85 protein-coding genes and 1 tRNA gene (2 of these 86 running past the window's edge) are annotated in these 115343 nt (G+C 71.6%); 37 read left to right on the forward strand and 49 right to left on the reverse strand.

Features of this window, described 5'->3' with window-relative positions; all coding sequences use genetic code 11:
• Positions 1–456, forward strand: the 3' end of a protein-coding gene (locus tag IF28_RS0115215; protein ID WP_106982059.1) for a helix-turn-helix transcriptional regulator. 540 nt of this gene lie to the left of the window's left edge; 456 of the gene's 996 nt are visible here — the last part of the coding sequence; its start codon lies beyond the left edge, outside the window; its stop codon occupies positions 454–456.
• Between the two features lie 51 nt (positions 457–507).
• Here the strand turns inward: IF28_RS0115215 and IF28_RS0115220 are convergent, their stop codons facing one another.
• On the reverse strand, positions 508–708 hold the full coding sequence (locus IF28_RS0115220; protein WP_030219526.1) for a hypothetical protein: 201 nt from the start codon (positions 706–708) through the stop codon (positions 508–510).
• 483 nt (positions 709–1191) lie between these two features.
• Here IF28_RS0115220 and IF28_RS39845 point away from each other — a divergent pair, with 483 nt between their 5' ends.
• Positions 1192–1644, forward strand: coding sequence for a peptidoglycan-binding domain-containing protein (locus IF28_RS39845; protein ID WP_030219528.1), 453 nt, complete (start codon positions 1192–1194; stop codon positions 1642–1644).
• Positions 1645–1653: 9 nt separating this feature from the next.
• On the opposite strand, the gene IF28_RS0115230 is transcribed toward IF28_RS39845, so the two are convergent.
• Both IF28_RS0115230 and IF28_RS0115235 read right to left on the reverse strand, forming a co-directional pair.
• A complete protein-coding gene (locus tag IF28_RS0115230; RefSeq protein WP_030219532.1) occupies positions 1654–2961 on the reverse strand; it encodes an ABC transporter substrate-binding protein in 1308 nt (435 codons plus the stop codon).
• Positions 2962–3123: 162 nt separating this feature from the next.
• Positions 3124–3861: a D-Ala-D-Ala carboxypeptidase family metallohydrolase gene (locus IF28_RS0115235; RefSeq protein WP_030219539.1), complete on the reverse strand. Its 738-nt coding sequence runs from the start codon at positions 3859–3861 to the stop codon at positions 3124–3126.
• 286 nt (positions 3862–4147) lie between these two features.
• On the opposite strand from IF28_RS0115235, the gene IF28_RS0115240 reads away from it, so the two are divergent.
• A complete protein-coding gene (locus tag IF28_RS0115240) occupies positions 4148–4669 on the forward strand; it encodes a peptidoglycan-binding domain-containing protein (RefSeq protein WP_030219542.1) in 522 nt (173 codons plus the stop codon).
• A gap of 90 nt (positions 4670–4759) precedes the next feature.
• Here IF28_RS0115240 and IF28_RS36385 read toward each other — a convergent pair whose 3' ends face one another.
• Positions 4760–5707 (reverse strand): ParB/RepB/Spo0J family partition protein, encoded by a 948-nt coding sequence (locus IF28_RS36385; protein ID WP_051713756.1) that lies wholly within the window; start codon positions 5705–5707, stop codon positions 4760–4762.
• 241 nt (positions 5708–5948) lie between these two features.
• Here IF28_RS36385 and IF28_RS0115250 point away from each other — a divergent pair, with 241 nt between their 5' ends.
• From IF28_RS0115250 to IF28_RS0115275, 6 genes are all read left to right on the forward strand, one after another.
• Positions 5949–7367, forward strand: a complete 1419-nt coding sequence (locus tag IF28_RS0115250; protein ID WP_037893277.1) for an MFS transporter — start codon at positions 5949–5951, stop codon at positions 7365–7367.
• Between the two features lie 328 nt (positions 7368–7695).
• Positions 7696–10131, forward strand: a complete 2436-nt coding sequence (locus IF28_RS39195; RefSeq protein ID WP_267883061.1) for a protein kinase domain-containing protein — start codon at positions 7696–7698, stop codon at positions 10129–10131.
• Positions 10128–12428, forward strand: a complete 2301-nt coding sequence (locus IF28_RS37795; RefSeq protein WP_078621180.1) for a protein kinase domain-containing protein — start codon at positions 10128–10130, stop codon at positions 12426–12428. Before IF28_RS39195 ends, IF28_RS37795 begins: the two co-directional genes overlap by 4 nt.
• Positions 12429–12712: 284 nt before the next feature.
• The gene (locus tag IF28_RS0115265; protein ID WP_030219558.1) at positions 12713–13987 is read left to right on the forward strand and encodes a serine/threonine-protein kinase; all 1275 of its coding nucleotides are present in this window, start codon (positions 12713–12715) and stop codon (positions 13985–13987) included.
• Between the two features lie 127 nt (positions 13988–14114).
• Positions 14115–16988 (forward strand): DEAD/DEAH box helicase, encoded by a 2874-nt coding sequence (locus IF28_RS0115270; protein ID WP_030219559.1) that lies wholly within the window; start codon positions 14115–14117, stop codon positions 16986–16988.
• Positions 16989–17013: 25 nt separating this feature from the next.
• The gene (locus IF28_RS0115275; protein ID WP_030219560.1) at positions 17014–22080 is read left to right on the forward strand and encodes a hypothetical protein; all 5067 of its coding nucleotides are present in this window, start codon (positions 17014–17016) and stop codon (positions 22078–22080) included.
• A gap of 81 nt (positions 22081–22161) precedes the next feature.
• Here IF28_RS0115275 and IF28_RS0115280 read toward each other — a convergent pair whose 3' ends face one another.
• Both IF28_RS0115280 and IF28_RS0115285 read right to left on the reverse strand, forming a co-directional pair.
• Positions 22162–22368 (reverse strand): DUF397 domain-containing protein, encoded by a 207-nt coding sequence (locus IF28_RS0115280; RefSeq protein WP_030219561.1) that lies wholly within the window; start codon positions 22366–22368, stop codon positions 22162–22164.
• Positions 22365–23129 (reverse strand): helix-turn-helix domain-containing protein, encoded by a 765-nt coding sequence (locus tag IF28_RS0115285; RefSeq protein WP_234325195.1) that lies wholly within the window; start codon positions 23127–23129, stop codon positions 22365–22367. The genes IF28_RS0115280 and IF28_RS0115285 overlap by 4 nt, the downstream gene beginning before the upstream one ends.
• A 350-nt stretch (positions 23130–23479) precedes the next feature.
• On the opposite strand from IF28_RS0115285, the gene IF28_RS0115290 reads away from it, so the two are divergent.
• On the forward strand, positions 23480–23995 hold the full coding sequence (locus tag IF28_RS0115290) for a hypothetical protein (protein ID WP_234325180.1): 516 nt from the start codon (positions 23480–23482) through the stop codon (positions 23993–23995).
• Positions 23996–24282: 287 nt separating this feature from the next.
• On the opposite strand, the gene IF28_RS39200 is transcribed toward IF28_RS0115290, so the two are convergent.
• Complete coding sequence (locus IF28_RS39200) at positions 24283–24702, reverse strand: hypothetical protein (RefSeq protein ID WP_158713687.1); 420 nt, start codon at positions 24700–24702, stop codon at positions 24283–24285.
• Positions 24703–24937: 235 nt separating this feature from the next.
• Between IF28_RS39200 and IF28_RS0115295 the strand changes: the two genes are divergently transcribed.
• From IF28_RS0115295 to IF28_RS0115330, 8 genes are all read left to right on the forward strand, one after another.
• Entirely contained in the window at positions 24938–25699 is a 762-nt protein-coding gene (locus IF28_RS0115295) for a hypothetical protein (RefSeq protein WP_030219564.1), read from the forward strand.
• Between the two features lie 223 nt (positions 25700–25922).
• Entirely contained in the window at positions 25923–26543 is a 621-nt protein-coding gene (locus IF28_RS0115300; RefSeq protein ID WP_030219567.1) for a DUF1707 SHOCT-like domain-containing protein, read from the forward strand.
• Between the two features lie 116 nt (positions 26544–26659).
• Positions 26660–27043, forward strand: a complete 384-nt coding sequence (locus IF28_RS39850; RefSeq protein WP_234325186.1) for a hypothetical protein — start codon at positions 26660–26662, stop codon at positions 27041–27043.
• Positions 27044–27121: 78 nt separating this feature from the next.
• The gene (locus IF28_RS0115310) at positions 27122–28360 is read left to right on the forward strand and encodes an AAA family ATPase (RefSeq protein ID WP_030219573.1); all 1239 of its coding nucleotides are present in this window, start codon (positions 27122–27124) and stop codon (positions 28358–28360) included.
• Positions 28357–29004: a hypothetical protein gene (locus IF28_RS0115315; RefSeq protein WP_234325188.1), complete on the forward strand. Its 648-nt coding sequence runs from the start codon at positions 28357–28359 to the stop codon at positions 29002–29004. Before IF28_RS0115310 ends, IF28_RS0115315 begins: the two co-directional genes overlap by 4 nt.
• A gap of 125 nt (positions 29005–29129) precedes the next feature.
• Positions 29130–29615, forward strand: coding sequence for an ATP-binding protein (locus IF28_RS36400; protein ID WP_078621182.1), 486 nt, complete (start codon positions 29130–29132; stop codon positions 29613–29615).
• A gap of 215 nt (positions 29616–29830) precedes the next feature.
• Entirely contained in the window at positions 29831–36700 is a 6870-nt protein-coding gene (locus IF28_RS0115325) for a DEAD/DEAH box helicase (protein ID WP_030219583.1), read from the forward strand.
• Positions 36697–38922, forward strand: a complete 2226-nt coding sequence (locus IF28_RS0115330) for a UvrD-helicase domain-containing protein (protein ID WP_030219584.1) — start codon at positions 36697–36699, stop codon at positions 38920–38922. The genes IF28_RS0115325 and IF28_RS0115330 overlap by 4 nt, the downstream gene beginning before the upstream one ends.
• 21 nt (positions 38923–38943) lie before the next feature.
• On the opposite strand, the gene IF28_RS0115335 is transcribed toward IF28_RS0115330, so the two are convergent.
• From IF28_RS0115335 to sucC, 5 genes are all read right to left on the reverse strand, one after another.
• Positions 38944–39888: a serine/threonine-protein kinase gene (locus IF28_RS0115335; RefSeq protein ID WP_030219585.1), complete on the reverse strand. Its 945-nt coding sequence runs from the start codon at positions 39886–39888 to the stop codon at positions 38944–38946.
• A gap of 65 nt (positions 39889–39953) precedes the next feature.
• Positions 39954–40038, reverse strand: a tRNA-Leu gene (locus IF28_RS0115340).
• Positions 40039–40184: 146 nt separating this feature from the next.
• On the reverse strand, positions 40185–41726 hold the full coding sequence (locus IF28_RS0115345; protein WP_030219586.1) for an aldehyde dehydrogenase family protein: 1542 nt from the start codon (positions 41724–41726) through the stop codon (positions 40185–40187).
• A gap of 76 nt (positions 41727–41802) precedes the next feature.
• The gene (gene sucD, locus IF28_RS0115350) at positions 41803–42687 is read right to left on the reverse strand and encodes a succinate--CoA ligase subunit alpha (RefSeq protein WP_030219587.1); all 885 of its coding nucleotides are present in this window, start codon (positions 42685–42687) and stop codon (positions 41803–41805) included.
• A 14-nt stretch (positions 42688–42701) separates the two neighbouring features.
• Positions 42702–43832 (reverse strand): ADP-forming succinate--CoA ligase subunit beta, encoded by a 1131-nt coding sequence (gene sucC, locus IF28_RS0115355; RefSeq protein ID WP_030219589.1) that lies wholly within the window; start codon positions 43830–43832, stop codon positions 42702–42704.
• Positions 43833–44023: 191 nt separating this feature from the next.
• On the opposite strand from sucC, the gene IF28_RS0115360 reads away from it, so the two are divergent.
• From IF28_RS0115360 to IF28_RS0115375, 4 genes are all read left to right on the forward strand, one after another.
• The gene (locus IF28_RS0115360) at positions 44024–45706 is read left to right on the forward strand and encodes a thiamine pyrophosphate-binding protein (RefSeq protein WP_030219590.1); all 1683 of its coding nucleotides are present in this window, start codon (positions 44024–44026) and stop codon (positions 45704–45706) included.
• A gap of 11 nt (positions 45707–45717) precedes the next feature.
• Positions 45718–46950, forward strand: coding sequence for a formyl-CoA transferase (frc, locus tag IF28_RS0115365; protein ID WP_030219591.1), 1233 nt, complete (start codon positions 45718–45720; stop codon positions 46948–46950).
• Position 46951: 1 nt separating this feature from the next.
• Entirely contained in the window at positions 46952–49099 is a 2148-nt protein-coding gene (locus IF28_RS0115370; protein ID WP_030219592.1) for an acetate--CoA ligase family protein, read from the forward strand.
• A 123-nt stretch (positions 49100–49222) separates the two neighbouring features.
• Complete coding sequence (locus IF28_RS0115375) at positions 49223–50602, forward strand: OFA family MFS transporter (protein WP_030219593.1); 1380 nt, start codon at positions 49223–49225, stop codon at positions 50600–50602.
• Between the two features lie 81 nt (positions 50603–50683).
• Here the strand turns inward: IF28_RS0115375 and IF28_RS0115380 are convergent, their stop codons facing one another.
• The 19 genes from IF28_RS0115380 to IF28_RS0115470 form a co-directional block, all read right to left on the reverse strand.
• A complete protein-coding gene (locus tag IF28_RS0115380; RefSeq protein ID WP_030219594.1) occupies positions 50684–51871 on the reverse strand; it encodes a sugar phosphate isomerase/epimerase family protein in 1188 nt (395 codons plus the stop codon).
• Positions 51872–51985: 114 nt separating this feature from the next.
• Positions 51986–53365: a nucleotide pyrophosphatase/phosphodiesterase family protein gene (locus IF28_RS0115385; protein WP_030219597.1), complete on the reverse strand. Its 1380-nt coding sequence runs from the start codon at positions 53363–53365 to the stop codon at positions 51986–51988.
• Complete coding sequence (gene eboE, locus IF28_RS0115390; RefSeq protein ID WP_030219599.1) at positions 53362–54531, reverse strand: metabolite traffic protein EboE; 1170 nt, start codon at positions 54529–54531, stop codon at positions 53362–53364. The genes IF28_RS0115385 and eboE overlap by 4 nt, the downstream gene beginning before the upstream one ends.
• 3 nt (positions 54532–54534) lie before the next feature.
• Positions 54535–55383 carry a TatD family hydrolase gene (locus tag IF28_RS0115395; RefSeq protein WP_030219602.1) on the reverse strand — a complete coding sequence of 283 codons (849 nt, stop codon included), beginning with the start codon at positions 55381–55383 and terminating at the stop codon, positions 54535–54537.
• The gene (locus IF28_RS0115400; RefSeq protein ID WP_030219604.1) at positions 55383–56093 is read right to left on the reverse strand and encodes an EboA domain-containing protein; all 711 of its coding nucleotides are present in this window, start codon (positions 56091–56093) and stop codon (positions 55383–55385) included. Before IF28_RS0115400 ends, IF28_RS0115395 begins: the two co-directional genes overlap by 1 nt.
• A 14-nt stretch (positions 56094–56107) precedes the next feature.
• Complete coding sequence (locus IF28_RS0115405; RefSeq protein ID WP_030219606.1) at positions 56108–57010, reverse strand: sugar phosphate isomerase/epimerase family protein; 903 nt, start codon at positions 57008–57010, stop codon at positions 56108–56110.
• Positions 57007–58005: an SCO3242 family prenyltransferase gene (locus IF28_RS0115410; RefSeq protein WP_106982056.1), complete on the reverse strand. Its 999-nt coding sequence runs from the start codon at positions 58003–58005 to the stop codon at positions 57007–57009. The genes IF28_RS0115405 and IF28_RS0115410 overlap by 4 nt, the downstream gene beginning before the upstream one ends.
• Before the next feature lie 98 nt (positions 58006–58103).
• The gene (locus IF28_RS0115415; protein WP_030219610.1) at positions 58104–59267 is read right to left on the reverse strand and encodes an inositol-3-phosphate synthase; all 1164 of its coding nucleotides are present in this window, start codon (positions 59265–59267) and stop codon (positions 58104–58106) included.
• Between the two features lie 155 nt (positions 59268–59422).
• A complete protein-coding gene (locus tag IF28_RS0115420; protein ID WP_030219612.1) occupies positions 59423–63136 on the reverse strand; it encodes a ThuA domain-containing protein in 3714 nt (1237 codons plus the stop codon).
• 268 nt (positions 63137–63404) lie between these two features.
• Entirely contained in the window at positions 63405–64403 is a 999-nt protein-coding gene (locus tag IF28_RS0115425; RefSeq protein ID WP_030219614.1) for a sugar phosphate isomerase/epimerase family protein, read from the reverse strand.
• A 15-nt stretch (positions 64404–64418) separates the two neighbouring features.
• Positions 64419–65627, reverse strand: a complete 1209-nt coding sequence (locus IF28_RS0115430; protein ID WP_030219616.1) for a Gfo/Idh/MocA family protein — start codon at positions 65625–65627, stop codon at positions 64419–64421.
• Between the two features lie 80 nt (positions 65628–65707).
• On the reverse strand, positions 65708–66751 hold the full coding sequence (locus IF28_RS0115435) for a substrate-binding domain-containing protein (protein ID WP_030219619.1): 1044 nt from the start codon (positions 66749–66751) through the stop codon (positions 65708–65710).
• 17 nt (positions 66752–66768) lie between these two features.
• A complete protein-coding gene (locus IF28_RS0115440; protein ID WP_030219623.1) occupies positions 66769–67788 on the reverse strand; it encodes an ABC transporter permease in 1020 nt (339 codons plus the stop codon).
• Positions 67785–69302 carry a sugar ABC transporter ATP-binding protein gene (locus tag IF28_RS0115445; protein ID WP_030219626.1) on the reverse strand — a complete coding sequence of 506 codons (1518 nt, stop codon included), beginning with the start codon at positions 69300–69302 and terminating at the stop codon, positions 67785–67787. Before IF28_RS0115445 ends, IF28_RS0115440 begins: the two co-directional genes overlap by 4 nt.
• 344 nt (positions 69303–69646) lie before the next feature.
• Positions 69647–70828 (reverse strand): ROK family protein, encoded by a 1182-nt coding sequence (locus IF28_RS0115450; protein WP_030219628.1) that lies wholly within the window; start codon positions 70826–70828, stop codon positions 69647–69649.
• 218 nt (positions 70829–71046) lie between these two features.
• Positions 71047–71724 carry a GntR family transcriptional regulator gene (locus IF28_RS0115455; RefSeq protein ID WP_030219631.1) on the reverse strand — a complete coding sequence of 226 codons (678 nt, stop codon included), beginning with the start codon at positions 71722–71724 and terminating at the stop codon, positions 71047–71049.
• Positions 71725–71911: 187 nt separating this feature from the next.
• The gene (locus IF28_RS0115460) at positions 71912–72859 is read right to left on the reverse strand and encodes a beta-ketoacyl-ACP synthase III (protein ID WP_030219635.1); all 948 of its coding nucleotides are present in this window, start codon (positions 72857–72859) and stop codon (positions 71912–71914) included.
• Positions 72860–73013: 154 nt separating this feature from the next.
• Entirely contained in the window at positions 73014–73154 is a 141-nt protein-coding gene (locus tag IF28_RS39440; RefSeq protein WP_199808994.1) for an MFS transporter small subunit, read from the reverse strand.
• Positions 73123–74463, reverse strand: a complete 1341-nt coding sequence (locus IF28_RS0115470; protein WP_030219638.1) for an OFA family MFS transporter — start codon at positions 74461–74463, stop codon at positions 73123–73125. The genes IF28_RS39440 and IF28_RS0115470 overlap by 32 nt, the downstream gene beginning before the upstream one ends.
• A gap of 192 nt (positions 74464–74655) precedes the next feature.
• Between IF28_RS0115470 and IF28_RS0115475 the strand changes: the two genes are divergently transcribed.
• From IF28_RS0115475 to fdhD, 5 genes are read left to right on the forward strand one after another with little or no spacing between them, the layout of a single operon-like run.
• Entirely contained in the window at positions 74656–75627 is a 972-nt protein-coding gene (locus IF28_RS0115475) for a 2-dehydropantoate 2-reductase (protein ID WP_030219643.1), read from the forward strand.
• Complete coding sequence (locus tag IF28_RS0115480; protein ID WP_030219646.1) at positions 75624–77582, forward strand: molybdopterin oxidoreductase family protein; 1959 nt, start codon at positions 75624–75626, stop codon at positions 77580–77582. Before IF28_RS0115475 ends, IF28_RS0115480 begins: the two co-directional genes overlap by 4 nt.
• A complete protein-coding gene (locus tag IF28_RS0115485) occupies positions 77563–79530 on the forward strand; it encodes an NAD(P)H-dependent oxidoreductase subunit E (RefSeq protein WP_030219649.1) in 1968 nt (655 codons plus the stop codon). Before IF28_RS0115480 ends, IF28_RS0115485 begins: the two co-directional genes overlap by 20 nt.
• Positions 79527–80387: a 2Fe-2S iron-sulfur cluster-binding protein gene (locus tag IF28_RS0115490; protein ID WP_030219652.1), complete on the forward strand. Its 861-nt coding sequence runs from the start codon at positions 79527–79529 to the stop codon at positions 80385–80387. Before IF28_RS0115485 ends, IF28_RS0115490 begins: the two co-directional genes overlap by 4 nt.
• A gap of 17 nt (positions 80388–80404) precedes the next feature.
• Positions 80405–81253 carry a formate dehydrogenase accessory sulfurtransferase FdhD gene (gene fdhD, locus IF28_RS0115495; protein WP_030219656.1) on the forward strand — a complete coding sequence of 283 codons (849 nt, stop codon included), beginning with the start codon at positions 80405–80407 and terminating at the stop codon, positions 81251–81253.
• A 178-nt stretch (positions 81254–81431) separates the two neighbouring features.
• Here the strand turns inward: fdhD and IF28_RS0115500 are convergent, their stop codons facing one another.
• Positions 81432–82433: a bile acid:sodium symporter family protein gene (locus tag IF28_RS0115500; protein ID WP_078621192.1), complete on the reverse strand. Its 1002-nt coding sequence runs from the start codon at positions 82431–82433 to the stop codon at positions 81432–81434.
• A gap of 166 nt (positions 82434–82599) precedes the next feature.
• Between IF28_RS0115500 and IF28_RS0115505 the strand changes: the two genes are divergently transcribed.
• The 3 genes from IF28_RS0115505 to IF28_RS0115515 all read left to right on the forward strand — a co-directional run bounded on the left by IF28_RS0115505 (position 82600) and on the right by IF28_RS0115515 (position 86474).
• On the forward strand, positions 82600–83472 hold the full coding sequence (locus IF28_RS0115505; RefSeq protein WP_030219663.1) for a LysR family transcriptional regulator: 873 nt from the start codon (positions 82600–82602) through the stop codon (positions 83470–83472).
• A 260-nt stretch (positions 83473–83732) separates the two neighbouring features.
• Positions 83733–85559, forward strand: coding sequence for an AMP-dependent synthetase/ligase (locus IF28_RS0115510; RefSeq protein ID WP_030219666.1), 1827 nt, complete (start codon positions 83733–83735; stop codon positions 85557–85559).
• A gap of 42 nt (positions 85560–85601) precedes the next feature.
• Positions 85602–86474, forward strand: a complete 873-nt coding sequence (locus IF28_RS0115515) for an aldo/keto reductase (RefSeq protein ID WP_051713758.1) — start codon at positions 85602–85604, stop codon at positions 86472–86474.
• Between the two features lie 56 nt (positions 86475–86530).
• Here IF28_RS0115515 and IF28_RS0115520 read toward each other — a convergent pair whose 3' ends face one another.
• The 3 genes from IF28_RS0115520 to IF28_RS0115530 all read right to left on the reverse strand — a co-directional run bounded on the left by IF28_RS0115520 (position 86531) and on the right by IF28_RS0115530 (position 90110).
• Complete coding sequence (locus IF28_RS0115520) at positions 86531–87232, reverse strand: SDR family oxidoreductase (protein WP_030219672.1); 702 nt, start codon at positions 87230–87232, stop codon at positions 86531–86533.
• Between the two features lie 68 nt (positions 87233–87300).
• Positions 87301–88245: a class I SAM-dependent methyltransferase gene (locus IF28_RS0115525; RefSeq protein WP_030219675.1), complete on the reverse strand. Its 945-nt coding sequence runs from the start codon at positions 88243–88245 to the stop codon at positions 87301–87303.
• Positions 88246–88391: 146 nt separating this feature from the next.
• Positions 88392–90110, reverse strand: a complete 1719-nt coding sequence (locus IF28_RS0115530; RefSeq protein ID WP_030219678.1) for a glycoside hydrolase family 6 protein — start codon at positions 90108–90110, stop codon at positions 88392–88394.
• Positions 90111–90602: 492 nt separating this feature from the next.
• Here IF28_RS0115530 and IF28_RS0115535 point away from each other — a divergent pair, with 492 nt between their 5' ends.
• From IF28_RS0115535 to IF28_RS0115545, 3 genes are all read left to right on the forward strand, one after another.
• Positions 90603–93518 carry a glycoside hydrolase family 48 protein gene (locus IF28_RS0115535; protein WP_030219681.1) on the forward strand — a complete coding sequence of 972 codons (2916 nt, stop codon included), beginning with the start codon at positions 90603–90605 and terminating at the stop codon, positions 93516–93518.
• Between the two features lie 190 nt (positions 93519–93708).
• A complete protein-coding gene (locus tag IF28_RS0115540) occupies positions 93709–96387 on the forward strand; it encodes a cellulose binding domain-containing protein (RefSeq protein WP_030219684.1) in 2679 nt (892 codons plus the stop codon).
• Between the two features lie 91 nt (positions 96388–96478).
• Positions 96479–96835 (forward strand): hypothetical protein, encoded by a 357-nt coding sequence (locus IF28_RS0115545; protein WP_030219686.1) that lies wholly within the window; start codon positions 96479–96481, stop codon positions 96833–96835.
• A gap of 82 nt (positions 96836–96917) precedes the next feature.
• Here the strand turns inward: IF28_RS0115545 and IF28_RS0115550 are convergent, their stop codons facing one another.
• From IF28_RS0115550 to IF28_RS0115565, 4 genes are all read right to left on the reverse strand, one after another.
• On the reverse strand, positions 96918–97319 hold the full coding sequence (locus IF28_RS0115550; RefSeq protein ID WP_051713759.1) for a hypothetical protein: 402 nt from the start codon (positions 97317–97319) through the stop codon (positions 96918–96920).
• 112 nt (positions 97320–97431) lie between these two features.
• The gene (locus IF28_RS0115555) at positions 97432–99303 is read right to left on the reverse strand and encodes a rhamnogalacturonan lyase (protein ID WP_030219691.1); all 1872 of its coding nucleotides are present in this window, start codon (positions 99301–99303) and stop codon (positions 97432–97434) included.
• 38 nt (positions 99304–99341) lie between these two features.
• Entirely contained in the window at positions 99342–100115 is a 774-nt protein-coding gene (locus IF28_RS0115560; protein WP_030219694.1) for a class I SAM-dependent methyltransferase, read from the reverse strand.
• A 5-nt stretch (positions 100116–100120) separates the two neighbouring features.
• Entirely contained in the window at positions 100121–100426 is a 306-nt protein-coding gene (locus tag IF28_RS0115565; protein WP_030219697.1) for a 4a-hydroxytetrahydrobiopterin dehydratase, read from the reverse strand.
• 100 nt (positions 100427–100526) lie between these two features.
• Here IF28_RS0115565 and IF28_RS0115570 point away from each other — a divergent pair, with 100 nt between their 5' ends.
• Both IF28_RS0115570 and IF28_RS0115575 read left to right on the forward strand, forming a co-directional pair.
• Positions 100527–101342: a helix-turn-helix domain-containing protein gene (locus tag IF28_RS0115570; protein WP_030219700.1), complete on the forward strand. Its 816-nt coding sequence runs from the start codon at positions 100527–100529 to the stop codon at positions 101340–101342.
• 102 nt (positions 101343–101444) lie between these two features.
• On the forward strand, positions 101445–102308 hold the full coding sequence (locus tag IF28_RS0115575) for a helix-turn-helix domain-containing protein (protein WP_030219702.1): 864 nt from the start codon (positions 101445–101447) through the stop codon (positions 102306–102308).
• A gap of 456 nt (positions 102309–102764) precedes the next feature.
• On the opposite strand, the gene dnaK is transcribed toward IF28_RS0115575, so the two are convergent.
• The 7 genes from dnaK to IF28_RS0115610 form a co-directional block, all read right to left on the reverse strand.
• On the reverse strand, positions 102765–104609 hold the full coding sequence (gene dnaK, locus IF28_RS0115580; protein WP_030219705.1) for a molecular chaperone DnaK: 1845 nt from the start codon (positions 104607–104609) through the stop codon (positions 102765–102767).
• A gap of 80 nt (positions 104610–104689) precedes the next feature.
• Positions 104690–105424, reverse strand: coding sequence for a glycerophosphodiester phosphodiesterase family protein (locus IF28_RS0115585; protein ID WP_030219708.1), 735 nt, complete (start codon positions 105422–105424; stop codon positions 104690–104692).
• Between the two features lie 81 nt (positions 105425–105505).
• Positions 105506–105934 (reverse strand): OsmC family protein, encoded by a 429-nt coding sequence (locus IF28_RS0115590; RefSeq protein ID WP_030219711.1) that lies wholly within the window; start codon positions 105932–105934, stop codon positions 105506–105508.
• Between the two features lie 97 nt (positions 105935–106031).
• Positions 106032–107831: a DUF2201 family putative metallopeptidase gene (locus tag IF28_RS0115595; RefSeq protein ID WP_030219713.1), complete on the reverse strand. Its 1800-nt coding sequence runs from the start codon at positions 107829–107831 to the stop codon at positions 106032–106034.
• Complete coding sequence (locus tag IF28_RS0115600) at positions 107828–108889, reverse strand: ATP-binding protein (RefSeq protein ID WP_030219716.1); 1062 nt, start codon at positions 108887–108889, stop codon at positions 107828–107830. The genes IF28_RS0115595 and IF28_RS0115600 overlap by 4 nt, the downstream gene beginning before the upstream one ends.
• A 95-nt stretch (positions 108890–108984) precedes the next feature.
• Complete coding sequence (locus tag IF28_RS0115605; RefSeq protein ID WP_078621184.1) at positions 108985–111069, reverse strand: phage holin family protein; 2085 nt, start codon at positions 111067–111069, stop codon at positions 108985–108987.
• Positions 111070–111152: 83 nt separating this feature from the next.
• Entirely contained in the window at positions 111153–111554 is a 402-nt protein-coding gene (locus IF28_RS0115610; RefSeq protein ID WP_030219722.1) for a hypothetical protein, read from the reverse strand.
• A gap of 82 nt (positions 111555–111636) precedes the next feature.
• Between IF28_RS0115610 and IF28_RS0115615 the strand changes: the two genes are divergently transcribed.
• Together IF28_RS0115615 and IF28_RS0115620 are read left to right on the forward strand one after the other, a co-directional pair.
• Positions 111637–112410 carry an MBL fold metallo-hydrolase gene (locus IF28_RS0115615; RefSeq protein ID WP_030219724.1) on the forward strand — a complete coding sequence of 258 codons (774 nt, stop codon included), beginning with the start codon at positions 111637–111639 and terminating at the stop codon, positions 112408–112410.
• Between the two features lie 35 nt (positions 112411–112445).
• Entirely contained in the window at positions 112446–113069 is a 624-nt protein-coding gene (locus tag IF28_RS0115620; protein ID WP_037893340.1) for a DedA family protein, read from the forward strand.
• A gap of 62 nt (positions 113070–113131) precedes the next feature.
• Here IF28_RS0115620 and IF28_RS0115625 read toward each other — a convergent pair whose 3' ends face one another.
• The 3 genes from IF28_RS0115625 to IF28_RS0115635 all read right to left on the reverse strand — a co-directional run.
• Positions 113132–114364: an aminotransferase class I/II-fold pyridoxal phosphate-dependent enzyme gene (locus IF28_RS0115625; RefSeq protein WP_030219729.1), complete on the reverse strand. Its 1233-nt coding sequence runs from the start codon at positions 114362–114364 to the stop codon at positions 113132–113134.
• Positions 114365–114437: 73 nt separating this feature from the next.
• On the reverse strand, positions 114438–115079 hold the full coding sequence (locus IF28_RS0115630) for a hypothetical protein (protein ID WP_030219731.1): 642 nt from the start codon (positions 115077–115079) through the stop codon (positions 114438–114440).
• Between the two features lie 141 nt (positions 115080–115220).
• Positions 115221–115343 carry the 3' end of an RNA polymerase sigma factor SigF gene (locus tag IF28_RS0115635; RefSeq protein WP_030219733.1) on the reverse strand. 681 nt of this gene lie beyond the right edge of the window, so the window shows 123 of its 804 coding nt (coding positions 682–804); its start codon lies beyond the right edge, outside the window; its stop codon occupies positions 115221–115223.

A 115343-nucleotide genomic window follows, 5' to 3' on the forward strand; every position in this document is an offset into this window, starting at 1 on the left:
CTGGAGGACCCGCCGACCGTCGCGTATCTGACGGAGCTCGCCGTGGCCGGTGCCCAGATCCGGGTCTCGGGTGAGCTCACCGAGCTGATGCTGGTGTACGACCAGCACACCGCGCTGGTGCCGATCGATCCGCAGGACACGTCGAAGGGCGCGCTGTGCGCCCGGGAGTCCGGGATCGTCACCAACATCATCCGGCACTTCGAGCGGCTGTGGGACTCCGCCGACGTGTTCAGTCCCCTGACCGGTCTCGTGGAGTCCGCGGGCACCGAACCGTCGGAGGCCCAGCGGACGGTACTCGCGGCCATGTGCTCGGTCGGTACGGACGAGGCCGGCGCCCGTGCCAGCGGGATGGCCCTGCGCACCTACCGGCGTCACATCTCCGCCCTGATGCAGCTCCTGGGCGCGGAGAACCGGGCGCACGCCGCCCTGCTCGCACGCGAGCGCGGCTGGATATGACACCCCCGCGCCGCTGGGCCCGCGCCGTTCGGGCGCGGGCTGGCGTGTCGCCTACTCCTTGCACTCCTCCGGGTCGGCCGGCCACTGCATACCGCCCTGCCAGCCGTTCGCCGGGCCCCGGCAGGTCTCCTTCGGCGGGCCGTCGGCGGTGAGCGGTGTCCGGGCCGGACCGTCCGACTGCCCCGCTCCCACGGCCACTCCGGTCACGGCCAGGGCGGCCACGGCCGCTCCCGCGAGTGCCGAGCGCACCACTACGGCTCTGTTCCTCACAACGTCCCCCTCGTCGTCCGAACCGCTGCTCACTCCGGTCATGTCATGGTCCGGCCGGCCGGTCGGGCCGCAGCGGCATCAGGGAGTCTGGCACGCGGCGGGCCGGGCGGACTCCGTCGCACCGGGCAGCCTCCTGCCAGCAGCGCGGCAGCATCCTGCCGGTCCGGCCGGGAGACCGCTCGGTGGCTCGGCGGTGGACCCACGCGTCCTCGGCGAAGCGCTCGAACGCGGACTCGGTCCCGTCCCCGGTATCCCGTCGGTCGGGGGAGCGGGCCGGCTGCCGCTCCGGCCGGGACGGGGCCATCGGTCCGCCGGAACGCGGATGCCGTTCAACCGCCGACGGGCAGCGGTCGGACGGCCGGCGTGGCCCTGGACACCTTTGACACGCACGAGGGGCCGGAAGCACGCTGCCGCCCCGGCTCACCTGCCGAGCCCGGCCGGATCCACGCCTCGGAAAGGATCGTCATGCAGTCGATGGGACGTCTCAGGGCATGTGTCGTCACCGGAGCCCTCACCACGGCTCTCCTCGGAACGGGGGCCGCCGTCGCGCCGTCCGCCTCCGCCGCGCTCTACACCTGCGTCAAGGCAGGCAACATCGTCTACCCCTCGTACTACATCCGGATGCCCGTCAACTCCGGCGGAACCGGTGAGGTGGACTGCCTGCTTCCCGTGGGCAGCACCGGATCGGCGGTGACGGCACTGCAGCGCACGCTCAACCGGTGCTACGCCGCCGGCCTGGAGCCGGACGGTGTGTACGGGGAACTGACCGAGGCGGCCGTCCGGGAAGCGCAGCGCGCGGCGGGGGTGACCGCGGACGGGGTGTACGGGCCGCGCACCGCGGCGGCCGTCCGGCACGCCACATGGTCGAGGGAGGTGCCGGACCGCTTCCTCGGCTGCCGCCGGTACAGCCCGAGTTGACCCCGCCCGTCACCCGGGCTGCGCGGCCGCCACACGCCGTTCCCGCAGGTTACGGACGAACCCGCGGGGTGTGGACCGGCCCGCGAAGAGGTCCGCGACCTCGCCGCGCAGGGCCGCGCGCCAGACCGGGTGGACGGCCTGCTCCCAGTTCAGTGTGAACACCGGGGCGTCGCGGACCAGTTCGTACTGGAACCGGGTGAACTCCGGGTGGGGTGAGGCGCCGAGCCGACGGGCGGCGGCGACCGTGACGGGGACCTCACCGGCCGCCAGCAGGGCGTCGGTGTGCTCCGGGGTGGAGAACTCCTCGAGGAAGTCCAGGACTTCACCCCGGCCGCTGGTGAGGTCGCCGGCCGACAGATAGCCGGCCGGGGTGCCGATCAGGTTCTTCGGGTCGCCCTTGCCGCCCTCGACGGCCGGGAAGGGGAGCCAGCCCAACTGTCCGCGGGCGAAGGCGGGGAAGCGGTCGACGAGGGCCGCGTGCTCGCGGGAGTCCATCAGGTGCATGGCCGCCCGCCCCCGGGCGAACCGGGCGGTGGCCGATCCCGCGGTGGCGGAGGCGTCCGCGAAGTCGTCGCCGAAGGCGCCGTCTTCGGCCAGGGACCTCACCTCCCGCGCGGCCCGCAGCACCGCCGGGTGGTCCCATTGGGTGTAGTCACCCGCCTGGATGCGGCCGAACACCTCGGGGCCGCCGTGGCGTTCCACCAGATACGCCAGCCACATCAGCTCCGCCGACGGATCCGCGCCGGCCAGCGCGAACGGCGTGACACCCGCCTTCGTGAGGCGTGCGGCGGCCCGGCGGAGCGTGGTCCAGTCGGCGGGCGGGCGCAGCCCGAGGCCGGCGAAGAGCGTCTTGTCGTAGAAGAGCAGCACGGGCCGGGTTCCGCGCACGGGGACGCCGTAGGGACGCTCGTTGACGTGACCGCCCGTCAGCGCCGCGGGGAGGTAGCTCCGCCCGAGTTCCGGACGGTCCAGCATGAGGTCGTGGAGGTCGGTCACCCGGTACTCCTCCGCGGCGGTGCGGATGGATCCGCTCCCCCAGTGGAAGACGAGGTCGGGGCCGCCGGCGTCACCGTCCAGCGCGGCGCCCAGTTCGGCCTCGTAGGCGTCGGGCGGCACCCGGCGCAGCCGCACCGAGGTGCCGGAGGAGCGGCTGTAGCGCTCGGCAGCCGCCTCGATGACCCTGACACCGCCGTCGTCGGGGACGAGGGCGGTGAGCGTCCGCCGGCGGGGCGACGGCTCGTTCGCGCCGCAGCCGGTGAGACCGGCGGAGATCAGGGCGCCGGCGCCGAGGAACCACCGTCTGGTGGGAGACAGCATGGGTCGAGTGCCTTTCCGTGGAGAGCTGTTGGCCGTACCGCCGGGTTCGTCCAGGCGGACGCGACACGGGACGGGACGGGCCCGGCAGGCGGGTGCGCGCACGGGACGGACCGGGCCCGGCGCCGTCACCGCGACGCCGGGCCCGGGGTTCGGCGGGAACCGTCAGAAGTTGGAGCAGCCCGGGGCGCTCCAGAACGGTGACGGGTCGTGGGCCAGGTGCGTGTGGTCGTTGTGACCGGCGTAGCCCTGGCCGAGGATCTCCGAGAAGCCGGCGCTCTTGCCCTGCACCGCGTAGGAGCAGCGCCGGGCGAGGGTGCCGGTGAGGTCGGCGGCGTCACCGTAGCGGTGGCGGCTGGACGGCGCGCTGTCCGGCGGCTGGCAGGCGTCGGACCGGAAGCCGCTGGAGACGGTCATGGAGGTGTCGCCCAGCTTGTGCCGGATGGCCTCCAGCTTCCACATGGTCTTCAGCGCGTTGGCCTTGGCGGTGGCCGCGCTGACGGCCCCGCCCGCCCAGGTGGAGTTGCACCGGTTGAGCTCGGCGTAGGAGAAGTGGATGGGCGTGCAGTCGCTGTCCGACAGCTGGTTGATCTTGGTGATCGTCTGGGTTCCGGCGACGCCGTCCACGTCCAGGTTGTAGGCCGCCTGGAACTTGCGGACGGCCGCTTCCGTGCGGTCCCCGTAGACGCCGTCGTACGACAGGCGTTCGCCGGAGGTCACCCAGCCGGCGACGCGGATCTGCAGCTGTCTGACGTCCTCGTTGGACTCGCCCGGCTCCAGGGGCAGGTTGGACCAGGTCCGGCAGGCGACCGCGTGCGCGGTGCCGGCGGTGACGCCGGTGCCCACCATTCCTATCATGAGCATGACACAAGCAAGCAGGGAGTACAGAGCTCTCCTGACCATGCCGATCTCCTCGGTCGTTGGATTCCGTACGGGCCCGGGGCCCGAAGGGCGGGCTCACCATAGGCGTGGGCGGCCCGACGGCAAACCGGTGCGCTGAACACCGCCGGACGGCGTGTGAACTGGCAGGATGCGGCCACCGGCCTGCACCCTCCTGCCGCGGACGAGCGGCCTCACGACGGCCGCGAGGGAGCAGACTCCTGGAGGCGGCCCGCCGGCCGACGCACCGTCACCGGAGTGCTCGCCGCGAGCAGTCACCCGTCCCTTCTTCTCTGCACCGGGAGAACCCATGTTCCTCAACCGCGCCCTGCGCAAGACCCTCCCCGTGGCCCTGGCCGCCGTGACGGCCCTCGGCCTCGACATCTGCGTGGCCACGTCCGCCTCGGCCAACATCAACGACGGATACGTCTCGGGCTCCGGCGCCTTCGCGGACGACTGGGACGACGAAGGCACCCTGGCCCAGGGCTACCCGGGGACGTACTCCAACGCCACCTGCCTGTGGCAGAAGGTCCTGTACGCCGACGGCTACCTGTCCACCTCCGAGGTCGACGGGGTCTTCGGCAGCACCACCCACGCGGCCACCTACACCTGGCAGTACGACCATGGCCTGGGGGCCGACGGTATCGTCGGGAAGAAGACGTTCAGCAGGGCGGGCGACAAGCTGCGCGACCAGACCGGGGACGGCCAGGTGGACACCTACCTCGGGAAGACGCACCACATCACGATGGTCCGCAACTCCGCCGGACGGTACGCGTTCTCGGAGGGCGCCGCGACCCGCGTCGCCTCCTACACCAGCCGGACCTGCTCCTGATCCGCACCCGACATCGCGCCGCCGGGCCACCCGGCGGCGCGTCGCCGTGCGTGGACGTGGCGCCCAGGGCGTAGCGCCCGCTCCCGCCCGTCACACGGCGACGCCCGGACCGTCCTGACCGGGCTCGCCGTCGGCGACCTGCGCGCCGAAGCGCTGCCAGCCCTCCGCGCAGGCACGGGCCACCAACTGGAGCGCCTCCCGGGACTGGCTCGCGGCCGCCTGCGCGGCGGAGTCGGGCCGTTCCATGAAGGCCAGGGTCGACGTCACCAGACGCAGCAGGGTGCGCCCCTGGTCGTTGTACCGCAGCGACGGATCCCGCAACAGCTGTTCCAGCCGGGGCCGCAGGAAGTCGGCCGGCGCGGCGGCCGGAGTCTCCTCGGGCTCCGCCGCGAGCCGGCGGCGCACGTCGAGGGCCGTCCCGACGGAGATCCCCGCGCGGCGGGCCACGGCCCGCAGGCTCGCCTGCGGCTCCTGCGTCATGATCTCCCGCGCCCGCTCCCGTCCCTCCCGGGCGGAGAGCGGACGACGCCGCCCGTCCCGGCCGACGCGGTGGCCGGCGGTCTCCCCCTCCGGCGCGCTGCGCGCGCGCAGTGCGGCGACGGTGCGCGGCGCGACCCCGCACACCGAGGCCACCCACCGGTCGGACCGCTCCGGACACGAGTCGAGCAGACGGCGCGCGGCGGCGGCGCGCTCGTGCGGCGCCAGGGGCAGTCCGTGCGAGGAGTTCAGACGTACGGCGGCCACGAACGCCTCGTCGTCGGAACCCTCGAACCACCGCACGGGCACCCGGTCCAGGCCGCGCGACCGTGCCGCGGCCAGCCGGTGGTGCCCGTCGATCACCCGCATGCCCGCCCTGCGGACCAGCAGGGGCGGCATCGCGTCCACGCGGTCGGCGAGCGACCGGACATGGACCATGTCCAGGCCGCCCAGCCGAGGCGAGTCCCCTTCGGCCAGCGCGGCGATCGCGACGCTCGCCGCCGGGGCTTCGCCGTCGTCCACGGTGTCCCGGTGCGGCTCACGGATGTCGCGCGTCGTCATCGGGCCCCCCGGGAAACCTCGGCCGCTCACCGGCGCGCCCACGCGTCGCCGCCGTCCGAAGCCTGCCAGCCGCCGGCACCCGGCCGGACCGGCGGAGGTGGCAACTTGCGGTCACCCGCCGACACCCTCTTGCCACGCCGGCCCGCGGGACACCCCGACGTCTCACACTCTGGTACGCCATTCCTGATAAATGAGATGTCTGGGATCGTTGGGCAACCGTTCTACCTGGAAAGACCGTGAAATGCCCGCATCATCCACCAGCCCGGCCCTCGTCAACTCCCGGTCCCGCGTCCTCGTCGCGAGCCTCATCGGCACGACGATCGAGTTCTACGACTTCTACATCTACGCGACCGCCGCCGTCCTGGTCTTCCCCTCCCTCTTCTTCCCGAACAGCGACCCGACGACGGCGCTGCTCTCCTCGTTCGCGGTGTTCGGGGCCGCGATGGTCGCCCGCCCGATCGGCGCCGTGGTCTTCGGACACCTCGGCGACCGGCTCGGCCGCAAGGGCACCCTGGTGGCCTCGCTCCTCACGATGGGCATCGCCACCTTCCTCATCGGCGTACTGCCCACGTACGCGCAGGCCGGCTGGGTCGCCACCGCGCTGCTGGTGCTGATGCGGCTCGCGCAGGGCTTCGCGCTCGGCGGCGAGTGGAGCGGCGCGGCCCTGGTCGCGACCGAGAACGCCCCGAAGGGCAAACGCGCCCTCTACGGCACGTTCCCGCAGCTGGGTGCCCCGCTCGGCTTCATCATCGGCAACGGGCTGTTCCTGATCATCGGCGCGCTGCTGCCGTCGTCGGCGGGCGCCGACCCGTCCCAGCCCTCGGACGCCTTCCTGAGCTGGGGCTGGCGGGTGCCGTTCCTGTTCTCCGCCGTGATGGTCGCGATCGGCCTGTGGGTGCGGATGCGCCTGGTGGAGGCGCCGGTGTTCGCCCGGACCCGGGAGGCCGGCCTGGTGCGGAAGCTGCCGCTCGCCACCGTTCTGCGCGGTCACTGGAAGCAACTGGTCCTCGGCACGTTCTTCATGCTGGCGACGTATGTCCTCTTCTACCTGATGACCACGTTCTCGCTGAGCTACGGCCGTACGGCCGAGGACGCCGCCGTGCCCGGCCTGGGGTACGACTACACGACCTTCGTCCTGATGATGATCTTCGGTGTGCTGTTCTTCGCCGTGTTCACGCTGGTCTCCGGCCCGCTCGCCGACAGGTACGGCCGGCGCCTCACGCTGATCCTGGTCACCGCGGGCATCCTGGTGTTCGGGCTGGTGTGGGTGCCGTTGATCGGCCTGGGCACGCTGGGTGTGGTGCTGTGGCTGATGCTCGGCTTCACGCTGATGGGCATGACGTTCGGGCCGATGGGCGCGCTGCTCCCGGAGCTCTTCCCGACGAGCGTGCGGTACACGGGCTCCGGGATCTCGTACAACGTCAGCTCGATCCTCGGCGCGGCCGTCGCCCCGTTCATAGCGGTGGCCCTGTGGGAGGCCGGCGACGGCTCCCCGTGGCTGGTCGGCGTCTACCTCTCCTCGATGGCCCTGCTGACCCTGGTCGCACTGCTGCTGGGCAAGGAGACGAAGGACGTCGGGCTCGACGAGGGCGAGGGTGAGGGCGAGGCCGTCACCGGCCCCGAGCACGACGAGGTGCCCGCCACCAACGCGGCCCCCTGAGCCGTCCGGCGGGCCCGCCGAGGCCCTCCGTGTCCGTGCACCGGGCGCGGAGGGCCTCGGTGTGTCCGGCCGCCCGCGGGCGGAGAGGGGCAGGGTCCGGCGCCGGTCGGCCACGCGGTTCTGCCCGCGAGCGCGTCGTCGGCCACGCGACGGGCGACCGTGGCCCCGTGCGGTCCTGAGACCCCGACAGGCCCGCGGAACCGGCGGTCGCGGCGGTCGCGGCGGTCGCGGCGCCGTACGCCCCGTACCGGCGGGATTCCGCACCTCCCCGGACGACGCGGAAGCGACTACGATCACCCGTCGACGAGCGACGGGGGGAGCCTGAGCCGTGCGTGAGGGAGAGAGGGAGCGGCGTAGCGGGGACGACGCCACGCCACGCCGTGTCGGGCCGTACGTCCTGGAACGGCCGCTCGGTGAAGGAGGGATGGGGGAGGTCCACCTCGCCCGGAGGACGGACCCGGGCGACGGCCCCCCGGTGGCGTTGAAGGTCGTACGCGCCAGGTACGCCCACGACCCCGGCTTCCGGGCGCGGTTCCGGCGCGAGGTGGCGGCCGCCCGCAAGGTCGACAGCCCCTTCGTCGTGTCCCTGGTCGACGCCGACACCGAGGCCCCCCGGCCCTGGCTGGCGACGGTCTTCGTACCCGGTCCGACACTCGCCGACGAGATCCGCTCCCGCGGCCCGCTGCCGGAGGACCGGCTGCGGGAGCTCGGCCGTGCGCTGGCCGGCGCGCTGACGGACATCCACTCCGCGGGCCTGGTGCACCGTGATCTGAAGCCGTCCAACGTGCTGCTGCACCCTGACCGGGGTGCCCAGGTGATCGACCTGGGCATCGCGCGTGCCGTGGACGGGACGCGGCTGACGGCGACCGGTCTCATGGTCGGCTCGGCCGGCTTCATGGCACCCGAACAGCTGACGGGTGACGGCGCGGGTCCGGCCGCCGACGTGTTCGCGCTGGGCGCGGTGCTCGCGTACGCGGCGACCGGCAGACCCCCGTTCGGCGGCGGGCCCGCGCACCGGATCGGCCACCGGACGCTGACCGGGGAGGCGGACCTCGACGGGGTGCCCGCCGCGCTGCTGCCGCTGCTGGTCTCCTGCCTCGCCAAGGATCCGGCGCGGCGGCCCGCTCCGCACCGGATCAGGGGCGCGCTCGACGGCTCCGCCTCGTTACCGGGGCCCGGTCCGGCCCCGACGGTGCCGCTGGGCCCGGGACCGTCGCCGTCCTCGCCGGCACCGGCACCGGAACCGGTCCGGCCGCCCCGTCCCTCTCCCGTTTCCGCGCCCGCGTCCCCCCGTGCCCGTCGGCGCCTCGGCGGCCGCCGGCTCCCGCTCGCCGCCGGCGTCCTGGCCGTACTTCTCGCGGGCACCCTGGCCGCGGGCCTCCTGGCGCTGCGCGGCGAGGACAGCCCGTCCGACGGCGGCGGTGCCAACGACCGGGCGTCGGCCCGGCCGTCGCCCTCGGTCCCGGCGCTCGCCGAACCGGTCAGCGCCCTCGGCCCGGCCGTTCCCCGGGGCGTCTGGTCGCGGACCTGGCAGGACACGATCATCCGCTACGACGCGAACGAGGCGGAGTACGAGAAGGCGACGGAGCGGGGCAACGACTACGCCGTCGAGGCGTGGCTCACCGACCGTGTACTCGCCCGTGTCGGACACCGCTCCGTCCAGGGACTGTCCCCCGACACGGGCCGGGTCCTGTGGACGCTGAAGCCGCCGGCTCCGGGGATGGTCCCCTGCGCCGCGTCCCGCACCGCACCGGGCGGCATCGGCGCGGTGCTCTTCGGCGCGTCGGACGAGGACGGCGAGCGGAACGGAACCGTCGGCTGCGACCGCGTCGTCGCGGTGGACCTGGCCTCCGGTACCACCCTGTGGGAGCACCGCCGGCCGGGCGACCCGTACGCGACCTCCGGCATCGACTCGGACGTCCTGGACATCGGCGGAGACCGCGTGGTGGTCATGACCGGCGACCTGGTGACCGCGTGGCGCCTGCGCGACGGCGCCCCCGCCTGGTCGCACGAGGGCAGCCGCGACAAGTGCGCGGTCAACGGGATGGCGGTCGGGCAGTCCAGCGTCGTCGAGGCGCTGACCTGTCCCGTCACAGAGGACTCCCGGCTCGACGCCCGTCCCACGACGGTCCGTTCGGTGAACATCGCCGACGGCCGGGTCCGCTGGACCTCCGCCGTCCCGGACGACGTCCCCGTGGCGCGCGTCGAGACGGCCGAACCCCCGGTCGTCAGCCTGCCGGGACCGATCGGCGACACCGAGGGCCCCATGATGGTGTTCGGCGACGAGGGGGAGCCGGGTCCGCAGCTCCGCGAGACCCAGCCCCAGGGCACCCTCGGCGCCTGGACCCGCAACCGTTTCCAGCTCACCCCGGCCTTCTTCGGGTGGCGCGACACCGTCGTCACCCTCACCCAGCAGGACGGCCTCCGGCATACCGGCATGGACGGGGTCGCGGCCCTCGACTCCCGGACCGGGAAGATCCGCTGGCACCGTCAGGCACCCGACGGTTCCTCCCCGGTGATCGCGGGCGTCGACGACCGGGGAGTCCTGGTGGTCCACGTGACGGAGCCGGGAACCACCGCGCTGGTCCGGTACGCGCTGGACGACGGCACGCCGACGGCGGCCGGGGAACTCCCCCGGCTGCCGGACCGCGCGGAGTTCGACGGCGTCCGCCTGTACGGGGACCGGCTCGCGCTGATGACCGGTGAACACAACCTGCTGACCAAGGGGATCATGATGTTCAAGGCCTCGGGGAGCGGGTCGTGAGCGAGGGGACGACGACCCCGCCGGCGCCGGAGGACCCGGAGCGGATGGGCGGTTACCGGATCCTCGGCCTGCTCGGACAGGGCGGCATGGGCCGGGTGTTCCTCGCCGAGGACGCCGAGGGCCACCGGGTCGCGCTCAAACTGGTCCACGAGGAGTTCACGGCCGACCCGGAGTTCCGCAGGCGCTTCAGCCGCGAGGTGGAGGCGGCGGGGAAGGTGCTGAGCTTCTTCACCGTGCCGCTGGTGGACTCCGGCGCCGACGCGGAGACACCGTGGCTCGCCACGCAGTACGTCCCCGGCCCCTCGCTGAGCGCCGCCGTGCGCCGCGACGGACCGCTGCCCGTGGAGCGGTTGTGCTCGCTCGCCGCCGCGCTCGGCGAGGCGCTCATCGTCATCCACGCGGCGGGCATCGTGCACCGCGACCTCAAACCGTCCAACGTCCTGCTGGCCGACGACGGTCCCCGCGTGATCGACTTCGGCATCGCCAGGGCGGTGGACTCGGAGGAGCTGACGGGCACGGGTCACGCGCTGGGCACCTTCGGCTACGCGCCGCCGGAGCAGATCGTCGCGGAGGAGCCGGTCGGTCCTGCGGGTGACGTCTTCGCCCTCGGCGGCGTACTGCTGTTCGCGGCGACCGGGCGTGATCCCTTCGGCGAGGGCCCGCCGGCCGTGCTGGCGTACCGGACCGTGTACGAGGAACCCGAACTCGACGGCCTGCCCGAGGAGCTGACCGCGCTCGTACGGCGCTGCCTGGCCAAGGATCCCGCGCTGCGGCCCACCCCGCGCGAGGTGATCGGCGCCGCCCGTGCCGCGCAGTCGCGGGTACCCGTCGGCACCGCTCCGGTTTCCGCCCGTACGGCCGAGGAGCCCACGTCGTACCGCATCGCGCCGCCCGCGCTCCCGGCCCCGGCCGTCGCCGGCTCCCGCCCGGATCCGGGGACGGCCGCGGGGGCGCGGTCACGTGCGCGGCGCCGTTACCGGGCGCTCACCGCCGCGGCGGCCGTCGTCGCGCTGGCCGTCGCGGGCGTCGTCTACCTGCCGGACCTGGCCGGGGAGAAGCGGGACACGGACGGCTCGACCGGCAAGGGACCCGGCATCGCTCCCGCCGCCGACGGTGCCGACCCGCTCCCCGACGTCACCGCGAAGGGCGACCGCCGGGTCGCGTGGACCGCGCAGCCGGGGGTCTTTGAGGTCGACTCGGAGGTCATGGGCGCCTGGCTGACACCCAAGGCACTGGTACGCGTCGACGGCTCCGGCGTCCGGGGCTTCGCCCCGCGCACCGGAACCTCCGAGTGGACCGTCCCGCCGCCGGCCAAGGGCCTCGTTCCCTGCGGGGCCTCGGACGCCGGGACGGCGACCAGCGGCGGCGTGGGACTCGTCCGGTACGGCAGGGCCTACACCTCGCCCGCCGCCTGTGACGTCGCCGCGGCCCTGGACTCCGGCACCGGCAGACTGCTGTGGCACCGGCGGGTCGGTGAGGCCCCGCGGCACGTCGCCTCGGTCTCCGGCGACGTGATGGTGGTGTCCGGCGAGAGGGGTGTCCTCGGGCTCGACCGGGCCACCGGCAGGACGGTCTGGACGTACCCCTGGACCCGGGGGGACTGCGAAGTGGACGACGTGGTCCCCGGCGTGCGCACGATCGCCGTGTCCGACACGTGCGACCGGGAGGACATCGACACCAGACGCGTCGTCGAACTCGACATCGCCACCGGCAGGGCCCGAGCCACCCACGAGGTCGAACGGAGCGGGGCCTCGCCCGTGGAGGTCGTGGCGGCCGAGCCCCTCGTGGCCCGCTACGCCGACCCTTCCGGTGACGTGTACCTGAGCATCCTCGGATCCGCGGGCGGGAAGCCGCTCGACCTGCCGGTCGAGCAGTCCTTCGGCACCCTGCGGCGCTCCGGGACCCTCGTCGGGCGGAACGTGCTGGTGATGGAGGCGCAGTCGGGCCCGGGCGGTACCGCCCGGGGGCTGGCGGCGATCGACCTCGGCACGGGAAAGGTCCGCTGGCACACCGCCCCGCGGGAGGAGGTCCTCGAACTCGACCCGCTGCGCATCCAGGGCGACTCGCTGTACGCCGTGGAGGGCGAGGACACCGAGGAACTCGGCGACTGGCTGTTCACCGTACGGCGCCGCTCGCTGGCCGACGGCACCGTGACCGAGACCAGCAGGCTTCCCACCGCCTACCAGAAGAACCACCCCGACCGGCTGCTCGCCTCCGGTGGCCTCGTCGTCCAGGTCAACTCCTCCGACGACCACGGCCTCGCGGCCTTCGACACCGCGCCGGACAGCGGACGGTGAGCACCGCGGCCCGCGGCCGGCACCACCGGAGCGGTCCTCCCGGTGCACTCCCCCGCCGTCGCCCCCTGAGTTGCTGCCGCGCACGACATGACGACGCACGCCCCTCGCGCGCACCGTCATCGCGCGCCGTCATCGCGCGCACCCTCCACACCCTCTTCACGCATAGAGGTTGATATCTCCATTCCGCAACCCCCGTACCTGACCGCGCCCCCATCCACTACCGTGTCTCCAGGTGCGCATCGCGGCTGATCAGGCGCGCGCCAGGACCGAATGCCGAGGACACCGTGCAGATCACGCCCCTGAACCCCGAGGACCCTCTCGCGCTGGGCGACTTCGAGCTCCTCGGCCGGATCGGTCAAGGCGGCATGGGCCAGGTCTACCTGGGTGAGTCGCTCGGTGGTGAGCCCGCGGCGGTGAAGGTGATCAAGCCGTCGGTCGTGGACTCGGAGTCCCGGCAGCGGTTCGCGCAGGAGATCGAGGCGCTCAAGACGATCTGGGGCGCCCGCATCGCGGCCTTCCTGGGCGCCGACGCGGAGGCGGAGCGACCGTGGCTGGCCACGGAGTACGTGGACGGCCCCGACCTCGCCGGGCACGTCAAGACGCACGGACCGCTCCCGTCCGTCCTCACGGCGGCGCTCGGCGCGATCCTCGCCGAGGCGCTGTCCGGGGTGCACGCCCAGGGCCTGCTGCACCGTGACCTCAAGCCGGCCAACGTCCTGCTGGGCCCGAACGGCCCGAAGATCATCGACTTCGGCCTGGCCGCGTTCACCGAGTCCACGATCTCCCTCACCCTTCCCCACCAGGTCGTCGGCACCCCGATCTGCATGGCCCCGGAGCAGGCCGCGGGCGTGAAGCCGCTGACGGCGGCGGTGGACGTGTACGCGCTGGGTGCGCTGCTGCTGTTCGCGGTGACGGGTCACTACCCGCATGACGCGGCCACACCGTACATGGTGTTCCACCTGGTCACGGACCCCGATACGGCTCCGGACCTGTCCGGCGTCCCGCAGGAACTGCTGCCGCTGCTGACCGGCATGCTCGCCCACGACGCCGGGGCCCGGCCGTCGCTGACCGAGGTGGTGCAGCGGTGCCGGTCGGTGATCGAGGCACAGGGCATGAAGATCGCCCAGGCCCGCCGCAAGCTCACCGCGCACACGGCCGAGCAGCGCCGGCACCGGCCCGCCGCCCCCGCCGACAGCGTCCCCACCGTGACCTGGCCCGCCCCCGCGCCCGACGCCCGGGGCACGGAGATCAGCCCGGCCGAGCTGGAGACACCGGCCGACGCCCCGCCGCCGCACCCGGCGACGCCGGCCGGGACCGGCCCGGCCCCCACGGGCCCCACGCCGGACGACTCCCCCGCCCCCCAGGCTCCCGGCCTCGCGCCCGCCGATCCGCGAACTCGTCCCGACGGCTCCCGCGGTGAACAGCCGGCGCCCGGCCGCCGCCCGCCCACGGACGCCGGGCGGCGCCGGGAGGGGACGCCGACGCTGCGGCACTCCGTCCAGGCCCGCAGGACGGCGGAGCGCCTGCGGTCCGTGTACGCGGCGAAGGCCCCGTTCTGACACCGGCCGCCGCCCGGCCGGGACGGACCCCGCGTCCGCTCCCCCCGGCCTCATGCCCCGCCGTTCGGGCTGTGCCCACCGGCACAGCCACCCGCCCCAACAACTTGATCGCCCAGGAGGCACCCGCGTGACCGCCGATGTGAGCACCGCGCCCGCGACGAGCGGCGAGGACGCCCAGTACCCGCCGGGCGCCCAGATCCTCGTACGGGACGAGGTGTGGCTCGTGCGCAACGCCACGCGGACGGAGCACGACGGGGCCCGGATCGAGGCGGTCGGCGCGTCGGACTTCGTGCGGGACCAGGAGGCGGTGTTCTTCACCGGCCTGGACCGGATCGAACTGCTCGACCCGAAGCTGACCCGCCTGGTACGGGACGACTCCCCCAACTTCCGCCGCTCGCGCCTGTTCCTGGAGGCGGTGCTGCGCAAGACGCCGCTGCCGCAGGCTGAGCGGGGCCTGGCGCTCGCGGACTCCTTCCTCCTGGACGCCCTTCCCTACCAGCAGCGCCCCGCCCAACTCGCCCTGTCGGGTCGCAACCTGCGCCCGCGCCTGCTCATCGCGGACGTGGTCGGGCTCGGCAAGACCCTGGAGATCGGCCTCACGCTGGCCGAGCTGATCCGCCGGGGCCGGGGCGAGCGGATCCTCGTCGTCACCCCGCAGCACGTCCTGGAGCAGTTCCAGCACGAGTTGTGGACGCGGTTCGCGATCCCGCTGGTGCGGCTGGACTCGGTGGGCATCGAGCGGATCCAGCGGGAGATCCCGGCGGGCCGCAACCCGTTCACGTACTTCAAGCGGGTCATCGTCTCCATCGACACGCTGAAGAACACCGACCAGTACAAGCATCATCTGGAGCGCATCAACTGGGACGCGGTCGTCATCGACGAGTCGCACAATCTCATCAACAAGGGTTCCCTGCGCAACCAGTTGGCCCGCACGCTGGCCCCGCACACCGACGCCCTGCTGCTGGCGTCGGCGACCCCGCACAACGGTGACGCGCGTTCCTTCGCCGAGCTGATCTCCCTGCTCGACCCGGCCGCGATCCGCGACCCGGAGCACTACCGCGCGGACGACATCAAGCACCTGTTCATCCGCCGTACGAAGGTCAGTCCCGAGGTGCGGGAGCAGATGAAGGGGCAGTGGGCGGACCGGGGCCCGTCGCAGTCGGTGCGGGTGACGGCGACTCCGGCCGAGGAGAAGGTCTTCGAGGAACTGGCGGCGGTGTGGCTGCCGTCCGACGGGTCGAAGTCGGTCAGCGACGTGCCGCTGTTCCCGTACACACTGCTGAAGTCCTTCCTCTCCTCGCACACGGCGCTGAAGGCCACGGTCACCACGCGCATCAAGACACTGGAGAAGAAGGACGACCCGGAGGCGACGGCCGCCGAGCGGGCGGCCCTGCACCGGCTGCTCGAGCTGGCGTCGGGGATGACGGAGGCGGACTCGGGCAAGTTCGGGGCACTGGTCGAGCAGTTGCGGGAGATCGGGGTGGGGCCGAAGTCGGACACCCGGGTCGTGGTGTTCTCCGAGCGGGTGCAGACGCTGGAGTGGCTGACGCGGACGGTGCCGGCGGCGCTCGGCTTCAAGGGGAAGGCCGCCGAGCAGGCCGCCCGGGTCATGCACGGCGGGCTGTCGGACGAGCAGCAGATGCAGTGCGTGGAGGACTTCGGCCTCCAGGACACCCCGGTACGCATCCTGTTCACCGGCGATGTGGCGTCCGAGGGCGTCAACCTGCACCGCCAGTGCCACCAGTTGGTCCACTACGACGTGCCCTGGTCGCTGATCCGCATCGAGCAGCGCAACGGCCGCATCGACCGCTACGGGCAGCCGCACCAGCCGCAGTTCCGCGCGCTGATCCTCACGAGTGCGGTCGACGGCGCCAAGGACGACACCCTGGTCTCCGAGCGCCTGCTGGAGCGGGAGGCCGAGGCGCACAGGTCGCTGGGTACGGCGGAGGCGGTGTCCGGGCTGTACCGGGCGGAGGCGGAGGAGAAGTCCCTCATCCAGGATCTGTTGCGGGGCCGTGATGTCGACGAGTCCCTGGACGCCGACCGTAGTTCCGGTGGTGGCGACGAAGCGGTGGGCGACTTCCTCGCCGACTTCTTCAACCCCGTGAACGAGGAGCTGGAGGAGGACGCCGACAGCGGGGACGGCTCCGGGGCGGTGCCGCGCGCGGACGTGCCCCGGCTGTTCGGCTCCACGCGCGAGTTCCTCGACGAGGCGCTGCGCGAGGTCTACCCGGACGCCCACGAACGCCTCGACCTGTCCATCGACGCCGAGAACGGACTGCTCTCCTTCGAGCCGCCCTCCGACCTGGTGCACCGGCTCAAGGCGCTGCCGCCCGAGTACGTCCGTGAGCAGGGCCTGCGCGACCGGCTGAAGGTCACCTTCAACCGGCGTCTCGCCGACAGCAGCCTGACGCGCGCCCGCGCCTCGGCGACGTCGAGCTGGCCGGACATCTCCCTGCTGACCGATCTGCACCCGGTCATGGAGTGGCTCACGGACAAGGTCCTGGTCCGCCTCGACCGGCAGGAGGCACCGGTGCTGACGGCGGACGTCTCCCGGCCCACCTATCTCGTACAGGGCATCTACTCCAACGCGCTCGGCCGGCCGACCGTCGTGAAGTGGATGGCGGTCACCACGGACGGCGAGGTCGACGACGACATGGTGGCGGTGCTGCGCCGCGCCCAGGTCGGCCCGACGATGGCGAACCCGGACGCCGACCACGACACGGGCCGTCTCGCCGAGGCGATCCCCGGCGTGCTGGACCGGGCGGAGGCGTTCCTGGAGCAGCACCGCGAGGCGTGGGACGAGCCGCTGCGGGCGCCCATCGAGGAGTACAAGACCCGGTTGGGCGCGTGGGAGCAGCCGACGCCGGCGGCGGGCGGCGGTTCCGCGCCCACCGCCACGCGCGACCGGCTCACCTCGCTGGCGGACTCCCTCCTCACCACCGGCCGGCCGATGCTCCGCGTCCTCGCCGTCCTCGCCCCGGCCCACACCGCCGCCTGACCGACACACCCAGAGGTTGCTCACGATGACGTTCGACTCCCTGGTCAACCGCGGCGACTACTTCTCCGCGCACTACCTCGCCGAGGTCCTGCCCAAGGACCTCAAGTCCGGTCTGCTCGCCGAGTGGAAGCAGCGCGAGGAGGACGCCGCCGGTGCCGAGCGACCCGAGGGCGCCCTTCCGGTCACCCCGCGCGCGGGCCTGCGGGCGCTGCGCCGCACGTACTTCGCCGCTCGGTCGTACTTCACGATGGACGAGGAGCGGGCGGCGACGGGTGAGGACGCCGTGACGTACGACGCGCCCGAGTGGCGTGATCGCGTGCGCGCGCTCAACGGGGAGGTGCTGCGGGCGCTCGGCTTCGACGCGAAGCCGGGCACGCTCACCGTCGTGCGTGCGGATCAGTCGTACGAGGTGACAGTCGCGCACGCGGAGAAGGATCTGGTCGCGCTGGACTGCGGGTGGTCGGCCGAGCCCGATGACGCGCTGGACCCGGACGGGGCCGGGCGGTTGCTGGACGAGCTGCGCCTGGACGGTCAGCACACGGTGGCCACCGGGTCCAAGCTCGCCTCGTTCCTATTCGCGTGCGAGGACGCGCCGCGCTATGTGCTGCTGCTGGTCGGCGGTGTCGTGGTGCTCGCGGACCGGGCGGCGTGGGGCGAGGGCCGGTACCTCGCGGTGTCGCTGGACGCGTCCCTGGAGCGCAACGACACCAAGGCGGGCGGCGAACTCGACACCGTGGCCGCGCTGTTCGGCGCGGACTCGCTGCGTACGCCGGAGGAGGGCGGCGAGAACCCGCTCGCCACGCTGGTCGACAAGTCGACGAAGCATGCGGTGGGTGTGTCGAGCGAGCTGCGGGACGGGCTGCGGCTGAGCGTCGAGCTGATCGCCAACGAGGTCCTTGACCGGGTGCGAGAGGGCGGTGTCCGGCCGGAAGAGGTCAAGGAACTGCCCGAACTGGGACGGCAGTTGACGCGGGAGTCGCTGCGGTACCTGTACCGGATTCTGTTCCTGCTGTACGCGGAGGCCCGCCCGGAGCTGGGCATCCTGCCGTCGGACTACCCCGAGTACCAGCTGGGGTACGGCCTCGGCCGGTTGGGCGAGTTGATCGCCGAGCGGGATCTCGTCGACGAGAAGTCCCGCAAGGGGTTCTACCTGTACGAGTCGCTGGATCTGCTGTTCAGCAAGGTGCAGGAGGGGTACCGGCCGCGCCGTACGCACGGGATGGTGGACGAGAAGGCGTCGGAGGACGTGGGGCTGCGGTTCGAGCCGTTGCACTCCAAGCTGTTCGAGCCGGAGGCGATCCGGCTGATCGGGGCGCGTGCGGTGCCGGACCCGCGGGTCGAGGGTGAGACCGGTCTCGAGGGCGGGGAGCGGTTCATCGACACCCGGCTGCGCAACGAGACGCTGTACCGGGTGCTGCGACTGCTGATGCTCACGCGCGGCAAGAAGCGGGAGCGCGGCGGCTTCATCTCGTACGCGCAGCTCGGGATCAACCAGCTCGGGGCCGTGTACGAGGGACTGATGTCGTACTCCGGTTTCGTCGCCGGTGAGGAGCTGTACGAGGTCGCCAAGCACGGGGACCCGAAGGACGGTTCGTGGCTCGTCCCGGCGGCCAAGGCCGACGAGTACCCGGACGAGGTGTTCGTCCGGCAGAAGGACGAGGACACGGGTGAGGAGCGGCGGGTTCGACATGCGGCGGGCTCGTTCGTGTACCGGCTATCCGGGCGTGACCGGCAGACGTCGGCCTCGTACTACACGCCGGAGTCGCTGACGCGGGTCACCGTGCAGCTGGCGTTGCAGCACCGGCTCGACCAGGACGACACGGTGACCGAGGCCCGTGAACTCCTTGAGTGGAAGATCTGCGAGCCGGCGCTCGGCTCGGGTGCGTTCTTGAACGAGGCGATCAATCAGGTCGCGGCGGAGTATCTGCGGCGGCGGCAGGACGAGTTGGGTGTCGCCATCGACACCGAGAAGTACGCGGTCGAGTTGCAGAAGGCCAAGGCGTACATCGCGCTGCACAACTCCTACGGCGTCGACCTCAACAACACGGCGGTGGAGCTGGCGGAGGTGTCGCTGTGGCTCAACACGATGCATCCGGGGATGGAAGCGCCGTGGTTCGGGCTGCACCTGCGGCGGGGCAACTCGTTGATCGGTGGGCGTCGGGAGGTGTACTCGGCTGAGCGGTTGAAGAAGGGCGGCTGGCTGGGGGCGACCCCGGAGCGGTTCCCGTTGTCGGAGGCGGTGGCGGGGGTGGCGCTGCCTGAGGGGGCGGTGCATCACTTCTTGCTTCCGGCGAAGGAGTGGGGCGCGGTCGCGGCCGAGAAGGAGGCGAAGGCGCTGGCGCCGGCGGAGGCGAAGACGCTGGGGGCTTGGCGGAAGGCGATCACGAAGTCGCCGAGCGCTGCGCAGACGAAGCGGTTGCAGGGGCTGGCTCGGCGGGCTGAGTATCTGTGGGGGCTGGTCGTGCGGCGGCTGGAGATCTCCGAGCGGGAGATTTCGCGGCGGGTGGATGTGTGGGGCGCGGAGGAGGGGTGGCTGCGGTCGCCCGAGGTGGCGGTGCCGCGGGAGAAGGTCAAGGCGGACCTGGAGGCCGTTGATACGCCGTACTGGCGGCTGAAGACGCTGATGGATGCGTGGTGTGCGCTGTGGTTCTGGCCCGTGCAGGAGGCTGCGCTGCTGGACGGGTCGCATGAGGCGTACGTGCGGGCGGCGGAGGTGGCTGCGCAGTCGGCGGGGTGGACTGTGTCGGCGGCTGCGGCTTCGGTTCCGGGGCAGGCGGGGGCGCCTGCGCGGGAGACGTATGAGCGGGAGGACCTGCTCGGCACAGTTGAGGTCGTCGAGATCAAGTCGAAGGGCACGCGGGGCGGCAGCCGTAAGGAGCAGATCCGAGGCGAGCGACGCCCGGTGATTGCGCTGGCCTCGCTGGAGGACTGGCTGGACTTCGCCGAGTCGCTGCTGGGCACGCAGGATGTGGCTGCGGATTCCTTGGGGGCCCACTTCAACACGCTCGACGAAATCGAGCGGCACGAGGACGAGTTGCCCGAGTGGATGGGCATGGAGCGCTTCACGTCGCTGGAGTCACGGTATCCGTGGGCGGGGGTTGCGCGGGATGTGGCTGAGCGGCAGGGGTTCTTTCATTGGGAGTTGGAGTTCGGACAAGTCTTCGCCGCGGGTGGATATGACTTGCAGGTGGGAAATCCGCCCTGGGTAAGGCCTGATTGGCATGAGGATGCCGTCCTTGCAGAAGTTGATCCCTGGTTCGCGCTTACGGTGAAGCCGCCATCCGAAGAGCGGAAGCTTCGCAAGACTCAGATGCTGGATGGCGAGGCAGATTACTACCTTGGCGAACTGGCAGAAAATACCGGAATCGGCACCTTCGTTAGCTCCGCAGTCACATATCCTCTCTCAAACGGAACCCGACCGAATCTCTATCGCGTCTTCATGTGCACAGTTTGGAAGAATCAGAACCTACCAGGAATTTCTGCACTCATCCACCAGGACAGTCACTTTGATGGTGGATCAGAAGGCCCCATTCGCGAGGAGTCATACCGGAGACTCCTCCTTCATGCAGGATTCGTGAATGCTGGAAACTGGGCATTCGAAGCAGGTCGGACGCTTGAGTTCGGCATTCACGTGTACGGACAAAAGGGAGTCATCGACTTCGTAAATATCAGTCAGCTCTACGGCGCTCAAGTCCTTCCAGCCTCCTTGAAACATGACGGATCCGGCCCAATTCCAGGACAAAAATACGAGGGAGCCTGGGATCTACGCCCACACGCAGCTCGAAAAGTCCGCGTCACAGAAGCGCAACTTTCAGACTGGAGAGACCTGGACGGGCGCAACGATATCCCAATCGCACAAACTCCCATGCGGTACCCAATCACAACTGCCGAGCAAGGGGCCATTTCAGCGCTCTCTGCGGCACCGGCCAGAATCAAAGCTACCGCGCCGTGGTTCAGTCGTGGCCATGACGCGAACGCAGCGAAACAGAAAGGCATCCTCCACGACCTCTTGCATCACCCCACGCAGTGGCAAGATGCAATCCTGCAGGGGTCACATATCTCAACCTCAACACCTTTCGCCAAGCAACCTAATATGCCGATGCGCAACTCCAAGGATTGGTCACCATGGGAACTTGACACTCTCGACGAGAACGCTATCCCGAACACGCTGTTCGCACGAAGCGGTAAGCATGAAGACTTCGTCCAAGAGCAAGAAACATGGGTGGCAGCTAGCTGTCATACCCACCCCACGGACCATTTCCGACTAGCTTGGAGGAGGATGATCGACGCAAAGAGCACCGAAAGGAGTCTCTTTGCGACACTAATTCCACCCGGCCCAACGCACAACGACAGCATCTTCTGTGTTGCATGGCCGGAAAATCGTCGAACTGTCGCACAAGCGGGACTATGGGCATCGCTACCCATGGACTATCTTCTGCGACTTGCCGGACGTTCTAATTTCCAGACCACTGATGCCGAAAAGATGCCGACAGTACATCTTGAGCATCCTCTAATTCAAGCTCTCACTCTCCGCACACTGCGCCTCAACTGCCTGACGCGACCCTACGCCCCTCTCTGGAACGAGCTATATAGTTCGAATTGGCAAGAAAGGGAAGAGTGGGCTTACGCAGACTGGGCTAACATCCAACCTCTCGCAAGCACCATCAGCGAGGAGTGGAGTCCGAGCACCCCTCTCCGCAACGAATGTGAAAGACGTGCTGCTCTCGTCGAGCTAGACAGCCTTACTGCCGTCATGTTCGGAATTTCTGCTGACGAACTCGTTGCCATTTACCGGTCCCGCTATCCGATCCTCTCAGACCGAGAGAAGCAAATGTACTTCGACAATAGCGGAAGAAGGATCGCAGCAGATCCGTACGCCTTCGGGCATCGTCAAACCAAACAGGACTACATCAACCTGTTGGCTCACCTAGAAGCCCCGGAGACCATCACACCTCCGGCTGGCTACACCGCCCCCTTCTACAAAGCCGATCGCGAGACCGAAATGCGTGCCGCGCACGCGCACTTCCAAGCTCGATTGGACAAGGAGATCGCCGCTGGGCGCTGGACTCCGACTGGGAGCCGTAAGGGCTGAGTACCGCTCGCGATAGCGCAGGTCGGCGCTTCGCAGGAGAAGCGCCGACCTCACGAGGCACGCGACCGTGGAGCGACCAACTCACATCGCGTCGAGCAGGGCCGACCAAGCCCCAGAGCTCACCTTCAGCTCAGGCCCGCCTTGGGTCGCCCGCTTCGAGTCACGCACGTGCACAGCAGCGGCCTCCACAGCAACCTCAACGCACTCGCCGCCAGCGCCGCTGCTGTAGCTACTCGTGAACCAGCTCAGTTCCGGGCGAGACTGGAGGCTTGTGTCTTCCGTGTTCATAGATCTCCCAACAGCTTCTGAACGAAGGCCAGCGACTCCGAGGGCGTGAGCCCCTGCGCTCGCAGGATGCCGTACCGCTCCTCGTACCCCCGGACCACCGGCCGCTCACTGTAGAGGTGACTGTGCTCGTTCACCTCGACATAGGCGATCCTCTGCCCCTTGCTCGTCTCCATCAAGGTGAACGGCCCACCCATCCCCGCATGTTGGAGTCGATTGGTCGGCATGACCTGGATCTCGACGTTGCGCTGTTGACCGTAGAGGTAGATCTGCTCCAGCTGCGCCCGCATCACCGCGCTCCCTCCCAGCGGCCGACGCAGGGTGCTCTCCTCGATGACGAAGCTGATCGTCGGCATGGGCCTGCGGGAGAACATCTCCTGACGAGCGAGCCGGGCGGCAACGCGCTGGTTCACGGTCTCCTCGTCCAGAAGAGGACGCCACATCTCGAACACCACCCGCGCGTATTCCTCGACCTGCAACAGGCCCGGAACGGCCTGGTTGGCGTACACGTGCAGCTCTACGGCCTCCGCCTCCAACTGCGCCGCATCCCGGAAAAATGCCGGGTACCGAGCCCGAGCCACCTCCTCCTTCAACACCGTAAGCAGCCCGCCGGCCTCCAGCACCGCATCCGCCCGCTCGATGAACTCCGGCTTGGGAATGCGCCGCCCCAACTCCACCGAGGTGACCATGTCCTCGCCGTAACTCAGCCTCGCACCCAACTCCGCCCGAGTCAGCCCCCTGCTGGTCCGCAGCAGCCTCAACATCTGCCCGAAACACCGCAGAATCCCCGTCTCGCCATCACCATGAGTCGTAGTCACCGGCGCCCTCACCTCACCCGCACACACCCGGCCGTCACTCACAGCTCACTCTAAAGACACGCACCGTAGCTTTCGCGCCAGTTCGGCCCGCTTCCCCCGTACCGGGGACGCGCCCTCGCCCTCTCCCGTACGACACCCGGCTGTACATCAAGCAGCGCGTGACGCTCGCCGCTGAACGTCGTTCCGGCCGCCCGGTAATACACAGGCGCCCGACCCCATGCTCGTCCTACTCTGACCGCTGCTGCCGTCCATGCCGGGACGGACGATCCCGACGGAGGGGCGACAGAGTGCCGGACGTGTACCAGATCATGCTGGACGCCGAGCTGAGCAAGGCGTTCGACGTCTGGTCCGGCTATCTGAACGCACGGACAGGCGAGGACCCCGAGGTCCGCGCACGACTGCGCTCCACCTTGGACGCGGCCCGCGAGGCAGCCGCCGCAGACGATCCCGCGTTCGCACGCGCCCTGGTGGCGGAGATGTACGACGACACGCAGGAAGCCGGCCTCCCCTGGGCTCCGCTCCCGCCCGACCCCTGTACGGCGGACCGGCAGGCACGCGACTACGCCAAGGACGACCTGCGCGGGGTACTCCCCGTACACCTGCGTGAGGAACTCGACAGCATCGCGATCTACCTGAGCGTCACGGGCCGTCGCCTCCGTGCCGCCCCCGACCTGGACACCGCCACCCGCCGGGACATCCTCTACATCACGGCCCGCGCCGGCATGGCCCTCGACCTCGCCCACCCCACGGCAGCGCGACGAGAACTCGAACGCCTCAAGGCGATCGCTCATTGCTGCGGCGTCGAGCCCTGAGCAGCGAGCGACACCGGCCGCGAGCTGCCCCCGGCTGAACATCCGAGGCCACTCGGACACCACGCGCACCGGGACAGCCCTTGAGCAGCAGGACCAGCATCGCAGGACACCGACTGCGATCACATACGTAGGGCCGACGCATACGACGATGCGCAGGTGTCGTCCTGGTGGGGCCGACGAGCCGGACGCGAGGAACGGGCCGTGTGGGGCGACCGGAAAGGCCGTGCACGCCCTGCGCCTGCCTCGCACCAGGACCCCCGCTGCACAGTCCGGTCGGTGGCGAGGGGTCAGCGCCGCCGTGGGCCCCGGCGGGCCGGGTCCCGTGCGGGTGAGCGGCCTTCGGACTGGGACGCGTGAAGGCGACGACGTTCTCGGCGAAGACGGCGCCGTAATCGGTGTCTGCCGCTTCGCTTGACGCACTCGGTTCCCGCGTCCAGGAGCAGCAGCGACGTGAGAAGTGCGGCCACAACCGCCTGAGAGACGCAGGCCATCGGCAGATCGGCCCGGAAGAAGCCGTAGCCGACCAGCGCCGAAAGGGTCGACCCCACGCTCAGCACCACGAGGAACCGGCTCGTCGCACCAGGAACCGGCCCTCCCTTGGCTACCCATTTCTTCATGCCTTCGACGAGGCAGAAGGCAACCAGCGCTGCCGCTTCCAACCCTGCCAACAGGATGGCCAGGCCGAGGTCCAGGGCACCCTTCACCATGTGCACCATGCTGAAGGGAACGGACGGCTGCACGCCTGAGTACGGCTACTCAGAGGGCGACGAGGGGTGTGTGCTTCGCCCGCCTCACCGCACCGTCTCTCCGCCTCGCGGAAGGCAGGACTGGTCCGATGCCCCATCGTGATCAACGGGCGTACAACCAGGTGTGGTTGTCGGCTGTCTTCAAGGCGCTGGAGGGATGAGCCTCCGGTGTCCTTCCGTGCGGATTGGGGATCAGGTGGGGAACCAGGTCTGGAGAATCGTCGTGGCCAGTGGTGCGGCGGCGGCGTTCACGGCCGTGGCGGCGGTGCCGGCCGGGGCGGCCGAGGGCGGGGTGTCGTTCTCCCGCGTCCAGGTGAACGGCGGCAAGTCGATCGTGATCGGGGTGTCGGCGGAGATCGCGGTGCCCGCCTCGTTCCGGATGACGACCACGAAGAAGTACAAGTTTCCTGCGGTGTTCCTGTACCGCAAGGGGGGCGACCGGCTGTGGCACGCCATCGAGACGAGTGACTGCGTCAAGGTGAAGTCGGGTGTCTGCGACTTCAACGAGACGATGTTCTTCGACCCGAGCGTGTGGGACATGCGCAACAGCGAGGCCGGGGCCTGGAAGGTCGGGGCGGAGGTGCACTTCAGGGGCGGCGGCGGGGACGTCGACGACAAGGGCCTCACGGTCAACGTCAAGCGCAACTCCCGCCTCACCGTGAACGCCTCGCCCGAACCCGTGGTCAAGGGGAAGACCCTCACGGTGACCGGCAAGGTCACGCGGGCCAACTGGGAGACCAGGAAGTACGGCACCTACGGAGGCCGCCTGGTGAACCTGCAGTTCAAGCCCGCCGGGGCCACCTCCTACACCACGGTGAAGACGGTGTACGCGAACGGCTCGGGCAGCCTCAAGACGACCGTGAAGGCGTCCAAGTCGGGCACGTGGCGCTGGGCGTACAACGGCAACAGCACCACCGGACCGTCGAAGTCGTCCGGGGACTACGTCGCAGTGAAGTGATGTCCGCGGTGCCGCAGGGCCGTTGGACGCCGCGCCGGCGGTAACGGCTGCGACGGTCCGGGCGTCGGGTCCGCCACGACCGGGCGGCCCCGACGCCTCGCGTCCCGGCCGGCCGGGACGGGCTCGGTCTCGCCGCGGAGCCGGGGGAACACGGGCACGTCGGTCATGGAATTCAACTCACCCACGATGACGCCCGATCCGCCGGCTGCTTATCCTTGTGGCCATGACGGCCCAGCCTCCGAATCCCTCTCCGCTCCCTGTTCCGCCGGGAGAGCTCCGCGCCTCCCACGACGACCGGGAAGCGGTGGTGGAGCAGCTGCGCGATGCGGCGGCCGAAGGGCGAATTGACCTCGATGAGCTGGATGCGCGCCTGGAGCAGGCGTGGAAGTCCAAGACCTACGCCGAGTTGGCCGTCCTGACCGCCGACCTGCCCAGGGCGAGTTCCGCCGGGGAGGAACTACCGCCGCTGGTGCTCAAGGGCGGCATGCACGGCGCCTCCCGGGGCCCCGGACGCTGGGAGGTTCCCGGGCGCGTGATCGCTCACGGAGGCCTGGCCGGAGTGAAGGTCGACTTCACCCGGGTCGAGTGCCGCCTCACGGAGGTCGCGGTCGAGGCGTACGGGGAGGCAGCCGGCGTCACGATCGTCATCCCCGAGGGCTGGGCCGCGGACACCAGTGGCATGGACCCCGGCATCGGCGGCCTCAAGGACAAGACCACCCCCGACCGGCTTCCGGGAACCCCGCTGATCCGGCTCACCGGGTCCGGCGGCATGGCGGGAGTGGTCATCCGCCATCCCAACCGCTGGGAGCGGCGCAAGCTGGACAACAACCCGACGCGGGACTAGGGGCCACGTCCGCCACACCGGGCGGTTGGCCGCGTGGCTGTCGCGCCGCTCGTCGCAGCGACGCGCGGAGAGGGCAGCCGGGGCCACTCTCCCGGCAACTCGGCCGACCGCCGAACGTGGTCGACGAGAAGCTGGCGCAGGTCGTCGACATCGACCCGGCCGACGTGTGGAAGCGCGTGGATGCCGAGCCGGGCGATCTCAGTGACATCCTCGACGCGGCGGAGCGGGTGGCCACCGTGGACGGTGACGTCAACTCCCGTGAGAAGGCGATCCTTGCGGAACTTCGGGCGCGGTGCCGCCGAGCACGACTGTCGCGTCAACGGGACGCCGAGGCCGGCCGCGGTCTCCTCCTCGTCACCGCCCTCGCCGACGAATGGGGCGTCACAGACCGCCGCAGCGGTCACGGCACAACGGGGTGGACGTCCCTGAGCCTGGGACGGCCTTCGGCCGAACGGCCACGCCGAACAGGCAAAGGTTGTCTGCGCTCCCGGATACGCTGACGCACGATGTTGCGTCCGCGGTGGGTGCGTACCGACCGCGGACGGAAGCCGCCCTTCGCACCTCCCGTTAGGTTGTCCATGCCCGGTCGTCTCCTCGAACTGCACGTCGAGAACTTCCGCAGTCTGCGCGATGTGACCGTGCCGCTGGGTCCGCTCACGGTGTTAGTGGGCCCCAACGGTGCGGGCAAGTCGAATGTGCTGAAGGTTTTCGACTTCCTCGCCGACATCATCCGCTCCGACCTCCAGCCGGCGCTCGACGCACGCGGCGGGTTCGACGAGGTGGCCTTCTGGGGCGGTACCAAGCCACCGACCACCATGCGCGTCCACCTCAAGGCGACCTGGACGACGAACTCCACCCTCACAGCTCCGGACGAGTACGGCCTCACGATCCGGCGCCGCTCCCTTCGCACGAAACCGAACGACGAACGGCCGGCCTACTACACCCTCTCCCGTGAGGAGAGCTTCGCGTTCAAACGCAGACAGGGACGCGGCCGGCGCATCACCATCTCGGGTGAGGAGGCACGCATCCTCGATGTGCGTGCGGGTGAAAGCAGGGACAGCGGCAGCTTCGGTATCCGTCGGCTGAGCAGTGGCCTGTCCACCCTTCCCCGGCTGGGTCCCGCCGACGGCGGCGACGAGGTGACCCGGGTCGCCGACCGGCTGTCGTCGTTCCGGGTCTTCGACGTCGACGTGGCCGCGGCCCGGCAGCCGACCCGCCTGCGCGGCGCGCGCTTCGCCTCCCTCTCGCCGCACGCCGAGAACCTGGCCGCCTTCCTGATCCACCTGAGCGGCCGTGAGGACATCTGGGACGATCTGGTCGCCGACGCCCGCACGGTCCTGCCGCAGCTGGAGAACATCGAGTTCGAAGAGGTCGGCGGGGCCACCGACCAGCTGACCGTCGTGCTGCGCGAGCACGGCTTGCGCCGCTTGACCCCGCTCGCCGACGCCTCCTACGGGACCGTCCGGCTGCTGGGGCTTCTCGCCCTGCTCTACGACCCCAATCCTCCGGCGTTCACCTGTATCGAGGAGATCGACCACGGGCTGCACCCGCAGGCGCTGGAACTCGTCGTGCAGCGGCTGCGCGAGGCAGCCGAGCGCACACAGTTCATCGTCGCCACCCACTCGCCCGCGCTCGTGAACCGGCTGCGCCCGGAAGAGTTCGTCGTGTGCGACCGCGACGAGGACGGCGCGTCGGTCATCCCGGCGCTCACGGTCGACGAGGTGAAGGCCATCGTCGAGGAATCGGGTGAACAGCCCCTCGGGGAGCTGTGGTTCTCCGGAGTTCTCGGCGGCGACCTCACTGGTGGTGAGCTGTGACCCCGAAGAACCGAGGGCGGGAGCGGCGCGTCATCGTGCTGGCCGGCGAGGACCAGAACGACTGCGAGATCCTTGCCTCCCTGATACGCGCGCACCGGCCCGATCTGACCGCGGACGCCAAGCTGGTCCGCATCAACGATCCGGTGCGGCTGCGCAGGAAGTCCGGTCCCGACCTCGCCGCCGCCGTGCGGACCCTGGCCGGCAAGGCCCGGGCCAAGGCGCTCCAGCAGCGCGCCGACCTGCTCGGGTTCGTCGTCCACGAGGACCTGGACGGCTACACCGACTCCCAGTACGACCGGATCCGCAAAGCACTGTCCGAGGAGTTCGGGCGCCAGTGCCAGGAGTTCCGGACGGCGGTCGCGCTCGCCGCATGGGAGAGCGAGAGCTGGCTGCTGCTCTTCCCGGACGCCTTCCCTCACGTCCGTCCGCGCTGGAAGGTCCCCGACCGTCTGCTCGGCAAGGACACCGGCCGCCTCAAGGACGCGAAGGAGGAGCTCAAGCGAGGACTCGGCCTGCCGGTGTTCCGGGAGAGCGACGGCCCCGCGATCGCCCGCGAGGCGCTGAAGCACCGGCTGATCCCCTCCCCGCGCGGCAGTAACCGCTCGTACGCGGACTTCGTCGGAGACCTCACGCGCTGGACCTGACGACGCCGACGGGCGAGTGATTCCGCAGGCCGCCGTCCCCGCCCCGTGCCCGGCTCATGTACAGCACACTCCCGTACAGGCGTCGCCGCTGGTGACACGCCCGTCGCAGCCACCACGCTGGCGTCATGCACAGTCCCTCCCCGCAGCGGCCGCCCCGGCTGCTCACCCTGCTGCCCATGCCCTCGGACGAGTTCGCCATGGGCTTCACCTCGACCCCGCGAGGGGCCCGGCTGGCGCGGCTGTTCGTCGCCCACTGCCTGAACACCTGGGGCCATCCCTACGACAGTCAGGTCAACGAGACGCTGACGCTGATCACCGCCGAGCTGAGCGCGAACGCCGTACAGCACGGGCGTGTGCCCGGCCGGGACTTCCACGTACGGCTGGCCACCGAGGCGAGCGGTGACCTCCGGCTGGAGGTGTCGGACACCCGCGGCGAGGACCGGCCCGTCGTCGCCGCGCCGGCGGACCACGCCGAGTCGGGCCGCGGCCTGCTGCTCGTGACGGCGCTGGCCGACGACTGGGGCGTCATGGACCGCCGTGGCGGCCCCGGCAAGACCGTGTGGGCGACGGTGAGCGCCGCCCCGGACGGCCGGCCCGGAGGGGGCCGATGACGGCGCGGGCACGGAACACCCGCGGATCGACGGGAACGTGTACGCGGTGTACCGGTGTCGCCCGTTCCCGGGGCCGGGGTCCGGGATGCGACCGGGTGGGTACCGATGTCCGAGGTGGGCGGTATCTTCGACGCTGATCGTCATGGTGCCCGCGGTGGCTGTCACGGCGCCGCGTGCCCGGCGGTCGCGGTAACCGTCCTGCCCGAAAGGTCCTCGTGAAGCCCACCCTGGCCGCCGCGCAGCTCCGCGGCAGTCTGACGCAGTACCTCACGACGACGTACGCGCTGGCCGACGAGGACACGCGGCTCGCGCTGGAGCGGTTCCTGGGGGATCCGGAGACGGGGATCTTCCGGGGGCCGTATCTGCGGATCAGGACGCCGTTCCATCCGGCCGGGGACGGGTGGCAGTCGGCGCTGGAGTGGCAGCCCGCGTTCACGCCGTGGCGGCATCAGGCGAAGGCGTGGGAGCGGCTGAGCACGTACCGGGGGACGGCCGAGCCGACGCTCGTGACGACCGGCACCGGGTCGGGAAAGACCGAGTCGTTCCTGATCCCCGTACTCGACCACTGCCGGCGGCAGAAGGCGCTGGGCCGGCGCGGGGTCAAGGCCGTCCTGCTGTATCCGATGAACGCGCTCGCCACCGACCAGGCGGGGCGTATCGGCGAGTACCTGGCGCAGCCGGAGCTGGCGCAGGTGACGGCGGGCCTCTACATCGGGGACAAGCCGGACACCGATTTCCGACGGGTGATGACACGGCGCGAGGAGATGCGGCAGGCGCCGCCGGACGTGCTGATCACCAACTACAAGATGCTGGACCTGCTGCTCCAGCGCGCCGAGGACCGGCCGCTGTGGGAGGGCGCGGACCCGGCGTACGTCGTGCTGGACGAGTTCCACACCTACGACGGCGCGCAGGGCACGGACGTGGCGATGCTGCTGCGCCGGCTGGCGTCGGCCGTGGGCGCGTCGAAGCCGGAGCGGCCGCTCGGGTCGATCTGCCCGGTGGCGACCTCGGCGACCCTCGGTGAGGGCGGGGGCGACGGCAGTGGCATCCTCGCCGTCACCGAGCAGGTGTTCGGAGTGCCGTTCGGTGCGGACGCGGTGATCGGCGAGGAGCGGCTGAGCGCCGACGACTTCGTCGGCGACATCGACTACGAACTGCCCGAGCCGCCCGACCCGAAGGAGGTCATCGACGTCTCGGGCGGGCCCGGCGTCGAGTCCGACCCGGACCGGCTCGACCTGGACGGGCTCGCCGAACGGCTGCTGGGGCGGCGCGGCATGGACGCCTTCCAGATCGGACGGCTGCTCAAGAAGCACGACTTCACCCACGGGGTGCTCGCGCTGCTGAACGGCGAGCCGCTCGACGAGTGGGGACTGCGGGACCGCATGGCCCGCTTCGGGTACGCGTGGGCGCGCACCGCGCGGGAGAACCCGCGGCTCGCGCTGGAGGCGCTGTCGCGGTTCGTCGCGCTGCTGTCGTCCGCGCGGGACCCCGAGTCCGACGAGCGCCGGCCGCGTCCGCTGCTGCACATCGAGGCGCACCTGTGGGTGCGGCCGGTGGGGCGGGTGCTGAGCGGGGTGGGCGGCAGACCGGAGTTCCGCTGGTACGAGGACGAGCGGACCCTCGCCCGGCGCTCCGCGCTCACCGCGGCGTCCGCGTCCGAGGAGTCGGCGGAGAGCGACGAGTGGCCGTCGGCGGACTCGCGGCGGCCCGAGGCGCTGCCCGGTTCGGACACCGTGCAGCGGCCCGCCCAGGCACATCTGCCGGCGGTCTACTGCCGGGTGTGCGGGCGTTCGGGATGGGCGGCGCTGTCCCCGGAGGCCGATCCGCAGAAGCTGGAGACGAGCCCGCCGAAGATCTGGCAGGCCTCCGTGGGACGCGACAAGCGGCGGCTGCGGTACTTCATCTCCGCGACCCCGGCCGAGGCCCGGGACGCCCTCGACGCGCTCACCGGCGGCGCGCCGAAGCAGGCGGGCGGCGCGGACCCGCAGTCCGTGGTGGTGCTGGACGGCGCGCAGGGCACGTACCGGATGCCCGTCGCCGAGGACGGGGAAGGGCTCCAGGACGCCTGGTTCGCGCGGGCCGTGCTGGACAGGAAGACCGCCGACCAGGCCGCCAAGGACGACACCTGCCCGGCGTGCGACACCGACAACGGCATCCGGTTCCTCGGCACCGCGCTCGCCGCCCTGGCCTCCGCCACCGTCACCCAGCTGTTCACCGGCGGCCACGAGATCGCGCTCGCCCCGGAGGAACGCAAGACGCTGCTGTTCAACGACTCCACACAGGACGCGGCGCACCGCGCCGGATACGTCGCCAACGCCTCGTACAAGTTCTCGCTGCGCTCGCTGCTGGCGCACCGGCTGGACGACTCGGGAGCGCCGCTCCCGCTGAACGACCTGATCGGCGACGTCCTGGACGCCGTGGACGACCCGGGGACCCTCGCCGCGGTCGTCCCGCCGGACCTGCACGACGAACCGGGCGTGGACCGGCTGCTGTCCGGGCGCGGCACCGGGGACGCGCGGACCTGGAAACTCATCGGGGAACGGCTCGCGTTCGCCACCGTCATGGAGTTCGGGCTGCGCTCGCGGCTCGGGCGCACCCTGGAGCTCACCCGGACCACGGCCGCGGAGGTGGTGATCGACGAACCGGACCGGATCGTGGCGCTCGCCCGCGACCTGCACCTCACGCTCCCGGGACAGCTGGGCTTCGACGGCGGACTGCCCACGCCGGACCGCTATCTGGCCTACGTGCGGGGGCTGTTGGAGCGGATGCGGCTGCGCGGGGGCGTCCGGCACCGGTGGCTGGACACCTGGATCAAGGAAGCCGGCGTCAACCAGTACCTCATCTCCGGACAGCGCCCGGAGGGCATGCCCGCCTTCCCCGAGGGATATGTGGCACCGCCGAGGTTCCTGCTCGCCGGGCCCAAGGAGAAGACCAAGTTCGACACGATCGGCGGGAAGGGCAACTGGTACCAGGACTGGACGCGCCGCTGCCTCGGCCTGGACGCCGCCCAGGCGACCGAGTACCTGCGCCGGCTGCTGCCCGTCCTCGCCGACGTGGGCGTGCTGTCGGCACGCACCGCCAAGGACCGCACCACCCGCGTGTACGGGCTCCAGCCGGGCCACATCCAGGTACGGCTGCTCGCGGACGACCTGGTCAACAAGGCGTTCGTGAGCTGCGAGGAGTGCGGCTGGCAGCAGGTCGTACCGCCCGAGCGGCGCACCCGCTGGTACGGGCACCCCTGCCCGCGCTGGCGCTGCACCGGCGTCCTCACCCCTCCCCAGTACGGCATGTCGTCGACCGGGTCGGGCAGCGGCGGCTTCAGCGGGAAACTGGAGCGGGACTACCGGGCCGACTACTACCGCCGGCTGTATCTGACCGGCGGCACCTACCGGGTCGTCACCGCGGAGCACACCGGCATGCTGACCCGGCCCGAACGCGAGGGCGTGGAGCGGACGTTCCGGCAGGGCACCCACTACACCGACCCCAACGTGCTGTCCTGCACGCCCACGCTGGAGCTCGGCATCGACATCGGCGACCTGTCGGCGGTGCTGCTCGGCTCGCTGCCGGGCGGCCCGGCGAACTACGTGCAGCGGGCCGGGCGCGCCGGACGCCGGACCGGCAACGCGCTGGTGGTCGCCTTCGGCGGGCGGCGGGCCCGCGACCGGTACTACCTGGACGACCCGACCGAGATGATCGCCGGTGACATCGTGCCGCCGGGCTGCTATCTGTCCGCTGTCGAGATCCTGCGCCGCCAGTACACGGCACACCTGCTGGACCGGGCGGCGCGCGGCGAACTCACCACGTCGGACGGCGAACCGCTGATGCCAGTGCCGCGCCTCTCGTCGGCGCTGTTCGGCACCACCGGCTGGTGCCAGGACCTGTCGGACGCGGCACTCACCCACGGGGCGCGGCTGGTGGAGGAGTTCCTCGCCCTGTTTCCGGCGGGCAGCGGCCCCGACGACGACCGGGGCGTGTCCGCGCACGCCGCCGACGAGCTGCGCGCCTACGCCACCGGCGGCATCGCACGCACGCTGTCGGAGGCCGAGGAGGAGTGGACGGCGCGCCGCGAGGAACTGCGCCGCAGGATCGCCGCCATCGACACCGCCGTCGACGGACTGCTCGCCGAGGACCGTGAACAGGGCGCCGAGCGCCGCGAGTTGCTCGCGGAGCGGCGCGCCACGGGTGAACTGCTGCGCCAGCTCAGCCAGACCGGCGCCCACGGCGCCCTCGTCGAACTCGGCCTGCTGCCCAACTACAGCCTCACCGACACCACGACGTCCCTGGAGGCCACCCTCTACTGGAAGGAGGCCGCCGGGAGCGACGACGGCACGGACACCGCCACGGCGGGGGACGAGGACCGCCGCGAGTGGGTGTACCGCAGCGAGACCCGCGACTACGAGCGGTCCCGCAAACTGGCGCTGACCGAACTCGCGCCCGGCAACAGCTTCTACGTCAACGGCTACCGGCACGTCGTGCGCGCCCTCGACATCGGCAGCCCGGAGCGGCGCGCCTGGTCGGTGTGGCGGCTGTGCCCGGCGTGCGGGTACGCGCGCACGCACGGCGACCCGAAGAACGACACCTCCCCGTGCCCGCGCTGCGGCTCCCGGGAGATCTCCGACGCGGGCTGCGTGCACCACGTCCTCACGCCCCGGCGCGTCACCTCCCGGGACAAGCGGGACGACGCCCGGGTGCGGGACGACCGCGACGAACGCGACCGCAGGCGGTACGCGGTGCTCACCACCGTCGACATCGACCCCGCCCACCTGGCGGCCGGATCGTGGCGGCACGACAGCGCCGTCTTCGGCGCCGACTTCACCCGCAGGGCCGTCGTACGCACCCTGAACCTGGGCATCGACCGGCAGGACGGCAGCAGCACGGTCCCGCTGGCCGGGGACGACGTGCGGCTCAACCCGTTCTACGTGTGCACGAGTTGCGGCGGTGCGACGGCCGACGGACGGCCGGTCGTCGACCAGTCGCAGCACGCCCTCACCGCGTCCCTCGCCCACTCCACCCGCGCCAGCGCCCACCACCAGCTGTGGTGCCCGCGCAGGCGGCTGCGCGGCAGCGGCGAGGCGCAGGGCGCGGGCACGGACGTACCGCTGCTGCTGGCGCACGAGCTGACCACGGAAGCCGTCCGCATCCTGCTGCCCGCGTCCGTGGCACGCGCCAGGGAACGGCTCGCCTCGTTCACCGCCGCCCTGTTCGCGGGCATAGCGGCCCGCTACGGCGGCGATCCCGACCACATCGACATCACCGCCGCGTCCATGCCGGACGGCGAGGACCGCGACTGGCCGCGCCGGTTCCTCGTGGTCTACGACCGGCTGCCCGGCGGCACCGGCTATCTGCACCGGCTGGCCACCTCCGACGGCTTCCGCGAGGTACTGCTGAAGGCCCGTGAGGTCATCGAGGACTGCGACTGCCTGAGGAAGGGCCTCGACGGCTGTCACCGCTGCCTGCTGCGCCGCGTCCCCCCGGCCGACTACGACAAGGTCAGCCGCAACGAGGTCCGGCAGATGCTGGACGAACTGCTCGGCGCGGACGGCGAACGCTGGTCCACCTCGCCCGTCACCACCACCCAGCACATCCCGATGCACCAGCAGGCCGAGAGCGACCTCGAGGTCCTGTTCATCGACACGCTGCGGGAGTGGGCCGCGCTCCCCGAGAGCCGTGCCAGCGCCGATGCCTACATCACCCCGGCCGGCACCCACGCGCTGGACCTGCGGCTGACCGCGGCCGACGGCACCACGCTGAGCTGGCGGGTGTCCCAGCAGCGGGTCCTCGACGGCACCCGTCCCGACGTCCTCTTCGAACGTGTCGACGCACCCGGCCCGCGGCTGGCGCTCTACCTGGACGGCTACGAGTTCCACGCCGGCCGGGAGCACGACCGGACGGGCGACGACGCCGACAAGCGCACCCGGCTGCGCGCGGAGGGACTGCGGGTCTTCCAGCTCACCTACGGCGATGTGAGCGACTGGCGGCGCCGCGTGCGGGACACCGGCCAGGGCGCCGCGGGACCCGCCGACCCGGTGTGGGAGCCGTACGGGGAGAAGGCCCGCGACACGGCGCGCGGCTATTACGCGGCGGTGCGGGGCGGGCTGCCCGGGGAGCTGGCGGACACGGTGTGGGTCAACCCCGCCGTGCAGCTCGTGGAGTATCTGCGCCGGCCGGACGCGGAGCGCTGGCGGTGGCGTGCGGAGGCGGCGCTGGCCGGGTTCATGGGCGCCGGAGCGCGCCCGTCCGCGCTCACGCCGGAAGCACTGGGCGGGCAGATCACGGCGGCGCTGCGCGGGGAGACGCCAGCCGGACCGCGCGGCCCGGTGCAGCTGTTCTCGGTGACCGACCGCTCGGAACTGCCGTTGGTGCTGGCCGCCGACGGCCGGGAGAAGCCCCCGGCGTGGACCGGCGTCGTCCTGCTCGACGACACGCCCGGCGTCCACGCCCGGGAGGAGGCGCACAAGCGCCGCTGGCGGGCCTGGCTGTACTGGTCCAACGTGCTGCAGTTCCTCGACACCGGCGGCGGCGACGCCGTCCAGCTCACGACCGGACGCCTCGACGGGTTCCCCGTGGAGACCCTGGCCGTCACGGGTGGCGGCGGCGTCCTGGAGAGCGTCCGCCTCACGCTCGCCGGCGGCACGCCGGCACCGGCCGGGACCGCGCCGGCCGCGCCGGCCGCGCCGCAGGCTCCCCCGGCCGTCGGGGTGACCGCCCCACCCGTCCGGGACCCGGCCTGGGACAAGGTCATCGAACTCCTCGACCCGGACGAGCACGGCCTGCCCGAGCTCGCCGAGGCCCTCGCCGTACGGGGCGTCCCGGTGCCCCGGGACGGCTACGAGCTCGACGCGAACACCGGCTGGCAGGCCGAACTGGCCTGGCCGGACGCACGCGTCGGAGTCGTCCGTACCCCGAGGCCGCCGGAGGGCGAGGACATCGACCCGGAGGCCGCCGACCGGGACCGCGACTTCGCCGCGGCCGGCTGGGAGGTGCGGACCGCCGCCGCCTGGACGGCCGACGGCCTCGCCGAGCGGATCGGCCCTCATCCGTCAGACGACACCACCAAGGACAACGGGGGGAACGAACAGCCGTGACCGGCAAGAACGTGACGCTGCGCCTGCTCGACAAGGCGGACCGGGAGATCCTCAAACTCCCCCGCCCGGTCAAGGGGGCGATCTACGACTTCCAGCACAAGTTCAAGACCAACCCCGACTCCGCCGGCCTGCGCCTCAAGCAGTTGCAGGGGCACGACAAGCTGCACTCCGCGCGCGTCAACGACGAGTACCGCGCGCTGCTGCTGCGGCTGGCCGACGACGACTGGCTGATCGTCTCGGTCAAGCACCGCAAGGACGTGTACGCGCACCTGGACCGGCTGACCTACTCGGTGAACCGGGTGACCGGCGGCATCGAGTACGTGGACCTCCAGGTCGTGCAGGAGGAGGTCCTCGCCCCCGCGCCGGCTCCCGAACCGGCAGCTCCTCAGCCGCTGTTCGCCGCCTGGTCGGAGCAGCAGCTCACCGACCTGGGCGTGGCGCCGTCCCTCGTCCCGGTCGTCGCCGCGCTGACCACCGAGGACCAGCTCCTCGGACTCGTCGAGTACGCGCCGCAGCTCACCGGCGAGGTGCTGCTCGCGCTGTACGACGGCAAGGCGTACGACGACGTCCTGGAGCAGGTCACGGCCCCCGTCGCGGTGCCCGACCCGGTGGACCCCGAGGACTACCGGGCCGCCGCCGACCGTCCCGCGACCATCGTCACCACGACCGACGACGCGCTGCGCGAGGCGCTGGAGGGCGAGGACTTCGGCCGCTGGAAGGTGTTCCTGCACCCCACGCAGGCCAAGCTGGTCACCCGGGACTACAGCGGTCCGGCGCGCGTGGGCGGCGGACCCGGCACCGGGAAGACGATCGTGGCGCTGCACCGGGTCAGGCACCTGGTCGAGCGGCTCCCGGCCGGCCGCACCAAGCCGGTCCTGCTGACCACGTACAACAAGAACCTCGCGGCGGACCTGCGTTCACGGCTGCTCGCGCTGGGCGGCGAGGCGCTGCTGTCGCGCGTCGAGATCAGCCACGTCGACCAGCTCGCGCTGCGCACCGTGCGGGAGGCGGAACCGGGCAACCGCAAGCGCATCGTCGACGAGGCGCAGGCGGTCCGCGAATGGCGCTCACTCCTCGACGAACTCGGCGAGGACGGCTGGGACGCGGAGTTCCTGCACGACGAGTGGACGCAGGTGATCCTCGGCCAGGCGGTGACCTCCCGCACGGACTACTTCCGCGCCCGCCGCGCCGGACGCGGACGCACGGTCAGCCGTGCCGAGCGCGCCGAGATCTGGCAGCTCGCCGAGCGGTTCGCCCAGCGCCTGGACCGGCTCGGGGTCCAGACCTGGGACCAGATCGCGGAGCGCGCGGCGCAGTTGGAGGCGGGACGCGCCCGGCGCATCCAGGACATCGAACGGCGGCGGGAGGAGGCCGGCGGGCTCGACAACGTCCACGTGGCCGACGGTTCGGGCGGCTGGCTGCGCTACCGGTACCGGCACATCGTCGTCGACGAGGCCCAGGACCTGCGGCCCGCGCACTGGAAGATGCTGCGCGCGATGACCGCCCCCGACCGCAATGACCTGTTCCTGGTCGGCGACACCCACCAGCGCATCTACAAGAACCAGGTGACCCTCGGCAGCCTCGGTATCAACATCCGCGGCCGGGCGTCGAAGCTGTCGCTGAGCTACCGCACCACCCGGCAGATCCTGCGCTCCGCGCTGAACGTGCTGGGCGAGGAGACGTACGACGACCTCGACGGCAGCGCCGAGACGCTGGCCGGCTACCGGTCCGTGCTCAGCGGCGCCGTCCCGAACCTGCACCGGCTGGCCGACTGGGCGGACGAGCGCGAGGCGATCGCCGCGCTGATCGAGTCCTGGGGGGAGGTGCGGCACGAGCAGATCGCCATCGCCGTGCCGACCAACGACATGGCGCGCGAGGTGGCGTACGCGCTGCGGGAGCACGGCATCATGGCGCTGGAGATCGGTCCGGACGGGCCCCTCGGCGACAGCGGCGTGCACATCGGCACGATGTTCCGGTTCAAGGGGCTCGAGTACCAGCGCATGATCATCGCCGGGGTGACCGACGGGCTGGTGCCGCGCGCGGGCGTCCGGCAGCGGCGCGCCACGGACCCGGCGCGCTACCGCACGGAGATGCAGCGCGCCCGGTCCCTGCTGTTCGTGGCGGCCACGCGCGCACGGGACAGTCTCGACGTCTTCTGGCACGGGGAGCCGAGCCCGTTCCTGAAGGAGCTGATCGAGGTACGGCCGCCGGCCGCGGCGTGATCCGGTCCGCGGCGGGTCCGGCTAACCGGGCATGACCGGCCCCTGCGGCACGAGGAACGGCCGCCGGGGATCCTCCGGCGGCATTCGGCGGTTCGCGTACGCCGGGTCGGCGCCCGGCAGGTAGGGGGCGAGGGCCGCGTACACCTCCGCCGCGCCTCCGGGACGGTCCTCGGGGCGCTTGGCGAGCAGTGCGTGCGCGAGGTCCTGGAGCGCGGCCGGGGCCTCGGCACCGTGGTCGGCGAACGAGGGCGGGGGCACGGTGAGATGCTGGGTCGCCAGTTCGGCGGGCCCCACGCCGTCGAAGGGCGGCCGGCCGGTGAGCATGTGGTGCAGCAGGCACCCCACCGCGTACAGGTCGCTGCGGCCGTCCAGCGTCCTGTCGCCGGCGAGGAGTTCGGGGGAGGCGCAGGCGACGTTGCCGAGCGTCTCCCCGGTCATGGTCAGCTGTGGGTCGGTGTCCGAGAGGACCTTCACCAGACCGAAGTCGAGGATCTTCACCAGACCGCTGGTGCGGACCATGATGTTCTGCGGTTTGAGGTCGCGGTGGACGAGACCGGCGGCGTGCGCGGCGGACAGTCCCGCGCACAGCTGCGCGGCCACGGAGACCGCGGCGGGCACCGGCAGGCGCCGGTCGTCGGCCCCGTCGACCACGTTGTCGAGGGTCGTCCCGTCGACGAGCTGCATCACCAGGCAGCAGACGTCCTGTGTCAGGGCCGCGTCGTACACGGTGGTGATGTTGGGGTGGTCGAGGCGGGCGGCGGCCTTCGCCTCCCGCTCGAAACGGGCCAGGGCGGTGCGGCGGCCTTCCGGCAGCGCCAGCAGGTCGGCGGCCACGGTCTTGACCGCCACGGGCCGCTCCAGATACACGTCCGTCCCCTGCCAGACGTGTCCCATCGCCCCTCTGCCCAGGATCCGGTCCAGCCGGTACCTGCCGCGCAGTACCTTGCCCGCAGCGAACTGCTCCACGTGCACTTCCTCCAAAACGACCGATGGCCCCGACCGAAACGATCGGGGCCATCCATTGCGTTATGTGTCCGAGGGGGGACTTGAACCCCCACGCCCGATAAAGGGCACTAGCACCTCAAGCTAGCGCGTCTGCCATTCCGCCACCCGGACCAGGTGCCTGTCGCCTCGGCGGGTGTTCCCCCCGTGGCGACATGGACAACCATACCAAGGTTTCGCAGTGCCTTTCACCTGCGTTTTCCGTGCCTGGGGGCGGTGGTGGGCGGGGTGCACGGTGGGTGTCCGGGCGGTCACACGGGTCAGGGCATGAGCTGGTACTCCGGGAAGTTGCCGGGCAGGCGTTCTCCCGCCGGGCCCCGGGTCACGGCGCGGACCAGGAGGTCGCCGCCGACGAAGGCGCCGCGCCAGGACGCGCCGAAGCCGCCGAACAGTTCGTCGCGGTCGCCGCGGGAGCGCGGGACGCCGTGGCCGACCTTGAACGCGCGGATGTGCGGGGCCAGCCGGTCGTAGGTGGACCGGTCGTCCGTGGACAGGGTGGCCACCAGCGCGCCGTTGGACGCGTTCATGGCGGCCAGCAGTTCCGCCTCCGTGTCGACCAGGACGATGGTGTCGACCGGGCCGAACGGCTCCGCGTGGTGCAGCGGCGACGAGGGAGGCGGGTTCAGCAGCGTGACGGGCTGGACGTACGCCGAGGTGTCCTGGCCGGGCAGGAACCGGGACTCGGACGGCGTGCCCCGGTGCAGCGGGACGGCGCCGCGGTCGACGGCCTCGGCGACCTGGTCGTGCAGCTCCTTCGCCTTGGCCGCGTTGATCACCGGTCCGAAGTCCAGCCGGGGGTACGGGTCGGTGGGGTGTTCCACGGCGAGCGGGTGGCCGACCTCGAGCGTGCGGACCGCGGGGAGGTAGGCGGCCAGGAAGTCGTCGAAGAGCCGGCGCTGGACGACGAAGCGCGGGTAGGCCGTGCAGCGCTGCTTGCCGTAGTCGAAGAGCCGGGGGATCACCGCGCTCAGGGTGTCCCAGTCCGAGTGATTCCAGATGCCCCAGGTGTTGAGTCCCTCCTGTTCGAGGATGTGCCGCTTGCCGAGGTCGGCCACGGCCGTGGCGACGGCGGCGCCGGTGTCGCGGCCGCCGACGAAGGAGACGCAGCCGACCTCGGGCGCCCGCACCAGCACCTCGGACAGCTCGCCCCCGCTGCCGCTGACGAGGGTGACGGGTATCCCCTCGCGGGCGGCGAGTGCCGAGGCCAGGGTGAGGCAGGCGACGCCGCCGTCGGTCGGGGTCTTGGCGATGACCGCGTTGCCGGCCAGTGCCTGGACCAGCAACGCGTGGACGAGCACGCTCATCGGGTAGTTCCAGCTCGCGATGTTGGAGACGGGCCCGTCCAGCGGAACCCGGCCGTCGAGCATCCCGTCGACGCCGTCGACGTACCAGCGCACGCCGTCGATGGCGCGGTCGACGTCCGCCTGGGCGAGCCGCCAGGGCTTGCCGATCTCCCAGACGAGCAGCAGCGCCAGCAGTTCGCGGTGCTGGGTGAGGGCGTCGAGGGTGGCGGCGACGCGGGCCCGGCGTTCCGGCAGCGGGACGTGCCGCCAGGCGCGGTGCTGGTCGAGCGAGGCGCGCACGGCCTGCCGGGCGATGACCCGGTCCAGGCGCGGCGGGCCCGCGACGGGACTGCCGTCGACGGGGCTGACGGCGGGCAGTGCCCGGCCGTCCGGCTGCCAGGCGGAGTTCCAGAGGTTGAGGACGCGGTCGTCCCGGAAGGCCTCGGGGGCGACGGCCCGGCAGCGCTGCCAGGCGTCGGTCCAGGAGGTGCCGGATTTGAGGGTGAGGGTGGGTGGCATGCGGTTGGCTCCGCTCTCGGTGCACGGTCGAGAGAAACGAGAGAAAAACGAGAGAAAGGGGACTCGGCGAAGGGGCTCAGCCCTCGCCGTTCAGGACGGCCAGCACCTGCCGGGCCGTCTCCGTGGGGGTGGCGCCGACCCTGACCCCGGCCGCCTCCAGGGCCTCCTGCTTCGCCCGCGCCGTACCGGACGAGCCGGAGACGATCGCGCCGGCGTGGCCCATGGTGCGGCCCTCGGGGGCGGTGAAGCCGGCGATGTAGCCGACGACGGGTTTGGTGACGTGGTCGCGGACGTAGGCCGCCGCGCGTTCCTCCGCGTCGCCGCCGATCTCGCCGATGAGGACGATCAGGTCGGTGTCGGGGTCGTCCTGGAAGGCGGCGAGGCAGTCGATGTGGGTCGTGCCCACGACGGGGTCGCCGCCGATGCCGACGCAGGTGGAGAAGCCGATGTCCCGCAGCTCGTACATGAGCTGGTAGGTGAGCGTGCCCGACTTGGAGACGAGTCCGATACGGCCCGGCTTGGTGATGTCGGCGGGGATGATGCCGGCGTTGGACTGGCCGGGGGTGATCAGGCCGGGGCAGTTGGGGCCGATGACGCGGGTGCCCTTGCGCCGGGCGTGGTCGGTGAAGGCGACGGAGTCGTGGACGGGGATGCCCTCGGTGATGACGACCGCGAGGCCGATGCCGGCGTCGGCGGCCTCGACGACCGCGTACCTGGCGAACGCGGGCGGTACGAAGACGACGGTGACGTCGGCGCCGGTCGCGTCCATGCCCTCGGCGACGGAGCCGAAGACGGGGACGGCACGCTCGTCGAAGTCGACGGTGCGGCCGGCCTTGCGGGGGTTGACGCCGCCGACGACGTTCGTGCCGGCGGCGAGCATCCGCCGGGTGTGCTTCATGCCCTCGCCGCCGGTCATGCCCTGGACGAGGATTTTGCTCTCCTTGGTGAGGTGGATCGCCATGTCGTCCGGTCTCCTCAGGGTGTGGTGGCGAGGCGGGCGGCCCGGCTCGCGGCGCCGTCCATGGTGCTGACCTGTTCGACGAGCGGGTGCCGGTGCTCGTCGAGGATGGCCCGTCCGCGGGCCGCGTTGTTGCCGTCGAGCCGTACGACGAGCGGTTTGGTGAGCCGTACGGTGTCCAGGGCGCGGACGATGCCGTCGGCGACCGCGTCGCAGGCGGTGATGCCGCCGAAGACGTTGACGAAGACGGACTTCACGGACGGGTCGGAGAGGATGACCGACAGCCCGTCCGCCATGATCTGGGCGGAGGCGCCGCCGCCGATGTCGAGGAAGTTGGCGGGCCTGGCTCCGCAGCCCGCCACCACGTCGAGGGTGGACATGACGAGTCCGGCGCCGTTGCCGATGATGCCGACCTCGCCGTCGAGCTTGACGTAGTTGAGGCCCTTCGCGGCCGCCGCGGCCTCCAGCGGGTCGTCGTGCTCCGCGTCGTCGGCGCCCCAGCGGGCCTGTCGGAAGACGGCGTTGCCGTCGAGGGTGACCTTGCCGTCGAGGGCCATGATCCGGCCGTCGCGGGTGCGCACGAGCGGGTTGACCTCGACGAGCAGGGCGTCCTCGCGGACGAGGACGTCCCACAGCCGGACGAGCACGTCGACCGTCTGCGGCGGCAGTCCGGCCGCCTCGGCGATACGGGACGCCGTCGCCGACGTGACCCCCTCGGCCGGGTCGACGGGGACACGCGCGACCGCCTCGGGGCGGGTCGCCGCGACCTCCTCGATGTCCATGCCGCCCTCGGCGGAGGCGATCGCGAGGAAGCGGCCGGCGGCGCGGTCGAGGACGTAGGAGACGTAGAACTCCTCGGCGATGTCGACGGGCTGGGCCAGCATCACCGTGCCGACCGTGTGGCCCTTGATGTCCATGCCGAGGATCTGACGTGCCGTGAGCTCGGCGGCGGCCGGGTCGGCGGCGATCTTGACGCCGCCCGCCTTGCCCCGTCCGCCGGTCTTGACCTGCGCCTTGACGACGACGCGGCCGCCGAGCCCGCGGGCGATCTCGCGTGCCTGTTTGGGCGAGTCGGTGACCTCGGCCCGCGGCACCACGATGCCGTGTTCTGCGAAGAGTTCCCTTGCCTGGTGTTCGTACAGGTCCATCTCGGCTCCTGTCTGGGACGTCGCCGGAAGGTCCGGGGAGGGGCTGGAGACCGGCGACCGAAAAGTGCCGCGCACCCCCTGGACACCACCCATCGGATGCGGGATAACAAGCTTCATACAGTATTCGTCGACTGTATGCAATGTACCGCGAGAGCGTTCCCCACCCCCTAGGAAGGGACAAGGACTTCGCCATGCCCGACGACACCCAGGACGTCATCTCAGGCGGTCATCTCGTCGCCAAGGCCCTCAAGGCCGAAGGCGTCGACCGCATCTACACGCTGTGCGGCGGCCACATCATCGACATCTACGACGGCTGCGTCGACGAGGGCATCGAGGTCGTCGACGTACGGCACGAACAGGTGGCCGCCCATGCCGCCGACGGCTACGCGCGCATCACCGGCAAGCCCGGCTGCGCGGTCGTCACGGCCGGACCGGGGACGACCGACGCCGTCACCGGGGTCGCCAACGCCTTCCGCGCGGAGTCCCCGATGCTGCTGATCGGCGGTCAGGGGGCGCACACCCAGCACAAGATGGGGTCACTGCAGGACCTGCCGCACGTCGACATGATGACTCCCATCACCAAGTTCGCGGCGACCGTGCCGGACACCGCGCGGGCGGCGGACATGGTGTCCATGGCCTTCCGCGAGTGCTACCACGGCGCCCCCGGCCCCTCCTTCCTGGAGATCCCGCGCGATGTGCTGGACGCCAAGGTGGCGGTGTCCAAGGCGCGGGTGCCGCGGCAGGGCGCCTACCGCGCGTCGACCCGCTCGGCCGGCGACCCCGAGGCCATCGAGAAACTGGCCGATCTGCTGGTGCACGCCGAGAAGCCGGCGATCCTGCTCGGCAGCCAGGTGTGGACCACCCGGGGCACCGAGGCGGCCATCGAGCTGGTGCGCACGCTGAACATCCCGGCGTACATGAACGGCGCGGGGCGCGGCACGCTCCCGCCCGGCGACCCGCACCACTTCCAGCTGTCGCGGCGGTACGCCTTCTCCAATGCCGACGTCATCGTGATCGTCGGTACGCCCTTCGACTTCCGCATGGGATACGGCAAGCGCCTCTCCCCCGACGCGACCGTGGTGCAGATCGACCTCGACTACCGCACGGTCGGCAAGAACCGCGACATCGACCTCGGCATCGTGGGCGACGCGGGGCTGGTGCTGAAATCGGTGACCGAGGCGGCCTCCGGACGGGTGAACGGGGGCGCGTCCCGTCGCAAGGAGTGGATGGACGAGCTGCGGGCGGCCGAGCAGACCGCGCTGGAGAAGCGGCTGCCGCAACTGCGCTCGGACGCCTCCCCCATCCACCCGTACCGGCTGGTCAGCGAGATCAACGACTTCCTCACCGAGGACTCGATCTACATCGGCGACGGCGGCGACATCGTCACGTTCTCCGGACAGGTCGTGCAGCCCAAGTCACCCGGGCACTGGATGGACCCGGGACCCCTGGGCACCCTCGGCGTCGGCGTCCCCTTCGTGCTCGCCGCCAAGCAGGCGCGGCCCGACAAGGAGGTCGTCGCGCTCTTCGGCGACGGCGCCTTCTCCCTCACCGGCTGGGACTTCGAGACCCTCGTCCGCTACGACCTCCCCTTCGTCGGCGTCGTCGGCAACAACTCCTCGATGAACCAGATCCGCTACGGCCAGGCCGCCAAGTACGGCAAGGAGCGCGAGCGGGTCGGCAACACCCTCGGCGACGTCCGGTACGACGAGTTCGCGCGGATGCTGGGCGGCTACGGCGAGGAGGTCCGCGACCCCGCCGACATCGGCCCCGCCCTGCGCCGGGCCCGTGAGTCCGGCAAGCCGTCGCTGATCAACGTCTGGGTGGACCCCGACGCGTACGCCCCCGGAACCATGAACCAGACCATGTACAAGTGAGGTGCACGCCCATGACCCCCAAGGCACTTGAGGGCATCCGCGTCCTCGACATGACGCATGTCCAGTCCGGCCCCTCCGCGACCCAGCTGCTGGCCTGGCTCGGCGCGGACGTCGTCAAACTGGAGGCTCCCACCGGCGACATCACCCGCAAGCAGCTGCGCGATCTGCCGGACGTCGACTCCCTCTACTTCACGATGCTCAACTGCAACAAGCGGAGCATCACCCTCAACACCAAGACCGAACGCGGCAAGGACATCCTCACCGAGCTGATCCGGCGCTCCGACGTCATGGTCGAGAACTTCGGGCCGGGCGCGGTCGACCGGATGGGGTTCACCTGGGACCGCATCAAGGAGATCAATCCACGGATCGTCTACGCCTCCGTCAAGGGGTTCGGGGACGGCCCGTACACCAACTTCAAGGCGTACGAGGTCGTCGCCCAGGCCATGGGCGGGTCGATGTCGACCACCGGTTTCGAGGACGGGCCGCCACTGGCGACGGGGGCCCAGATCGGGGACTCGGGCACGGGTGTGCACGTGGTGGCCGGCATTCTCGCCGCCCTCTTCCAGCGGGAGCGCACCGGGCGCGGGCAGCGGGTGAACGTGGCCATGCAGCACGCGGTGCTCAACCTCTGCCGGGTGAAGCTGCGCGACCAGCAGCGCCTGGCCCATGGCCCACTCGCCGAATATCCCAACGACGACTTCGGCGACGAGGTTCCCCGGTCCGGGAACGCGTCCGGCGGCGGCCAGCCCGGCTGGGCGGTGAAGTGCGCGCCGGGCGGCCCGAACGACTATGTGTACGTCATCGTGCAGCCCGTCGGCTGGAGGCCGCTCAGTGAGCTCATCGGCCGGCCCGAGCTGGCCGACGACCCCGAGTGGGCGACACCGGAGGCCCGGCTGCCCCAGCTGAACAAGATGTTCCAGCTGATCGAGGAGTGGTCCTCGACGCTGCCCAAGTGGGAGGTGCTGGAGCGGCTGAACGCGCACAACATCCCGTGCGGGCCGATCCTGTCCACCAAGGAGATCATCGAGGACCGTTCGCTGGTCGCGAACGAGATGGTCGTCACCGTCCCGCACCCCCAGCGCGGCGAGTTCGTCACCGTCGGCAGCCCGCTGAAGCTCTCCGACTCCCCCGTGGACGTACGCACCTCCCCGCTGCTCGGCGAGCACAACGAAGAGGTCTACGTGGGCGAACTCGGCCTCGGGGACGAGGAACTGCGCCTGCTCAAGTCGAACGGGGTGATCTGAGGTGACGGCCGAGGAAGGGACACCGAAGGTGCGCGCGCTGCTCGACGCCGTGCGCGCCGAGGGGCGCACCGCGCTCACCGCGCCCGAGGGCAAGGTGATCGCCGACGCGTACGGCATCGCCGTGCCCGGTGAGGAACTGGCGGCGGACGTCGACGAGGCCGTGGCGTACGCGGCGCGGTTCGGCGGGCCCGTGGTGATGAAGATCGTGTCGCCGGACATCCTGCACAAGACCGACGCCGGCGGTGTGATCGTCGGAGTGGAGGGGGCGGCGGACGTCCGCGCGGCGTTCTGCCGGATCGTGGAGAACGCCCGCGCGTACGCTCCCGGCGCCCGGATCGAGGGCGTGCAGGTGCAGGAACTGCTGCCGAAGGGGCAGGAGGTCATCGTCGGCGCGGTCACCGATCCGACGTTCGGGAAGGTGGTGGCGTTCGGGCTCGGCGGGGTGCTCGTCGAGGTGCTGAAGGACGTCACGTTCCGGCTGGCTCCGGTGGACGCCGACGAGGCGCTGTCGATGCTGGACTCGATCCGCTCGGCGGAGATCCTGCGGGGGGTGCGCGGCCGGGCGGGCGTGGACCGGTGGGCGGTCGCCGAGCAGATCCGGCGGGTGTCGCGACTCGTCGCGGACTTCCCGGAGATCGCCGAGGTCGACCTCAACCCGGTGATCGCGACGGCGGACGGCGCGGTCGCCGCCGACATCCGTGTGATCCTCTCCACCGAGACGCCGAAGGAGCGCCGCCGTTACACGCGCGAGGAGATCCTCACCTCGATGCGGCGGCTGATGCAGCCGCGTTCGGTGGCGGTGATCGGGGCCTCCGGCGAGTCCGGCAAGATCGGCAACTCGGTGATGCGCAATCTCGTCGACGGCGGCTTCGCCGGGGAGATCCATCCGGTGAACCCCCGGGCCGATGACATTCTCGGCCGCAAGGCGTACAAGAGTGTCACCGACGTTCCCGGCGAGGTGGATGTGGCGGTCTTCGCGATCCCCGCCCGGTTCGTGGCCGCGGCGCTGGAGGAGGTGGGGCGCAAGCGGATCCCGAACGCCGTCCTGATCCCCTCGGGGTTCGCGGAGACGGGTGAGCACGAGCTCCAGGACGAGATCGTGGCGATCGCCGAGCGGCTCGGCATCCGGCTGCTCGGGCCGAACATCTACGGCTACTACTCGACCTGGCAGGACCTGTGCGCCACGTTCTGCACGCCCTACGACGTCAAGGGCGGGGTGGCGCTGACCAGTCAGTCGGGCGGCATCGGGATGGCCATCCTGGGCTTCGCGCGGACGACGAAGACCGGCGTGTCGGCGATCGTCGGGCTGGGCAACAAGTCGGACCTGGACGAGGACGACCTGCTGACCTGGTTCGGCGAGGACCCGCACACCGATTGCATCGCGATGCACCTGGAGGACCTCAAGGACGGGCGCGCGTTCGTCGAGGCCGCGCGGGAGACCGTGCCGAAGAAGCCGGTCGTGGTGCTGAAGGCGGGGCGTACGGCGGCGGGCGCGAAGGCCGCCGGCTCGCACACCGGCGCGCTGGCGGGCGACGACGCCGTGTACGACGACATCCTGCGGCAGGCCGGCGTCATCCGCGCGCCCGGTCTGAACGACATGCTGGAGTACGCGCGCGCGTTGCCGGTGCTGCCCGCTCCCCGGGGCGACAACGTGGTGATCATCACCGGGGCCGGCGGCAGCGGCGTGCTGCTGTCGGACGCGGTGACGGACAACGGGCTGTCGCTGATGGAGATCCCGGCCGACCTGGACGCGGCGTTCCGGGAGTTCATCCCGCCGTTCGGGGCCGCGGGCAACCCGGTCGACATCACCGGGGGCGAGCCGCCGTCGACGTACGAGGCGACGATCCGGCTGGGGCTGGAGGATCCGCGCATCCACGCGCTGGTGCTCGGCTACTGGCACACGATCGTCACCCCTCCCATGGTGTTCGCCGAACTCACCGCGCGTGTGGTGGCCGAATTCCGGGAGCGCGGGATCGAGAAGCCGGTGGTGGCGTCCCTCGCGGGTGACGTGGAGGTGGAGGAGGCCTGCCAGTACCTCTTCGAGCACGGGGTCGTGGCCTACCCGTACACCACCGAGATGCCGGTGGCCGTACTGGGCGCCAAGTACCGGTGGGCGAGGGCCGCGGGTCTGTTGGGGGGCGGCTCATGACGTGAGACGGCGAGGGGCCGGCCGGCGGGTGCGCGCCGGCCGGCCCCGGGGACCCGCGCGCGCACGAAAGGCATTGGACAGGGGGCGCTGGCCAGAACTTTCGACGCTAGGGGTGCAATCGACATGACAACCACCGATGTCTCACGGGTCGCCGCCTACCGGGAGGTGACCGACAGGAACGGACGCGTCTACCGCGTGGGCGAGTCCGACATCGACATCATGGGGCGCAAGCGCAAGTGGATGGTCATCCTGCCCTGGATCGGCATGATGGGCATCTCCTCCGCCGAGTACGCGTTCGCGTCCGCCGAGGACACGCTCCACGAGGCCCACAGCTGGTCCAGCGGCAGCATCTACTGGATGATGACCGCCTGGGTGTTCTGCCAGGCCGCGGTCGCCTTTCCGGCGGGGCGGCTGCGTGAGAGCGGCAGACTTCCCGCGCGCTGGGCGATGATGCTCGGCTCGGCCGGCACACTGCTCGGCTATCTGTCGCTGGCGTTCGCGCCGCACGTCGCGCTCGCGTTCATCGGGTTCGGCGTCTTCAGCGGTATGGGCGCGGGAATGGTGTACGCGACCTGCGTCAACATGGTCGGCAAGTGGTATCCGGAGCGCAGGGGCGGCAAGACCGGCTTCGTCAACGGCGGTTTCGCCTACGGTTCGGTGCCGTTCGTCTTCATCTTCCACGGCTACATGGACGGCTCCAACTTCCGCTGGGTGCTGGTCGCGTGCGGGCTCTTCCTCGCCGCGATGGTGGCCGTCGCCGGCTTCTACTTCCGGGACCCGCCGAAGAACTGGTGGCCGGCCGCCATAGACCCGCTGAACCCGCCGGACGACCCGCGCGCCCGGCGTTCGCTGGAGAAGAACCCGCCGGCCGTCAAGCAGTACTCCCCGCTGGAGGCCTGGCAGACGGGCCGGGTGGCGCTGATGTGGTTCTGTCTCGCCTGCACCTCGGGCGTGAACATCTTCGGCATCGCCTTCCAGGTCGACATCGGTGAGGACGCGGGCTTCGCGGCCGGCATCGTGGCCACCGCGATGTCGCTGAAGGCGATCGTCAACGGCACCGGGCGCGGCGTCATCGGCTGGCTCTCCGACCTGTACGGCCGCAAGCAGTGTCTGCTGTACGTGTGCGCCATTCTGGGACTGGCCCAGTTCGGCATCATCTGGTCGGCCGAGATCAAGAACCTGCCGCTGTTCCTGATCTTCTCGGCCATCTCGGGCTTCGGCGGCGGGGCCATCTTCCCGATGTTCGCCGCGCTGACGGCGGACTACTTCGGTGAGAACAACAACGCCACCAACTACGGGATGGTCTACAGCTCCAAGCTCGTCTCCGGTCTGGGCGCGGGCATGGGGGCCGTGGTCGTCGGCGCCTGGGGCTACAACGGCGCCTTCACCCTGGCGGGCTGCATCTCGCTCTTCGCCGGGATCGTGGCGCTGTTCCTGCATCCGCCGGGACGCACCAAGGGCAAGCACGTCACGCCCAACCCGCGGCCGCTCGGCGAGGGCTGACCCGACAGGACCTCCCCCCACACACGGACCGGGCGGCCCCTCCCGCAGCGCGCGGGAAGGGCCGCCCGGTCCGTGTCCGGCTCAGTGGCGGCGCTTGCGCAGGGCCGCCATGTTGTCGTAGCTGATCTTGGCCTCACGCAGCGACTGCGCGGGGTCGGTGGCGCTCGGGGAGTTGTCGTCCTCGACCATCGGGTTGTGGTAGTTCCGCTCCCCGACCCGGGAGAAGAACGTCGTGTAGTCGATGACGCCGGTGCCGAAGGGCACCATGTCGTAGCCCATGCCGTTGGTGGTGCTGACGACGCCGTCCTTGGCGTGGAACAGCGGGTAGCGCCGGTTGTTGCGGACGACCAGGCCCGCCGGGTCGAAGACGTTCTTCCGGGTGGAGCCGTCGTGGGCGGTGTACGTGTGGAACTTGTACTGGGCGACGTGCGCCCAGAAGATGTCCATCTCCAGCCAGACCACCCTCGGGTCGGTGATCTTCAGGAAGTACTCCAGCTTGCGGATGCCGGAGCTGCGGGTCGGCCGGCCCTGGTCGTCCAGCGGGCCGCCGTCGAGCAGGAAGCCGTAGGCGCTGTCGTGGTTGTGGGTGTAGAGCTTGATGCCCTCGCGGTGGGCGATCGCGCCGAGGGCGTTCCACTTGTCGGCGGCCACGTCCCAGTCGGCGCGGTACGAGCTGCCGGTGGGGTCGCCGCCGGTGCCCATGTGGTCCATGCCGAGGATGTTGGCGATCTCGAGGTGCTTCTTGAAGGTGTCCGTGTCCGCCGTGGTCAGCGGCCAGGAGGAGGGGATGAAGCCGTGGTTGCCCTGGGCGCGCAGTCCGTAGTCGTCGAGCCAGCAGCGCAGCAGCCTGGCACCCTTGACCGACTCCAGGCTCGCCCCGCCCGGGGCGTTGGCGTGCTGGTTGTAGCCGGCGAACTCCACCTGGCGGTAGCCGTGGCGGGAGAGCTGCTTGAACACCTCGCGGAAGCCGGAGGGCAGGTCCGAGGCGAGCGGGTCGCGGGCGGTGGCGTCACGGACGGTGTAGAGGATGATGCCGCGCTTGTGCGCCGGGACGAGCTCCTGCCCGTGACCGTGGCCATGGCCGTGGTCTTTGTCCCGGCCGTGGGCCAGGGCGGGGGCGGCGCCGAAGACGGGGGCCGCGACGGCTCCGGCGGCCACGGCGGTGCAGGTGCTGAGGAAACTGCGCCGGCCGACGCCGAGGGTACGGCGCAGTCTCTCGTCCGGGGTGCCGGCGGCTTCGGTGCGCGAGGGGTCGGGGTTCAGGGTCACGGGGGCCTGCCTTCTCGGTCGTGGCCGGTTCCGGTCCCGCCGGGACCGGCCCTTGTCAGTGCCGTGTGTTTCACTCTCGGTAGTCGGATGTCGGGTGCCGTACCGGAGGGTGCGTCAGCCGAGGCCGGCGAGCCGGAGCAGGAGTTGTTTGACATCGGTGGCCGCGACGCGGTCTCCGACGGCGTGGGGGGTGGAGCAGATGAGGAGCGGACCGTCGTCGTCGCTCGCGGGGAGGCGGCCGTGGCTGCCGCGAATAGGTGAGGGGTCCAGGGGCACGACCGCCATGCGGTAGCGCATACCGAGCTTCTTGCGGGCCAGGGCGCCTGCCGCCTTGACCTTGACGTAGGGGTCGAGGGGGTCCATGAAGAGCTCGACCGGGTCGTAGCCGGGTTTGCGGTGGATCTCGACGAGCTGCGCGAAGTCGGGCGCGCGGTCGTCGTCGAGCCAGTAGTAGTACGTGAACCAGGCGTCGGGTTCGGCTACGGCGACGAGCTCGCCGGCGCGCGGATGGTCGAGGTGGTGGGCCTTCTTGCCCTCGTCGTCGAGGAGCTGCTCGATGCCGGGCAGTCCGTCGAGGGCGGCGCGGGTGGCGTCGAGGTCCTCGGGGCGGCGCACGTAGACGTGGGCGAGCTGGTGGTCGGCGACCGCGAAGGCGCGGGAGGCCATGGGGTCGAGGTACTCCATGCCGTCCTGCGTGTGCACTTCGAGGAGGCCGGCGCGGCGCAGGGCGCGGTTGATGTCCACGGGCCGGTTCACGCGGGTGATGCCGTACTCGGACAGGGCGACGACGGTACGGCCCTCGGCGCGGGCGTCGTCGAGCAGCGGGGCCAGGGCGGCGTCGAGGTCGGCGGCCGCCTTCAGGGAGCGCGGGTCGTCGGGGCCGTAGCGCTGCAGGTCGTAGTCGAGGTGAGGGAGGTAGCAGAGCGTCAGGTCGGGGCGGCGGGTGCTCATGATGTGACGGGTGGCGTCGATGATCCACTGGCTGGAGACCAGGTCGGCGCCGGGGCCCCAGAAGTGGAAGAGGGGGAACGTGCCGAGTTTGTCGGTGAGTTCGTCGTGCAGGGCGGGCGGCCGGGTGTAGCAGTCGGGTTCCTTGCGGCCGTCGGCGTAGTAGACGGGGCGGGGGGTGACGGTGAAGTCGGTGTCGGCGCCCATCGCGTACCACCAGCAGATGTTGGCGACGGTGTAGCCGGGGTGGGCGCGGCGGGCGGCGTCCCAGAGTTTGTCGCCGGCGACGAGGCCGTTGTGCTGCCGCCACAGGAGTACGTCGCCGAGCTCGCGGAAGTACCAGCCGTTGCCGACGATGCCGTGCTCGGAGGGCATGGTGCCGGTGAGGAAGGTGGACTGGGCGGCGCAGGTGACGGCGGGCAGGACGGTGCCGAGCGGGGCGCGGGAGCCGGACTGGCCGAGCGTCTTGAGGTGGGGCATGTGGTCGAGGAGACGGGGGGTGAGGCCCACGACGTCGAGGACGAGCAGGGGGGTGGGTCCGGTCATGGGAGTTCCTTGAGGCCGAGGTCCGTCAGGAGGTCGCGGGCCAGGGTGAGTTCGGCGGCGATGCCGTCGGCGAGCTGGGTGCGGCCGCGGGGGCGCAGCTCGGGCGGAAGGGCCTGCCAGGTGTAGGTCTCGACCTCCAGATGGCGGGTGAGCGGGTGCGGGCCGCCGACGAGCCGGGTCAGGACGGACTTCAGTACGGGCAGGGTGGAGGTGAGGGGCGCGGTGGGTGCCGCGTGCAGCGGGACGTGGAAGTGGGAGCGCCAGGGCGCCGCGTCGGGCAGGGTGTCGCCGGCCAGGGCCTCGTCGAGGTCGTCGGTGCCGCGCAGTCCGGCGAGGGTGGCCGTGCGGGTCTGGTGCAGGAAGCGGGGTTCGGCGAAGGCGGCCAGGGCCTCACGGACTTCGGGGAGGTGGGGGTGTTCGGCGTGCAGGGCGGCGGAGAGCTGGGACTTGACCACGGGCACACCGGCCCGTGCGAGGTCGTCCAGGGCGGTGTGCGGGTCTTCGAAGGAGGTGGCGAGGTGGCAGGTGTCGACGCAGATGCCGACGCGGTCGTGGGCGATCGCGGTGAGCGGGGCGATGGCGTCACGGGTGGTCTCGACGACGCAGCCGGGTTCCGGTTCCAGGGCGATACGGATGGAGCGGCCGGTCAGTTCCTCGAGGGCGTCGAGGCGTTCGGCGAGGGTGCGCAGGGCGGTGCGGGCGGTCTGCGCGCGCTGCTCGTCGTAGGCGGTGCGCCAGGCCAGCGGGAGCGTGGAGATGCTGCCGTCGGTGACGTCGTCGGGGAGGAGTCCGGCGAGGAGGCGGGCCAGGGAGGTGGTGTGTTCCAGGCGCTCGGGGTCGGCCCAGTCCGGTGTGTAGACGCGGTACTTGACCTCCTCGGCGCCGAAGCCCTCGTAGGGGAAGCCGTTGAGGGTGACGACTTCCAGGCCGCGCCGGTCGAGTTCGCAGCGCAGTCCCCGCAGCGCGGACGGGTCGGTGACGAGGGCCCGTGCGGCGTCCTTGGCGAGCCACAGGCCGATGCCGAGCCGGTCGCGGCCGAGGCGGCGGCGGACGGGTTCGCAGTGGTCGCGGAGCTGGGCGAGGACACCGTCCAGGTTTTCGGCGGGGTGCACGTTGGTGCAGTAGGCGAGGTGGACGGTGGAGCCGTCGGGGTGGCGGAAGCGCATGGCTCACGCCCCGCCGCGCAGGATGGAGTTGCCCTCGTGCGTGGCGTCGGCCGAGGTCACGTCCAGTTCCAGCCGTCCGCTGAGCCCGTAGAAGGCGACGGGGTTGCGCCACAGCACCCGGTCCACGTCGTCCTCGCCGAAGCCCTCGGCGAGCATCAGGTCGCCGACCTTCCGGGTCTTGAGCGGGTCGCTTCTGCCCCAGTCGGCGGCGGAGTTGACCAGGACCCGCTCGGGGCCGTACTCGCGCAGCAGGGCGACCATCCGGACCTCGTCCATCTTGGTGTCCGGATAGACGGAGAAGCCGAGCCAGGCGCCGGAGTCCTTGGCCTCCTCGACCGTCGTCTCGTTGAGGTGGTCGACCAGCACCCGGTCCAGGGGCAGGGCGGACTCGCGCACCACGTCCAGGGTGCGGCGCAGGCCGGTGAGCTTGTCGCGGTGCGGGGTGTGCACGAGGGCGGGCAGGCCGTGGTCGGCGGCGAGCTGGAGCTGGGTGGCCAGGGCGGTGTCCTCGGCGGGCGTCATCGAGTCGTAGCCGATCTCACCGACCGCCACGACCCGGTCCTTGACCAGATAGCGGGGCAGTTCGTCGAGGACGGGCAGGCACCGGGGGTCGTTGGCCTCCTTGGGGTTGAGGGCGATGGTGCAGTGGTGGGCGATGCCGTACTGGGCGGCGCGGAAGGGTTCCCAGCCGAGCAGGGCGTCGAAGTAGTCGCGGAAGGAGTCGGGAGAGGTGCGGGGCTGGCCCAGCCAGAAGGAGGGTTCGACGACGGCGCGGACGCCGGCGGCGTGCATGGCCTCGTAGTCGTCGGTGGTGCGGGAGGTCATGTGGATGTGGGGGTCGAAGATGCGCATCAGGACTCCTTGCCGTGGGGGTCGGCGGTGCCGGGCGCGGGAGGTTCGGTCCCGGTCAGGGCCAGGACGCGGTGCAGGTCTTCGGGGACGGTGCGGCCCGCGGCGGTGCGTTCGGCGGCGTAGTCGGCGAGCATGCGGGAGAGTTCCGCGTCGCCGCGGGCCCGGCGGTCGAGGTCCGCCACGCGGTCGACGGGGACTCCGGTGAACAGGCACTTCAGTACGGCGTGCCGCCACTGGTGGGTGTCCAGGTGCCGGGCGGCGTAGGGGCCGAGGGCGGCGGCGACGAGGCGGGTGTCGTTGGTGCGCAGCGCGTCCTCGACGAGCGGGAGGGCGTCCGGGCCGGGCACGAGGTGGGGCAGCGCGTACAGGACGGCGCGGCGTTCGTCGGCGGTGCCCTGGGAGTAGACCCGTCTCAGGGCGTCCGTGTCGGCGCGGGCGGCGTGCAGGACGAGGACCCGGGCGGCGTCCGCGTGGGCGGGGCCGCAGCGGCGGCCGGCCTCGGCGAGGCGCAGCTCCCACACCGAGATGGGCCCGTGGGTGCCGGGGTGGGCGGCGGCCTCGTCGAGGGCCTGGTCCAGCCAGGCGCGGGCGGCTCCGTCGAGCTCGGCGGTGAGGGCGGCACGCAGACCGGTGGGCGGGACGTGGGCGGGGGTGGTGCCCTGGGGGTCGTGCCCGGCGGGGGTGACATGGCCGGCGTCGTGCTGCGTCATGGGTGTGGCTCCCTTCAGCGGGTGGCGGAGGGCTCGCCCGGGCGGTGTGTGAGGGGGGTCGCCGCCGCGGCCCCGCGGAGGAACGGGAGGGAGTGGGCGGCGAAGTGGGGGCCCGCGTGGGAGTGGCGGGGCAGTTCGACGACCGTCAGGCCCTGGTAGCCGGTGGCGGCGAGGGCCTCCAGGACGGGCGGGAAGTCGATCTCGCCGTCGCCGAAGGGGAGGTGCTCGTGGACGCCCCGGCGCATGTCCTCGATCTGGACGTGGCGCAGCCAGGGGGCGGCGTCGCGTACGCAGTCGGCGGGAGGGAGGGGTTCGAGGCACTGGCAGTGGCCGATGTCCAGCGTGAGGCCGAGGGGCTCGGGGTCGCCGAGCGTGCGGCGCAGGTGGTGGAAGTCGGCGAGGGTGGCGAGGAGGTGGCCGGGTTCGGGTTCGACGGCGAGGGGGACGCCTGCGCGGGCGGCGGCGTCCAGGACGGGAGTGAGGGTCTCGGCGAGGCGTTTCCAGGCGGTGTCCTCGTCGGTGCCGTCGGGGACGATGCCGCTGAAGCAGTGCAGGGCGTGCGCGCCGAGGTCGGCGGCGACACGGACCGCCCGCAGGAGCAGGTCGACGCGGCGGGCGCGGTCGTCCGGGTCGGGGTCCAGGAGCGAGGGGCCGTGTTTGCGGCGGGGGTCGAGCACGTAGCGGGCACCGGTCTCGACCGTCACGCCGAGCCCGAGTTCGTCCAGGCGCCGCGCGACCGTGCGGGTGCGGGCGGCGAGGTCGGGGGCGAGCGGGTCGAGGTGCATGTGGTCGAGGGTCAGGCCGACGCCGTCGTAGCCGAGGTCGGCGAGGAGCGCGAGGGCGTCGTCGAGGCGGAGGTCGGCGAGCCCGTTGGTGCCGTAGCCGAAGCGGAGGGGGGTGGGGGCGGGCGCGGTCACGTGATGCTCACCTTCCTCATGGCGGCCCTTCTCGCGAACATCCGTCCGGCCGGGGCCAGGGCCGCGATCAGGAGGGAGGTGGCACTCGCGCCGGAGCGGGCGGCGAGGGCGGCCTGGAGCGGGATGGTGGCGCGGATGCCACCGCCCACGGCGCGCTGGGTGAGCGGGGGTGACGGGTTGAGCGTGGCGTGGAAGTAGGGGCGGGCGGCCGTGGCGGCGTAGGCGGCGGCCAGGGCGGTGGCGAGGACGCCGGCGGGGCCGGAGCCCGGCAGGCCGGGGGCGGCTGCTGCCCGCCGGCCTGCCGGGAGTCGGGTGCGGCGGTGGGTGGCGGCCAGCCGGGTCAGCGCCCCCGTCGTCGCGAGGGCCGCCAGCGGGGCCAGGGCCGAGCCGCCGGTGGTCTCCCTGCGGGAGACGGCCGTGACCGCGAGGGTGTGCGTGCCGAGCAGTGCGGCGGAGGGCAGTGCGGCGCGGGTGCCGCCGCTGGTGGCGGCGGCCCCGAGGAGCAGGTCGAGTCCGCGGGCGGCGGCCATCGCCGCGGGACCTGCGGGCGTGTGCTTCAGGCCGAGGTCGTAGGCCCACACGGTCGCCGCCAGCGGCGCGGCCACCGCGAGGGCGGGGCGTCCCGCGCCGGCGGCGAGCGCGAGTCCGGCACCCGTGAGGACACCGGCGGCGGTGAGGGCGGCGGCGGGCCGGACACGGCCGGACGGCAGCGGGCGGTGCGGCCGCTCCACGGCGTCCTCGGCGCGGTCCGCCCAGTCGTTGAGGGCCATGCCGGCCTCGTACAGGCACAGGGAGGAGCCGACGGCGAGCAGCGTGCGCGGTCCGGGTCGCACACCGGCCGCGGCGGCGCCGGCGAGGGCGTCACCGGGGACGGTGAACAGGGCGGGCAGGCGGAGCAGTTCCGCCCACGCGGTGGCGCGGCCCGCCGTGGCCTTGCGCGGGTGCGTCGTGGCCGGTCGCGCGGTTCCCCGCGCCCCTGAGGTGTCGCCCCGCACGGAATCACCCCCTTCAGGCGTGTCCCGCGCCCCTGGGGTGTCGCCCCGCGCGGGACCGCTCCGTGTGGGCGTGTCGTGGGTGTCGGACGTCGGGCGGGTCACCGGTGGGCCTCGGGGGCGGGGGTGTCGGTTCGGAGCCGTTCGGCGAAGTGCCGCAGCTCCGTGTACTGCTCGGCCAGGGACGAAGGGCCGTCGCCGACCGGGTCCTTGAAGTAGAAGCCCAGTTCGCTCAGCGGGCCGGTCAGGCCCTGCTGGTGGGCGCGGACCGTCAGGCGGGCCAGGTCGAGGACGAGGGGCGCCGCGAGGGACGAGTCGCAGCCCTGCCAGGTGGTCTGGAGGATCATGCGGGCGCCGAGGAAGCCGTCGAAGGCGATGTGGTCCCAGGCGGTCTTCCAGTCGCCGAGGGCCGGTACGTCGTCGATGTGGACCTCGCCCTCGGGGGTGGTGCCGAGGGTGTCGGCGAGGACGCGTTCCTTGCCGGCGTTCTTCGCGGCGGCGGCCGCGGGGTCGGCGAGGGCGGCCCCGTCGCCGCCGCCGAGCAGGTTGGTGCCGGACCAGGCGCGTACGGCGAGGGCGCGCTGCAGGAACATCGGGCCGAGGACGGACCGCAGCAGGGTCTGCCCGGTCTTGCCGTCGCGGCCCGCGTACGGCAGGCCGAAGGACTCGGCGAGCCCGGCGAGCGCCGGGTGGTGCAGCCCCGTGGAGGGGGTGAAGTTGACGTAGGGGCAGCCGGCGCGCAGGGCGGCCGCCGCGTAGAGGGAGCTGGGCGGGAGGCTGCCGTCGGCGGGGGCCGGCTCGGTGGAGGCGACGTTGACGACGACGGCGCCCGCGAGGTCCTGGCGGCGTACGAAGTCGCGGATGTCGGCGGCGAACACGTCGATCCACTCGTCCTGGGTGCGCCCGGTGTCGCCGGGCGGGGGCCCGCCGGGCCTGATCTCCCGGTCGGCGGCGACGAGTTCGGCGTGTACGGCGGCGGGCAGCCCGTGCGGCAGGACCCCGCCCTCGGCGAGGTGCTCGGCGCGCTTGGGCAGCGGGCAGTCGACGGTGTCGTGCCCGCCGAAGACGAGGGACGACAGCGCGGGGAGACGGGACGCGGCGAAGGGGGCGGTCTCGGTGACCATGCCGGTCGGCGGGTGGAGTCCGGCGGCGACGGCGGCGCAGCCCGCGATCGCGGTCGTGGCGACGGAGCCGCGTGCGCCGATGAGCCAGACGCCGAAGCGGGGGGCCGGGGAGGTGGTGGGGAGGGACGGTTCGGCGGACATGGGCAGCCTCCTTGTCGTACGCGAACCTGGTGCGAGTGCCGGTGGGGGGACGAGCGGGGTGCCGGGCGCGGGCCCGGCGGGACGGCGGGCGGAGGTCCGGCGTCCTCCGCCCGCCGCCGTTCCGGTTGCCCCCCCGGGTCAGGGGGCGGGGTGCCCTAGGAGGGCAGTTCCTTCAGCTGGATGTCGCGGAAGGAGACCTGGTCGTCGGCGCCGTGGTTCTGCAGACCGATGTAGCCGTCGGTCAGGCTCCGCTCGGGGTCCTTGTTGGTGAAGTCGTTGATCTTGACTCCGTTGAGGAACACCTGAAGGCGTTCGCCCTTGACCTTGATCTCGTAGGAGTTCCACTGGCCGGGTGGCCGCAGCACCTGGTCACGGGCCTTGATGTCCGCCGACTTGAAGGAGTAGACCGCACCGGTGGTGCGATCCACGGCGTCCGTGGCGTCGATCTGGATCTCGTAGCCCTTGTTCACCGCGGACCAGGGGTCGTCGGAGGCCGGGAAGCCCACGAAGATCCCGGAGTTGTCGTCGCCCCGCATCTTCCAGTCGAGCTTGAGCGAGTACGACTTCAGCTCCTTGGCCTGGTACCAGAGCAGGCCCATGCCGCCCTCGGACTGCAGGGTGCCGTCCTTCACGTTGAACTTGCCGGGGCCGGCCTGCTTCCAGCCGTCCAGGGTCTGGCCGTTGAAGATCTCGCGGTAGCCCTTGTCCGGCTTGCAGTCCGCCTTCACCTGGCCGGTGGCGTACCGCAGACCGCCGAGCAGATGGTTGCGGAAGGCCTCGTCGGCGTACGACTCCTTGGTGTGGCCGCCGCCGGTGTAGAAGGAGCGGCCGCCGCCGTAGCTCTGGCACCAGGCGATCGGGTGGTCGCCCTTCATGGTGCCGCCGGAGTAGGTGGTCTCGTCGAGGGTGGCGAGGACCTTGGCCTGCTCACGCGGGTTGGTGCGGTAGTTGTACCACTCGTCGGTGCGCTCCCAGGTGTCGTCCAGGTGCGCGGTGGAGGGGTGGTCGTGGTCGTGGACGCGCACGGTGGCCTTCTGGATGGCCGGGTGCGAGTCGAAGTAGGCGCCGACGAGGCCGCCGTAGAACTCCCAGTCGTACTCGGTGTCGGCGGCGGCGTGGATGCCCATGTAGCCGCCGCCGTTCTTGACGTAGTTCTCGAACGCCGCCTGCTGCTCGGCGTTCAGGACGTCACCGGTGGTGGACAGGAAGGCGACCGCGTCGTACTTGGCGAGGTTGCCGGTGGTGAACTGCCGGGCCTCCTCGGTCGCGGTGACCGAGATGCCGGCCGGGGCGCCGAGTTCCTTGAGGGCGGCGATGCCCTCGGGGATGGAGTCGTGCCGGAAGCCCGCGGTCTTGGAGAAGACCAGGACCTTCTTGCCCTTCTTGAACGGCTCGGTGGAGAACTCGAAGTCGTCCACGTCGTACAGGGCGCCGTCACCGCCGCGGAAGACCAGGTAGATCTCGGTGGTCTTCTTCGGCAGGGACCGCAGCGGCACGTCGACGTTCTGGAACGTCTCCCAGCCGCCGGTCGGCGGGATGTACGCCGAGCCGTGCAGCTTGCCGGTGGGCGAGCCGGTGCGCAGCTCGATGAAGCCCCCCGAGCCGCCGGAGGAGGCCCGTACGGTCAGCTTCTTCTGGCCCTTGAACAGGTAGGGGCTGAAGGAGATCCAGTCGCCGTCGTTGATGTCGCCGACGGTCTTGCCGCCGTTGGCGCCGGTCTTGTCGATCACCGACACACCCTGCTGGGTGCCGAAGTGCTCGGCCTGGCGGTGCGGCGGCTGGATCACGGTGCGGGCGGTGCCGGTCAGGGCCTCCTGGCCGGCTGCCCCGCCGTCGGTGTAGCTGGCGCCGACGACACCGTAGATGTTGGCGTTGGGGTCGTGACCGCCGTCCCCGGCGGGCGGGGTGAGGGTGCCCTCACAGCCCATCTCGCTGGTGAGCTCGTGGGCGTGGGAGTCGTGGCCGAGGCTGTAGGCGACCTTGACCCTGGAGCAGTCGATCGTCTCCTCGGGGTCGGTGACGGTCACCTTGAACGGGACCGGCTGCCCGAAGGGCGCGAGGCTGCCGTTGCCCGGCAGGGTGATCTTCACCGTGGGCTCGGTGTTGCCGACGACGATCCGGGTGCTGGCGCTGCCGGTGTTGCCCTCGGGGTCCGTCGCGGTGAGGGTGGCGGTGTAGGTGCCGACCTTCTTGTACTTGTGGGTGGGGGTGAGTCCCTCGCCCTTGGTGCCGTCGCCGAAGTCCCAGGCGTAGGTGAGGTCCGGGGAGTCGGCGTCGTTGGCGGTGCCGGTGAACTTGACCTTCAGGCCCGCCGCGCCGGACGTCCTGTCCGCGCTGACGCCGACGATCGGGGAGAAGCCGTCCTCGGCGTTCTCGATCCGGTACAGCGCGGAGTCCTTGTCGCCCTGGAACCAGGAGAGTCCGTAGTCGAGGACGTAGAGCGCGCCGTCGGGGCCGAACTCCATGTCCATGATCTGGGTGCCGGTCCACGGGAAGTCGTTGATCTTCGCGACCGTGCCGTCCTCGTTCTGCTCGATCCGCTTGATCCAGCGGCGGCCGAACTCACCGGCGAAGAAGTCGCCGTCGTAGGCCTCGGGGAACTTCACCGAGGAGTCGAGCTCGGGGTCGTAGCGGTAGACCGGGCCGCCCATCGGGGACTCGGAGCCGGTGCCGAACTCGGGGACGGAGGCGCCGTCGTAGGGGATCCAGGCGGTCTGCGCGGGCGGCAGGTCCTCGATGCCCGTGTTGTGCGGCGAGGTGTTCTTCGGGGCGGCGCAGTCGAACTTCGGTCCGGAGGCGCCGGTGGCGAAGTCGTAGTCGTTGTAGGCGTCGTTGTCGCCGGTGCAGAACGGCCAGCCGAAGTTGCCGGCCTTCGTCACCTTGGCGAACTCGACCTGTCCCGCGGGGCCGCGGTCCGGATCGGCGGCGCCCGCGTCGGGGCCGTAGTCACCGACGTAGACGGTGCCGGTGGGCTTGTCGATGTTCATCCGGAACGGGTTGCGGAAGCCCATCGCGTAGATCTCGGGGCGGGTCTTCTCGGTGCCCGGGGCGAAGAGGTTGCCCTCCGGGACGGTGTACGAGCCGTCCTCGGCGACCTTGATACGCAGGATCTTGCCGCGCAGGTCGTTGCTGTTGCCGGAGGTGCGGCGGGCGTCGAACGCCGGGTTGCGGTCGCCCCGTTCGTCGATCGGCGTGTAGCCGTCGGACTCGAAGGGGTTGCTGTCGTCGCCGGTCGACAGGTACAGGTTGCCGTCGGCGTCGAAGGCGATGTCGCCGCCGACGTGACAGCAGATGCCACGGGAGGTCGCGACGTCGAGGACCTTCTTCTCACTCGCCAGGTCCAGCGTCCCGTTGGCGCCCAGAACGAAGCGGGAGAGACGGTTGACGCCGTCGAACTTCGCGAAGTCCGCGGCGGTTCCGGTCGACGGGGCGTCACCGGCGGGGGTGTCCAGCGGCGGGGCGTAGTAGAGGTAGATCGCCCGGTTGTTCTCGAAGTCCGGGTCGATGCCTACGCCTTGGAGGCCCTCCTCGTCGTGGGTGTAGACGGGTATCTTGCCTGCCACCTTGGTGACGCCGCCCTGGTCGGTGAGGCGCAGTGTGCCGTCGCGTGCGGTGTGCAGGACGCTGCGGTCCGGGAGCACGGCCAGCGACATCGGCTCGCCCGTCTCGGGTTCGCCCTTGGCGAGCGGCACCTGCTGGAACTGTCCCTCCGCGGCCGCCGGTTCGTCGTGTTCCGGGTGGCCGGGGTGGGCGCCGGCGACGGTCGCGGGGGCGCCGACGGCCAGCAGCAGTCCGGTGAGCAGGGCGAGGCCGGTGCGAAGTCTGGGACGCTGTGAGGCGCGGGCGGATGTGAGTCTGGTTCTGTGCACGAAGTCCCTCCGGGAACGGGGTGGGGCCGTACGGAACGGGTGCGTGGTCAAGCGGTGCGTGCGGGCGCCGGGGTGCGCCGTCACCCCGGAGGCGTGGGTGTCCTGAACACTTCAGGGACGGTAACCGCCTTCCATCGGGGCCGACACCCCTTGGACCAGGACCGGTTGAACTTTTTCCCAACTCAGGACAAAGCGGGATCCGGGCAGGCCGGACCCGGGGACCGGCGGTTGTCCCGGTCCCCGTCCCCGACCTGCGGCCGGGCTCGGGTCAGCTGTTGAACGCGGCGTCGAAGGACGCGCTGGGCGGGTCGAAGTCGAACGCCTTGAGGCGGGTGAGCGCCTCGGGGGCGCCCTGCAGCCGGTCCATGCCGGCGTCCTCCCATTCGACGGAGACGGGGCCCTGGTAGTCGATGGAACGCAGCATGCGGAAGACGTCCTCCCAGGGGACGTCGCCGTGACCGGCGGAGACGAAGTCCCAGCCGCGCCGGGGATCGCCCCACGGCAGATGGGAGCCGAGGCGGCCGTTGCGGCCGTCGAGGCGCTTGCGGGCCTCCTTGCAGTCGACGTGGTAGATCCGGTCCCGGAAGTCCCACAGGAAACCGACCGGGTCGAGGTCCTGCCACACGAAGTGGGACGGGTCGAAGTTGAGCCCGAACGCCGGCCGGTGGCCGACGGCCTCCAGGGCGCGAACGGTCGTCCAGTAGTCGTAGGCGATCTCGCTGGGGTGGACCTCGTGCGCGAAGCGCACGCCCTCGGCGTCGAAGACGTCCAGGATCGGGTTCCACCGCTCGGCGAAGTCCTCGTAGCCGCGCTCGATCATCGACTCGGGGGCGGGCGGGAACATGGCGACCAGATGCCAGATGGCGGAGCCGGTGAAGCCGATGACGGTGTCGACGCCGAGGAGGGCCGCGGCGCGCGCGGTGTCCTTGATCTCGGCGGCGGCCCGCTGCCGTACGCCCTCGGCTTCGCCGTCGCCCCAGATGCGGGCGGGCAGGATGGCCTGGTGGCGTTCGTCGATGATGGCGTCGCACACCGCCTGGCCGACCAGGTGGTTGGAGACCGCCCAGCATTTCAGGCCGTACTTCTCCAGGAGCTGGTGGCGGCCGGTGACGTACGCCGGGTCGGCGAGCGCCTTGTCCACCTCGAAGTGGTCACCCCAGCAGGCGAGTTCGAGGCCGTCGTAGCCGAAGTCGCGGGCGAGTCGGCAGACCTCCTCCAGTGGCAGGTCCGCCCACTGGCCGGTGAACAGCGTGAAGTTGCGCGGCATGCGTATCCGTCCCTCTCAGGCGGCGATCGATGTGTAGACGGAGTTCTTCTCGGCGCTCTCCTCCACCGCCGCGAGGACGCGCTGCACCTGGAGCCCGTCGGCGAAGGAGGGTTCGGGCACCCGGCCCTCGGCGACCGCGTGGACCAGGTCGCGGGCCTGGTGCACGAAGGTGTGCTCGTAGCCGAGGCCGTGGCCCGGCGGCCACCATGCCTCGAGGTAGGGGTGCTCGGGTTCGGTGACGAGGATGCGGCGGAACCCGCCGTGCGTGGCGGGCTCGGTGCCGTCGTGGTACTCGAGCTCGTTGAGCCGCTCCAGGTCGAAGGCCAACGAGCCGCGTTCGCCGTTGAGTTCGATGCGCAGGGCGTTCTTGCGTCCGGTGGCGTACCGGGTGGCCTCGAAGGAGGCGAGGGCGCCGGAGGCGAACCGCCCGGTGAACAGGGCGGCGTCGTCGACGGTGACCTGTCCGGTGCCGACCGCGGAGACGGCGGCCAGACCGCTGCTGGGCCCGGTGGGCAGCGGCCGCTCCCGTACGAACGTCTCGGTGAGCGCGGAGACGCCCGCCAGCCGCTCGCCGGCCAGGTACTGGGCCAGGTCGACGATGTGCGCGCCGAGGTCGCCGAGGGAACCGGAGCCGGCGTGTTCGCGGCGCAGCCGCCAGGTCAGCGGGAACTCCGGGTCCACCAGCCAGTCCTGCAGATAGGCGACCCGCACGTGCCGCAGCGTGCCGAGCCGGCCCTCGGCCACCATCCGCCGGGCCAGCGCGGTCGCGGGGACCCGGCGGTAGTTGAAGCCGACCATCGCCAACTGGCCGCGTGCGGTGGCCTCTTCGGCGGCGCGGGCCATGGCCTCGGCCTCTTCCACAGTGTTGGCGAGGGGCTTTTCGCACAGCACGTGCTTGCCGGCGGCGAGGGCGGAGAGGGCGATCTCGGCGTGGCTGTCGCCGGGGGTGCAGATGTCGACGAGGTCGATGTCGTCCCGTTCGACCAGGGCGCGCCAGTCGGTCTCGGTGCCCGCCCAGCCGTGCCGGTCGGCCGCCGCGCGGACGGCGTCCGCGTCCCGGCCGCAGATCACGGCCATCTCGGGGCGCAGCGGCAGATCGAAGACGCGTCCCGCGGTGCGCCAGCCCTGGGAGTGGGCGGCGCCCATGAAGGCGTAACCGACCATGCCGATGCGCAGCGGTGGCTTCCCCGTCTCCGCCCCGTCGGACGCTTGCGGCTGTGCCATTCGGATGTCCTCCTCGTCGTCGTGGCGGGCGGGGGCGGCCCCCGCCCGGTGGGCTGGTCAGGCCCGTGGGGCGGGGCTCCTCACTTGAAGCCGGTGGGCATGTACTGGTCCACGTTCTCCTTGTCGACGACGGCCGAGTAGCAGGTCACCGACGACGGGATCTCGAACTCGGCGAGGCCGCCGATGCCCTTGCCCTGGCCGAGGGCGCGGGCCAGGTCGATCGCGGACGCGGCCATCGTCGGCGGGTACAGGACGGTGGCCTTGAGGACACCGCTGTCGGCCTTGATGGCCTCGAACGCGGAGAGCGCGCCCGCGCCGCCGACCATCAGGAAGTCGTCGCGCCCGGCCTGCTCGATGGCGCGCAGGGCACCCACGCCCTGGTCGTCGTCGTGGTTCCACAGGGCGTCGAAGTCCGACTGGGCCTGGAGCAGCTGGGCCATCTTGGCCTGGCCGGACTCGACGGTGAACTCGGCGGCCTGGCGGGCCACCTTCTTGATGTTCGGGTAGTTCTTCAGGCCGTCGTCGAAGCCCTGGGTGCGCTGCTGCGTCAGTTCCAGGTTGTCGATGCCGGCCAGCTCGATGACCTTGGCGTCCGGCTTGTCCTTGAGCTTCTCGCCGATGTAGTGGGCGGCGTTGAGACCCATGCCGTAGTTGTCGCCGCCGACCCAGCAGCGGTATGCCTGCGGGCTGTTGAAGATCCGGTCGAGGTTGATGACGGGGATGCCCGCCCGCATCGCCTTCAGGCCGATCTGGGTGAGGGCCTTGCCGTCGGCCGGCAGGATGACCAGGACGTCGACCTTCTTGTTGATGAGGGTCTCGATCTGGCCGATCTGCTGCGCGGTGTCGTTGGAACCCTCGGTGATCTCCATGGTGATCTCGGAGTACTTCTCGGCGCGCTTCTTGGCCTGGTCGTTGACGGCGTTGAGCCAGCCGTGGTCGGCCTGCGGGCCGGCGTAGCCGATGGTGACGGGCTTGCCGGGCTTGTCGTCCGCGGCGGGTTGCGTGTCCGCGGCCTTGTCGTCGCCGTCGTCCGGGTCGTTGCTCGTGCACCCGGTGAGGACGGCACCGGCGGACACGGCGGCGGCTCCGAAGAGCAGCCCTCTGCGGCTCGTGAGGTTCGTCATGACGGTGGACCCTTTCCTCAGTGCGTGCTTGCGGTACGGCGCTGGACCAGCACGGCGGCGACGATGATCGCGCCCTTGGCGATCTGCTGGACGGCGGTCTCGAGGTTGTTCAGGGCGAAGATGTTGGTGATGGTGGTGAAGATCAGGACGCCGAGCACGGAGCCGAGGATGTGACCCCGGCCGCCGGTCAGCAGGGTGCCGCCGATGATCGCGGCGGCGATGGCGTCGAGTTCGTAGAGGTTGCCGTTGGTGTTCTGGCCGGAACCGGCGAGGGCCACCAGCAGGAAGGCCGCGATGCCGCAGCACAGCCCGGACAGCAGGTAGAGGTAGAGGCGCTGGCGGCGGACGTCGATGCCGGCCAGCCGGGCGGCCTCGGCGTTGCCGCCGACGGCGACGGTGCGGCGGCCGAAGGTGGTCCGGTTGAGCACCAGCCAGCCGATGACGGTGACGGCCGCGAAGACCATGACCAGCGGCGGTATGCCGAGCACGTACGCGTCTCGCTCGGCGAGGTCGAGGACGCCGGGGACGGTGACGACCTGGGTGCGGCCGTCCGTGATCTGGAGCGCGAGGCCGCGCGCCGAGGCCAGCATGGCGAGGGTGGCGATGAACGGGACCATCTGGCCGAAGGCGATGAGCACCCCGTTGACCAGTCCGCAGCCCACTCCGACCACGATCGCCGTGAACAGGATGCCGAAGAACCCGAACTCCTGGGTGGCGACCGTGGTCGCCCACACCGAGGAGAGGGCGACGATGGCGCCGACGGACAGGTCGATGCCGCCGGAGACGATGACGAAGGTCATGCCGACGGTGACGACGCCGATCACGGACGCCTGGGTGAGCACCAGTTGGAGGTTGCGGGTGTCGAGGAACGCGTCGGGCTGGGTGACGCCGCCGATGAGGACGAGTGCGGCGAGCACGCCGAGCAGGGTGAGGGTGCGGACGTCGGCGCGGCCCAACCGGACCCGCCAGGCGGGCGGTCCCTCCAGCGGTGCCGCCTTGCCGGTGCCGTCCCGCGGCGGGGACACGTGCTGCGTCATGACGCCGGGCTTCCTTCCATCACGAGGTCGAGTACGCGGTGTTCGTCGAGGTCGCGGGCGGGGGCCTCGTGCACGACGCGGCCCTCACGCAGTACCAGGACGCGGTCGGCGAGGCCGAGCACCTCGGGCACCTCGCTGGATACCAGCAGTACGGCGAGGCCCTCGTCCGCCAGCCGGCGGACGACCGCGTAGAGCTCGGCCCGGGCGCCGACGTCGACGCCCCGGGTGGGTTCGTCGAGCAGCAGCACCCGGCAGCCGCGCAGCAGCCAGCGGGCGAGTACGGCCTTCTGCTGGTTGCCGCCGGACAGGGTGCGCACGGGCACGTCCGGGTTGTCGGGCCGCAGCGAGAGTTCGCGGACCGCCGTGCGCGCCGCCCCCAGTTCGGCGCCGCGGTCGATCCAGCCGGCCTTCGCGAAGCGGGACATGGAGGAGACCGACACGTTGCGGGTGACGGACTCCAGCATCAGCAGGGCCTGCGCCTTGCGTTCCTCGGGGGCGAGCCCGAGTCCGGCGCGCACGGCGGCCCGTACGCTGCCCGGCTTCAGGGGGCGGCCGTCGACGGTCACCCGGCCCGTGTCCGGTTTGCGGGCGCCGTAGATGGTCTCCAGGACCTCGGAGCGTCCGGAGCCGACGAGTCCCGCCAGCCCCACGATCTCCCCGGGGCGCACCTGAAGGTCGAGCGGGGCGAACTCGCCCGCGCGGGAGAGTCCTTCGACGGTGAGCACCGGTTCGCCGTCCGGCGCGGCGGCGGGCCGCTCGGGGAAGACGTACTCGACGTTGCGTCCGGTCATCAGCGCGACGACCTCGCGGGTCGGCGTCGACTCGGCGGGCAGCCCGCCGGCGACGGCACGGCCGTCCTTCAGTACGGTCACCCGGTCGCCGATGCGGCGGATCTCCTCGAGCCGGTGCGAGATGTAGACGACGGCCACGCCGTCGGCGGTCAGGTCGCCGACGATGCGGAAGAGGTTGTCGACCTCGTCCGGGTCGAGTGCGGCGGACGGCTCGTCCATCACGATGAGCCGTACGTCGTGGGAGAGCGCCCGCGCCATGGACACGATCTGCTGCTGAGCGGCGGAGAGTTCGCCGACCAGGCGGCCCGGGTCGATCTCGGGGTGTCCGAGCCGCTTGAGCAGCTGGGCCGTGGACGACTTGGCGGCTTTGGCGCGTACGACGAACCCGGCGGCGGTCGGTTCATGGCCGAGGTGGACGTTCTCGGCGACCGACAGGTGTTCCACCAGGTCGAGTTCCTGGTAGATGGTGGCGATACCGAGGCGCATGGCGGCGATCGGCGAGCGCAGCGTGACGTCCTCGCCGCGCCAGCGGATGGTGCCGGTGTCGGGCTGGTGGGCGCCGGCCAGCACCTTGATCAGGGTGGACTTCCCGGCGCCGTTCTGGCCGAGCAGGCAGTGCACCTCGCCGGCCTGGACGTCGAGGTCGACGCCGTCCAGGGCCCGGACTCCGGGGAACGACTTGGTGATGCCGGACATGCTGAGCAGCGGTGGTTGTGGTGCCATGCGGATTCCCCTCGGCGGGCGTTCGGGCCGGTGTCAGGGCGATCCCCTTGCGGGGCAGGCGTTTTCGGGCAGGGCGGAGCAGGGCGTTGGCGGTGCCTGGGTGTGGGTGTGGGTTGCTGTGACGGGGCGGGTGCGGTGTGCACGGCGTGCGGTGTGCACGGCGTGCGGGGTGGTGCGGGTGCGGGACGCGCGGGTGCGGGACAGGCGGGTGGTGCGGGTGCGGTGGTGCGGGTCTCGCAGGTGCGGTGGTGCGGGTGCGGGACGCGCGGGTGGTGCGGGTGCGGGACGTGCCGGGTGCGCGGATGGAGCGAGTGCCGTGGTGCGGGTGCGGTGGGGCTGCCGGTCTACGCGGGTGAGAACAGGTGGTCGCTGATGAGGCGGGCCGCGCCGATGACTCCGGCGGTGGGGCCCAACTCCCCCAGGACGATGGGCAGGTTGCCCGTCGCCAGGGGCAGTGAGCCGCGGTAGACCTGGGTGCGGATCGCGGCGAGCAGGGTGTGGCCGAGGCCGGTCACCCCGCCGCCGATCACCACCAGGCCGGGGTTGAAGAAGCTGACCAGGCCGGCGATGACCTGGCCGGTGCGGTTGCCGCCCTCGCGGATGAGATCGAGGGCGGTGGCGTCACCGGCCGCGGCCGCGGCGGCGACGTCGACGGCGCTGAGCGTGCCGTTCGCCTCCAGCCGGCCGGCGAGTTCGGTGGAGAGCCGCTGTTCGGCGGCCTCCATGGCGTCCCGGGCGAGGGCCGCGCCGGAGAAGTGTGCCTCCAGGCAGCCCCGGTTGCCGCAGGCGCACGGACGGCCGTCGGGCACGGCCTGGATGTGTCCGATGTCGCCCGCGCTGCCCGTCGTACCGCGGTAGACCTCACCGCCGACGACGATGCCGCAGCCGATGCCGGTACCGATCTTGACGACGAGGAAGTCGTGCACGGTGCGGGCGACGCCCGCGTGCTGCTCCCCCATCGCCATCAGGTTCACGTCGTTGTCGACCATGACCGGGCAGCCGAGGTCCTGGCTGAGCGCCTCCCGTACGGGGAAGCCGTCCCAGCCGGGCATGATCGGCGGCGCGACCGGGATGCCCTCGGGGAAGCGGACCGGGCCCGGGACGCCGATACCGGCGCCGTCGAACCCCTCCGCGAGCCCGGAAGCCCTCAACTTCGCGGCCATGGCGAGTACTTGCTCGAAGACCGCGACGGGTCCCTCGCGTACGTCCATGGGCTGGTTGATGTGCCCGAGGATCTCCAGCTCGGCGTTGGTGACGGCGACGTCGACCGAGGTCGCGCCGATGTCCACGCCGAGGAACCGAAGGTGCGGGTTGAGGCGGATGTTGTGGGAGCGCCGGCCACCGCGCGAGGCGGCGAGTCCGTCGGCCACGACGAGTTCCGTCTCCAGCAGCCGGTCCACCTCCACGGCCAGTTTCGACCGGGAGAGGTCGACCTGGTCGCCCAGTTGGGCACGGGAGTTGGGTCCACCGTCGCGCAGCAGCCTGAGCAGTCGCGCCTGGTGGGCGTTGGCGGGTCGAGCCGTCATACGTCTCACGAACCCCTCCCCGCCTCGATCGGCTTGTGCGCGCCGGATTCCGGCCACGTGTGTGGCGTGCTTTCGGATGGGAAAGTAGCAGCGCCTGCCGGAGGTGGGAAGAAGTCGCGCAGGAATTGACCCCTACTTTTTCCACTCACAGGACAAAGGAGCGGACGGGGTGCCGGACATCGGCCGACAAGGCGGGTGAAAAGGTGCGGACCGCGAACTCAGGACGTCTCGCGTGCGTGGTACGAGCGCCGCGTGTGTTCGGTGTGTTCACGCATCAGCCGGGTGGCCAGCTGCTCGTCGTGCGCGGCGACGGCCGCGATCAGCTCGCGGTGCTCCACCCAGGACTGGCCGCCGCGCTGCCGGGCGACGGGTGTGTAGTACCAGCGCACGCGCCGGTCGACCTGCGCGGCGAGCTCCGCGAGCACGGCGTTGCCGGCCAGCTCCATGATCTTGGCGTGGAACCGTGCGTTGAGGACGACGGCGGCGTCCACGTCGTCGGCTTCGACGGCCTTCAGCCCTTCGGCGAGGATCTCCTCGAGGGCCGCGACGCCCGTCTCGTCGGCGTTGCCCGCGGCGAGCCGGGCCGCCTCGGCCTCCAGCAGCGTGCGCACCGTGAGGAGCTGGTCGGCCTCCTGCTCGGTCGGCTCGTGCACGAACGCGCCCTGGGCGGGCCGCAGATCGACCCAGCCCTCGGTGTTGAGCCGCTGCAGCGCCTCCCGCACCGGCTGGCGGGAGACGCCGAGATGGCCGGCGAGTTCGCTCTCGACGAGATGCTGGCCGGGCTGGAGGGCGCGGGTGGTGATGAGTTCGAGCAGCGCCTCGTAGACCCGGTCGCGCAGCGGGCCCGGCCTCTCCAGCCGGGGCACCGCCCCCTGGGGCAGTCCGGTGGACAACATCACGGTCCCCCTCCTCCGCCGCGCACCGCCGCGAACGCCGGTGCACCGCAACGCCGGTAGTGATTGTCTTTCGTCTACAGTCTACGGCGCGTCGGGGGCCAGAGGGCGGACGAGTCGGCCACGTCACACCCGTCCGGGGCCGAACAGACTCCGGCTCGGGGTCAGTGCTCAGGGTCAGCACTCCGGCTCAGGGGCAGCGTACGACCTGCCCCGCGTACGACAGGTTCCCGCCGAAGCCGAACAGCAGCACCGGGTCGCCGGTCGTGACCGCGCCCTGTTCGACGAGCTTGGAGAGGGCGAGCGGGATGCTGGCGGCCGAGGTGTTGCCGGAATCGGTGACATCGCGGGCGACGACTGCGTTGACGGCGCCGAGCCGGCGCGCGAGGGGTTCGATGATCCGCAGGTTGGCCTGGTGCAGCACCACACCGGCGAGATCCTCGGGGGCCAGTCCCGCCTTCTCGCAGGCCTGGCGGGCGACGACCGGCAGCTGGGTGGCGGCCCAGCGGTAGACGCTCTGGCCCTCCTGGGCGAACCGGGGCGGTGTGCCCTCGATCCGCACCGCGTGCCCCATCTCGGGCACCGAGCCCCACAGCACCGGGCCGATCCCGGCCTCCGCGCCCGGTGCGCAGGCCTCGACGACGGCCGCGCCCGCACCGTCGCCGACGAGGACGCAGGTGGTGCGGTCGGTCCAGTCGGTCACGTCGGACATCTTGTCGGCGCCGATCACCAGGACCCGGCCGGCGCCGCCGGCCCGTACGGCGTGGTCGGCGGTGGCGAGGGCGTGGGTGAACCCGGCACAGACCACGTTGATGTCCATGACGGCGGGGCCCGGCATGCCGAGGCGGGCCGCGACGCGGGCGGCCATGTTGGGCGAGCGGTCGATCGCGGTGGACGTGGCGACCAGGACCAGGTCGATCTCGGCGGGGGTCCGGCCGGCCGCCGCGAGGGCCTTGGCGGCGGCGTGGGCGGCAAGTTCGTCGACCGGCTCGTCGGGTCCCGCGATGTGACGGGTGCGGATGCCCACCCGGCTCGTGATCCACTCGTCGCTGGTGTCCACCATGTCCGCCAGGTCCTCGTTGGTGAGGACCCGTGCGGGCTGGTAGTGGCCGACGGCGACGATGCGCGAGCCGATCATGGGTGGATCCCCCTCGGTGGGTCAGGTGCGGGATGCACCAGTCTGATCAGTGACTCACCGGTACGGGGACAGGTGAAGCGACAGGAAACGGGGGTGAGCCTTGTCGGCTTCCGTCAGCCCCCGGGCGGTCCCGTGACCGCCCGGGAACCCCCGGTCACCCGGTGAAGAGCTGCGTCGCCTTCCGCACGAGTTCGTACAGGCCGTAGGCGAGGGGCAGGCCCACCCACAGCCAGGCGAAGGTGATCAGCGCGCGGCGGTCCTGGCTAGGCGGACTCGGGCTGTTCTCGCCGGTCATCGGCGGCCTCCTTCGGGGTGTCGGTGCCGGGGACGTGGTGGCGGGGGTCGACGGGCCGGACCAGTTCGTTGGCGACGAAGCCGACGACGAGCAGCCCGATCATGATGATCAGCGACACCCCGTACAGGGAGGCGCCGTGCCGGCCCGCCTCCTCCTGCCGGTCGGCGACCCAGTTGACGATCAGCGGGCCGAGCACACCGGCGGTGGACCAGGCGGTGAGCAGCCGGCCGTGGATCGCGCCGACCTCGTAGGTGCCGAAGAGGTCCTTCAGATACGCCGGGACCGTGGCGAAGCCGCCGCCGTAGAAGGAGAGGATCACCAGCGCGCACAGCACGAACAGCGGCTTGGAGGAGTCGCCGAGCAGGGCGATGAGCGCGTACATCAGCGCGCCGACGCCGAGGTAGACGCGGTAGATGTTCTTCCGGCCGATCAGGTCGGAGGTGGTCGACCAGCCGATGCGGCCGGCCATGTTGGCCGCCGACAGCAGGGCGACGAACCCGGCGGCGGCGGTCGCCGACACCGGCGCGGAGGTGTCCGCGAAGAAGTCGGTGATCATCGGCGCGGCCTTCTCCAGGATGCCGATACCCGCGGTCACGTTCATGGTGAGCACGATCCACAGCAGCCAGAACTGCGGGGTGCGCACGGCGGAACGCGCCGAGACCTGCGGCCCCGAGAGCGCGGCGGGCGCGCCCGCCACCGGCCGCGCGCTGCGCGGCACCCGGACCAGCAGCACGCCGAGCAGCATGAACACGGCGTACGTCAGCCCGTGCACGAGGAACGCGTAGGCGATGCCAACGTTGTCCGAACCGAAGGACTCGAGCATCTGCGCCGACCAGGGCGAGGCGATCAGCGCGCCGCCGCCGAAGCCCATGATGGCGATGCCGGTGGCCATGCCGGGCCGGTCCGGGAACCATTTGATGAGCGTCGAGACGGGTGAGATGTAGCCGATGCCGAGTCCGATGCCGCCGACGAAGCCGTAGCCGAACACGATCAGCCAGTACTGCTCGGTGGCCGCGCCCAGCGCGGAGAGCAGGAAGCCGGAGGAGAAGCAGATCAGGGCGACGGTCATCGCCCAGCGGGGGCCCCGGCGTTCGACGAGCGTGCCGCCGAAGGCGGCGGACAGGCCGAGCATGACGATGCCGAGCTGGAAGGGCAGTGCGCTCTGGGTGCCGCTGAGATCGAGCGCGGACTCCAGCGGCGGCTTGAACACGCTCCACGCGTAGGCCTGGCCGATGGACAGATGGACGGAGAGCGCGGCGGGCGGCACGAGCCAGCGGCTCCAGCCCGGCGGTGCGACGGGGGGACTCATGAGTCCCCCACCGTAGGGACGTCGGGGGCCCTTGAGAAGACAGTTGAGCAGACAACCACCGGGACTGCACAAAGCCCTTGCGGAAAGCCTTGCTGGCACCTCCTCCATACTGTAGACAATATTTCGTCGACAGAGATTCGGCAGTTCCCGTCGTTCCTCGGTATCCCTCGACCGGACGGAGCTCCTCTCGCCATGAAAGTCGCAGTCCTCGGCGCCGGGGCGATCGGCGCCTACGTCGGTGCCGCGCTCCACCGTGCGGGCGCCGACGTGCATCTCATCGCCCGTGGACCGCATCTGGCGGCCATGAGGCAGTACGGAGTACGGGTGCGCAGCCCGCGCGGCGACTTCACCGCGCACGCCCGCGCCACCGACGACCCGGCCGAAGTCGGCCCGGTCGACTATGTGTTCCTGGGTCTGAAGGCCAACTCGTACGCGGCGTGCGGGCCGCTGATCGAGCCGCTGCTGCACGACACCACGGCGGTCGTGGCCGCCCAGAACGGCATCCCCTGGTGGTACTTCCACCGGCACGGCGGACCGTACGACGGCCGCCGGCTGGAGAGTGTGGACCCGGACGGCGCGGTCAGTGCGGTGCTCGCGCCCGAACGGGCCGTCGGCTGCGTCGTCTACGCGGCCACCGAGCTCGAACAGCCCGGTGTCGTACGGCATGTGGAAGGCACCCGGTTCTCGATCGGCGAGCCCGGCCGTGCCGTCTCGGCGCGCTGTCTGGCGCTGAGCGAGGCGATGCGGGCGGGTGGGCTGAAGTGCCCGGTCGAGCCGGATCTGCGCAACGACATCTGGCTGAAGCTGCTGGGCAACATCTCCTTCAACCCGATCAGCGCCCTGGTGCGCGCCACCATGCGGCAGATGTGCCTGCACGGCGGCACCCGCCAGGTGATCGAGACGATGATGGCCGAGACGCTGGCGGTCGCCGGGGCCCTCGGCTGCGAGGTCGGCGTCTCCATCGAGCGCCGGCTCGCGGGCGCCGAGAAGGTCGGCGACCACCGCACCTCCACGCTCCAGGACCTGGAGCGCGGCAAGCCGCTGGAACTCGACGTGCTGCTCGCGGCCGTCGTGGAACTGGCGGAGATCACCGGTGTGCCGGTGCCCACCCTGCGCACGGTGCACGCCCTGTCGGACCTGCTCGCGCTGAGGAGCGCCGCATGAGCGAACGCGACCGAGACCGAGGCGGCCGAAAGCGCCGCGACCGGAACCCGAAGACCTACACCCGCCTCACCCATCCGCTCGTGCGGGACTCCCGCGACGAGCCCTTCCGCCGGGCGACATGGGACGAGGCCCTGGACCGTACCGCGCGGGGCCTGGCGGCGGCACAGGGCGCCTTCGGGATGTTCTCCTGCTCCCGCGCGACCAACGAGATGAACTACGTGGCGCAGAAGTTCGCCCGCGTGGTGATGCGCACCAACAACGTCGACTCCTGCAACCGTACCTGCCACGCCCCGTCCGTCGCCGGTCTGTCGGCGGCGTTCGGCTCCGGCGGCGGCACCTCCTCCTACGAGGAGATCGAGCACACCGACGTCATCGTGATGTGGGGCTCCAACGCCCGCTTCGCGCACCCCATCTTCTTCCAGCACGTGCTGAAGGGGATCCGGGGCGGCGCCCGGATGTACGCGGTGGACCCGCGCCGCACGTCCACCGCCGAGTGGGCGGAGAGCTGGCTCGGGCTCAACGTCGGCACGGACATCGCGATGGCGCACGCGATCGGCCGCGAGATCATCCACGCGGGCCTGGTCAACGAGGCGTTCGTCCGGCGGGCCACGACCGGCTTCGAGGAGTACCGGGAGCTGGTCGAACCGTGGACCCTGTCCCTCGCGGAGAAGGTGACGGGCGTACCGGCCGCGGCGATACGGGAGCTGGCGCACGCCTACGCCCGAGCGGAGCGCGCCCAGTTGTGCTGGACCCTTGGCATCACCGAGCACCACAACGGCACGGACAACGTCCGCGCGCTGATCAACCTCTCCCTGCTCACCGGCCATGTGGGCCGCTACGGCTCGGGACTTCAGCCCCTGCGCGGCCAGAACAACGTGCAGGGCGGCGGCGACATGGGCGCGATCCCCAACCGGCTGCCCGGCTTCCAGGACCTCCTCGACCCGGGCATCCGGCTGAAGTTCGAGTCCGCCTGGGACTCCGCCATCCAGCCGCGCTACGGCATGACCCTCACCGAGATGTTCGAGGCGATGGAGGACGGCTCCCTGCGGGCCGTGTACTGCATCGGCGAGAACCCGGCCCAGTCGGAGGCGGACAGCGAACAGGCGGTACGCCGACTGCGGTCGCTGGACTTCCTGGTGGTCCAGGACATCTTCCTGACGAAGACCGCCGAACTCGCCGACGTCGTCCTCCCCGCGACCGCCGGCTGGGCCGAGACCGAGGGCACCACCACCAACAGCGAGCGCAGGGTGCAGCGGGTGCGCCGGGCGGTGCTGCCTCCCGGTGAGGCCCGCGAGGACATCGACATCCTCTGCGACCTCGCCGGCCGTCTCGGCCACGACTGGAAGTACGCGGACGCCGAGGCGGTGTGGAACGAGCTGCGCTCGGTCTCCCCGGACCACTACGGGATGACGTACGACCGCCTGGACGAACACCAGGGCATCCAGTGGCCGTGCCCCACCACGGACGGGCTCGAACCCCCCTACCTGCACGCCAGGTTGTGGGAGAAGGACCCGGAACTGCGCGGCCGCGCGGCGCCATTCGGCATCGTTCAGCACGATCCGCCGGTCGACCTCACCGACGAGCACTATCCGATCCGGCTGACCACGGGCCGGCGTCTCGACTCCTACAACACCGGTGTGCAGAGCGGCGGTTTCGCCTCCCCGCTGCGGCGCGGCGAGTACGTCGAGCTGTGCCCGGAGGACGCCGAGCGGTACGGGGTCGTGGTGGGCGAACAGGTACGGGTGTCCTCACGCCGGGGTTCCGTGCTGGCTCCGGTGTGGGTGGACACGGGACTGCGGCCGGGCCTCGCGTTCATGACGTTCCACTTTCCCGACGAGGTGGACACCAACCAGCTGACGATCGAGGCGAACTGCCCGATCGCGGGGACGGCGGAGTTCAAGGCGTCGGCGATCCGGATCGAGAAGGTGAGCACCAGTGGACCTGCACTTCGGTGACAGCAAGCCGACGGACGACGAGCGCGCGGCCGTGGACGCCCTGCTCGGCCCGCCCGAGTCGTCCTGGGAGGGCGCCGACCGCTCCGACGCGGACCTCAGGTGGGCCCGCGGCGGCCGCGAGGCCCGCGACCGCCGCGACCTGCTGCTACCGGGACTGCACGCCGTCAACGACCGGATCGGCTGGATCAGCGAGGGCGCCCTGGACTACCTCTGCCGCCGTCTGACGATCCCCCCGGCGGAGGCGTACGGTGTGGCCACCTTCTACGCGATGTTCTCCCTTGGCCCCCGCCCGTCCACGGTCCTGCACATCTGCACGGACCTGGCCTGCACGGCGGCGGGCGCGACGAGGCTGTGCACGGAGGTCGAATCCGGCCTGGGCCCGGGTTCCGGAGTACAGGTGGAACGCAGCCCCTGCCTGGGCCTGTGCGAACGAGCACCGGCCGCACTGGTGATCCGGGCCGGCGAAACAGCCCGTCCGGCGTTTGAGGACGAGGCCCGTTCAGGGCCGAAGGGGGGTCCGGGGGCGCAGCCCCCAGGGGACGATGGGGGTACCTCCCGCTCGAGCGAAGCCGAGAGTGGGGGAGGGAAGGGGCGGCGGGGGCGAAAAGCCCAAAGGTCCACAGCCGTATGCGCCCCAGCCACCCCCGACACGGCGATCCAAGCAGCCACCGCCCCCGAAACCGCACCCCCCGAGCCCCCACCCACCACCGCCGTCCCCCAGGCCGGCACCCCCACCCTCACCCTCCTCCACCGCATGGGCACAACCGACCCCACCGACCTCGACGACTACCGCGCGAACGGCGGCTACACCGCCCTCCGCCGGGCCTTCGCCATCGGCCCCGCCGCGGTCATCCGCGAAGTCACCGACGCCGGCCTCGTGGGCCGGGGCGGCGCCGCCTTCCCCACCGGCCGCAAATGGCAGGCCACGGCCTCCCAGCCCGACCACCCCCACTACCTCGTCTGCAACGCGGACGAATCCGAACCGGGCACGTTCAAGGACCGCGTCCTCATGGAGGGCGACCCGTTCGCGCTCGTCGAGGCCATGACGATCGCCGCGTACGCCACCGGCGCGCACCACGGCTACCTCTACCTCCGCGGCGAATACCCACGGGCCACCGCCCGCATGGAACACGCCATCGCCCAGGCCCGCGCCCGCGGCCTCCTCGGCGACGACGTCCTCGGCCAGGGCTACGCCTTCGACATCGAGATCAGGCGCGGCGCGGGCGCGTACATCTGCGGCGAGGAAACCGCCCTCTTCAACAGCATCGAGGGTTACCGGGGCGAGCCCCGCACCAAGCCCCCCTTCCCCGTGGAGAAGGGCCTGTTCGGCAAGCCGACGGTCGAGAACAACGTGGAGACGCTGGTCAACGTCCTGCCCATCCTCACCATGGGCGCCCAGGCGTACGCCGCGATCGGCACGGAGAAGTCCACCGGCCCGAAACTCTTCTGCGTCTCCGGCAGCGTGGCCCGCCCCGGCATCTACGAACTCCCCTTCGGCGCCACCCTCGGCGAACTCCTCGGCCTCGCGGGCGTCCGCGACAACCTCCGCGCGGTCCTCCTCGGCGGGGCCGCCGGCGGTTTCGTACGCCCCGACGAACTGGACATCCCGCTCACCTTCGAAGGCACCCGCGAGGCGGGCACGACCCTCGGCTCCGGTGTCGTGATGGCCTTCGACGACACGGTCCCGCTCCCCCGGCTCCTCCTGCGCATCGCCCAGTTCTTCCGCGACGAGTCGTGCGGCCAGTGCGTGCCCTGCCGGGTCGGCACCGTCCGCCAGGAGGAGGCCCTGCACCGGATCGTCGACCGGGCCGGCGCCGACGCCCGTGCCGACATCACCCTGCTGCGCGAGGTCGGCCGGGCGATGCGGGACGCCTCGATCTGCGGTCTGGGGCAGACCGCGTGGAACGCCGTGGAATCCGCCATCGACCGTCTGGGGGCGTACGAATGACCGTGACACCGCTGGGAATCCCCCGCCGACTGCTGGAGTTCACCCTCGACGGAGACCCGGTCCGGGCGCCCGAGGGGTCGACGATCCTGGACGCCTGCCGGGCCGCCGGGAAGGACGTCCCGACGCTCTGCGAGGGCGACACCCTCACCCCCAAGAACGCCTGCCGGGTCTGCGTGGTGGAGGTGGAGGGCTCCCGCACCCTGGTCCCCGCGTGCTCGCGCAGGGCCGAGCCGGGCATGGATGTGCGCACCGGCACCGAGCGGGCCCGGCACAGCCGCAAGGTCGTCCTGGAACTCCTCGCGTCCTCGGTCGACCTGTCGACCACTCCCCGGGTCGCCGAGTGGCTCAAGGAGTACGAGGCGAAACCGGACCGCTTCGGCCCGGACGCGGCCCGCCTCGACGAGGAGCCGAGGGTCGACAACGACCTGTACGTCCGTGACTACGCCAAGTGCATCCTCTGCTACAAGTGCGTGGACGCGTGCGGCGACCAATGGCAGAACAGCTTCGCGATCTCGGTGGCCGGCCGTGGTTTCGACGCCCGGATCGCCGTCGAGCACGACGGCCCGCTCACCGACTCGGCGTGCGTGTACTGCGGCAACTGCATCGAGGTGTGCCCGACCGGGGCCCTGTCGTTCAAGTCGGAGTTCGACATGCGGGCGGCGGGTACCTGGGACGAGGCACGGCAGACGGAGACGACGACCGTGTGCGCGTACTGCGGGGTGGGCTGCAACCTCACGCTCCATGTGCAGGACAATGAGATCGTGAAGGTCACCTCGCCGCACGACAATCCGGTGACCCACGGCAACCTGTGCATCAAGGGCCGCTTCGGCTATCAGCACGTACAGAACCGGGACTGAGCGGAACTGGTGGGACGATGGGACGAGTCACGGAACGACGCAAGGTGCTCCGCATCCGGGACGGGGTGGTCTCCAGCCGCCCCGACACGCTCGTCGCCGAGGAACCACTCGAGATCAGACTGAACGGCAAACCGCTCGCGATCACCATGCGCACACCGGGCGACGACTTCGCGCTGGCGGCGGGCTTCCTGGTGAGCGAGGGGGTGCTCGCGCACGCGGCGGATTTGCAGAACATCGTGTACTGCGCCGGGGCGACCGCCGATGGTTCCAACACGTACAACGTCGTCGATGTGCGGACCGCCTCCGGTGTGGTGATCCCCGACATCACGCTGGAACGCAACGTCTACACCACGTCCTCCTGCGGGCTGTGCGGCAAGGCCAGCCTGGACGCCGTGCGCACCACGGCCCGCCATCCCATCGCGGACACTCCCCCGCTGCGCGTGGAGCCGGAGCTCCTCGCGGGCCTGCCGGACCGGCTGCGCGCGGCCCAGCGGGTCTTCGACCGCACGGGCGGGCTGCACGCGGCGGCCCTGTTCGACGAGGCGGGCGATCTGCTCGACGTACGGGAGGACGTGGGCCGGCACAACGCGGTCGACAAACTGGTCGGCCGTGCCCTGCAGAGCGGGGACCTGCCACTGTCCCGGACGATCCTGCTGGTCTCCGGCAGGGCCTCGTTCGAGCTGGCGCAGAAGGCGGTCATGGCCGGCATCCCGATGCTGGCGGCGGTCTCCGCGCCGTCCTCCCTGGCCGTGGACCTGGCGGCGGAGACGGGCCTGACGCTGGTGGGATTCCTGCGGGGCGGTTCCATGAACGTGTACGCGGGTGAGGACCGCATAGCCCTGCGGGCCGCGGCCACCCAGGGCTGACCGATCCCCCCGCCACACGGCGGCGGGGCCCCACCCGGCGGGGAGCGCCCCCTGCGCCGAGGGGCCCCGCCTCACAACAACCCCGGCCCACCGCTCAACGTACGCAGCTGCGGGCAGTCGTGCCGCAGGGCGGCACGGGTGGGCGCAGCGGCACCGCGCACCGGCGCGCACCGGGCCCTCAGCCCACCCCCGCCCGCGACCGCCCACCCCGGTCCACGACCGCGACCTCCTCCGCCGCGACGGCGTCCCGCGACCGCCGCTTCGCGATCACCGCACACACCATCAGCTGCATCTGATGGAACAGCATCAACGGCAACACGGCCAGCGACGCCTGCGCCCCGAACAGCACACTCGCCATGGGCAGCCCCGCCGCCAGCGACTTCTTCGACCCCGCGAACTGGATCGCGATCCGGTCCCCCCGCCCGAACCCCAACGCCTTCGCCCCGTACCAGCTCAGCCCCAGCATCACAGCCAGCAGCACCGCCTCCACCACCAGCAGTCCCCCCAGCCGAGCGGCGCTCACCTGATGCCAGATCCCCCGCACCATCCCCTCGCTGAACGCCGTATAGACGACCAGCAGGATCGACCCCCGGTCCACCAGCCCCAGCACCTTCCGATGCCGGGCCACGAACCCCCCGATCCACCTCCGCACCACCTGCCCCGCCACGAACGGCACCAGCAGCTGAACCACGATCTTCCCCACCGACCCGCCGGAGAACCCGCCCCCGCTGCCGCCGAGCAGCGCCGCCGCGAGCAGCGGGGTGAGGACGATGCCGGCCAGCGAGGAGAAGGAACCGGCACAGATGGCGGCCGGCACATTGCCGCGGGCGATGGAGGTGAAGGCGATCGACGACTGGATGGTGGACGGCACCAGGGTGAGGAAGAGGAGACCCTGGTACAGCGGTTCGGTCAGCAGCACCGGCACGAGCCCGCGAAAGGCCAGCCCCAGCAGCGGAAAGACGACGAACGTGCAGGCCAGCACGGTCACATGGAGCCGCCAGTGCTTCAGCCCGTCCAGCGCCTCCCGGGTGGAGAGCCGGGCGCCGTACAGGAAGAAGAGGAAGGCGATCGCCCCCGTGGAGGCCCCGGAGGCGATGTCCGCGCCGGCACCCCGCGCGGGAATCAGCGCGGCCAGCCCCACGGTCCCGAGCAGAAGCAGGATGTACGGGTCGACCGGCATCCAGCGCGGCCACTGCAGGCGTTTCACGGTGCTCCACTTGCTCAGGTGCTCGGACGGTCACGGGTGTCCCCTCCCCATCCTGCTCCCCCGCTTCGTGATCGGGAATCCCGTACACCGCTCTCACTGTCATCACGTTCCGCGATGACCACCCCGTACGCTGACCCGCATGTACGACCCGACGCATCTGCGCACGTTCCTGTCGGTCGCGCAGACCCTGAGCTTCACGCAGGCGGCGCGGCGCCTCGGCCTGCGCCAGTCGACGGTGAGCCAGCACGTACGGCGGCTGGAGGAGGCCACCGGGCGTCAGCTGTTCACGCGGGACACGCATTCGGTGGAGCTGACCGAGGACGGCGAGGCGATGCTCGGCTTCGCCCGGCGGATCCTGGACGTGCACGAGCAGGCGACGCAGTTCTTCGGCGGCACCCGGCTGCGCGGGCGGCTGCGGTTCGGCGCCTCGGAGGACTTCGTACTGACCCGGCTGCCGGAGATCCTGGAGCGGTTCCGGCACGAGCACCCGGAGGTCGATCTGGAGCTGACGGTCGAGCTGTCGGGCACCCTGCACGAGCGGCTGGCGGCGGGCGGGCTGGACCTGGTGCTGGCGAAGCGGCGCCCGGAGGACCCGCGGGGCGAGCTGGTGTGGCACGACGAGCTGGTGTGGATCGGCGCGCCGGGACTGCGGCTGGACCCGAACCGCCCGGTGCCGCTGATCGTGTATCCGCCGCCGGGCATCACGCGTGCCCTCGCCCTGCGGGCGCTGGAGGAGGAGGGACGCCCGTGGCGGATCGTGTGCACCAGCGGCAGCCTCAACGGGCTGCTCGCGGCGGCCCGCGCCGGGCTCGGCGTGATGGTGCACTCGCGCGGGCTGATCCCGCCGGGGCTGGTGCGGATGCCGGAGCGGGCGGGGCTGCCGGAGCCCGGCGAGGTGGACTTCGTGGTGGTGCACGGGCGGCGCCGCCCCTCCGCGCAGGGCGCGGCGGACGCGCTGGCGGCGGCGATCCTCGCGGGCGGCGACCGGCTGCACCGGGGCGGCCGGGGGTGACTCCCCGTGACCCCAAACGCCGGTCATGCGGGCGTACAGATTCCGTGGAGATTACGGCACCGATACTTACCCGACCGTCAGGTTTGTGTCCGACCCTTCCCCATGTGGGGGCTTTTTCCTTCACTGACCAGCGGGAACAAGAGCTTCGCTCAGCTCTCCACCCCCTCCCGCCCCCCGATCGCGTGGGGTAGCTTTCACGGCGCCGCGCGGGACGAGGGCGTCACCGCGTCAGTGCGAGCGCTGAGGAGCGGAGAGCGGGATTGCGCGAATTCACCAACCCTCCGTTGGCCCTGGAGCCTCCGGTGGGCGGTCTGGCCGACGTGGTCTTCCGTCATGCCGCGGAGGACCCGTCGCGCATCGCGCTCGGCCGCAAGGACGACTCCGGTGAGTGGCGGGACGTGACCGGCGCCGAGTTCCGCGACGAGGTGCTGGCCCTCGCCAAGGGCCTCCTCGCCGGCGGCGTCCGCTTCGGCGACCGCGTCGCGATCATGTCCCGTACCCGCTACGAGTGGACGCTGTTCGACTTCGCGCTGTGGACGATCGGCGCTCAGGTCGTCCCCGTCTATCCCACGTCCTCCGCCGAACAGTGCTTCTGGATGCTGTACGACGCCGAGGTGACGGCCGCGGTCGTGGAGCACGAGGACCACGCGATGACGATCGCCACGGTCATCGACCGGCTGCCGCACATGCGCCGGCTGTGGCAGCTCGACGCGGGCGCGGTGCAGGAGCTGTACGACGCGGGCGCGCACCTCGACGACGAGGTGGTGCACCGGCACCGGAGGGCGGTCACCCCCGAATCCGTGGCGACGATCATCTACACCTCGGGCACCACGGGCCGCCCCAAGGGCTGTGTGATCTCGCACGGCGGCTTCATGTACGAGGCGGACACCGTCATCGAGCGCTGGGAGCCGGTGTTCCACTCCCGCCGGGGCGACGAGGCGGCGACGCTGCTGTTCCTGCCGCTCGCGCATGTCTTCGGGCGGATGGTGCAGGTCGCGGCGATCCGCGGCAGGGTGAAGTTCGGCCATCAGCCGCAGCTGAACGCGGCGGCGCTGATGCCCGATCTGGCCGCGTTCCGGCCGACGTTCTTCCTTGCCGTGCCGTACATCTTCGAGAAGGTGTTCAACGCGGCGCGGCGCAAGGCGGAACGGGAGGGCCGCTCGGGGCCGTTCGAGAAGGCCGTCGACGTGGCCATCAAGTACGCGGACGCGATGGAGGCGAAGGCGTGGGGGGACGGGCCGGGCCCGTCGGCGGCGCTGCGGATGCAGCACCAGCTCTTCGACAAGCTCGTCTACGCCAAGATCCGGGCGGCGATGGGCGGCAGGATCCGGCACGCCATGTCGGGCGGATCGGCGATGGACCGGCGGCTCGGACTGTTCTTCGCGGGCGCGGGCGTGCACATCTACGAGGGGTACGGCCTCACCGAGTCGACGGCGGCGGCCACCGCCAACCCGCCCGAGCGCACCCGCTACGGCACGGTCGGCCAGCCCATTCCCGGGGTCACCGTGCACATCGCGGACGACGGCGAGATCTGGCTGCACGGCGACAACATCTTCGACGGCTACCTCAACAACCCCAAGGCCACCGACGAAACGCTGCACGACGGCTGGCTGGCCACCGGTGACCTCGGCTCCCTCGACGAGGACGGCTATCTCACCATCACCGGCCGCAAGAAGGAGATCCTGGTGACCTCCGGCGGCAAGAGCGTCTCACCGGGGGTGCTGGAGGAGCGGGTGCGCGACCATCCGCTGGTCAACCAGTGCATCGTCGTCGGCAACGACCGCCCGTACGTGGCCGCGCTGGTCACCCTGGACCAGGAGGCCGTCGAGCACTGGCTGACGATGCGCGGCAAGCCGCGGATGTCGCCGTCCGAGCTGGTGCGCGACGTGGATCTGGAGACGGAGGTGCGGCGGGCCGTGGTCGCGGCCAACACCCTGGTCTCGCAGGCCGAGTCGATCCGCACCTTCCGCATCCTGGCGCAGCCGTTCACCGAGGAGCACGGGCTGCTCACCCCGTCGCTGAAGCTGAAGCGCAAGGCGATCGAGAAGACGTACGAGACCGAGGTGGAGGCGCTCTACCGGGCGTGAATTTACCGGTCAGGAATGCGTGGCGGGCCGTGATCACCGACGATGGGGGGTGACACCTGTCCACAACCTAAGGATCGAGAGCTCGTGAGCAAGGTCCCCCCGATCATCCTGAACAACGGCGTCGAGATGCCCCAGCTGGGTTTCGGCGTCTGGCAGGTTCCGGACGCGGAGGCCGAGACGGCCGTGACGACGGCACTGGAGGCCGGCTACCGCAGCATCGACACCGCGGCGATCTACGGCAACGAGAAGGGCACCGGCAAGGCCATCGCCCGGTCCGGCGTGCCCCGCGAGGAACTCTTCGTCACCACCAAGCTCTGGAACAGCGACCAGGGGTACGACTCCACCCTGCGGGCGTTCGACACCTCGCTGTCGAAGCTCGGCCTCGACCACGTCGACCTGTATCTGATCCACTGGCCGATGCCCGCGCAGGGCCGGTACGTCGACACGTACAAGGCGTTCGAGAAGCTGCTCGCCGACGGCCGGGTCCGGGCCATCGGTGTGTCCAACTTCCTGCCCGACCACCTGGACCACCTGCTCGCCGAGACGTCGGTGGTCCCGGCGGTCAACCAGATCGAGCTGCACCCGCATCTGCAGCAGCACACCGCGCGTGAGCACCACGCGGAGCTGGGCATCGCCACCGAGGCGTGGTCGCCGCTGGGTTCCGGCAAGGGCATCCTGGAGATCCCGGCGATCGTGGCGATCGCGCAGAAGCACGGCCGGACACCGGCGCAGATCGTGCTGCGCTGGCATCTGCAGCTGGGCAACGTCGTCATCCCGAAGTCGGTGACGCCGTCGCGGATCGCGGAGAACATCGACGTCTTCGGGTTCACCCTGGACACCGAGGACCTCGCCGCGATCAGCGCGCTGAACGAGGACCGGCGCACCGGTTCGGACCCGGCGGACGTCAACAGCTGACCGTACGCGTGCGACGGCCCTCCCCGCGGTGGGAAGGGCCGCCGCGCGTTCGCGGGTCAGTTGGGCTGGCCGAGGGGCCGTACGACCACGGTGTTGACGTCGACACCGGCCGGCTGTCCCAGGGCCCAGACGATCGAGTCGGCGATCTGGTCCGCGGTCAGCAGGTGGCCGGGCGGGAGGCTGCCGAGGGAGTCCCAGAACGGGGTCTCCACGCGGCCGGGCGCGATCAGGGTCACGCCGACGCCCCAGTCGGTGACCTGGCGCCGGGTGTTCTCGGCGAGCCCGGTCACCGCGTACTTGGTGGCGCCGTAGAGGTTGCCGGGTGTCGGCACGAAGCCCGCGACGCTGCCCACCAGGACGATCCGGCCGCGCGTCTCCTTGAGGGCGTCGATCGAGGCCCTGATCAGCAGGGCGGGCCCGAGGACGTTGGTCAGCACCATGTCGGTCCAGCCCGCCGGGTCGCCCTCCGCGACCGAATCGCCGGTGGCGAAACCGGCGTTGGCGACGACGGTGTCGAGCCGGCCGAACTCCGCCAGCGTCCTCTCCACCGCCGTCGTCACGTCGTCGTACTCGGCCGTGTTCCCGGCGAGCGTCAACAGCTCGCCGGGCTCCCCCAGTTCCTTGGCGAAACGGCGAAGCCGTTCCTCGCCGCGCCCGGTGACGGTCACCCGCCATCCCGCGTCGAGCAGCCGTCGGGCGACGGCGGCGCCGATACCGCTGCCGCCGCCGGTGATGAGCGCGACCGGAGAGTCGGTCATGGAAACCCCCTGTTGAGTCGTTGTGTGCCGGGGAGTCCATCACTTGGAGAGCGCTCCAAGTCAAGTTGTCACACGGGCCGTACCGCCGCGTGCACGGTGTGGGCGGCGAGGACGAACACGTCGGGGCGGTGGTGGACGCTCGCCCTGTCGTCGGCGTCGAGGAGCCGGTCCAGGGTGGCACGGTCGTCGGCGTCGAGGCATTCGCCGAGGACCTCGCGGGTGCGGGTGAGGGCGTCGGTGACGTAGGCGCGGGCGCGGTCCGTGGCCGGGGCGGGGAGGTCGAGGAGGAAGGTGCGCGAGCGGGTGTGGCGCAGTCCGGCCGAGGCCAGCAGGGCCTGCCAGTCCTCGACGACGGCCACCGAGCCCGGCAGTTCGGCGCGCATCAAACCGAACCGCTCCTCCTCCAGCGCGTCGATGCGCGCCTGGAGGCCGGGGCGGCCGAAGCCGATGTCACGGGGCAGGAACCGGGGCGCCAGACCGCCCTCCATCACGGCCAGCGTGCCGCCGGGCGCCAGCCGCTCGGCGCAGGCGGCCAGTGCGGCGGCCTGGTCGCCCAGGTGGTGCACACTGCGGCTGGCCCACAACAGGTCGGCCGGGTAGTCCAGTTCGCCCAGCACCTCGGGGAGGTCACCGGCGAGGGTGTCGAAGCGGTCGGCGGCGCCCTGGCGTGCGGCCCGGTCCCGGGCCCGCTCCAGCAGCGGAGCGGAACCGTCGACGGCCACGACCCGGGCGCCGGGGAAGGTCTCGGCGAACAGACAGGCGATGACTCCGGGGCCACTGCCCGCGTCCACGATCAGCCCCGGTTCCGTCACCTCCTTCGCCAGCCAGTTCAGGGCCCGCTCGTACAGCGGGGTGAACAGCTCCGCCTGGGATTCGAGCAGGGGCGCCATCTCGGCCCAGTCGATGTCACCGTGGTCGTGGCCGTGACCGTGCCCGTGCCGCTGCTCGCGGTCGTTCCCGCGGTGGTCGTGCCCCTCGCCGTGCTTGTGGTCCTGCCTGTGGTCGTGCGCCATGGTGGTCAGCCTCTCCGCTCGGATGCCGTCAGGGTGCGACGACGCCCCGGCAGGAAGCAAACGATGTTGCCACTCCCGCAAAAGAACGGAGAAGCGCGCGGCGGTCCGCCGGGGCGGGGCCCCCGGCGGACCGGTGGTTCAGCCCGTCACGACAGCGGCGGGTACGCGTTCTTCATCAGCTCCTGGAACTGGGCGGAGAACCAGTGCCCGGAGACCGGGGCGTTCGGCAGGGCACCCGACATGTGGTCGTTGTTGCGCGGGTTCCCCTCGTACGTCGGGTCGCACATCCGGTCGAAGCCCTTGCCCTCGTCGTTGTCGATGGCCTCGCTCGACCCGTCGGACTCACCCGGGGGCTTCATCCAGACGTAGGCGTCGATCCCGGCCTCCGGGGAGGCCTTCGGCCGCTCACCGAGACCGGCTCCCGACTGGTTGCACCAGTTGCCGAGGTGGATGCGGCGGTCGTAGCGGCCGCCGTCGACGTAGGTGTTCACGTCGGTGGTGGCACCGGGCCCGCTGGGCCGGTTCGCACCGCCCCAGCCGTTGCGGGAGGTGTCGATCAGCATGCCGATGTTCGAGTCGAACCCGATCGACACCAGCTGGTTGCGCAGCGCCTGGGCGTACGACAGCTCGTCGACGTAGCGGTTCCAGTCCACCCACGACGACTCGCGCACCGACTTGCCGGCCACGTTCTGGCCGACGGAGAAGTGGTCCTCCTTCAGCGCGCTGTAGTTGGCCGTGTTGGCGATGAAGCCGTGCACGTCGGCGACGGTCGCGCCCTCGGCGGTCGCCGCCTGCTTGAACATCTGGGCCGAGGCGCCGAAGTTGTCGTCCCAGCCCAGCCAGCCGTGGTGGCCGGCGTCGACGTAGTTGTAGACGTTGCCCACGTCGCCCAGCTTGTTCAGGGCGTAACCGACGCCCTTCACGTAGTTGCCGTTGGCCTTCATCACGTCGCAGTTGGGCGTGGCGGTGGCCCGCGGCGTCACGTTGGTGACCAGGTTGGGCAGGGAGTCGATCTCGACCGTGGTGACGATCCGCAGCGAGGCGTACTTCGAGTCGGCGAGGATGGTCTTGATCGGGTCGATGTACTCGGTCTTGTAGCGGTCGATCTCCGTCGGGCCGAGCTCGCCGTTGGAGGCGAGGGCGGCGCAGTCACGGCCGGGCAGGTTGTAGATGACCAGCTGGATGACGAGCTCGCCGGAACCCTTCTGGCGCAGGGCCTCGTCGAGGTGGTCGCGCAGGCTCATCCCGCCGTTGACGCCGTTGATGGCGGCGGTGCGGTCCAGCCAGACGCCCGTCGGCTGGTTGGCGATACGGCTGCCGCCCGGCTCGGCGGCGGCCTTCTCGGACCACTCGGGGTTCACGTACACCTTGGCGCCGGAGTAGGGGTTGTTCACCCGGTCTCCGGCGGGCGGATCGGTCGGGTCCGTCGGGTCGGTGGGGCCGCCGGAGTCGACGTTGCAGGTCACACCGTCGAGGGTGAAGGTGGCGGGGATCGCGTTGCTGCCGCTGTAGGTGCCCTGGAAGCCGAAGGAGGCCGAACCCCCGGTGGCCAGGGTGCCGTTGTAGGACTCGTTGGCGGCGGTGACGTTCGCTCCGGACTGGCTCACCTTGGCGTTCCAGCCACTGGTGACCTTCTGGCTCCCGGCGTACGACCACTTCAGCGACCACGACGACTTGGCGGCGCTGTTGTTGGTGATCGTCACGGCGGCGGTGAAGCCGGAGCCCCAGTCGTTCTGGATCTTGTAGTCCACGGTGCAGGGGACGGCGGCCGCGCCGGTGTCGCCGGGGACGGCGGCGATCGCCGTCCCGGTGGCGCCGGCGACCAGCGCCATGGCGGCGAGAAGCGCGGTTCTGGTGCGACTCATGGTGCGGGTTTCCTATCCGTAGGGGGCTGTCCTTCTCGGGCGCGCGCAGACGATCGCGCGGCCTGGTGCCTTACGGGGTGGGGGTACCGTCCGGGCCCGGTCGGGACAGGCCCGCGGTGCCGGCCGGAGGTTCCGGGCAGCACGGACGGCAAGGGGATCCCACGGGATGAGCGACCCCGCGTCAGGTGCTCCACACAAGCACGGGGAAGGCTAAAAGTACTGAACGCGGGGGGTGGCGCATGAGCGACTCCTTGCAGCTCGGACGCGTCGTGGCGGACGCGTCGACTGATGGAACCGCTCCCACTGGTGCACATGAAGCTAGCGCCAAGTGACGGCAAAGAACAGAGGGACCGCCGACTTTCACCCAGCGGGAACCGTCGAATGTTTTCGATTCGCCACAAGGCTTGACCGCTCACTACCCCATCCCCACTATGGGAGCGCTCCCACTGGTTCAAGGCTTGACATCTCCGAGTCGCAGGAGGAACCAGCACCATGCATCCCCCACCCAGGAGACCCCGAGGCTTACGGCGGTTGCTGACCGTCGCCGCCGCTGCTCTCGCGCTTCCGCTGGCGATGCTGTCGGCCGGTTCGACCCCCGCCCAGGCGGCGGCCGTCCAGTGCAGCGTCGACTACAAGGCGAACGACTGGGGCTCCGGCTTCACCGCGGAGCTGACCCTCACCAACCGCGGTACGGACGCCATCGACGGCTGGACCCTGACATACGACTACGCGGGCAACCAGAAGCTCTCGAACGGCTGGAACGGCGGCTGGTCGCAGTCCGGCCGGACCATCACCGTGAAGGACGCCGGGTACAACGCCCGGATCGCCGCCGGCGCCGCCGTCACGACCGGCGGCCAGTTCACCTACAGCGGAAGCAACGCCGCTCCCACGTCGTTCGCGATCAACGGCACCACGTGCGCCGGCGCCCACCAGCCGCCGATCGCCGTGCTGACCAGCCCACAGGCCGGCGCGGTCTACTCGCAGGGCGAGACGGTCCCGCTCGCCGCCACCGCGGCGGCGGCCGACCAGGCCACCATCAGCAAGGTGGAGTTCTACGACGACACCGAACTGCTGGGCTCCGACAGCAGCGCGCCCTTCACTCTTTCGGTCGCTGGTTTGACCGTGGGCAGTCATTCGCTGGTGGCGAAGGCGTACGACAGCATGGGCGCCTCCGCCTCCTCCACCCCGGTCGGCATCACCATCGCCTCGGGTCCCGCCGTGGTGGCGACGCCGTCCCAACTCGGCGTGCAGCAGGGCGAGTCGGGCACGTACCAGGTGAAGCTGTCCAAGCAGCCCAGTTCGAACGTGACGGTCACGACGGCCCGCGCGAGCGGCAACTCGGGACTGTCGGTGTCGGGCGGCGCGTCGCTCACCTTCACCTCGTCGAACTGGAACACCGCGCAGAAGGTGACGATCGCGGCCGACGCCTCGGGCAGCGGTACGGCGGTCTTCGAGTCCTCGGCACCCGGTCACGCCAAGGCGGCGGTCACGGTGACGCAGCTGGGCGCCCAGAAGGCGTACGACGCGCGTTTCCTGGAGCTCTACGGGAAGATCACCGATCCGGCGAACGGCTACTTCTCGCCGGAGGGCATCCCGTACCACTCGGTGGAGACACTGATCGTCGAGGCGCCGGACCACGGCCACGAGACCACCTCGGAGGCGTACAGCTATCTGCTGTGGCTGCAGGCGATGTACGGCAAGGTGACCGGTGACTGGACGAAGTTCAACGGGGCCTGGGACATCATGGAGAAGTTCATGATCCCGACCCACGCCGACCAGCCGACGAACTCCTTCTACAACGCCTCCAAGCCGGCGACGTACGCGCCCGAGCACGACACCCCGAACGAGTACCCGTCGCAGCTCGACTCGGGTGTCTCGGTCGGCCCCGACCCGATCGCGTCCGAGCTGAAGTCGGCGTACGGCACCGACGACGTCTACGGCATGCACTGGATCCAGGACGTCGACAACGTGTACGGCTACGGCAACTCGCCCGGCAAGTGCGAGGCGGGCCCCTCGGACACCGGACCGTCGTACATCAACACCTTCCAGCGCGGCCCGCAGGAGTCGGTGTGGGAGACCGTCCCGCAGCCCACCTGCGACGCCTTCAAGTACGGCGGGAAGAACGGCTACCTGGACCTGTTCACCAAGGACGCGTCCTACGCCAAGCAGTGGAAGTTCACCAACGCCCCCGACGCCGACGCGCGCGCCGTGCAGGCCGCGTACTGGGCGGACCTGTGGGCGGAGGAGCAGGGCAAGGCCTCTCAGATCTCCGGGACCGTCGCCAAGGCCGCGAAGATGGGCGACTATCTGCGCTACGCCATGTACGACAAGTACTTCAAGAAGATCGGCAACTGTGCCAGCCCGTCCTGCCCGGCCGGCACCGGCAAGGACGCCTCGCACTATCTGCTCTCCTGGTACTACGCCTGGGGCGGTGCCACCGACACCTCGGCCGGCTGGGCCTGGCGCATCGGCTCCAGCCACGCGCACGGCGGCTACCAGAACCCGCTGGCCGCGTACGCGCTGAGCTCCTACGCCGACCTGAAGCCGAAGTCGGCCTCCGGCCAGGCGGACTGGGCCAAGTCCCTCGACCGGCAGCTGGAGTTCTACCGCTGGCTGCAGTCGGACGAGGGTGCCATCGCGGGCGGCGCCACCAACAGCTGGGGCGGCAGGTACACCTCGCCGCCGTCCGGGACGCCGACCTTCTACGGCATGTACTACGACGAGAAGCCGGTGTACCACGACCCGCCGTCCAACCAGTGGTTCGGCTTCCAGGCGTGGTCCATGGAGCGGGTCGCCGAGTACTACCAGCAGACGGGTGACGCCGACGCCAAAACGGTCCTCGACAAGTGGGTCGACTGGGCGCTGTCGGAGACCACGGTCAACCCGGACGGATCCTTCCGGATCCCGGCGACGCTGCAGTGGTCGGGCAAGCCCGACACCTGGAACGCGTCGTCACCCGGCGCCAACAGCGGACTGCACGTCAGTGTCGCCGACTACACCAACGACGTCGGTGTGGCCGCGGCGTACGCCAAGACGCTGACGTACTACGCCGACCGCTCCGGTGACACGGAGGCCGCCTCGACCGCGAAGGCGCTGCTCGACGGCATGTGGGAGAACAACCAGGACGCGCTCGGTATCGCCGTCCCGGAGACCCGCGCCGACTACAACCGCTTCGACGACCCGGTCTACGTCCCGAACGGCTGGAGCGGCACGATGCCGAACGGGGACGCGATCAACTCGTCGTCGACGTTCGAGTCGATCCGGTCCTTCTACCAGGACGACCCGGCGTGGTCGAAGATCGAGTCCTACCTCGAGGGTGGCGCGGCGCCCACCTTCACGTACCACCGGTTCTGGGCCCAGGCCGACATCGCGCTGGCCATGGGCTCGTACGCGGAGCTTCTGGAATAGCCCCCGCCAAGCGCTCCGCGGGGCAGGCGGTACTTCGGCGCCCCTCTTCGCGAGCGCTTGATGGCTCCGCACCCAGGTCCCGTCACAGGACGGCGGGATCGTCCGGCCGGGCGGCCCCCACCCACGCCAAGGGCCGCCCGGCCCTCGCACGCTCTCCCCGCTCCCCCTCCCCCCAAGAGGAAGGAACCCCGTGCGAAGAACCCGTGTTCTCACGGCCGTGCTCGCGCTGGCGGCCGGTCTGCTCGCGGGCGGCCCGCCCGCCCTCGCGGCCGACGCCCCACAGCCGGCCGCCCCGCTCGCCGCCGACACCTACACCTGGAAGAACGCGCGCGTCGACGGCGGCGGCTTCGTGCCCGGCATCGTCTTCAACCGCGGCGAGAAGGACCTCGCCTACGCCCGCACCGACATCGGCGGCGCCTACCGCTGGCAGGAGTCGTCCCACACCTGGACGCCCCTGCTCGACCACGTCGGCTGGGACGACTGGGGGCACACCGGTGTGGTGAGCCTCGCCTCCGACTCCGCCGACCCCGACCGGGTGTACGCGGCGGTCGGCACGTACACCAACGACTGGGACCCGACGAACGGCGCCGTACTGCGCTCCACCGACCGGGGCGCCAGCTGGAAGAAGGCCGGTCTGCCGTTCAAGCTGGGCGGCAACATGCCCGGCCGGGGCATGGGCGAACGGCTGGCGGTCGACCCGCACGACAACGACGTGCTGTACCTGGGCACGCCCAGCGGCCACGGGCTGTGGCGGTCCACCGACGCGGGGGCCACCTGGTCCGAGGTGACGTCCTTCCCCAACCCCGGGAACTACGTACAGGATCCGAGCGACACGTCCGGGTACGCGTCCGACAACCAGGGCATCACCTGGGTCACCTTCGACGAGTCCACGGGCAGCGGCGGCACGGCGACGAGGACGGTCTACGTCGGCGTCGCCGACAAGGAGAACGCCGTCTACCGGTCGACCGACGCGGGCGCGACCTGGCAGCGCGTCGCCGGGCAGCCCACCGGATACCTGGCGCACAAGGGCGTCCTGGACGCCGAGAACGGCTATCTGTACCTCGCCTACAGCGACACCGGCGGCCCGTACGACGGCGGCAAGGGCCGGCTGTACCGGTACGCGACGGCGACCGGCACCTGGACGGACATCAGCCCGGTGGCGGAGGCCGACACCTACTACGGCTTCAGCGGACTGACCGTGGACCGGCAGCACCCGGGCACGGTGATGGCGACGGCGTACAGCTCCTGGTGGCCGGACACCCAGATCTTCCGCTCGACGGACAGCGGCGGCACGTGGACGCAGGCGTGGAGCTACACGTCGTACCCGAACCGGGAGAACCGCTACACGATGGACGTCTCGTCGTCCCCCTGGCTGACCTGGGGCGCGAACCCGTCCCCACCCGAACAGACGCCGAAACTGGGGTGGATGACGGAGGCGCTGGAGATCGACCCGTTCGACTCGGACCGGATGATGTACGGGACGGGCGCGACGATCTACGGCACCGAGAACCTGACGAACTGGGACGACGACACGCGGTTCACCATCACACCGATGGTGCGCGGCCTGGAGGAGACGGCCGTCAACGACCTGATCTCCCCGCCGTCGGGCGCCCCGCTGGTCAGCGCGCTCGGTGACGTCGGCGGCTTCCGGCACACGGACCTCACCAAGGTCCCGGCGATGATGTTCACCCAGCCGAACTTCACCTCGACGACCAGTCTCGACTTCGCCGAGTCCAACCCGAACACGATGGTGCGGTCCGGCAATCTCGACTCCGGTCCGCACATCGCGTTCTCGACGGACAACGGCGCCAACTGGTTCGCGGGCACCGAACCTTCGGGCGTGAGCGGCGGCGGCACGGTCGCGGCGGCGGCCGACGGCAGCCGCTTCGTGTGGAGCCCGCAGGGCGCCGGCGTGCACTACGCGACCGGCTTCGGTACGTCCTGGTCGGCGTCGTCGGGCATCCCGGCGGGAGCGATCGTCGAGTCCGACCGGGTGGACCCGAGGACGTTCTACGGTTTCAAGTCCGGGAAGTTCTACGTCAGTACGGACGGCGGCGCGACCTTCACCGCGTCGGCGGCGACAGGGCTCCCCGCCGGTGACAGCGTGCGCTTCAAGGCGCTGCCGGGTGCGAAGGGCGACGTGTGGCTGGCCGGCGGAGCGGCTGACGGCCCGTACGGGCTGTGGCACTCCACCGACTCGGGGACGACCTTCACCAAGCTGTCGAACGTCGACGCGGCGGACACCGTGGGCTTCGGCAAGGCGGCACCGGGCGCCTCGTACCAGACGCTGTTCACCAGCGCGGAGATCGGCGGCGTACGCGGCATCTTCCGCTCCACGGACAAGGGCGTGAGCTGGACCCGGGTCAACGACGACGCGCACCAGTGGGGTTGGACGGGCGCGGCCATCACGGGTGACCCGAGGGTGTACGGCCGGGTCTATGTGGCGACCAACGGACGCGGTGTCGTGTACGGCGACACCTCGGACACCGGCGGCACCGACCCGGACCCGGAGGACCCCGACCCGGAGGACCCGGACCCCGGGCCGACGGGGGCCTGCGAGGTGACCTACACGATCACCAACCAGTGGCCCGACGGCTTCCAGGCCGACGTCAAGCTGACCAACACGGGCTCGAGCGCCTGGAACGGCTGGTCCCTGAACTGGTCCTTCGCCGACGGGCAGAGGATCTCCCAGCTGTGGAACGCCTCCCACACCCAGTCGGGCGCGGCGGTGACGGTCCGCAACACCGACTGGAACGGCACGGTGGCGGCGGGCTCTTCGGCGGCCTTCGGCTTCACGGCGACCAGGTCGGCGGCCAACAGTGAGCCCACCACCTTCCAGGTGGGCGGGGAGACCTGCACGGTAGGTTGACCCCCACTGAACTCCGGCCCGTCCGTACCCGGTACGGACGGGCCGGAGTCGTGGGGCACCACCGGAGGGGAAAATGATCACCAAAAGGCTTGTGAGACCCGCTCTCGCCGTCGCGATGCTGACGGCGGTCGCCGCGTGCGGGGGATCGTCCGAACCGGAGCGGCCGGCGGACCGTGCGCAGAAGCCGTCCGCAGAGGCGAGCGCCCCGGCGGACGCCACGCCGGTCACCTCCGTCATGCCCGACCTCACCGGCGGCAACGCCGGACGTGCCGCCGAGCAGTTGGACATGGAACGCGAGCTCGTCTTCGAGGACGCGAGCGGGCAGGGCCGCCCGGTGGACGACCCGGCCGGCTGGAAGGTCTGCGGCTCCCGCCCGGGCCCCAACCAGCAGATCACCGGCTACCCGGTGGTCCTCGACGTGGTGAAGACCTCGGAGAACTGCGCCTAGTACGGCCGAAAGGCCACGGTGGCCGCACATGCCACGGCCCCGGACCGGGCAGGTCCGGGGCCGTGGCATGTGGCGGAGCGGGTCAGGCGACGACGTCGATGTATGTCGAGGGCCCGTAGCTGCCGCCCTTGACCGGGGTGACGTACATGCGGACGCTCTTGCCCTCGGGGAGGTCCCCGCCCTTCCAGGGGCTGCAGTAACCGGCGTTGTGGCCGCGGGTGTCGGTATACCGGTCGATGACACCGTCGTAGTTGTAGTCGAGGGCGGCTTCGATGCCCCAGCCGTCCGACTTGGTGTCACAGGCCCGGATGGCGTCACCGGGGGTCGAACCGGACGGGTCCTGGTTCCAGGTGGCGCTGCCCGCGTCGCCGGGGGCGTAGATGGTGACGGTTCCCGCCCACGCCTGACCCTGCAGACCGACGGCGAGACCGACCGCGCAGGCGCCGGTGACCAGCGTCCGGAGTGCGGCTCTTCCGGTCTTCATACTGATTCCTCCCCAGGCCCGGGACCCACGCCCTGGCATGCGCGGATCAATATGCCACACCTTGATCAACTTCAGTAGTACCTGGTGACACCACGTGGCCGGGCCGCACGGGTTACGGCGTGTACACCGACGGCCTGGGCGGGACCGGCATGTCGGCGCCGATGAAGAAGCCCGTGTGCGGGGGCTGGTTGTAGGCGGTGTTCTGCCATGCCAGGGCCGTGCGGTAGAGGGTGTCGTGGAGGAGGGTGGTGATCCGGCGGTCGGTGTCGTGCGGGGTGGAGTAGATCCGCAGGTTCTTGTTGTCGCCGGTCCGCCAGACGACCTCCTCGCGCCAGTCGCCCAGGATGTCGCCGGACAGCACGGGCGTGGCCTTGGTGCCGTTGTTCGACGCCACGCCGGAGCCGGTCAGCAGACGGGTGTCGGACGACGTGCCGTACTTGTCGATGTGGGTCTGGTCGAGGAGTTCGCGGACCGGATCGCCGTCCCACCAGGCGAGGAAGTTGGTGGAGGAGGGCTTACGGCCCTTGGTGCCGCCGCCCTCGTCCCGGATGCTGCCGTCGGAGGAGGACCACATCTCCGGACCGGAGTTGCCGGCGTAGATGTCCCCGGCGACGCCGCGGCCGTTGTCGCAGCACGCGGAGAGCTTCCAGCGCACCGAGCCGTTCGAGGGGTTGATGTACAGCGCGGCGGGCTGGCCGGTGGATTCGGAGACCTTGTAGTACTCCAGGCCGGACGTCGACGCGTCCAGGTCGCCGAGGTGCTGGGCGTCGCCGTGGCCGGTCCTGGTGGTCCACAGGCCGTTGCCGTTGTCGTCCACGGCCATCGCGCCGTAGACGATCTCGTCCCGGCCGTCGTTGTCGACGTCGCCCACGGAGAGGCTGTGGGAGCCCTGACCGTCGTACCCCTTGCCGCTGTTGGTGGAGGAGTTGGTGTCGAAGGTCCAGCGGCGGGTGAACTGGCCGTTCCGCCAGTCCCAGGCGGCGATCACCGTGCGCGTGTAGTAGCCGCGGGCCATGATCAGGGAGGGGCGGGCGCCGTCCAGATAGGCGGTGCCGGCGAGGAAGCGGTCGACACGGTTGCCGTAGGAGTCGCCCCAGGAGGAGACGGTGCCGCGGGCCGGGACGTAGTCGACGGTGCCCATCGCCCTGCCGGTCTGCCCGTTGAACATGGTCAGGTACTCGGGGCCGGAGAGGATGTAGCCGCCGGAGTTGCGGTGGTCGGCGGAGGAGCTGCCGATGACCGCGCCGGTGCCGTCCTTGGTGCCGTCGGCGGTCTTCATGGCGACCTCGGCCTTGCCGTCGCCGTCGTAGTCGTACACCTGGAACTGCGTGTAGTGGGCGCCCGAGCGGATGTTGCGGCCCAGGTCGATCCGCCACAGCCGGGTGCCGTCCAGCTTGACGCCGTCGACGATCGTGTTGCCGGTGTAGCCGGACTGCGAGTTGTCCTTGGCGTTGGTCGGCTGCCACTTGAGGACGATGTCGAGGGCGCCGTCGCCGTCCAGGTCGCCGACCGAGGCGTCGTTGGCCTCATAGGTGTAGGCGACGCCGTCGGGGGTGGTGCCGCCGGACGGGGCGCTGATCGGTACGTCCTTGTAGCCGGCCCGGAACTGGATGGCGTGCGGCGAGTCGCCCTGCTCGGTGCCGTTCACCACCGCGCGGACGGTGTAGTCGGCGTGGGACGGGGCGCCGGAGTGGAAGTAGGTCGTCGTACCGGTGATCGGACTGGAGTTGACCTTGGTGCCGGCCCGGTAGACGTTGAAGGCGACGTTGTCCGGATCGGTGCCGAGCCAGCGCCAGCTGACCAGGTTGCCGCTGCCGTTGTAGACACTGACGACGCCGCGGTCCAGCTTCTCGACCTGCCGTGCGGTGGCGGCCTGGGCGGGCGTGTCCGACAGCGCGGTCAGGCCGGCGCCGGCCAGGGCCGCCGCGGCGAGTGCCGCGGGCAGCGCGAAACGGCGTCTGCGGTGACTGTGGGGGTGGGTCACGGGACGGACCTCCTGGGAGGACGGATGGATTCCGCCTCTCAGTCGCCGCCGGAGCGCTCCGGGTTGCCGTCGAACGGTTTCCGGTACGCCCGGAGCCGGAACACGGGGTCGGGGCGGGGCCGGTCCTGGTCGGGGAGCCCCGCCAGCCGGGCCGCGAACTCGTCGGCGGCCGGTGCGCCGGGCGGCAGGGTGACGAACCAGCCGCGGCGCAGGTCCGCGAGGGCGCGGCGCGGGCTGCGCCCCTGGCCGTGCCCCCGGAAGCGGGCCTCCCCGGCGGGCAGCAGCCCCTGTGCGGCGGCGCGTTCGTCGACGGCGTCGGCGGCGTCGGGCACCGGGCTGGGCGGGCGGTCGGCGAGCACGGCGTCGATGTCGCTGCCGACGTTGTGCGAGGCTCCCTTGTGGACGCTGGTGACGTACACCCCGCCGGGCCGCAGCACCCGGGCGCACTCGCCGACGACCGCGTCCACGTCCCCGGGGCCGGACATCAGATGCAGCAGCCACACACTGACGACGGCGTCGAACCGGGCGCCGGCGAAGGGCAGCCGGCGGCTGTCGGCGCGGAGCACTCCGCCGGGCAGGCGGGCCGCGGCCATTCGGGTCATCGCCGGGGAGAGGTCGACGCCCGTCACCCGCAGCCCGGCGCGGGCGGCGGCGAACCGCCGGGTCACGATGCCGGTGCCGCAGGCCACGTCCAGCAGTTCCCGCGCCCGCCCGGGTATCAGGCCCAGTACGGCGTCCGCGGCGGCCGCCGCCCGTGGTTCACCGCCGCGCAGGACGTCGTAGCGTTCCGCTTCCTCGTCGTAGTCCAGCACACGCCTCAGTGTGCACCGTGTCCGGGCGCCAGGTCCTCCACCCTGCGGGCGAGCCCGAGGTCCTTCTCGGTGACGGCGCCGCCCGCGCTGTGGGTGTGCACGGACAGGGACACGGTGTTGTAGCCGAGGGTGAGGTCGGAGTGGTGGTCGAGCTCCTCCTGCACCTGGGCGATGTGCACGACCATCGCGGTCGCCGCGAAGTGCGAGGCGAGCCGGTAGGAACGGGTGAGCCGGCCGTCGTCGAGCGACCAGCCCGGCAGTTCGGCCAGCCGCTCCTCGATCTGCTGCCGCGACAGCGGTTCCACGGGCATGGGCTGCGCTCCTTCGCCGGTGACGGTCTCCTGCCGGGTCCAGGCTGCCACAAAAAGCGCCGGCTCCCCGGTGGAGCCGTTTCTCGATTACGGTCCTGGCATGACTGTGACGTCCGATACCGCTTCCCGCACGGGGGGCGTGGGACCGCTGCTGCGCTCCTGGCGGGACCGGCAGCGGGTCAGCCAGCTGGAACTGGCCCTGCGCGCCGACTCCTCCGCCCGCCACATCAGCTTCATCGAGACCGGCCGCTCCCGGCCCAGCGAGGAGATGCTGCTGCGGCTGGCCGAGCACCTGGACGTGCCGGTGCGCGAGCGCAACGCCCTGCTCCTGGCGGCCGGTTACGCGCCCCACTACCCGGAGACCCCGCTGAACGACCCCGCGCTGGACGTGGTGCGCGAGGGCATCGAACGGCTGATCACCGGCTTCGAGCCGTATCCGGCGCTGGTGGTCGACGCGGTGTACGACGTCGTGGCGGCCAACCGGGGGGTCGCGAAGCTGTTCGACGGCGTTCCCCAGGCGCTGCTGACGCCGCCGCTGAACGCGGTACGGCTCACCCTGCACCCGCGCGGGCTGGCACCGCGGATCCGGAATCTGCGGGAGTGGCGCGGCCATCTGCTGGAGCAGATGCGGCGGCAGATCGCCCTGCACCGTTCGGAGCGGCTGCGGGCACTGTACGAGGAGGTGGCCGCCTACCCCGTGCCGGACGACACGGCCGGCGGGCCGCGGGAGCCGTCCCGGCCCGTGGCGCACTTCGCGCTGCCGATGGTGATCGACCACGAGGGGCGGACGCTGTCGTTCGTGTCGTCGATCTCCACGTTCAACACCCCCATGGACGTGACCGTGGCCGAGCTGGCCGTGGAGACGCTGCTCCCGGCGGACCCGGCGACGGCCGCGTACGTCAGGTCCTGGCTGTGACGGTGCGGACCAGTGAAACTGGGCGGGGGCCCGCGGCGCGTGAGAGTGTCGGGGGAACATGACAGACTGAGCGCATGCCCGGGCGCGTTGGGGAGGCGTGGCGTGAGTGAGCGGCGGGCCGCACCGACCGTGGGCCAGGTGGTTCTGGGAAGGCGGCTGCAGGAGCTGAGGGAGTCCGCGGACCTCTCGCGTGAGGAGGCGGCCCGCATTCTGCGGGTGGCGCCCGCGACCGTACGGCGGATGGAGACGGCCGAGGTAGCGCTGAAGATCCCGTACGTCCAGCTGCTGCTGAGCGCGTACGGGGTGCCCGAGGGCGACTCCGAGGCGTTCGTGGAGCTCGCCGAGGAGGCGAACCGGCCGGGCTGGTGGCAGCGGTACCACGATGTGCTGCCCGAGTGGTTCAGCATGTATGTGAGCCTGGAGGGCGCCGCCCGTATCATCCGCGCCTACGAGCCGCACTTCGTGCCGGGGCTGCTGCAGACCGAGGGGTACGCGCGGGCGGTGCTGGAGGCCGGGACGATCGGGAACATCGGGCCCGAGGCGGTCGAGCGGCATGTGGCGCTGCGGCTGGAGCGGCAGCGGCTGCTGGAGCGGGCCGATCCGCCGCATCTGTGGGTGCTGATGGAGGAGACCGTGCTGCGGCGTCCGGTGAGCATCGACGGGCGGGTGATGCGGGACCAGCTGGACAAGCTGCTCGAATACTCGGAGCGGGACCGGGTCACGCTGCAGATCGCCGAGTTCGCGGACGGGCCGCATCCGGGGACGTACGCGCCGTTCTCGCTGTTCCGGTTCGCGGAGCCGGAGCTGCCGGACATGGTGTTCACGGAGTACCTCACCGGGGCGCTGTATCTGGACTCCCGGCGGGAGGTCTCGGCGCACCTCGAGGTCCTGGACCACATGACGGCCCGAGCGGCCTCGACCCACCGCACGCAGAAACTCCTCCGAGAGTGCCGCGAACACTACTGACCCCGCCGCGAGTCCCCTCACGGCCGCACCCGCACCACCCACCTCAGCCGCCCCTCGGGCAGCCGCTCCCGCCCGCTCCAAACCTCCGCCGCCCCACGCAGGCTCCGCCCCACCGCGCGCAGGCTCCGCCGCCCCGCGCAGGCCCCGCGCAGGCCCCGCCGATCCGCGCAGGCCCCGCCGATCCGCGCAGGCCGCGGGCAGGCTCCGCCGATCCGCGGGCAGGCTCCGCCGATCCGCGGGCAGGCTCCGCCGATCCGCGGGCAGGCTCCGCCGATCCGCGGGCAGGCTCCGCCGATCCGCGGGCCCGTCACCCCGGGCAACTGCTGGACGGGGGTGGGAGTGCGCTCGCCCCGCTGGAGGGGGTGCCGCTGCGCCCACCCGTGCCGCCCCAGCGGCACGACTGCCCGCAGCTAAGCGGGCTACGGCGGTGCGGCTACCCGCGGCTGCGGTGGGCGGTCAGGCCGTGTCGTTCGGGCGGGTGTTTGAACTCCGGTCGTCGTCGACTATCTCCGCGTCGACGACGCCGTCGTCCGAGGGCTCCTCCGTCGGCGACGCCGACGCGTTCGCGTACATCGCCTGTCCCATCCGCTGACTGACCGCACCCAACCTCTCGACCGCCGCCCGCAGTTCGGTGGCGTCGCCGTCCAGCAGCCCCTTCACCGACTCCACCGCCGCCTCCACCTCCGCCCGCGTCTCCCCCGGCACCTTGTCGCCGTTGTCCCGCAGGAACCGCTCGGTCTGGTAGGCGAGTTGCTCCGCCTGGTTGCGCGTCTCCGCCGTCTCGCGCCGCTTGCGGTCCTCCTCCGCGTACTGCTCGGCATCCCGCATCATCCGGTCGATGTCGTCCTTGGGGAGCGCCGACCCCCCGGTCACGGTCATCTTCTGCTCGCGCCCGGTGGCGAGATCCTTCGCCGACACGTGCATGATCCCGTTCGCGTCGATGTCGAACGCCACCTCGATCTGCGGCACACCGCGCGGCGCCGGCGGCAGCCCGGTGAGATCGAAGACGCCGAGCTTCTTGTTGTACGCCGCGATCTCCCGTTCGCCCTGATAGACCTGGATGCCCACCGACGGCTGATTGTCGGTCGCCGTGGTGAAGATCTCCGAACGCCGGGTGGGAATCGTCGTGTTGCGCTCGATCAGCGTGGTCATGATCCCGCCCTTCGTCTCGATCCCCAGAGACAGCGGCGTGACGTCGAGCAGCAGCACGTCCTTCACGTCACCCCGCAGCACGCCCGCCTGCAGAGCCGCACCGACGGCGACCACCTCATCGGGATTGACGCCCTTGTGCGGGTCCTTCCCGGTGAGTTCACGCACCAGCTCGGTCACCGCCGGCATGCGGGTGGAACCCCCCACCAGAATCACGTGATCGATCGCGGAGAGCTCCACACCGGCGTCCTTGACGGCCTGATGGAACGGCTTCTTGCAGCGCTCCAGCAGATCCTCCGTCAGCTCCTGGAACTGCGCACGCGTCAGCTTCTCGTCCAGATGCAGCGGGCCGTCGGAGGAAGCCGTGATGTACGGCAGATTGACCGTCGTCTCCGTCGACGACGACAGCTCGATCTTCGCCTTCTCCGCCGCCTCCCGCAGCCGCTGCACCGCCATCCTGTCCTGCGCCAGGTCCACGCCGTACTGCCCCTTGAACCGTTTCGCGAGGTACTCCACGACCCGCTGATCCCAGTCGTCGCCACCGAGACGCGTGTCACCGTTGGTGGCCTTCACCTCGATGACGCCCTCGCCGATGTCGAGCAGCGACACGTCGAAGGTGCCGCCCCCCAGGTCGAACACCAGGACGGTCTGGTCGTTCTCCTTGTCCAGGCCGTACGCCAGTGCCGCCGCCGTCGGCTCGTTGACGATCCTCAGCACCTTCAGGCCGGCGATCTCCCCGGCCTCCTTGGTGGCCTGCCGCTGGGTGTCGTCGAAGTACGCCGGTACGGTGATCACCGCGTCGGTGACGTCCTCGCCGAGGTAGGACTCCGCGTCCCGCCGCAGCTTCTGCAGGACCCGCGCGGACAGCTCCTGTGCCGTGTAGCGGGTGCCGTCGACCGAGCCCTGGCCGGGGAACCGCCAGTGCGCGTCGCCCATGTACCGCTTGACCGAGCGGGCGGTGCGGTCGACGTTCGTCACGGCCTGCCGTTTGGCGACCTCGCCGACCAGCACCTCCCCGTTCTTGGCGAAGGCCACCACCGAGGGGGTGGTCCGGGCGCCCTCCGCGTTGGCGATGACGGCGGGCTCACCGCCCTCCAGTACCGCGACCACCGAGTTCGTGGTTCCCAGGTCGATTCCGACCGCCCGTCCCATCGCTGTCCCCTTCCGCCAGGGCACCTCTCCGGACTTCCAGCACAAAACTTGAGCGGCCCATTGTCAAGACCGCGTGCCGGTCAGCGGGAGGGGCGGGCGTCACGCAGTGCCACCGCGCGGCGCGGACGGTCGGTGATCAGCACGTCCACGCGCGGGTCGCCGAGGAAGCCGCGCAGCGCCGCGTCCTCGTTGACGGTCCACACCATGGTGAACAGTCCGTTACGGGCCGCCTCGCGCAGCACTCCGGCACGGGCCAGCCGCCAGTGCGCGGCGACCCCGTGGGCGCCGCAGGCGCGGACGCGGCGCATGGGCAGCAGCTCGCCGATCCGGGTCCGCACCAGCCGGCCGGGGGTGATGCCGCCGCCGTCGCGGCCGAGGGAGAGCAGGGTGCGTACGCGCGGGCGGGCGGCGGTGAGGGCGGCGACGGAGCGGTCCTCGAGGGTGGTGGCGACCAGTCCGTCCTCGCCGAGCACGGCGACCGCGCGGTCGATCAGCTCCCGCTCGTGCCCGGTCTCCTTGAGGTCCAGCTGGGCGACGAGCTTCCCGGCGACCAGTTCCATCACCTCGTCCACGACGGGCACACGGTGCCCGTTGCGGGCGTTCAGCTCGGCGTGGGTGAGCGTGGACAGCGGCGGTCCGGTACGCCCCGCGCGGGCGTCGTGATGGACGACGAAGACCCCGTCGGCCGTACGCCGTACATCGAACTCGACGTACTCCGCGCCGGACGCGAGCGCGTCCTCGTACGCCTCCCAGGTCGCCGGGGCGGCACGTTCGGAGCCTCCCCGGTGGGCGGAGACGGCGGGGCGTGGCGTCATGGCGGCGGCTCCGGGGGCGGGACGTGCCGCAGGCCGCCCCCGGAAAAAAGGGGGGCGGCCTGCGGTGGTGCGGCGGGCGGGTCAGGCGAGCTTCGCCGTCAGGGTGATGTTCGTGCCCTTGAGGGCCTGGCTGACGGGGCAGTTCACCTTGGCGTCCTCGGCGGCGGCGACGAAACCGGCCTCGTCCAGACCGGGGACGGTGCCCTCGACGGTGAGGTGGATGCCGGTGATGCCCTCACCGGGCACGAAGACGACGTCGGCGGAGGTGGTCAGCCTGGTCGGCGGGGTGCCGGCCTTGTCGAGGCCGTTGGAGAGGGCCATGGAGAAGCAGCTGGAGTGGGCGGCGGCGATCAGCTCCTCGGGGCTGGTCTTCCCGTTCGCCTCCTCGGCACGCGACGCCCAGGTGACCGGCTGCTCGGCGATGGCGCCGGAGGAGTCGAAGGCGACGACCCCGCTGCCCTTGAAGAGACTGCCTTCCCAAATGGTGTGTGCGGAGCGCGTGGCTGCCATGACGCTTCCTTTCGAAAATTCCGGCCGTGTGTCCGGGGGTGCTGGGTCCGGGCGCCCGTGTCACCGGGTGCCCTCCCCCATCCGATCACATCACGGCTCAACTCACCCGGAAGACGGGCCCTCTCGCGGTGAACGGCAGCCGCGCCCCGCGCGGAATCAGGAAGGCGTGCTCGCGCCGGACCCGCAGCACGTCGCACCAGCCGTCGGTGATGACGAGGACCGGCGCGCCGGGCGGGAAGTCGTCGGCGCGCTGGAGGAGGTCGATGCCGGGCTGCAGAACGGTGCCGCCCCGCCCGTGCACCCGCACGCGTCCGGCGATCTCGGTGACCGGCACATAGCCGGCGTCGTGGGGTGCCGCGTCGCAGAACACCACGCGCGCGGCCGGTACGTCGCGGGCCTCGGCGTAGGAGGCGATGGCGCCGAGCGCCTTGCCGAGCAGGACGCGGTCCATGGAGCCGGAGGTGTCCAGGACCACGCCGAAGGTGCAGCGGGCGATCTCCTCGGGCGGGAAGTGGCGTCCCGCGCGGGGGATGTCGGGGGTGGACGCCTGGCGCCGGGAGGGACGCGCGTACGACCGCAGCGGTTCGGGGCGGGGCACGAACTCGTCGAACCAGCGGGCGAGCCGGGCGTCCCAGGGCAGCGGCGGATGGCTGAGCGCGCGGATCTCCTGGACCAGGCCGGCGGGCAGGAAGCCGCGCTCCTGCCGGTCGTGCAGGTCCAGGCCCTGGGCGAGGCCCCGGCGGTAGAAGCCGTCGAGGTCGACGCAGTCGCGGGGCGGGCCGAGGGGGCCGCCGAGGATGTCGCCGAGGCCCTTGCCGCGCGGGGTGGCGAGCCGGCGCATCCGGCGGACGTCGCCGGCGATCCGGTCGTAGACCTCCTCGGCGGAGAGTCCGGCGAGCTCCTTGTCGTGGAGCAGGCCCTCGGGCATGGTGCCGACGCCCATCTCCTCGAGCCAGCCGTTGATCACGAAGTCGCAGGCCACGTTGAAGAGATAGGGGTCGCGGCCGCCGCAGCGGTCGCCGTGGCGCAGGGCGGCGTGCAGCATCTCGTGGGCGAGGACGAAGCGCCACTCCTCGTCGTCGTAGCGGCGCAGCGGGTTGATGTAGATCTCGCCCGCCTCGGCGTCGACGGCGGCGACGGAGATGCCGTGGGCGCGGGCGAGTTCGGCGTCGGCGACGATCGTGATGCCGGAGGCGATGCCGCCGAGCAGTGGGTAGGAGGAGACGAACCAGCCGAGCGCGCGCTCCCAGGGGCGCCGCGGGACCGGTTTGCCGTCCAGGCTGTCGAGGCGGCCGGCGGCCATGTCCATCGCGGCGGACACGGTGCGGGTGAGGGCGGTGGCGAACGCCAGCTGGTGGTCGGGCGGCTGCCCGTACCAGCCGTGCCACTCCTGGAGGAACAGGTCCGCCTCGCCGCCCGCCGTGCCGCAGCGCTCGTACACGGCCGGGACGCCGTCGCGGCGCCAGCGGGCGGCGAGCCGCTCCTCGTCGCCGTCGGGGTAGGCGGCGGGCAGGTGGTCGGGGGTCCGGCCGACGGGGAAGCCGAGCAGGAAGCGGTCGACGACGACGCAGCGGGCGGCCAGCTCGCAGTGGTCCGGCTGCTCGCGGATGCCCTTGGCGGCCGGGACGTGGCCGAAACCGAGGTGGAGGACGGCGTGGGCGAGGGCCCACGCCCAGGCGTCCGGGTCGGCCATGCGGTCCGGGTGGGCGTGCAGTACGGCCTCGGAGTCGACGCGCACCAGTCCGTCGCGGGGCGCGAGCGCGCAGTCCTCCCGGCGGCAGACGTCGAAGTCGACGGCGGCCAGTGCGGGGTTGGCCCGCACAAGGCGCAGTCCCGCGTCGAACGCCTCCTGGGCGAGGTCGCGCTTCTTCGGCCCCTTCGCGCGGGCGCGGCTCACCGGCGGGCCTCCACCAGCCGGGGCATGTCGCGGGCCGCCTCCACGAGGAACCAGGACGGCAGCACCGGGTTGCCGTCGCTGTCGGAGGCGATGACGGTCTGGGCGACCTCGACGGAGATCTCGGCGAGCTGCACCAGCAGCGACTTGGCGCGGTACGCGGTCTGGCGGCCGTTCGCCGACATGTGCTCCTTGGTCGCCGGGAGTTCCTTGACGAGGCGGCCGCGGAACGACTCGGCGAGGTAGTAGAGCAGGTCGCGGTCCTCCAGGCGGTGCGGCCAGCGGGCGTCGCCCTTGATGACGGCGTCGATGCCGAAGCGGCTGCGGACGATCTTGACGTAGCCGCAGAAGGCGGTGGCGTGCGCCGGGGTGAGGGTGCCGTGGGCGAGGACCTTCAGGGTGTCCTCGTCGAGGTCCCGGCCGAAGGAGTGCAGCGCGTCGGAGAGCATGTGCCAGGAGCGGGGCGTGGAGAACGGCTCCTCGGTCTTCGGCGGCCTGGACCACAGGTGGTCGGGGCGGTCGGTGAGGTGGTCGGTGATCCACGGGTGGATGCCGTTGTCCGCCGCCCAGACGAGCCAGTCCGTGGAGGACGCCTCCAGGTGGACGTGGGTGAGGCGGTTGACGAGGGCGGAGGCGATGGGGCGGGCAAGGGCGTTGTCGGTGGAGCGGTTGCCGGCGCCGATGACGATGGAGCCCTTGGGCAGCTCGTAGTCGCCGATGCGGCGGTCGAGGATCAGCGAGTAGAACGCCTTCTGCACGTCCGGGGTGGCCGCGTTGAGCTCGTCCAGGAAGAGGCAGTACGGCTCGTCGCGGGCGATGGCCTCGGGCGGGCAGAAGACCGAGCGGCCGTCGCGGATCTGCGGGACGCCGATCAGGTCCTCGGGGGCGAGCTGGGTGCCCAGCAGGCTCACGCACTCCAGCCCCAGCGACTCGGCGAACTCCCTGACCAGGGAGGACTTTCCGATACCGGGCGCTCCCCACAGGAACACCGGCCGCACGGTCGCGAGACCGAGCAGCAGCTCCGGGATACGGGCGGGGGTGACGGTGACGGCTGCCTGCACGCGGCGAACTCCAGGATCCGGAAACGGTCGAACACGCCAAGTGTGGGCGGGACCGGACGCTCACGCAGCCGAATTTCCGGCGCCCGGCGGGGTGTTCAGGCCGCGCGTTCCTGATCCGGCGCCGCCGGTATGTCCGACTCGTCCGCCTCGGTGAGCCAGCGGCGCAGCACCCGGTGGATCTGTTCGGCGCCGGCGAGGTCCGTGCCGTCGTGAACCGGCGGGGACAGTACCAGCGGGGAGAGCAGGAAGGGGCGGGACTGGGCGCCGCCGAGGCCGCCGTGGGAGCCGATCTGCTCCTCGAAGGCGAGGACCTCGCCGTCGGCGGGGTCGTGGAAGGAGTTGACCATGATGTCGGCGGTGTGCGGGAAGGTGTGCGTGCGGCGTACGGCGTCGGCGGCGCCGGGGCCGAACGCGGCCAGCGGGCCGGGGTCGTCGTCCAGCCGGTCCAGCGGGATCTCCGCGCCGTACGCGCCAAGGACGACCCCGCCGTGGCGTTCGCTGCGGACGAGCAGGAAGCCGATGCCGGGGTGGTTGGCGAGGGTCGCAAGGAGCGCCGGGTGGCGGGCGTCGATCTCCTCCTTGGTCATCCGGTGCGGCACGTCCGGGAAGGAGATCAGGCCCAGGTTGCCGGAGGCGAGCACGATCGGTTCGGAGCCGCGGGAGGGCCGGTGCTGCCCGGCGCCCTCCTCGACGGGCCTGCGCAGCGCCGCGCGGACGGCGGCGCGGGCCTCGGCGCCGCTGTGGGTGCGTCCGGCGCTGCGCGGTACGGGCAGTCCGCAGCCGGCCCGCACCAGGTCGCCCAGGGTGAGGCCGTAGCGGGAGCGGAAGGTCTCGCCGGGGCTCTGGCCGTGGTCGGAGAGGACGACGATCCGGTACGGGCGGGGGGCGTGCTCGGCGACGTGCTCGATCAGGGCGAGGGCGCGGTCGAGGCGCTGGAGGACCTTCTCGGTGTCCCTGCCGGCCGGCCCGGAGTGGTGGGCGACCTCGTCGTAGGCCACCAGGTCGGCGTAGACGGAGGTGCGGCCGGCCAGCAGGTCGCCGGTGACGGCGGCGACCACCACGTCCCGCTGGACGACGGTGGCGAAGGCCCGGACGAGCGGGTAGAGGCCGCCGCGCGAGACACGCGGGCGCTGCCCGCGGAACCGGGTCCGGGTGGACTGGCCTATCTCCCGGCCGACCTCGGCGATGAAGGACAGCGCGGTGCGTACGGCGTTGGCGGGGTCGGAGAAGTAGGCGAAGTAGCCCGCGCGGGAGCGGGCGGCGGGGTCGCGCCGGCGGGTGGCGATGGACAGCACCAGGGCCTGCTCGTCGGCGCCGCCGCTGAAGAGGTTGCCGCGGCTGGCGCCGTCGTCGGCGAGGAGTCCGGCATGCCCGGAGTTCTCGATGGCGCGGGCCTGGAGTTCGGCGGCGCTGGTGGGCCGGTTGCAGACCATGACCTCGCGGCGGGCCTTCTCGTACCAGCGGAAGGCGGGGATGTCGTGGTTGCTGCCGTGCAGGATGCCGAGCTGGCTGGAGCCGGTCTGGCTGGACCAGTCGGTGCGCCAGGGGGTGAGCCGGTGGGAGGGGTGGTCGCCGCCGGTGCCGGTGCCGAGCCAGCGGGCGACCGTGGGCATGAGTCCCTTGTCGACGGCGGCGTGCAGTATGTCGTGGCCGACGCCGTCGAGCTGCAGGAAGACGGTGCCGGGGGTGGTGGGGCAGGGCGGGGCGGAGCCGCGTCTGCGGTGGGCGAGGCGGTAGAGGCGGCGGCGGTAGGCGTCGTCGTCGCGTACGGCGAGGGCTCCGCCGGTGGCGGAGGCGACGGCGGACATCACGGCGGCGACCACGACCGCCGTCTCCGGCGCCGCGGCGCCCCGTTCGACGGGGTTGACCCGCAGGGCGAGCCACAGCAGGGCGCCGTTGAGGAAGAACACCAGCAGGCCGAGGACGAGCGCCGGCACGAGCAGCAGCAGACGGACGAGCAACGGCCAGACCAGGGCGGAGAGCAGACCGAAGGCGCCGGCGCCGAGCGCGGCGGTGACCGCGATGTCGGTGGCGCTGCCGCCGTCGGCCGAGCGCAGCCGGAAGTCGGGCAGGATGCCGGCGAGCAGCAGCATGGTGAGGGTGGAGACCACCCACACGGCGACACTCCGCCCGATCTGACTGGCGACCCGTCGCCACCGCCCGCCACCCACGCCCCGCACACCTCACGTCCCGGCCGACCTGGCCCTCTCCACCCTGTCACAACGGCCGGACGGGGCGATTCGTCCCCGTACGCCGCCGTCGTTCAGCGGCCGTCGTAGCCGGCCGTGGGCAGCGACAGCCGCCGGTGCACGCGCGCCTTCATCGCCGCGTCGTACGACGGTTCGGCGGTGCCGGCCGTCTCCAGCCGGGCGCCCCGCCGGGCGCACTCCTCGGTGAACTCCTCCACCGAGGACAGCGCGCGTTTCAGTACCCGCAGACTGGGCGCCACGAACAGATCCGTTCCGGGCCGCACACCGTCCCACAGCAGGCAGTGGTCGAAACGCAGTTTCCGTACGAGGAGTTCCCTGGCCACCTCGTAGCCGCGCTCGGCGGCCCAGCGGGCACACATGGCGTGCTGGCTGCGGGAATCCACCAGGAAGGGATCGGCGTCCAGTTCCTCCAGCGGAGTCAGACTCGCGATCGCCGTCACCCTCACCGGCCCCATGGCGCCCCCTCACCTCCGGTTTTCGCCGCCGACCCTACTCCTGCACGTAGGCTTCGGGGAGTCGCGCGAAGGAGGCGGAGAGGTGCCGGTGGAGGTCACCTGGTGGGGTCACGCGACCTGCACGGTCGAGGACTCGCACACACGCGTGCTCACCGACCCCCTGTTCGCGCGCCGGCTCGCGCATCTGCGGCGCCGGCGCGGAGAAGTGCCGCCGCCACAGGCCCGGTACGCGGACGTGGCCCTGGTCTCCCATCTGCACGCCGACCATCTGCATGTGCCGTCGCTGGCCCGGCTCGCCCCCGGCACCCGTCTGCTCGTGCCCCGCGGGGCGGCCCGCGCGGTGCCGGGACTGCGCCGGCTGACGCATCTCGCCGTGCGCGAGATGGCGCCCGGCGATGTGACGACCGTCGGGGCCCTGGTCGTGAGGGCCGTGCCCGCGCGGCACGACGGGCGCCGGCTGCCGGTGGGACCGCACCGCGCCCCCGCCCTGGGATTCGTCCTGGAGGGTGAGGCCCGCACGTACTTCGCCGGGGACACCGGTCTGTACGACGAGATGGCCAAGGAGGTCGGGCCGGTCGACGTGGCGCTGCTCCCGGTGGGTGGCTGGGGGCCGTATCTGGGCGAGGGGCATCTGGACGCCGGACGCGCGGCCGAGGCCCTGGCCCGGCTGGGGGCGTCCAGCGCGGTGCCGGTGCACTACGGCACGTACTGGCCGATCGGGATGGACGCCGTGCGCCCGCACGAGTTCCACGCGCCCGGGTACGAGTTCGAGCGGCAGGCGGCCCGGCACGCGCCGGGTGCGTCGGTGCACCGGCTGGGGCACGGGGAGCGCGTGCGCCTGGAGGTCGCGCGGTGATCCTCCCCGCCCTGGGCCGGGCGGCCGGTGCGTCGCTGTCGCCGGCGGCCGCCGTACCGTCCGTGGCGCCCGACATCACCCAGCAGGCCGTCGGCTATCCCTCGCTGTTCCTGCTGGTGCTGATCGGGGCGCTGGTGCCGGTGGTGCCGACGGGCGCGCTGGTGAGCTCGGCGGCCGTGGTCGCCTTCCACCGGGCGGCCCCGCTGTCGATGCTGCTGGTGTTCGTGACGGCGTCACTGGCGGCGTTCCTCGGTGACGTGGCGCTGTACTGGCTGGGGCGGCGCGGCATGAAGTCGAAGAACGGCTCCCGCTGGCTGGAGGCGATCCGGGACCGTGCCCCGGAGGACCGGCTGGAGCAGGCGCAGGGCAAGCTCGCCGACCACGGGGTGGCGGTGCTGGTGCTGTCCCGGCTGGTCCCGGCCGGGCGGCTGCCGGTGATGCTGGCCTGTCTGGTCGCGAAGTGGCCGCTGCGGCGCTTCGTCCGCGGCAATCTGCCGGCCTGTCTGGCCTGGGCGGCGACGTACCAGCTGATCGGAGTGGTCGGCGGCTCGCTGTTCGACCGCCCGTGGGAGGGCGTACTGGCGGCGATCGTCCTGACGGTGCTGATCAGCGTGGCCCCGGGACTGTGGCGCCGGCTGCGGGGGACGGCGACGGGGTGAGCACGGGACGGCCCCGGTCGCGCGGCGCGGGCACCGGCGGGTCCGGCGGGGTGTACGCCGTGTCAGCGTCGGGTGTCGTCGCGGAGTTCGGCGAATGCCGCCGTCAGTCGGTTCAACGCGTCGCGCACCCGGGGGAGTTCCAGGGGGGCGGGTGAGGTCAGGGCCTCGGCGCGCAGGGCGGGGGTGTCGCCCAGCAGGGGGGCGGTGGACAGGCGTACGCGCGGGGCTTCGAGGTCGTCGCCGAAGCGGTGGCCGCCCGGTGCGGGCATGCCGAGCCGGGCGGTGAGGAACTCCTCCAGTTCCTGGGCGTCCCCGATGCCGCGCGCGTGCAGCGCGGGCGCCAGGGGGGTGAGGTCGACGTACAGGTGCCGGCCGCAGCTCGGGGGGCGGGCGAGCGCGCCCCCGGCGACGACGGCGGCGTGCGCGGCGGCGGCCACGCGCGCGTGCAGCCGTACGGCGTCGGTGACCCGCGCGGTGACCGGTTCGGGCTCGGACAGGGCGTATCCGGCCGCGGCGGCGACGGGCGCGGCGACCTGCGCGTCCAGCGCGGTGAGGATGTCGAGCACGCGCGCGTGGAGCGCGTTCCCGTCCTCGCCGGCCGGGAAGCGGGCCACGGCCGCGGGCCAGCCCGGCGGGAGCAGGGCGCCGGCCAGGTCGGTGACGACGGTGACCCGGTCCGGCAGCATCTCGGCGGGGCTGAGCAGCACGGTGGCGTGCGGGTCGTGCAGGGTGTCGCGCCAGGTCTCGTCGCTGACCAGGTACAGCCCCTCGGCGACGGCGGCCTCCAGGGTCTCGTGGAGCAGCTCGGGCGGGGTGACGCCGGCGGTGGGGTCGTCGGCGACGGAGAGCACCAGCAGCCGGGGGTCGCCGCCCTCGTTCCGCAGCCGGCGCACGGTCTCCAGCAGGGCGTACGGGTCGGGCACGCCGCCGCCCTCCGCCGGGGTCGGTACATGGAAGGCGGGGCTGCCGAGCACCCGCGCGTAGGGGGCCCACCAGGCGGCGCAGGGCCGGGGCACCAGGACGTCGCCGCCGAGCGCGGCGGTGAGCGCCACCAGCAGGGCGGGCGCGCCGGGGGCGACCGCCACCCGGTCGGGGGCGGCGGGCAGTCCGCGCCGGTCGCCGTAGCCGCAGGCCGCCTCCAGCAGGGCGGGCCCGCCGCCGACCGGTTCGACGCCCGCGCGGGAGGCCGCCGCGGCGAGCACGGCGGCCAGTTCGGGCAGCACGGGAAGCCCGTCCTCGGGCAGCGCGGGCCCGAACCGGACGGGGCCATGGCCTTCCGGGTCCGTCCGCCGCATGTGCACCTCCGTACGGTCCCTGTACCCGGCGTGCCGCGTGCCATGGCCCGGCTGCCGGAACCGCGGCACGCCGTCAGCCGTCCGCGCGGGTGGTGCGGTCCCGGTGGAGACGGTGGGCGGCGGCGCCGAACGCGCCCGCGATCAGCAGACCACCGGCGGCCAGGGCGGGCACGGAGTCGGTGAAGGCGCCGCCCCCGCCGGCGTGGACACCGTGGTGCGCGGGCGGTGTGGCACAGGGGGTGCCCTTCGACGCGGTGGGCTTCGGGGCGGGGGTCTTGGATCCGGTGGGCCTCGGGGCGGGGGCCTTGGATCCGGTGGGCCCCGGCTTCACGGTCTTCGGTTCGACGAGCTCGGCGGTGTCGCCGTCCTCGGGGCCGGGGATCGCCGCGTCGAAGCCGGGTTCGGCGAGGCCGGGTTCGGCGAGGCCGGGTTCGGCGTCTAGGCCGGGTTCGGAGCCGAGGCCGTCCAGGGTCGTGCCCTCCGGGAGGTCCGCGTCGTGTTCGAGCGGGTCCGGTACGGCGCTCAGCGGTTCGTAGCCCTCCCACGCCTCGTCGTCCGGCTCGTGTTCCGCCGGCTCGGGGCAGGGCGCGCGGGAGGCGCTGCCCCAGGAGGCCACGGCGTCCGGTACGGAGCCGGCGGACGCGGCCGGTGCGCAGACCGCGAGGACGGCGCCGGTGGCGGCGGCGAGGGACAGGGCACGGACGGTGCGGCGCATGGTGCGGGCTCCTTCGAGCGACGGCGGCGGGGCCACGGCGTTCGGTCACGCCCCACCCCCATCACAGCCCCGTCGCCTCCGCACCGCCCGCCGCCGGACACCATTGGCGGGACCGGGCACACCCGGACGGGTGAGGGAGGGCTACGCCTCCTCGCCGGTGTCCCGCATGACCTGGTCCCGTACCCGGCCGCAGCTGCGGCTGATCAGGCGGGAGACGTGCATCTGGGAGATGCCCAGCTCGTCGGCGATGCTGCTCTGCGTCAT

This window comes from Streptomyces sp. NRRL WC-3626 (assembly GCF_000718785.1).
Classification (GTDB): Bacteria; Actinomycetota; Actinomycetes; order Streptomycetales; family Streptomycetaceae; genus Streptomyces; species Streptomyces edwardsiae.

Bases quoted from the DNA above. Each gene is read 5' to 3' on its own strand.
- IF28_RS39845 (WP_030219528.1), top strand. From the start codon at position 1,192: ATGCAGTCGATGGGACGTCTCAGGGCATGTGTCGTCACCGGAGCCCTC.
- IF28_RS0115230 (WP_030219532.1), bottom strand. From the start codon at position 2,961: ATGCTGTCTCCCACCAGACGGTGGTTCCTCGGCGCCGGCGCCCTGATC.
- IF28_RS0115235 (WP_030219539.1), bottom strand. From the start codon at position 3,861: ATGGTCAGGAGAGCTCTGTACTCCCTGCTTGCTTGTGTCATGCTCATG.
- IF28_RS0115240 (WP_030219542.1), top strand. From the start codon at position 4,148: ATGTTCCTCAACCGCGCCCTGCGCAAGACCCTCCCCGTGGCCCTGGCC.
- IF28_RS36385 (WP_051713756.1), bottom strand. From the start codon at position 5,707: ATGACGACGCGCGACATCCGTGAGCCGCACCGGGACACCGTGGACGAC.
- IF28_RS0115250 (WP_037893277.1), top strand. From the start codon at position 5,949: ATGCCCGCATCATCCACCAGCCCGGCCCTCGTCAACTCCCGGTCCCGC.
- IF28_RS0115275 (WP_030219560.1), top strand. From the start codon at position 17,014: ATGACGTTCGACTCCCTGGTCAACCGCGGCGACTACTTCTCCGCGCAC.
- IF28_RS0115280 (WP_030219561.1), bottom strand. From the start codon at position 22,368: ATGAACACGGAAGACACAAGCCTCCAGTCTCGCCCGGAACTGAGCTGG.
- IF28_RS0115285 (WP_234325195.1), bottom strand. From the start codon at position 23,129: ATGTTGAGGCTGCTGCGGACCAGCAGGGGGCTGACTCGGGCGGAGTTG.
- IF28_RS39200 (WP_158713687.1), bottom strand. From the start codon at position 24,702: ATGGTGAAGGGTGCCCTGGACCTCGGCCTGGCCATCCTGTTGGCAGGG.
- IF28_RS0115300 (WP_030219567.1), top strand. From the start codon at position 25,923: ATGACGGCCCAGCCTCCGAATCCCTCTCCGCTCCCTGTTCCGCCGGGA.
- IF28_RS0115310 (WP_030219573.1), top strand. From the start codon at position 27,122: ATGCCCGGTCGTCTCCTCGAACTGCACGTCGAGAACTTCCGCAGTCTG.
- IF28_RS36400 (WP_078621182.1), top strand. From the start codon at position 29,130: ATGCACAGTCCCTCCCCGCAGCGGCCGCCCCGGCTGCTCACCCTGCTG.
- IF28_RS0115345 (WP_030219586.1), bottom strand. From the start codon at position 41,726: ATGCCACCCACCCTCACCCTCAAATCCGGCACCTCCTGGACCGACGCC.
- sucD (WP_030219587.1), bottom strand. From the start codon at position 42,687: ATGGCGATCCACCTCACCAAGGAGAGCAAAATCCTCGTCCAGGGCATG.
- sucC (WP_030219589.1), bottom strand. From the start codon at position 43,832: ATGGACCTGTACGAACACCAGGCAAGGGAACTCTTCGCAGAACACGGC.
- IF28_RS0115360 (WP_030219590.1), top strand. From the start codon at position 44,024: ATGCCCGACGACACCCAGGACGTCATCTCAGGCGGTCATCTCGTCGCC.
- frc (WP_030219591.1), top strand. From the start codon at position 45,718: ATGACCCCCAAGGCACTTGAGGGCATCCGCGTCCTCGACATGACGCAT.
- IF28_RS0115375 (WP_030219593.1), top strand. From the start codon at position 49,223: ATGACAACCACCGATGTCTCACGGGTCGCCGCCTACCGGGAGGTGACC.
- IF28_RS0115385 (WP_030219597.1), bottom strand. From the start codon at position 53,365: ATGACCGGACCCACCCCCCTGCTCGTCCTCGACGTCGTGGGCCTCACC.
- eboE (WP_030219599.1), bottom strand. From the start codon at position 54,531: ATGCGCTTCCGCCACCCCGACGGCTCCACCGTCCACCTCGCCTACTGC.
- IF28_RS0115395 (WP_030219602.1), bottom strand. From the start codon at position 55,383: ATGCGCATCTTCGACCCCCACATCCACATGACCTCCCGCACCACCGAC.
- IF28_RS0115400 (WP_030219604.1), bottom strand. From the start codon at position 56,093: ATGACGCAGCACGACGCCGGCCATGTCACCCCCGCCGGGCACGACCCC.
- IF28_RS0115415 (WP_030219610.1), bottom strand. From the start codon at position 59,267: ATGTCCGCCGAACCGTCCCTCCCCACCACCTCCCCGGCCCCCCGCTTC.
- IF28_RS0115425 (WP_030219614.1), bottom strand. From the start codon at position 64,403: ATGCCGCGCAACTTCACGCTGTTCACCGGCCAGTGGGCGGACCTGCCA.
- IF28_RS0115430 (WP_030219616.1), bottom strand. From the start codon at position 65,627: ATGGCACAGCCGCAAGCGTCCGACGGGGCGGAGACGGGGAAGCCACCG.
- IF28_RS0115435 (WP_030219619.1), bottom strand. From the start codon at position 66,751: ATGACGAACCTCACGAGCCGCAGAGGGCTGCTCTTCGGAGCCGCCGCC.
- IF28_RS0115440 (WP_030219623.1), bottom strand. From the start codon at position 67,788: ATGACGCAGCACGTGTCCCCGCCGCGGGACGGCACCGGCAAGGCGGCA.
- IF28_RS0115445 (WP_030219626.1), bottom strand. From the start codon at position 69,302: ATGGCACCACAACCACCGCTGCTCAGCATGTCCGGCATCACCAAGTCG.
- IF28_RS0115450 (WP_030219628.1), bottom strand. From the start codon at position 70,828: ATGACGGCTCGACCCGCCAACGCCCACCAGGCGCGACTGCTCAGGCTG.
- IF28_RS0115455 (WP_030219631.1), bottom strand. From the start codon at position 71,724: ATGTTGTCCACCGGACTGCCCCAGGGGGCGGTGCCCCGGCTGGAGAGG.
- IF28_RS0115460 (WP_030219635.1), bottom strand. From the start codon at position 72,859: ATGATCGGCTCGCGCATCGTCGCCGTCGGCCACTACCAGCCCGCACGG.
- IF28_RS39440 (WP_199808994.1), bottom strand. From the start codon at position 73,154: ATGACCGGCGAGAACAGCCCGAGTCCGCCTAGCCAGGACCGCCGCGCG.
- IF28_RS0115470 (WP_030219638.1), bottom strand. From the start codon at position 74,463: ATGAGTCCCCCCGTCGCACCGCCGGGCTGGAGCCGCTGGCTCGTGCCG.
- IF28_RS0115475 (WP_030219643.1), top strand. From the start codon at position 74,656: ATGAAAGTCGCAGTCCTCGGCGCCGGGGCGATCGGCGCCTACGTCGGT.
- IF28_RS0115480 (WP_030219646.1), top strand. From the start codon at position 75,624: ATGAGCGAACGCGACCGAGACCGAGGCGGCCGAAAGCGCCGCGACCGG.
- IF28_RS0115490 (WP_030219652.1), top strand. From the start codon at position 79,527: ATGACCGTGACACCGCTGGGAATCCCCCGCCGACTGCTGGAGTTCACC.
- fdhD (WP_030219656.1), top strand. From the start codon at position 80,405: ATGGGACGAGTCACGGAACGACGCAAGGTGCTCCGCATCCGGGACGGG.
- IF28_RS0115500 (WP_078621192.1), bottom strand. From the start codon at position 82,433: ATGCCGGTCGACCCGTACATCCTGCTTCTGCTCGGGACCGTGGGGCTG.
- IF28_RS0115505 (WP_030219663.1), top strand. From the start codon at position 82,600: ATGTACGACCCGACGCATCTGCGCACGTTCCTGTCGGTCGCGCAGACC.
- IF28_RS0115515 (WP_051713758.1), top strand. From the start codon at position 85,602: ATGGGGGGTGACACCTGTCCACAACCTAAGGATCGAGAGCTCGTGAGC.
- IF28_RS0115520 (WP_030219672.1), bottom strand. From the start codon at position 87,232: ATGACCGACTCTCCGGTCGCGCTCATCACCGGCGGCGGCAGCGGTATC.
- IF28_RS0115525 (WP_030219675.1), bottom strand. From the start codon at position 88,245: ATGGCGCACGACCACAGGCAGGACCACAAGCACGGCGAGGGGCACGAC.
- IF28_RS0115530 (WP_030219678.1), bottom strand. From the start codon at position 90,110: ATGAGTCGCACCAGAACCGCGCTTCTCGCCGCCATGGCGCTGGTCGCC.
- IF28_RS0115535 (WP_030219681.1), top strand. From the start codon at position 90,603: ATGCATCCCCCACCCAGGAGACCCCGAGGCTTACGGCGGTTGCTGACC.
- IF28_RS0115550 (WP_051713759.1), bottom strand. From the start codon at position 97,319: ATGAAGACCGGAAGAGCCGCACTCCGGACGCTGGTCACCGGCGCCTGC.
- IF28_RS0115565 (WP_030219697.1), bottom strand. From the start codon at position 100,426: ATGCCCGTGGAACCGCTGTCGCGGCAGCAGATCGAGGAGCGGCTGGCC.
- IF28_RS0115570 (WP_030219700.1), top strand. From the start codon at position 100,527: ATGACTGTGACGTCCGATACCGCTTCCCGCACGGGGGGCGTGGGACCG.
- dnaK (WP_030219705.1), bottom strand. From the start codon at position 104,609: ATGGGACGGGCGGTCGGAATCGACCTGGGAACCACGAACTCGGTGGTC.
- IF28_RS0115585 (WP_030219708.1), bottom strand. From the start codon at position 105,424: ATGACGCCACGCCCCGCCGTCTCCGCCCACCGGGGAGGCTCCGAACGT.
- IF28_RS0115590 (WP_030219711.1), bottom strand. From the start codon at position 105,934: ATGGCAGCCACGCGCTCCGCACACACCATTTGGGAAGGCAGTCTCTTC.
- IF28_RS0115610 (WP_030219722.1), bottom strand. From the start codon at position 111,554: ATGGGGCCGGTGAGGGTGACGGCGATCGCGAGTCTGACTCCGCTGGAG.
- IF28_RS0115625 (WP_030219729.1), bottom strand. From the start codon at position 114,364: ATGCGGCGGACGGACCCGGAAGGCCATGGCCCCGTCCGGTTCGGGCCC.
- IF28_RS0115630 (WP_030219731.1), bottom strand. From the start codon at position 115,079: ATGCGCCGCACCGTCCGTGCCCTGTCCCTCGCCGCCGCCACCGGCGCC.